Annotated in this window: 107 protein-coding genes and 3 tRNA genes (2 of these 110 only partly in view); 59 read left to right on the top strand and 51 right to left on the bottom strand. The window is 34.4% G+C overall.

Annotated features, from left to right (window positions below; translation table 11 throughout):
• The 23 genes from ACE94K_RS20265 to ACE94K_RS20155 all read left to right on the top strand — a co-directional run.
• Nucleotides 1–421 carry the final stretch of a peptidylprolyl isomerase gene (locus ACE94K_RS20265; RefSeq protein ID WP_378176805.1) on the top strand. It extends 1,031 nt beyond the left edge of the window, so 421 of the gene's 1,452 nt are visible here — the last part of the coding sequence; its start codon lies beyond the left edge, outside the window; the stop codon is at nt 419–421.
• Between the two features lies 1 nt (nt 422).
• Complete coding sequence (locus ACE94K_RS20260) at nt 423–1,376, top strand: AAA family ATPase (RefSeq protein ID WP_378176803.1); 954 nt, start codon at nt 423–425, stop codon at nt 1,374–1,376.
• A gap of 186 nt (nt 1,377–1,562) precedes the next feature.
• Entirely contained in the window at nt 1,563–1,997 is a 435-nt protein-coding gene (locus tag ACE94K_RS20255) for a hypothetical protein (protein WP_378176801.1), read from the top strand.
• Between the two features lie 330 nt (nt 1,998–2,327).
• On the top strand, nt 2,328–4,595 hold the full coding sequence (locus ACE94K_RS20250) for an aconitate hydratase (protein WP_378176799.1): 2,268 nt from the start codon (nt 2,328–2,330) through the stop codon (nt 4,593–4,595).
• A 97-nt stretch (nt 4,596–4,692) separates the two neighbouring features.
• A complete protein-coding gene (locus ACE94K_RS20245; RefSeq protein ID WP_378176797.1) occupies nt 4,693–5,373 on the top strand; it encodes an NUDIX domain-containing protein in 681 nt (226 codons plus the stop codon).
• A gap of 376 nt (nt 5,374–5,749) precedes the next feature.
• Nucleotides 5,750–6,574: a ribose-phosphate diphosphokinase gene (prs, locus tag ACE94K_RS20240; RefSeq protein ID WP_378176795.1), complete on the top strand. Its 825-nt coding sequence runs from the start codon at nt 5,750–5,752 to the stop codon at nt 6,572–6,574.
• Between the two features lie 7 nt (nt 6,575–6,581).
• Nucleotides 6,582–7,040, top strand: coding sequence for a nucleoside 2-deoxyribosyltransferase domain-containing protein (locus tag ACE94K_RS20235; protein WP_378176793.1), 459 nt, complete (start codon nt 6,582–6,584; stop codon nt 7,038–7,040).
• Complete coding sequence (locus tag ACE94K_RS20230) at nt 7,037–7,987, top strand: ADP-ribosylglycohydrolase family protein (RefSeq protein ID WP_378176791.1); 951 nt, start codon at nt 7,037–7,039, stop codon at nt 7,985–7,987. Before ACE94K_RS20235 ends, ACE94K_RS20230 begins: the two co-directional genes overlap by 4 nt.
• Before the next feature lie 300 nt (nt 7,988–8,287).
• Complete coding sequence (locus ACE94K_RS20225) at nt 8,288–8,836, top strand: NADAR family protein (protein WP_378176789.1); 549 nt, start codon at nt 8,288–8,290, stop codon at nt 8,834–8,836.
• Nucleotides 8,837–8,861: 25 nt separating this feature from the next.
• On the top strand, nt 8,862–9,683 hold the full coding sequence (locus ACE94K_RS20220) for a TIGR02452 family protein (protein WP_378176787.1): 822 nt from the start codon (nt 8,862–8,864) through the stop codon (nt 9,681–9,683).
• A 27-nt stretch (nt 9,684–9,710) separates the two neighbouring features.
• Nucleotides 9,711–10,304, top strand: a complete 594-nt coding sequence (locus tag ACE94K_RS20215) for a DUF4291 domain-containing protein (RefSeq protein ID WP_378176786.1) — start codon at nt 9,711–9,713, stop codon at nt 10,302–10,304.
• A 16-nt stretch (nt 10,305–10,320) separates the two neighbouring features.
• Nucleotides 10,321–10,833: an O-acetyl-ADP-ribose deacetylase gene (locus tag ACE94K_RS20210; RefSeq protein WP_378176784.1), complete on the top strand. Its 513-nt coding sequence runs from the start codon at nt 10,321–10,323 to the stop codon at nt 10,831–10,833.
• A 142-nt stretch (nt 10,834–10,975) separates the two neighbouring features.
• Nucleotides 10,976–11,536: a hypothetical protein gene (locus ACE94K_RS20205; protein WP_378176782.1), complete on the top strand. Its 561-nt coding sequence runs from the start codon at nt 10,976–10,978 to the stop codon at nt 11,534–11,536.
• 42 nt (nt 11,537–11,578) lie between these two features.
• Complete coding sequence (locus ACE94K_RS20200; protein ID WP_378176780.1) at nt 11,579–12,127, top strand: RNA 2'-phosphotransferase; 549 nt, start codon at nt 11,579–11,581, stop codon at nt 12,125–12,127.
• 54 nt (nt 12,128–12,181) lie between these two features.
• On the top strand, nt 12,182–12,733 hold the full coding sequence (locus ACE94K_RS20195; protein WP_378176778.1) for a prolyl hydroxylase family protein: 552 nt from the start codon (nt 12,182–12,184) through the stop codon (nt 12,731–12,733).
• The gene (locus tag ACE94K_RS20190; protein WP_378176776.1) at nt 12,730–13,464 is read left to right on the top strand and encodes a metallophosphoesterase family protein; all 735 of its coding nucleotides are present in this window, start codon (nt 12,730–12,732) and stop codon (nt 13,462–13,464) included. The genes ACE94K_RS20195 and ACE94K_RS20190 overlap by 4 nt, the downstream gene beginning before the upstream one ends.
• Before the next feature lie 185 nt (nt 13,465–13,649).
• Entirely contained in the window at nt 13,650–14,690 is a 1,041-nt protein-coding gene (locus ACE94K_RS20185; RefSeq protein ID WP_378176774.1) for a hypothetical protein, read from the top strand.
• 105 nt (nt 14,691–14,795) lie between these two features.
• On the top strand, nt 14,796–16,241 hold the full coding sequence (locus ACE94K_RS20180) for a nicotinate phosphoribosyltransferase (RefSeq protein ID WP_378176772.1): 1,446 nt from the start codon (nt 14,796–14,798) through the stop codon (nt 16,239–16,241).
• A 336-nt stretch (nt 16,242–16,577) separates the two neighbouring features.
• On the top strand, nt 16,578–17,246 hold the full coding sequence (locus ACE94K_RS20175; RefSeq protein ID WP_378176770.1) for a Crp/Fnr family transcriptional regulator: 669 nt from the start codon (nt 16,578–16,580) through the stop codon (nt 17,244–17,246).
• A 74-nt stretch (nt 17,247–17,320) separates the two neighbouring features.
• A complete protein-coding gene (locus ACE94K_RS20170; protein WP_378176768.1) occupies nt 17,321–18,073 on the top strand; it encodes a hypothetical protein in 753 nt (250 codons plus the stop codon).
• 525 nt (nt 18,074–18,598) lie between these two features.
• On the top strand, nt 18,599–21,382 hold the full coding sequence (locus tag ACE94K_RS20165) for a G8 domain-containing protein (protein WP_378176766.1): 2,784 nt from the start codon (nt 18,599–18,601) through the stop codon (nt 21,380–21,382).
• 22 nt (nt 21,383–21,404) lie between these two features.
• The gene (locus ACE94K_RS20160) at nt 21,405–25,112 is read left to right on the top strand and encodes a G8 domain-containing protein (RefSeq protein WP_378176764.1); all 3,708 of its coding nucleotides are present in this window, start codon (nt 21,405–21,407) and stop codon (nt 25,110–25,112) included.
• A 205-nt stretch (nt 25,113–25,317) separates the two neighbouring features.
• Complete coding sequence (locus ACE94K_RS20155; RefSeq protein ID WP_378176762.1) at nt 25,318–25,878, top strand: TlpA family protein disulfide reductase; 561 nt, start codon at nt 25,318–25,320, stop codon at nt 25,876–25,878.
• A gap of 2 nt (nt 25,879–25,880) precedes the next feature.
• Here the strand turns inward: ACE94K_RS20155 and ACE94K_RS20150 are convergent, their stop codons facing one another.
• The 10 genes from ACE94K_RS20150 to ACE94K_RS20105 form a co-directional block, all read right to left on the bottom strand.
• Nucleotides 25,881–26,330, bottom strand: coding sequence for a beta-carotene hydroxylase (locus ACE94K_RS20150; protein ID WP_378176760.1), 450 nt, complete (start codon nt 26,328–26,330; stop codon nt 25,881–25,883).
• Between the two features lie 27 nt (nt 26,331–26,357).
• Entirely contained in the window at nt 26,358–27,197 is an 840-nt protein-coding gene (locus ACE94K_RS20145) for a phytoene/squalene synthase family protein (protein WP_378176758.1), read from the bottom strand.
• Between the two features lie 91 nt (nt 27,198–27,288).
• Complete coding sequence (locus tag ACE94K_RS20140; RefSeq protein WP_378176756.1) at nt 27,289–28,782, bottom strand: phytoene desaturase family protein; 1,494 nt, start codon at nt 28,780–28,782, stop codon at nt 27,289–27,291.
• Between the two features lie 25 nt (nt 28,783–28,807).
• On the bottom strand, nt 28,808–29,704 hold the full coding sequence (locus ACE94K_RS20135; RefSeq protein WP_378176754.1) for a MerR family transcriptional regulator: 897 nt from the start codon (nt 29,702–29,704) through the stop codon (nt 28,808–28,810).
• Nucleotides 29,705–30,020: 316 nt separating this feature from the next.
• The gene (locus tag ACE94K_RS20130; protein ID WP_378176752.1) at nt 30,021–31,361 is read right to left on the bottom strand and encodes a M23/M56 family metallopeptidase; all 1,341 of its coding nucleotides are present in this window, start codon (nt 31,359–31,361) and stop codon (nt 30,021–30,023) included.
• Nucleotides 31,354–31,737 (bottom strand): BlaI/MecI/CopY family transcriptional regulator, encoded by a 384-nt coding sequence (locus ACE94K_RS20125; protein ID WP_378176750.1) that lies wholly within the window; start codon nt 31,735–31,737, stop codon nt 31,354–31,356. Before ACE94K_RS20125 ends, ACE94K_RS20130 begins: the two co-directional genes overlap by 8 nt.
• Nucleotides 31,738–32,068: 331 nt before the next feature.
• Nucleotides 32,069–32,311: a GIY-YIG nuclease family protein gene (locus ACE94K_RS20120; RefSeq protein ID WP_378176748.1), complete on the bottom strand. Its 243-nt coding sequence runs from the start codon at nt 32,309–32,311 to the stop codon at nt 32,069–32,071.
• A gap of 16 nt (nt 32,312–32,327) precedes the next feature.
• A tRNA-Leu gene (locus ACE94K_RS20115) sits at nt 32,328–32,411 on the bottom strand.
• A gap of 68 nt (nt 32,412–32,479) precedes the next feature.
• Nucleotides 32,480–32,552, bottom strand: a tRNA-Lys gene (locus ACE94K_RS20110).
• Nucleotides 32,553–32,747: 195 nt separating this feature from the next.
• A tRNA-Lys gene (locus ACE94K_RS20105) sits at nt 32,748–32,820 on the bottom strand.
• 131 nt (nt 32,821–32,951) lie between these two features.
• On the opposite strand from ACE94K_RS20105, the gene ACE94K_RS20100 reads away from it, so the two are divergent.
• Nucleotides 32,952–33,473, top strand: a complete 522-nt coding sequence (locus tag ACE94K_RS20100; protein WP_378176747.1) for a shikimate kinase — start codon at nt 32,952–32,954, stop codon at nt 33,471–33,473.
• Here the strand turns inward: ACE94K_RS20100 and ACE94K_RS20095 are convergent.
• The 3 genes from ACE94K_RS20095 to ACE94K_RS20085 are packed head-to-tail and all read right to left on the bottom strand — an operon-like array spanning nt 33,465 to nt 34,952.
• Nucleotides 33,465–33,965 carry a phosphoribosyltransferase family protein gene (locus ACE94K_RS20095; protein WP_378176745.1) on the bottom strand — a complete coding sequence of 167 codons (501 nt, stop codon included), beginning with the start codon at nt 33,963–33,965 and terminating at the stop codon, nt 33,465–33,467. The genes ACE94K_RS20100 and ACE94K_RS20095 overlap by 9 nt on opposite strands.
• A 19-nt stretch (nt 33,966–33,984) precedes the next feature.
• Nucleotides 33,985–34,566: a methyltransferase domain-containing protein gene (locus ACE94K_RS20090; protein WP_378176743.1), complete on the bottom strand. Its 582-nt coding sequence runs from the start codon at nt 34,564–34,566 to the stop codon at nt 33,985–33,987.
• Nucleotides 34,563–34,952 (bottom strand): RNA-binding S4 domain-containing protein, encoded by a 390-nt coding sequence (locus tag ACE94K_RS20085; RefSeq protein ID WP_378176741.1) that lies wholly within the window; start codon nt 34,950–34,952, stop codon nt 34,563–34,565. The genes ACE94K_RS20090 and ACE94K_RS20085 overlap by 4 nt, the downstream gene beginning before the upstream one ends.
• A 91-nt stretch (nt 34,953–35,043) precedes the next feature.
• On the opposite strand from ACE94K_RS20085, the gene ACE94K_RS20080 reads away from it, so the two are divergent.
• Nucleotides 35,044–36,222 (top strand): FKBP-type peptidyl-prolyl cis-trans isomerase, encoded by a 1,179-nt coding sequence (locus tag ACE94K_RS20080; RefSeq protein ID WP_378176739.1) that lies wholly within the window; start codon nt 35,044–35,046, stop codon nt 36,220–36,222.
• Nucleotides 36,223–36,274: 52 nt separating this feature from the next.
• On the opposite strand, the gene ACE94K_RS20075 is transcribed toward ACE94K_RS20080, so the two are convergent.
• The 3 genes from ACE94K_RS20075 to ACE94K_RS20065 all read right to left on the bottom strand — a co-directional run bounded on the left by ACE94K_RS20075 (nt 36,275) and on the right by ACE94K_RS20065 (nt 38,898).
• Nucleotides 36,275–36,892 carry a porin family protein gene (locus tag ACE94K_RS20075; RefSeq protein ID WP_378176736.1) on the bottom strand — a complete coding sequence of 206 codons (618 nt, stop codon included), beginning with the start codon at nt 36,890–36,892 and terminating at the stop codon, nt 36,275–36,277.
• Nucleotides 36,893–37,047: 155 nt separating this feature from the next.
• Nucleotides 37,048–38,001: a transketolase family protein gene (locus ACE94K_RS20070; RefSeq protein WP_378176733.1), complete on the bottom strand. Its 954-nt coding sequence runs from the start codon at nt 37,999–38,001 to the stop codon at nt 37,048–37,050.
• A 51-nt stretch (nt 38,002–38,052) separates the two neighbouring features.
• On the bottom strand, nt 38,053–38,898 hold the full coding sequence (locus ACE94K_RS20065; protein ID WP_378176731.1) for a transketolase: 846 nt from the start codon (nt 38,896–38,898) through the stop codon (nt 38,053–38,055).
• A 177-nt stretch (nt 38,899–39,075) separates the two neighbouring features.
• Between ACE94K_RS20065 and tgt the strand changes: the two genes are divergently transcribed.
• The 10 genes from tgt to ACE94K_RS20015 all read left to right on the top strand — a co-directional run bounded on the left by tgt (nt 39,076) and on the right by ACE94K_RS20015 (nt 50,000).
• Nucleotides 39,076–40,206, top strand: coding sequence for a tRNA guanosine(34) transglycosylase Tgt (gene tgt / locus ACE94K_RS20060; RefSeq protein ID WP_378176729.1), 1,131 nt, complete (start codon nt 39,076–39,078; stop codon nt 40,204–40,206).
• Nucleotide 40,207: 1 nt separating this feature from the next.
• Entirely contained in the window at nt 40,208–41,284 is a 1,077-nt protein-coding gene (locus ACE94K_RS20055) for an LptF/LptG family permease (RefSeq protein ID WP_378176726.1), read from the top strand.
• The gene (locus ACE94K_RS20050; RefSeq protein WP_378176723.1) at nt 41,271–42,185 is read left to right on the top strand and encodes a DMT family transporter; all 915 of its coding nucleotides are present in this window, start codon (nt 41,271–41,273) and stop codon (nt 42,183–42,185) included. Before ACE94K_RS20055 ends, ACE94K_RS20050 begins: the two co-directional genes overlap by 14 nt.
• Before the next feature lie 70 nt (nt 42,186–42,255).
• Nucleotides 42,256–43,209 (top strand): acetyl-CoA carboxylase carboxyltransferase subunit alpha, encoded by a 954-nt coding sequence (locus ACE94K_RS20045; protein WP_378176720.1) that lies wholly within the window; start codon nt 42,256–42,258, stop codon nt 43,207–43,209.
• 168 nt (nt 43,210–43,377) lie between these two features.
• A complete protein-coding gene (dnaB, locus tag ACE94K_RS20040) occupies nt 43,378–44,925 on the top strand; it encodes a replicative DNA helicase (RefSeq protein WP_378176717.1) in 1,548 nt (515 codons plus the stop codon).
• A 79-nt stretch (nt 44,926–45,004) separates the two neighbouring features.
• Nucleotides 45,005–46,189 carry an asparagine synthetase B gene (locus ACE94K_RS20035; RefSeq protein WP_378184328.1) on the top strand — a complete coding sequence of 395 codons (1,185 nt, stop codon included), beginning with the start codon at nt 45,005–45,007 and terminating at the stop codon, nt 46,187–46,189.
• 97 nt (nt 46,190–46,286) lie between these two features.
• Nucleotides 46,287–47,279 (top strand): DKNYY domain-containing protein, encoded by a 993-nt coding sequence (locus tag ACE94K_RS20030; protein WP_378176714.1) that lies wholly within the window; start codon nt 46,287–46,289, stop codon nt 47,277–47,279.
• Between the two features lie 71 nt (nt 47,280–47,350).
• On the top strand, nt 47,351–48,136 hold the full coding sequence (locus ACE94K_RS20025) for a hypothetical protein (protein ID WP_378176711.1): 786 nt from the start codon (nt 47,351–47,353) through the stop codon (nt 48,134–48,136).
• Between the two features lie 316 nt (nt 48,137–48,452).
• Nucleotides 48,453–49,574 carry a pyridoxal-phosphate-dependent aminotransferase family protein gene (locus tag ACE94K_RS20020; RefSeq protein WP_378176708.1) on the top strand — a complete coding sequence of 374 codons (1,122 nt, stop codon included), beginning with the start codon at nt 48,453–48,455 and terminating at the stop codon, nt 49,572–49,574.
• Nucleotides 49,575–49,682: 108 nt separating this feature from the next.
• Nucleotides 49,683–50,000 (top strand): hypothetical protein, encoded by a 318-nt coding sequence (locus tag ACE94K_RS20015; protein WP_378176705.1) that lies wholly within the window; start codon nt 49,683–49,685, stop codon nt 49,998–50,000.
• Nucleotides 50,001–50,056: 56 nt separating this feature from the next.
• Here the strand turns inward: ACE94K_RS20015 and ACE94K_RS20010 are convergent, their stop codons facing one another.
• Complete coding sequence (locus ACE94K_RS20010; protein ID WP_378176702.1) at nt 50,057–51,349, bottom strand: amidohydrolase family protein; 1,293 nt, start codon at nt 51,347–51,349, stop codon at nt 50,057–50,059.
• Between the two features lie 25 nt (nt 51,350–51,374).
• Nucleotides 51,375–54,365: an amidohydrolase family protein gene (locus tag ACE94K_RS20005; protein ID WP_378176699.1), complete on the bottom strand. Its 2,991-nt coding sequence runs from the start codon at nt 54,363–54,365 to the stop codon at nt 51,375–51,377.
• 351 nt (nt 54,366–54,716) lie between these two features.
• Here ACE94K_RS20005 and ACE94K_RS20000 point away from each other — a divergent pair, with 351 nt between their 5' ends.
• Both ACE94K_RS20000 and ACE94K_RS19995 read left to right on the top strand, forming a co-directional pair.
• On the top strand, nt 54,717–55,697 hold the full coding sequence (locus ACE94K_RS20000) for an IS110 family transposase (RefSeq protein WP_378174882.1): 981 nt from the start codon (nt 54,717–54,719) through the stop codon (nt 55,695–55,697).
• Nucleotides 55,698–56,519: 822 nt separating this feature from the next.
• Nucleotides 56,520–59,324: an NB-ARC domain-containing protein gene (locus ACE94K_RS19995; protein ID WP_378176696.1), complete on the top strand. Its 2,805-nt coding sequence runs from the start codon at nt 56,520–56,522 to the stop codon at nt 59,322–59,324.
• Between the two features lie 225 nt (nt 59,325–59,549).
• Here the strand turns inward: ACE94K_RS19995 and ACE94K_RS19990 are convergent, their stop codons facing one another.
• A complete protein-coding gene (locus tag ACE94K_RS19990; RefSeq protein ID WP_378176693.1) occupies nt 59,550–60,194 on the bottom strand; it encodes a hypothetical protein in 645 nt (214 codons plus the stop codon).
• 526 nt (nt 60,195–60,720) lie between these two features.
• Between ACE94K_RS19990 and ACE94K_RS19985 the strand changes: the two genes are divergently transcribed.
• The 5 genes from ACE94K_RS19985 to ACE94K_RS19965 all read left to right on the top strand — a co-directional run bounded on the left by ACE94K_RS19985 (nt 60,721) and on the right by ACE94K_RS19965 (nt 64,179).
• Nucleotides 60,721–61,599: a cyanophycinase gene (locus tag ACE94K_RS19985; RefSeq protein WP_378176690.1), complete on the top strand. Its 879-nt coding sequence runs from the start codon at nt 60,721–60,723 to the stop codon at nt 61,597–61,599.
• Between the two features lie 175 nt (nt 61,600–61,774).
• On the top strand, nt 61,775–62,026 hold the full coding sequence (locus ACE94K_RS19980; RefSeq protein WP_378176687.1) for a hypothetical protein: 252 nt from the start codon (nt 61,775–61,777) through the stop codon (nt 62,024–62,026).
• A gap of 170 nt (nt 62,027–62,196) precedes the next feature.
• Complete coding sequence (locus tag ACE94K_RS19975; protein ID WP_378176684.1) at nt 62,197–62,832, top strand: hypothetical protein; 636 nt, start codon at nt 62,197–62,199, stop codon at nt 62,830–62,832.
• 146 nt (nt 62,833–62,978) lie between these two features.
• Entirely contained in the window at nt 62,979–63,398 is a 420-nt protein-coding gene (locus tag ACE94K_RS19970; protein WP_378176681.1) for a hypothetical protein, read from the top strand.
• An 88-nt stretch (nt 63,399–63,486) separates the two neighbouring features.
• A complete protein-coding gene (locus ACE94K_RS19965; RefSeq protein WP_378176678.1) occupies nt 63,487–64,179 on the top strand; it encodes a DUF4919 domain-containing protein in 693 nt (230 codons plus the stop codon).
• 358 nt (nt 64,180–64,537) lie between these two features.
• Here the strand turns inward: ACE94K_RS19965 and ACE94K_RS19960 are convergent, their stop codons facing one another.
• Nucleotides 64,538–65,635, bottom strand: coding sequence for a DUF3810 domain-containing protein (locus ACE94K_RS19960; protein WP_378176676.1), 1,098 nt, complete (start codon nt 65,633–65,635; stop codon nt 64,538–64,540).
• Between the two features lie 93 nt (nt 65,636–65,728).
• Between ACE94K_RS19960 and ACE94K_RS19955 the strand changes: the two genes are divergently transcribed.
• Nucleotides 65,729–67,189, top strand: coding sequence for an aminoacyl-histidine dipeptidase (locus ACE94K_RS19955; RefSeq protein WP_378176673.1), 1,461 nt, complete (start codon nt 65,729–65,731; stop codon nt 67,187–67,189).
• 271 nt (nt 67,190–67,460) lie between these two features.
• Here ACE94K_RS19955 and ACE94K_RS19950 read toward each other — a convergent pair whose 3' ends face one another.
• The 3 genes from ACE94K_RS19950 to ACE94K_RS19940 are packed head-to-tail and all read right to left on the bottom strand — an operon-like array spanning nt 67,461 to nt 70,207.
• Nucleotides 67,461–68,627, bottom strand: coding sequence for a peptidylprolyl isomerase (locus ACE94K_RS19950; RefSeq protein WP_378176670.1), 1,167 nt, complete (start codon nt 68,625–68,627; stop codon nt 67,461–67,463).
• 15 nt (nt 68,628–68,642) lie between these two features.
• On the bottom strand, nt 68,643–69,194 hold the full coding sequence (gene gldI, locus ACE94K_RS19945; RefSeq protein ID WP_378176667.1) for a gliding motility-associated peptidyl-prolyl isomerase GldI: 552 nt from the start codon (nt 69,192–69,194) through the stop codon (nt 68,643–68,645).
• Nucleotides 69,191–70,207, bottom strand: a complete 1,017-nt coding sequence (locus ACE94K_RS19940; RefSeq protein ID WP_378176664.1) for a bifunctional oligoribonuclease/PAP phosphatase NrnA — start codon at nt 70,205–70,207, stop codon at nt 69,191–69,193. Before ACE94K_RS19940 ends, gldI begins: the two co-directional genes overlap by 4 nt.
• Nucleotides 70,208–70,287: 80 nt before the next feature.
• On the opposite strand from ACE94K_RS19940, the gene ACE94K_RS19935 reads away from it, so the two are divergent.
• From ACE94K_RS19935 to ACE94K_RS19925, 3 genes are all read left to right on the top strand, one after another.
• The gene (locus tag ACE94K_RS19935; RefSeq protein WP_378176661.1) at nt 70,288–71,319 is read left to right on the top strand and encodes an alkaline phosphatase D family protein; all 1,032 of its coding nucleotides are present in this window, start codon (nt 70,288–70,290) and stop codon (nt 71,317–71,319) included.
• A gap of 142 nt (nt 71,320–71,461) precedes the next feature.
• Nucleotides 71,462–71,881, top strand: coding sequence for a nucleoside-diphosphate kinase (locus ACE94K_RS19930; RefSeq protein WP_091410826.1), 420 nt, complete (start codon nt 71,462–71,464; stop codon nt 71,879–71,881).
• 131 nt (nt 71,882–72,012) lie between these two features.
• Nucleotides 72,013–72,852: a hypothetical protein gene (locus ACE94K_RS19925; RefSeq protein WP_378176656.1), complete on the top strand. Its 840-nt coding sequence runs from the start codon at nt 72,013–72,015 to the stop codon at nt 72,850–72,852.
• A 3-nt stretch (nt 72,853–72,855) separates the two neighbouring features.
• On the opposite strand, the gene ACE94K_RS19920 is transcribed toward ACE94K_RS19925, so the two are convergent.
• The 3 genes from ACE94K_RS19920 to ACE94K_RS19910 form a co-directional block, all read right to left on the bottom strand.
• On the bottom strand, nt 72,856–75,405 hold the full coding sequence (locus ACE94K_RS19920) for a TonB-dependent receptor domain-containing protein (protein WP_378176653.1): 2,550 nt from the start codon (nt 75,403–75,405) through the stop codon (nt 72,856–72,858).
• A 4-nt stretch (nt 75,406–75,409) separates the two neighbouring features.
• Nucleotides 75,410–76,324 carry a FecR family protein gene (locus tag ACE94K_RS19915; RefSeq protein ID WP_378176651.1) on the bottom strand — a complete coding sequence of 305 codons (915 nt, stop codon included), beginning with the start codon at nt 76,322–76,324 and terminating at the stop codon, nt 75,410–75,412.
• 267 nt (nt 76,325–76,591) lie between these two features.
• Entirely contained in the window at nt 76,592–77,113 is a 522-nt protein-coding gene (locus ACE94K_RS19910; RefSeq protein ID WP_378176648.1) for an RNA polymerase sigma factor, read from the bottom strand.
• Nucleotides 77,114–77,286: 173 nt separating this feature from the next.
• On the opposite strand from ACE94K_RS19910, the gene ACE94K_RS19905 reads away from it, so the two are divergent.
• From ACE94K_RS19905 to ACE94K_RS19895, 3 genes are all read left to right on the top strand, one after another.
• On the top strand, nt 77,287–78,984 hold the full coding sequence (locus tag ACE94K_RS19905) for a hypothetical protein (protein WP_378176645.1): 1,698 nt from the start codon (nt 77,287–77,289) through the stop codon (nt 78,982–78,984).
• Between the two features lie 227 nt (nt 78,985–79,211).
• Entirely contained in the window at nt 79,212–80,627 is a 1,416-nt protein-coding gene (locus ACE94K_RS19900; protein WP_378176642.1) for a hypothetical protein, read from the top strand.
• 177 nt (nt 80,628–80,804) lie between these two features.
• Nucleotides 80,805–81,197: an acyl-CoA thioesterase gene (locus ACE94K_RS19895; RefSeq protein ID WP_378176639.1), complete on the top strand. Its 393-nt coding sequence runs from the start codon at nt 80,805–80,807 to the stop codon at nt 81,195–81,197.
• 134 nt (nt 81,198–81,331) lie between these two features.
• Here the strand turns inward: ACE94K_RS19895 and ACE94K_RS19890 are convergent, their stop codons facing one another.
• From ACE94K_RS19890 to recF, 4 genes are all read right to left on the bottom strand, one after another.
• Complete coding sequence (locus ACE94K_RS19890) at nt 81,332–81,487, bottom strand: hypothetical protein (protein ID WP_378176637.1); 156 nt, start codon at nt 81,485–81,487, stop codon at nt 81,332–81,334.
• A 123-nt stretch (nt 81,488–81,610) separates the two neighbouring features.
• Entirely contained in the window at nt 81,611–81,907 is a 297-nt protein-coding gene (locus ACE94K_RS19885) for a DUF721 domain-containing protein (RefSeq protein ID WP_378176634.1), read from the bottom strand.
• Nucleotides 81,908–82,321: a lipocalin family protein gene (locus tag ACE94K_RS19880; RefSeq protein ID WP_378176631.1), complete on the bottom strand. Its 414-nt coding sequence runs from the start codon at nt 82,319–82,321 to the stop codon at nt 81,908–81,910.
• 16 nt (nt 82,322–82,337) lie between these two features.
• Nucleotides 82,338–83,426 (bottom strand): DNA replication/repair protein RecF, encoded by a 1,089-nt coding sequence (gene recF / locus ACE94K_RS19875; protein ID WP_378176628.1) that lies wholly within the window; start codon nt 83,424–83,426, stop codon nt 82,338–82,340.
• A 136-nt stretch (nt 83,427–83,562) separates the two neighbouring features.
• Here recF and ACE94K_RS19870 point away from each other — a divergent pair, with 136 nt between their 5' ends.
• The 10 genes from ACE94K_RS19870 to ACE94K_RS19825 all read left to right on the top strand — a co-directional run bounded on the left by ACE94K_RS19870 (nt 83,563) and on the right by ACE94K_RS19825 (nt 93,754).
• Nucleotides 83,563–84,336 (top strand): tol-pal system YbgF family protein, encoded by a 774-nt coding sequence (locus tag ACE94K_RS19870; protein ID WP_378176625.1) that lies wholly within the window; start codon nt 83,563–83,565, stop codon nt 84,334–84,336.
• 85 nt (nt 84,337–84,421) lie between these two features.
• Nucleotides 84,422–84,919, top strand: coding sequence for a 6,7-dimethyl-8-ribityllumazine synthase (gene ribH, locus ACE94K_RS19865; protein ID WP_378176622.1), 498 nt, complete (start codon nt 84,422–84,424; stop codon nt 84,917–84,919).
• A gap of 152 nt (nt 84,920–85,071) precedes the next feature.
• On the top strand, nt 85,072–85,365 hold the full coding sequence (locus ACE94K_RS19860; protein WP_378176619.1) for a hypothetical protein: 294 nt from the start codon (nt 85,072–85,074) through the stop codon (nt 85,363–85,365).
• Nucleotides 85,366–87,243 (top strand): DNA mismatch repair endonuclease MutL, encoded by a 1,878-nt coding sequence (gene mutL / locus ACE94K_RS19855; protein WP_378176617.1) that lies wholly within the window; start codon nt 85,366–85,368, stop codon nt 87,241–87,243.
• 7 nt (nt 87,244–87,250) lie between these two features.
• Nucleotides 87,251–88,003: a rhomboid family intramembrane serine protease gene (locus ACE94K_RS19850; RefSeq protein WP_378176613.1), complete on the top strand. Its 753-nt coding sequence runs from the start codon at nt 87,251–87,253 to the stop codon at nt 88,001–88,003.
• Nucleotides 88,003–88,899 carry a rhomboid family intramembrane serine protease gene (locus tag ACE94K_RS19845; RefSeq protein WP_378176610.1) on the top strand — a complete coding sequence of 299 codons (897 nt, stop codon included), beginning with the start codon at nt 88,003–88,005 and terminating at the stop codon, nt 88,897–88,899. Before ACE94K_RS19850 ends, ACE94K_RS19845 begins: the two co-directional genes overlap by 1 nt.
• A gap of 2 nt (nt 88,900–88,901) precedes the next feature.
• Nucleotides 88,902–89,918 (top strand): endonuclease/exonuclease/phosphatase family protein, encoded by a 1,017-nt coding sequence (locus tag ACE94K_RS19840; RefSeq protein WP_378176607.1) that lies wholly within the window; start codon nt 88,902–88,904, stop codon nt 89,916–89,918.
• Nucleotides 89,919–89,962: 44 nt separating this feature from the next.
• A complete protein-coding gene (locus tag ACE94K_RS19835) occupies nt 89,963–91,276 on the top strand; it encodes an AAA family ATPase (RefSeq protein ID WP_378176604.1) in 1,314 nt (437 codons plus the stop codon).
• Nucleotides 91,277–92,506: a tetratricopeptide repeat protein gene (locus ACE94K_RS19830; RefSeq protein WP_378176601.1), complete on the top strand. Its 1,230-nt coding sequence runs from the start codon at nt 91,277–91,279 to the stop codon at nt 92,504–92,506.
• 3 nt (nt 92,507–92,509) lie between these two features.
• Entirely contained in the window at nt 92,510–93,754 is a 1,245-nt protein-coding gene (locus ACE94K_RS19825) for a tetratricopeptide repeat protein (RefSeq protein WP_378176598.1), read from the top strand.
• An 82-nt stretch (nt 93,755–93,836) separates the two neighbouring features.
• Here ACE94K_RS19825 and ACE94K_RS19820 read toward each other — a convergent pair whose 3' ends face one another.
• The 21 genes from ACE94K_RS19820 to ACE94K_RS19720 all read right to left on the bottom strand — a co-directional run.
• Nucleotides 93,837–94,610: a M949_RS01915 family surface polysaccharide biosynthesis protein gene (locus ACE94K_RS19820; protein ID WP_378176595.1), complete on the bottom strand. Its 774-nt coding sequence runs from the start codon at nt 94,608–94,610 to the stop codon at nt 93,837–93,839.
• A 78-nt stretch (nt 94,611–94,688) separates the two neighbouring features.
• The gene (locus ACE94K_RS19815) at nt 94,689–94,997 is read right to left on the bottom strand and encodes a DUF6122 family protein (protein ID WP_378176592.1); all 309 of its coding nucleotides are present in this window, start codon (nt 94,995–94,997) and stop codon (nt 94,689–94,691) included.
• Nucleotides 94,997–95,620: a WbqC family protein gene (locus tag ACE94K_RS19810; protein ID WP_378176589.1), complete on the bottom strand. Its 624-nt coding sequence runs from the start codon at nt 95,618–95,620 to the stop codon at nt 94,997–94,999. The genes ACE94K_RS19815 and ACE94K_RS19810 overlap by 1 nt, the downstream gene beginning before the upstream one ends.
• 58 nt (nt 95,621–95,678) lie before the next feature.
• Nucleotides 95,679–97,247 carry a signal peptidase I gene (gene lepB / locus ACE94K_RS19805; RefSeq protein WP_378176586.1) on the bottom strand — a complete coding sequence of 523 codons (1,569 nt, stop codon included), beginning with the start codon at nt 97,245–97,247 and terminating at the stop codon, nt 95,679–95,681.
• A gap of 63 nt (nt 97,248–97,310) precedes the next feature.
• A complete protein-coding gene (dapB, locus tag ACE94K_RS19800; protein ID WP_378176583.1) occupies nt 97,311–98,009 on the bottom strand; it encodes a 4-hydroxy-tetrahydrodipicolinate reductase in 699 nt (232 codons plus the stop codon).
• Between the two features lie 26 nt (nt 98,010–98,035).
• The gene (locus ACE94K_RS19795; protein WP_378176580.1) at nt 98,036–98,638 is read right to left on the bottom strand and encodes a DUF5683 domain-containing protein; all 603 of its coding nucleotides are present in this window, start codon (nt 98,636–98,638) and stop codon (nt 98,036–98,038) included.
• Nucleotides 98,628–99,533, bottom strand: a complete 906-nt coding sequence (locus tag ACE94K_RS19790) for a ParB/RepB/Spo0J family partition protein (protein WP_378176578.1) — start codon at nt 99,531–99,533, stop codon at nt 98,628–98,630. Before ACE94K_RS19790 ends, ACE94K_RS19795 begins: the two co-directional genes overlap by 11 nt.
• 6 nt (nt 99,534–99,539) lie before the next feature.
• On the bottom strand, nt 99,540–100,304 hold the full coding sequence (locus tag ACE94K_RS19785; protein WP_378176575.1) for a ParA family protein: 765 nt from the start codon (nt 100,302–100,304) through the stop codon (nt 99,540–99,542).
• Between the two features lie 136 nt (nt 100,305–100,440).
• Entirely contained in the window at nt 100,441–101,652 is a 1,212-nt protein-coding gene (locus tag ACE94K_RS19780; RefSeq protein WP_378176572.1) for a hypothetical protein, read from the bottom strand.
• A gap of 136 nt (nt 101,653–101,788) precedes the next feature.
• The gene (locus ACE94K_RS19775; RefSeq protein ID WP_378176569.1) at nt 101,789–104,659 is read right to left on the bottom strand and encodes a M16 family metallopeptidase; all 2,871 of its coding nucleotides are present in this window, start codon (nt 104,657–104,659) and stop codon (nt 101,789–101,791) included.
• Nucleotides 104,660–104,968: 309 nt separating this feature from the next.
• Nucleotides 104,969–105,850: an SDR family oxidoreductase gene (locus ACE94K_RS19770; RefSeq protein ID WP_378176566.1), complete on the bottom strand. Its 882-nt coding sequence runs from the start codon at nt 105,848–105,850 to the stop codon at nt 104,969–104,971.
• 81 nt (nt 105,851–105,931) lie between these two features.
• Nucleotides 105,932–108,061, bottom strand: a complete 2,130-nt coding sequence (gene scpA / locus ACE94K_RS19765; RefSeq protein ID WP_378176563.1) for a methylmalonyl-CoA mutase — start codon at nt 108,059–108,061, stop codon at nt 105,932–105,934.
• Nucleotide 108,062: 1 nt separating this feature from the next.
• Nucleotides 108,063–108,704 carry a hypothetical protein gene (locus ACE94K_RS19760; RefSeq protein ID WP_378176560.1) on the bottom strand — a complete coding sequence of 214 codons (642 nt, stop codon included), beginning with the start codon at nt 108,702–108,704 and terminating at the stop codon, nt 108,063–108,065.
• A gap of 101 nt (nt 108,705–108,805) precedes the next feature.
• Complete coding sequence (locus ACE94K_RS19755) at nt 108,806–109,429, bottom strand: hypothetical protein (protein ID WP_378176557.1); 624 nt, start codon at nt 109,427–109,429, stop codon at nt 108,806–108,808.
• 92 nt (nt 109,430–109,521) lie between these two features.
• Nucleotides 109,522–110,889 (bottom strand): methylmalonyl-CoA mutase subunit beta, encoded by a 1,368-nt coding sequence (locus ACE94K_RS19750; protein ID WP_378176554.1) that lies wholly within the window; start codon nt 110,887–110,889, stop codon nt 109,522–109,524.
• Nucleotides 110,882–111,241: a septum formation initiator family protein gene (locus ACE94K_RS19745; RefSeq protein ID WP_378176551.1), complete on the bottom strand. Its 360-nt coding sequence runs from the start codon at nt 111,239–111,241 to the stop codon at nt 110,882–110,884. The genes ACE94K_RS19750 and ACE94K_RS19745 overlap by 8 nt, the downstream gene beginning before the upstream one ends.
• A 36-nt stretch (nt 111,242–111,277) precedes the next feature.
• Entirely contained in the window at nt 111,278–111,886 is a 609-nt protein-coding gene (gene udk, locus ACE94K_RS19740) for a uridine kinase (RefSeq protein ID WP_378176548.1), read from the bottom strand.
• Between the two features lie 96 nt (nt 111,887–111,982).
• On the bottom strand, nt 111,983–113,068 hold the full coding sequence (locus tag ACE94K_RS19735; RefSeq protein ID WP_378176545.1) for an anhydro-N-acetylmuramic acid kinase: 1,086 nt from the start codon (nt 113,066–113,068) through the stop codon (nt 111,983–111,985).
• A 43-nt stretch (nt 113,069–113,111) separates the two neighbouring features.
• Nucleotides 113,112–113,864, bottom strand: a complete 753-nt coding sequence (locus ACE94K_RS19730; protein ID WP_378176542.1) for a hypothetical protein — start codon at nt 113,862–113,864, stop codon at nt 113,112–113,114.
• Nucleotides 113,865–113,992: 128 nt separating this feature from the next.
• Nucleotides 113,993–114,475 (bottom strand): c-type cytochrome, encoded by a 483-nt coding sequence (locus tag ACE94K_RS19725; protein WP_378176539.1) that lies wholly within the window; start codon nt 114,473–114,475, stop codon nt 113,993–113,995.
• 3 nt (nt 114,476–114,478) lie between these two features.
• Nucleotides 114,479–115,343: the 3' portion of a PQQ-dependent sugar dehydrogenase gene (locus ACE94K_RS19720; protein WP_378176536.1), read on the bottom strand. The gene runs 257 nt beyond the window's last position; 865 of the gene's 1,122 nt are visible here — the last part of the coding sequence; its start codon lies beyond the right edge, outside the window; it ends in the stop codon at nt 114,479–114,481.

The raw sequence follows: 115,343 nt of genomic DNA, 5'->3' as shown, positions 1-115,343 counted from the left end.
AACTATTGGCTTTAAAGAAGCAGCAAGAAAATTTAGTGACGAAAAAGAAACCAAAGAAGACGGTGGACAATTATTAAATCCAACAACCGGTGATACACGTTTTGAACTTACCAAAATTGATCCTATATTGTACGATCAAGTATCAAAATTAAAAACGAATGAAGTTTCTTTGGTGATCCCAGATCAGGATCGTCAAGGACGTACAAAGTTTAAACTAATTACAGTACTGAATCGTTTTGATGAACATATTGCAGACTATGCCAAAGATTATCTCAAAATACAGGAATTGGCACTTAGAAAAAAGCAAATTGAAGCAATACGTAAATGGCAGGAAGAAAAAATTAATGATACGTATATTAAAATTAATGGTGAGTACAGAGACTGTGAGTATAGTGGTAACTGGTTAAAAAAAGAAAAATAATATGTCTGATGTTGCAGCAGTAGAAAAACTGGTAAGCAAGCATACCGAACTCAAGAAAGAAATTGCTAAAATTATCATTGGTCAAGAAACAGTAATCGATCAGATACTTATTTCTGTATTTTCCGGAGGGCACGCGTTACTAATTGGAGTTCCGGGATTGGCTAAAACCTTAATGGTAAACACAATCTCTAAAGCGTTAGGACTCGATTTTAAGAGAATTCAGTTTACACCCGATTTAATGCCAAGCGATATACTTGGAAGTGAAATTTTAGATGAGTCAAGACATTTTAAATTTATAAAAGGACCTGTGTTTTCAAACATTATCTTGGCAGATGAGATCAACAGAACTCCTCCAAAAACACAAGCGGCATTATTAGAAGCTATGCAAGAGAGAGCTGTTACCGTTGCAGGTCATCATTATAAGTTAGATTTACCGTATTTTGTATTAGCTACACAAAACCCTATCGAGCAAGAAGGGACATATCCATTACCCGAAGCTCAGTTAGATAGGTTTATGTTTGCTATAGAACTTAAATATCCTAGTTTTCAGGAAGAAGTAGAAGTAGTAAAGAGTACTACAGGAGATACTTCGGCTACGATTAACCCTTTATTTACAGCACAAGAAATTATAGATTTCCAGCATCTAATTCGGCGTATTCCTGTAGCCGATAATGTCGTGGAATATGCTGTAAGAATGGTTTCTAAAACTAGACCCGATGGCGAATCAGCTACAGAATTAGTTAAGAATTATATTGACTGGGGTGCAGGTCCGAGAGCATCTCAAAATCTTGTTTTAGCGGCTAAAGCTAATGCTGCAATAAAAGGAAAGTTTTCTCCGGATATTGAAGATGTACAGGCCGTAGCGATGGGGATATTACGTCATCGTATGATCAAAAACTACAAAGCAGAAGCAGAAGGTGTAAGCATCGAGGATATTATCCAAAGTCTATTTTAGATAACAAAATTGTGGTAGAGGTATGAGTATCTTAGCATCACTTCTTTTGTAACAAAATAGAATTTATAAAATTATAATTTAAAAAGGTTTAATTCGTATCTAACGGATTAAACCTTTTTCATTTCTACATGTCTTAGTAATGAACGTTCAATTAGAATTTAGTTTAATAAAAAGAAAAATTAGGAAATGAAAAATATTTTAGCTTACGCGATGATACTGTTTTTAGGAATCTTAACGGTATCTGCACAATCAGAAGATGATGGATTGGATAGGAGAGAATTAAGAAAAGAGTTTAATGAGAGCCTTTCTGAAGATCAAAAAACGCAATTAGAATATCAAAGACAATTGCATACAGAACACAGAAAAGCTTTAAAAGCAACCTACACAGAAGAGCAATTAGCAATTGTTCAAAATGACGACCTTTCGAGAAAAGGAAAACATAAAGCTTTGAAACCTACCTTGAGCGATGAACAAAAAGAAATGAAGAAATCGCATAAAGAGGCTATGAAATCAGAGAAGGGTAAATTTGAAGCATCTCTTAATGAAGAGCAGTTAAAAAAGTACGCAGAAATAAAAGAACAGAAAAGAAAGAGGGGGTCTAAACATAAAACAAGAAAATGAGTAGATCACTAATTTCAGGGTGGATTATAATGTAAAGTGAAGTGTAACAGCTTCACTTTTTTTATGCGTTTTTTGTTTAATTTGATTTTTTTAGCATAATTGTTTAATAAATTACTATAACGTTTTCGTAATTTTTAGAATTATGGCTTAACATATTAGATGTTTTTTTATATGATTACTATTTTACTTATTCTATAATTGACAATTTCTGTAAATAGATATGATATTTTTTTCAAAAATGTAAAAAAGGATTATTAACGCTATTCATTTAATAAAATCCTTTAAAATTTGTATTTTCGTCGGACTTTTCAATACATAAAACACAACTATATGGCATTCGATATCGATATGATAAAAAAGGTGTATGCTCAGGTTGCAGAAAGAGTAGATGCTGCTCGTGAAGTAACCGGAAAGCCTCTAACCTTAGCAGAGAAAATTTTATACTCACATCTTTGGGACGGGAAAGCAAAAAATGCTTTTACGAGAGGAAAAGATTATGTTGATTTTGCACCGGATCGTATCGCGTGTCAAGATGCAACTGCACAGATGGCATTATTGCAATTTATGCAAGCAGGAAAAAAGAAAGTTGCCGTACCAACTACGGTGCATTGTGACCACTTGATCCAGGCAAAAGTAGGAGCAGCTAAAGATTTACAATCTGCTATGAATACGAGTAGCGAAGTCTTTAATTTCTTAGAATCTGTGTCCGATAAATACGGAATCGGATTTTGGAAACCAGGAGCTGGAATTATTCACCAAGTGGTTTTAGAAAATTATGCATTCCCGGGTGGTATGATGATAGGTACCGATTCACATACTGTAAATGCAGGAGGATTAGGAATGGTTGCTATCGGTGTTGGTGGAGCTGATGCAGTAGACGTGATGGCAGGAATGCCTTGGGAACTGAAATTCCCTAAATTAATAGGTGTAAAGTTGACCGGTAAATTATCTGGGTGGACGGCACCAAAAGATGTAATTTTAAAAGTAGCAGAAATTCTTACCGTAAAAGGTGGAACCGGAGCTATTGTAGAATATTTCGGTCCTGGAGCAACCTCTATGTCCTGTACTGGAAAAGGAACTATCTGTAATATGGGTGCCGAAATAGGAGCTACAACATCCACTTTTGGCTATGACGAATCTATGGAACGTTATTTACGTGCTACCGATAGAGAGGATGTGGCTGATGCTGCTAATGCAGTAAAAGAGCATTTAACTGCTGATCCTGAAGTATACGCTAATCCAGAACAATATTTTGATCAGGTAATAGAAATTAACCTTTCAGAACTTGGTCCTTTACTTAACGGTCCATTTACTCCGGATTTATCAACGAAGGTTGGTGCAGATATGACAGAGAAAGCTACCGCCAATGATTGGCCATTACAAGTAGAATGGGGATTGATTGGTTCTTGTACAAACTCTTCATACGAAGATTTATCACGTGCTTCTTCGATTGCGCAACAAGCCTTAGACAAAGGATTAAAAATGAAAGCAGAACTTGGGATCAATCCGGGTTCTGAGCAAGTGAGATATACAGCAGACAGAGATGGTATTCTTGGAATATTCGAAAAATTAGACGCTAAAATATTTACAAATGCTTGTGGACCTTGTATAGGACAATGGGCAAGATATAGCGATCCTAAAAACGCACCAAAGAATAGTATCGTTCACTCCTTTAATAGAAATTTTGCAAAGCGTGCCGATGGTAACCCAAATACGCATGCTTTTGTGGCATCTCCCGAATTGACTGCTGCAATTGCCGTTTCGGGACGTTTGGATTTCAATCCGTTAACAGATAAGTTGATCAATGAAGAAGGGCAAGAAGTAATGTTTGATGAGCCAACTGGATGGGAATTACCTCCAAAAGGTTTTGAAGTAGAAGATGCCGGATATATTGCCCCACAAGAAGATGGTTCTGGTGTAGAAGTAGTAGTAAGCCCAACCTCAGAAAGATTACAGTTATTAACTCCGTTTGAACCGATAGGTAACGAAATTAAAGGTGCTAAACTGTTGATTAAAGCTTATGGAAAGTGTACTACGGACCATATCTCTATGGCAGGTCCTTGGTTGCGCTACAGAGGACATCTGGATAATATTTCCAATAACTGTTTGATAGGAGCAGTAAATGCGTACAATAAGAAAACAAATTTTGTTAAAAACCAGCTTAATGGTGAGTATGACGGAGTCCCTAATGTACAAAGAGCTTATAAAGCTGCGGGAGTTCCAACAATTGTAGTAGGTGATCATAACTACGGAGAAGGTTCCTCTCGTGAGCACGCTGCGATGGAGCCAAGACATTTGGGTGTTGTGGCGGTAATCGTAAAGTCATTCGCACGTATTCACGAAACAAACCTTAAAAAACAGGGAATGTTAGGTCTTACTTTTGTAAATGAGTCAGATTATGACAAAATACAAGAAGATGATACGATCAATTTCTTGGATTTGGATCAATTTGCTCCAGACAAAACTTTAAATATCGAGTTTGTACACGCAGATGGATCAAAAGATATAATCGAAGTAAACCATACCTACAACCACGCTCAAATTGAGTGGTTTAAAGAAGGTTCTGCTTTAAATTTAATCAAAAAGCAAAACGCTTAAAAATCGATTAAATATAATAAACTACTTAAAACTCCTGAAGACTATTCTTCGGGAGTTTTTGTTTTATTAAGCCATTGAATTTTGTAAATTTGCGTATATGGTACGCCAAAATATTAAAGTAGCTGTTGATGCGGTAGTCTTTGGATATAAGGACAAGGCCTTGCATGTACTCTTGATAAAAAGAAATGTTAATCCGTTCAAAGATTCCTGGGCGCTTCCTGGTGGTTTGGTTTTAGAGGAAGAGAGTTTAGAAGATGCTGTAGTACGTGAACTTAAAGAAGAGACAAATGCCACCGTAGATTATTTAGAGCAGTTGTATTCTTTTGGCAAGCCAGATCGTGATCCCAGAAATCGAGTGGTAAGTGTTACCTATTTTGCTTTAGTAAAGCCAGAACATCACGCTATCAAGGCGGATACAGATGCAAGTGATGTAGGTTGGTTTGATATAAATGAACTACCTCAATTAGCATTTGATCACCCTACAATCTTGGATATGGCAAAAAAACGACTTCGTAATAAATTGACCTATGAGCCTATAGGGTTTGATTTACTGGCAGATAAATTCTTATTTTCAGATTTAGAGAAATTATATATGACCATTTTGGACAAGCAGATTGATCGTAGAAATTTTAGAAAAAAGATTCTAAGCTTCGGAATTTTAGAAGAGTTAAAAGAAAAGGTATCCGAAGGACGAGGAAGACCTGCAAACCTATTTAAATTTAATCAAAAACAATACTTCAAATTAAAAGAAGAAGGCTTCCTTTTTGATATAAAGTAATTAAGGTGAATAACAGATAAGAAAATTTACGTCAGTCAGAGTGATTTTCAATAGAAAGTTGTATCGAAGACCTGCCTACCTGTCGGATGGCAGGCAGGCAAGTGAATTTCTGTCTCTGAAAACTTTTCGATACGATTTTTTATAAAAATCATTCGAAATGATCTGCTTTAATTTTAAATCCTTGTCCGCTATTCAGGTTCATTAATACCAAATAATCATTGCCAAAAGAAAGGTTTCTTCCCTTGCAAAAAAAAGACTGAAGGATTGATTTATTCTGTCAATTCAAAGTTTATAAAGTGCTTTTATTGTATTTTTTACGCAAAATATTTTGTCAGCTAAGTATACTATTCTATATTTGCGTAAAAATAACACAATTATGCAGTATTTACATTTAGATTCAATATTTACACCCTTCGAGAAATCAATTCAGTTTACTTCTTTTATTTTTAATGGGGGAGAACCACATATAAAAATTACAGAAGAATCTATTGGAAAGGAAGTAACAATAACCCATCGATTGAATTCATTTAATGACCTGGGTTTGTTATTAGTGGCTACTGATGCATTGCGGAGAATGGATGTAAAATTGATTAACGTACTCATTCCATATTTTCCGGCAGCAAGACAAGATAGAGTAATGGTGAGCGGTGAGTCATTAAGTGTAAAGGTATATGCAGATCTTATTAATGCACAAAAATACAATCAAGTAACGATTTTTGATCCACATTCTGAGGTGACACCTGCTTTGTTAAATAATGTAAAAGTGATCTCAAATTATGAATTTGTAAAGAAATGTTTGAATCATATCAATGAAGAGGTGGTTTTAATATCTCCAGATGGTGGTGCTTTAAAAAAGATTTACAAGGTATCAGAGTATTTAGGAGGAATAGAAGTAGTAGAATGTTCTAAGAAACGAGATGTAAAAACGGGTAAACTTTCTGGATTTAGAGTATATGAAGACGATTTAAAAAGAAAACATTGTGTGATTGTAGATGATATTTGTGATGGTGGCGGAACATTTTTAGGATTAGCAACCGCATTAAAAGAAAAGAATGCCGGGAAATTAAGCTTGTTAGTAAGCCACGGAATTTTTAGCAAAGGCTTTGAAGCATTAAGTAAGTCATTTGACACCATTTTTACAACCAATTCTTTTAGAGATATAGAAGAGGAGAAAGTTGTGCAGATTTCAATTATAAATTAATTTAAAAATGAAAGTAATCACAGCACCATCAACAATAGAATTAGATGAAAATCCAAGTGTTTTTCTAGCAGGAAGTATTGAAATGAATGTTGCAGAAAGATGGCAGGATAAAGTGATTAAAACATTATCAAACGAACCTGTAACCTTACTCAATCCAAGAAGAGCTAGTTGGGATGCCAGTTGGAAGCAGAGTGTAGAGAATCCTGTTTTTAAAGAACAGGTAAACTGGGAATTAGAAGCGTTGGAGATAGTGGATATGATCATTATGTATTTTGATCAGAATACCAAATCTCCCATCACGCTTTTAGAATTAGGATTATATGCCAAAAGTAGAAAGTTGATCGTATGTTGCCCAGATGGATTCTGGAGAAAAGGAAATGTTGACGTGGTTTGTGAACGATATTGTGTACAGCAGGTAAATAGCTTAGAAGAATTGATAAATGAAGTAAAGAGGAAATTGAAATGAAAAATTTATTAGAACAAATTAAAGGAGGAATATTTGGAGTAGCTGTTGGTGATGCTTTGGGAGTACCTTATGAGTTTTTAGATCGAGATCAAATGGATAAAAGACCAGCTCGTGACATGATCGGGTACGGTACACATAATCAGCCAGAAGGCACGTGGTCAGATGATAGCTCATTAACTTTTTTTCTGATCGATAGTTTGTGTAGCGGATATGATCTAAATGGTATTGCTTCAAAATTTGCTGCTTGGTTTTATGAAAATCTTTGGACACCAAGAGGATTTGTATTTGATATTGGTATTACTACTAAGAACGCTATTTATCAATACAAAAGAGGAATGGCTCCAGATTTATGTGGAGGATTAGATGAATACTCTAATGGTAACGGATCTTTAATGAGAATTTTACCTTTAGTATATTATCTAAAAGATGAAGAAGATATTACTGTTAGATATGATATTATAAAAAGAGTTTCCTCAATTACACACGGGCATTTGAGATCTGTTTTTTCGTGTTTTATATATGTAGAATATGCCTTATTGCTTCTAAATGGTTTAGAAAAGTTTAAAGCTTACGAAACGATTAAAAAGCCAATTTTGGATTTCGCAATTCAAAATGATTTTAACCCAAAAGAAATTACTTTGTTTTCCAGAATTTTAGAAGATGATATATCCAAACAAGATCGGTTTAATATAAAAGGAACAGGCTATGTGCTTAGATCATTAGAAGCTTCATTTTGGTGTTTATTAACATCAGAATCTCATGAAGAGGCCGTGTTGAAAGCAATCAACTTAGGAGAAGATACAGACACTACGGCTGCTATTACTGGAGGATTAGCTGGTTTGTATTTTGGGTATGAAACTATTCCAGAAACTTGGAAATTTCAACTTGCCAGATTCGAAGATATAGAAGATTTAATAGAAAAGTTTAATAAGAGTTTGAAACAATAAGTTTATCTATAAAGTTGGTGGATCGTCCTCCTGAAATTTCAACGTAAAAAATGAAGTGAACGAAGCATAAAATTAAATTTGTGAAGAGTAAAAAGCTTATTGAAGTTCTCTTTTTCTTTGAAGACAAAAGCTTAAATAATTGAAAAACGTTTTAATTTAATTTAGTGAAGAGAGGAATATTTTTAGATGAAATATTATAAGACTAGACTTTCCTGCCTGCCGGCAGGCAGGTTTGTTTGTCATCCTGAGCTTGTCGAAGGGTTGGGAAACACAAAAAAGAAAAGAGTAAAAAAAGAAATAATGAAATACACAATACAAAACATACAAGAACAATTTAATAAAGGTAAAAGCCTAAAGTATTTATTCTTTTGGGGGCATACGCCTAATAAAGACGGAAGTATTGGTAAAAGCTGTTTTAGTCAATGGTGGAATCAATCTTTCGAAATTGAAGGAGTAATTTATAAAACCGCAGAGCATTGGATGATGGCTGAAAAAGCCAGATTGTTTGAAGACACTCCAATTTTAAAAGAAATCATTGAAAGTAATCATCCAATGGAAGCTAAACAATTAGGCCGAAAAGTTAAAAACTTTGATCCTAAGATATGGGATGCTCATAAGTACGAAATTGTAAAACAAGGAAACTATCATAAGTTTTCTCAGCATCAAGAACTTTTAACCTTTTTATTGAATACGAAAAAAAGAATCATTGTAGAAGCGAGTCCCAGAGATCGCATATGGGGAATCGGAATGGGACAAGCAAATGAAAAAGCACAAAACCCAAATTTATGGAGAGGACAGAATCTATTAGGTTTTGCTTTAATGGAGGTGAGGGAAATGTTGAGTCCTTAATGGACAATTAAAAAAAATAATCAAAATGCAAAAGACATTACGCAAAATAACAGCGAAAGAAACACTTGAAATAACAGAGCAAGGGTTTTATATAAATACAAAGCAACAGAAAGTTGATATATCACAGATTCAGGAAAATGCAGTTACAAGAACTAAATTTTATAGTTCTGAAGAATTAGATCTGCTATTAAACGAATTACGCTTAGACAAAAAAAATATAACGGCTTATGAAGTTGTTGAAGAAACAACCATAAGCAGTATCCAAAGATTAATATCTTCAGGACATACAAATCCTATGTGTTTAAATTTTGCTTCGGCCAAAAATCCTGGAGGAGGTTTTTTTAATGGAGCACAAGCTCAGGAAGAAAGTATAGCCAGATCTTCAGGATTATATCCTTGCCAGTTATCTGCAATAGAATTTTATGAGACACACAGAGCAATGAAATCTTGTATGTATACAGATGGCATGATTTATAGCCCTAAAGTTCCGATTCTACGAAAGGATAATGGAGAATTGTTTGACTCGCCAATACTAAGCTCTATAATCACTTCGGCAGCAGTGAATGCAGGAGTCGTAAAGAGGTTTGAAAAAGATAAAATCGGTGATATAGAACATATAATGAAGAAAAGAATAGATAAGCTATTAATGCTTTCGGTTATTAATCAGCATAAAACACTGATTTTAGGAGCTTGGGGATGTGGAGTATTTCAGAATGATCCTAAGATGATAGCGAATTTATTTGCCGAGTTATTAAAAGGAAAGTATACAGAAGCATTTGAAAAAGTCGTATTTGCGATTTATGCTAAAAACAAAAAGTTCATAGAAGCTTTTCAAAGTGAATTTTAGAAATGATATTAAAAGAACCTTATCGGAATGGGAATGATTCAAGAAATACGAGCAGATTATAATAAAGATACGATTACGGTATATCAGGCATATGGTAAATCTATTGCACTACCTGCTATCCAAAATAATAAGTTCGAAGCACCATTTTCGTTTAATCGGATGACTTGGATTAAACCTTCTTATTTATGGTTGATGCAAAGAAGTAATTGGGCAACAAAATCCAATCAAGAATATATCCTCGGAATAAAAATAAAGAGAACCCATTGGGAGAAAGTTTTATCAATAGGAGTGCTAACAGATCCGGATAAAGCTATTTATAAAAGCGGAGCTTTATGGAATAAGGAATTTCAGAATGCAAAAGTACATATTCAATGGGATCCAGAAAGAACGTTAAAAGGCGCTAAAATGCAAATCAGATCCATACAAGTAGGAATCGGTAGAGATTTGATCAAAGAATATAATGAAGAGTGGATTCAGGAAATAACTGATGTAACTCCTTTAACTAAGAAAATCCGGTTATTACTTAAACAAGGGAAGTATAAAGAAGCCAAACGATTAGTTCCTAATGAAAAAGTTTATGAAGTTCCGGAAACTATAAAACAAAGAATCGGAATACGATAATTGTAAGTAAGGTAAAATGAAACTAAAATTACTCAAATCAGATATTACTGCTATAAAAGTAGATGCCATTGTCAATGCAGCCAATAGTTCTTTATTAGGTGGCGGCGGAGTAGATGGAGCCATTCATCGTAAAGGCGGACCAGAAATATTAGAAGCTTGTAGAAGTGTTAGAGCTACACAAGGAAAATGTAATCCCGGAGATGCAGTAATTACTCCAGCTGGTAATCTTCCTGCTAAATATGTAATACATACCGTAGGTCCAGTATGGAATCAAGGAGGAAAAGATAAAGAAACGCTATTGGCAAATTGTTATAGTAGTTCTTTAAGACTAGCGGTCCAAAATAATGTAAATACCATTGCTTTTCCGAATATCAGTACCGGAATTTATAAGTTTCCGAAAGAATTAGCCGCTAAAATTGCTATTGACACGGTAACAAACGACCCGAATCTAACACATGTTAAAGAGGTCATATTTGTATGTTATGATGATGAAAATTACAAATTGTACTCCGAACTGATAAAAAAATAAGAAAATAACAAAATTTAAAAATAAATACAAGGTAGAATCTAGCCGTCTAAAAGGGTGGGATTATGGTAGCAATGGTGCATATTTCATCACCATTTGTACAAAAGATAGAAAACATTTTTTTGGCAATATTGCAGAAGGGAAAATGGAATTATCAGAAATTGGAAAAATTGCAGAAATCTGTTGGCATAAAATACCAAACCATTTTCCATTTGTAAAATTAGATGAATTTGTTGTAATGCCTGATCATATCCATGGGATCATTATTATTGATAAAAATGATGATGATGATCATCATAATTCGGTAGAGACGCAAAATTTTGCGTCTCCACAATCCAGGATGGATCCACAATCCAGGATGGATCCACAATCCAGAATGGATCCACAATCCAGGATGGATCCACAATCCAGGATGGATCCACAATCCAGGATGGATCCACAATCCAGGATGGATCCACAGTCCGGGATGGATCCACAATCCAAAGGCAATAAATTTGGACCACAATCCAAAAATTTAGGATCTATAGTAAGAGGATATAAAGTTGGAGTCAAAAAATATGCAACGAAGAATGGAATAGATTTTCAATGGCAATCGAAATATTATGACCATATAATAAGAGATAATGGATCTTTTGTTCGAATTGCTGCATACATAAAAAACAACCCGATGAAATGGTCAGAAGATCAATTATCTAAAAAAAAGTAAAGACACAAGATATTGTGTCTTAGAGTCTCAGAAAACAAAAAAATGAAAACAAATACGAAACAAATAAGTAAATTTCTAAGCCTTATCTTAAGGCATAATCCAGGAAAGATTGGATTAGAACTAGATGAAAACGGTTGGGCAGATGTGGATGAATTGATAAACAAGACAAATGCATATCGCAATCAATTAAATCTAGAGATAATAAAAGAGGTAGTAGCGACGAATGATAAAAAGCGATTCGCCTTTAATGAAGATGAAACCAAGATCAGAGCGAATCAAGGACATTCTATACAAGTTGATTTGGAGTATACACCGATAGAGCCACCAGAATTTTTATATCATGGAACAGTAGGAAAGTTCATAGAGGATATACGAAGAAAAGGTTTGCTAAAGATGAGCAGACATCACGTACATCTTAGTGAAGAACGAGAAACTGCAATGCGAGTTGGTTCTCGTAGAGGAGTATCCATCATACTTACTGTACGATCTGGTGAGATGCACCGCAACGGGATTGAGTTTTATCAATCGGATAATGGAGTATGGTTAACAGATACCGTTGCTTCAGAGTATATTGAGTTTAGAACAAAGTAATGTGCCAGACCTCAAAAGTGTCAAAAATCTGTGAGGCCTAATTGGATAATAAACATGAATAAAATTGAATTACACCCAGAAATATTTTTAGTCGAGAACTTTCTTTCGAAGGAAATGTGTGATCATTTCATAGAAAAAGGTGAACAAGTTTCCTTTGAAGAAGCAAAAGTGAGTATTGATGGTAGGCAAGTTAGAATTAAAGGTATTCGTAATAATCAACGAATCATGTTTAAGGATAAATTGCTGGCGGATAAAATATGGAAGAAAATAGAGCCTTATGTGCAATTGAGTTTTGGTAGCTATAAAGTGAATGATCTTAATGAAATGTTTCGTATTTACAAATATGAAAAAGGGCAGCGATTTAAAATGCATCGAGATGGCAGTTATGAACGAAATGAGAAAGAATGTAGCTTTTTCTCATTTCTTATATATTTAAACGATGATTTTGAAGGAGGAGATACCTATTTTGAGAATGGAATTACTGTAATTCCAAAACTTGGAGATGCTTTATTATTTCATCATCCATTACGTCATGAAGGAAAACCTATTGTATCAGGAGTAAAATATGTATTAAGAACTGATGTAATGTATACATTGACAGAATGAGAACACTAGTAATTGGAGATATTCACGGCGGATATAAAGCATTATTGCAGGTTCTGGAAAGAGCCAGAGTAACCACAGAAGATAAGTTAATTTTCTTAGGAGATTATGTGGATGGATGGAGTGAGTCGGCAGAAACGATTCAGAAGCTTATCGAACTTTCAAAATCAAATCCTTGTATTTTCATAAGAGGGAACCACGATCTTTGGTGTGGTTTATGGCTGGATAAAGGAGCTACAAATCCGGTTTGGCTTGCACACGGAGGGAAAGAAACAATGAATAGCTACATCCAATCTGGCTTGCTTGCACAAGAAGATCACAAAGAGTTTTTTAAACAGTTGCAGAATTACTATATAGATTCAGGAAATAGACTTTTTGTTCACGCCGGATTTACTTCTATGCATGGAGTGGGCAAGGAAGAATACGAATCTAACTACTATTGGGATCGAACATTATGGGAAGCAGCCTTGCTTGCCGATAAAGTAGCTAATGAAACTTTGGAAGATTCACTAACTTCTCCAAAACGGTTTAATCATTATAAAGAAATTTATATTGGCCACACACCCACTACCAATTATAAAAGAGATACGCCGATTAAAGCTCACAATCTTTGGAACATCGATACAGGCGCTGCTTTCAAAGGAAAACTTACTATTTTAGATATCAATACCAAAGAATTTTGGCAAAGCGATGCATTACCTTTTTTGTACCCTAACGAGAGAGGCCGAAATTAAGATATCCTTATTTTAACTGAAAACAGGGTGGTTTTTACAAGAAATTGTAACGATTTTTACTTCCTAAAGTTTTAAAAATGATTTCGTTTAAGTTTCCAAGAGTACCGAAAGTTCTACAGCACCAAAAGTATATTTTTTTGTTAATGTGTTGCTTATTGGTATCAAAACATCTAAAAGCGCAACAAATGGAATATAGTATAGAAGATGATTCCTTTATGATCGTAGAAAAACCTAAAAAAGTATATAAGGGTTTTTATAAAGATGGAAAACCTTACAAAGGTTATTTTTCAAAAGGGGATAAAGAATTTCCGAGAGTGGATTATTATGAAAACGGAGTACCTAAGTTTCAGTATTCTCTGGATATAATGCAAATGTTTACAGATGCAGAAAGTACAGAAATGGATTTAATGCAAGAACCAAAGCCCGAGATGAGCAATAGAGCGGCATATGAAGAATATACCAGAAATAAGTATAAGCCCAAATTAAGGATTAAATCGATCTATGAAAATGGAGAAATCATCGATGGGTATGAGTATGAAGAGATTACTTCTGGTTTGGTTTCTAAAAAGATTGAGAATAAAAAAATTAAAGAATTACATATAGATGTATTTGCAATGCACTATTATGAAAGAAATTCAATCATTCTTAAGTCGGATAGAATTGTAATGGGATCACCAACTCTGGCTATGGCAGGCGAAAAGTTTGAAGTAAGTATATCGAAACAGAAAGGTCATTGGATTGCTTCTTACACCATAAACGACAAAGAAATAGGAACCAAACATTATATCAAAGGAGAATTAGGGAAAACACTTTCAAATACTGTACTGTTTATTTATGATCATAAAGACAAAACGTATGGGTATGGCACCGGTGGTTTCCAAGAAAACTCATCAAATCTGGATCTTGTAGATATTACCAGCATGTTTTTAGAACAACCGGAAATATTTGATACAGAAGAGATTTCAATATTTTTCCAAAACTTTGTTGAAGCAATAATTTCTCAGGCTAAAAAATCAGAAAAGCATCGTGCAAAAGAACCGGAAATTTTCAGGGGATATCTCGTGACAGGAAACGAGGGTAATATAATCAAAGGGATTCGATTCTTCGAAAAAGAGATAGGTTCCTACTACGTTCAATATAAAGAAGGGAAAGAAGTTGTTCGTGAAAAAACAACGTTATTAGAGTTTCAGGAGATCTTTAAGAAATATCTCAATAGTTTACAGTAATTAGAAACCATAAAAAGCTTGTTTTGGACAAAACTGTTCAAAAATTTTTTCAGTTTAAAAATAAAAACTATATTTGCGTATAATTAACGCAAAATAAAATTGTATATGAATCCACTACTATTAACAGACGGTTACAAACTAGGTCATAAAGAGCAATATCCTGATGGTACAACCTTAGTGTATTCTAACTGGACTCCACGAAAGAGTAGGATAGAAGGAATTGACAATGTTGTATTTTTTGGATTACAATATTTTATCAAAGAATATTTGATCAAAAGATTCAATGAAAACTTTTTTGATCTTCCTAAAGAAGAAGTTGTTTTAGAATATAAAAAATATGTGGATCATTATTTAGGTGTTGATTACGATATCGAACATATTTCAGAATTACATGATTTGGGATATTTACCAATCGAGATAAAAGCGTTGCCAGAAGGTACAGAGGTTCCAATAAGAGTACCTATGTTTACTCTGGTTAACACAAAACCTGAATTTTTTTGGTTGACAAATTATTTGGAAACCTTACTATCAAGTATTATTTGGCAACCGTGTACATCTGCGACTATTGCGAAACAATATCAAAAAATACTCACCAAATACGCCAAAGAAACAGATAAAGAAAATCTGGAATTTATTACTTGGCAAGGTCACGATTTCTCTATGAGAGGAATGTCTGGAACAGAATCTTCAATTCTAAGTGGTATGGGGCACGCACTCTCATTTTCGGGTAGTGACACATTACCGGTAGCCAAAGCATACGAAATGTATTATAATGCCGATGTTACAAAAGAACTGGTAATTGGTAGTGTAAACGCTACAGAACATAGTGTAATGTGTGCCGGTAGCAAAGATGATGAGATTGGTACTTTTAGAAGATTGTTAGAAACCTATCCAGCCGGAATTTTATCCGTGGTATCTGATACTTGGGATCTTTGGAAAGTGTTGACAGAATATCTTCCAAAATTAAAAGATGAAATTTTAAAAAGAGAAGGTAAACTGGTGATTAGGCCTGATTCTGGTGATCCGGTGGATATTATATGTGGATGCGAACATAATAATCCTGTCATTGCAAAAGGAGTTATCGAACTACTCTGGGATGAGTTTGGAGGGACTGTTAACGAACAAGGATATAAAGTGTTAAATCCGAAAATTGGTGCAATTTATGGAGATAGTATTACCATTGACAGAGCTACTCAGATTTGTGAACGCCTTAAGCAAAAGGGTTTTGCATCTACCAATGTGGTTTTAGGAATCGGCAGTTTTACATATCAATACAATACCAGAGATACCTTTGGATTTGCTATGAAAGCAACCTATGTCGAAGTTAATGGCGAAGGAAGAGAGATTTTTAAAGATCCCGTTACCGATGACGGAACCAAAAAATCAGCTAAAGGCTTGATGCAATTACAACAATTAAATGGAAAGATTGTATTAAAGGATCAATGTACAGCAGAAGAAGAAAATCAAGGATTGTTTCAAACAGTTTTTAAGGATGGTCAGTTAACAATTGATGAAAGTCTATCCGTTATTAGAAAACGAATTTTAGCATAACTAAAAACGCCTATGATTTAAAACTCTCAAAAGTTAACTTTTGAGAGTTTTTTTATTCTAGGAGGGTTAATAGCACGAGGCTTGCCTCGCCAGTAAAAGGTAAACAGTTTGAAAACAAGAAATCCTTTGAATGCTCCGAGAGCTTGCTCCAGAGATTTTTACTGTAATATATAGGGTTACTCGCCTGTGAACTGTTATAATACTATAACCAAATAACTTTCAATTAACCATTGAAAAACTTTACCAATTCCTTTGTAAGGATTACTTGCTGATTTCGACATGAGTATTGGTACCACTTATTTGGTATTTAACTAACTTAATAAAAACACAAACATCATGAGTGCAATCTGGTTTTTTGAGGATGCCAATCTCTTCAAGGTATTATGTCCTCATAAATTTAAAAGGTATAAAAAAGATCACGACTTCGACGCCTATAAAAAAAGCGATTACATCTATTTCGAAGAAGACTCTGCAAACAAAGTTTATCTTATTGAAAAAGGAAAAGTAAAAATAGGGTATTATTCTGAGGATGGTACCGAAGTAGTAAAAGCAATCTTGACTCGAGGAGAACTTTTTGGAGAAAAAGCAATTCTCGGAGAAGACAGAAGATCAGAGTTTGCGCAGTCTGTTGATAACTCTACTTCTATTTGTCCAATTGGAGTGCAAACAATGCATGACCTGATGCGCGATAATCAAACTTTTAGTCTTAAAGTGTATAAATTTATCGGTATGCGTTTTAAACGACTGGAAAGGAGATTACAATTACTTTTATTTAAAGACACCAAAACCAGATTGTTAGAATTCTTTGATGAACTCAAAGAAGATTTTGGGTACTGCTGTCCTAGTACAGGAGATACCGTCATTCAGCATCCGTATACCCAACGGGATATTGCCAATTTGATCGGCACATCAAGACCCACGCTTAATATTATCATGAATGAATTAAAGGAATCGAAGCAGATTGATTTCAACAGAAAAGAAATTCGTTTAAAAAATGTTGCTTAGTGTTAGCTACCTAACATTTTGAAAGGTTTTATGAATTTACTTTTACAGTAATAATAATCATAAAACAAAAAGCAATGTTTAAAAAATTAATGATAGGAATGTTAGCGATAGGTTTAATCGCAGTTTCTTGTAGCGACGATGACGATACTATACGTGTCGCAAATGCTGGTATGATTGCCGGTGGCCCATTTAGTTTCGATGTAGACGGAGAAGCAGATATGGTCTCCGGAATCACGTTGGATTCTTCTACTTCTTTTGGGGCGAATAGTACTTGGATTATAACCGATGATCAAGGGAATATTCTGGGGTTACCTCCTACACTTGAAGCGGTAGAAGGTGTCAATTTTGACGAACCAGGTCCGGGAGTTTGTTTGATTTGGTATGCTAGGTATAACGGAACAGTATCAGGATTAGCAATGGGCATGAATGCCAATAATGTAACTGGTGATTTTGCGCTCTCTAATTCAATTACTGTAACCAGAAACTGTAATACCAGTGCTGGAGTTTTATCAGGAGGACCATATACGTTTACCGTAGATGGAACACCGGATATGGTTAGTGGACTTATGTTAGATAGTTCTAATGCAGCAGGTCCCAATAGTACTTGGGTGATTACAGACGACCAGGGTACTATTCTTGGACTACCACCAACATTGGAAGCTGTAGAAGGAGTAAATTTCGACGAAGCCGGAGCGGGAGTATGTTTGATCTGGTATTTACGTTACGAAAATGGAGTACAAGGATTAGAAGTAGATATGAATGCTAATGATCTAAGTGGTTGCTTTAGCCTCTCAAATTCAATAACAGTTACAAGAAACAGTCAGTAGTGATTTGCTTAATATGAAAAAGAAAATCCATAACGATAATGTGAACTTAACGTTGCTTCCCTTCTCACAGGAAGCGTAACACAATAGTTCATTGTTGTTTTTTTGTTAGTTTTAAAGCGCAGCCTATGGCTGCGCTTTATTAATTTAGCGAAACTTTATTTTGAAATATCGCATTAACGGGCATTCAAAATATGTAGTTGAGCGTATCTCACTTTGATTCTTGGACTATTTTACACCTTCAATTGAACCATTTTATCTTAGGTAAATTATAATTTTTTGTATTTTTGTATATAACAATACTTTCCCCCTTTTTAAAGTTTTGTCAACCCAGAAAGTGTTTTAAGCGCTTTGATAAAACTTTGTTTGTCTTTATCGTATTCAAAGCAATTTTGAGTGAATTGTAAATGCTCTTTGTAGTCAATGAGCAATCTTGCTGTTGTATTGATATAAAATATCAGACAAAAAGCATTTGCAATTTGCCGTAGTTATCAAACAAGACTAATACTTTAAAAACAAACTCAACACATGAAAACTTCATTATTCTCTCTAAGAAGAGTCACCCTAGCTTATGCTCTGTTATTTATCGTTTTCTGTTTACCCATTCAAACGTACAGTACAAATAATCCAAGTACTACAGGAAATACCACAAAATTACATAGAGAGGATATCGGTTTTTGGAGTCGAATAACTATTTATGTTAAGGATATTATTGATTTTGAGACCGCAAAAAGCAATGACAAAATCAGTATAATTTCTTCTAATTTTGATTGTGCTCCTCCACCTATGGCTATAAATCAGGTGAGGGCTACCACCTCTGGCAACTGGAATAATCCGGCAACCTGGGGAGGCCAGTTACCTGGTAATGGTGATATGGTCATTATCCCGGCCGGAATAAATGTTAATGTAGTAACGAGAGAATCCGCAAGACTTCAATATATCGAGGTATCTGGTACATTGAATATGAACAGAAGACGTAATACGAGGTTGCTAGTAGAAACTCTTAAGGTTCAAACAGGTGGAGCATTACGAATAGGAACCAGTGCTGCACCTATTAAATTCAACAGAACTGCAGAAATTGTATTTTTAGATAACGGCCCGTTAACCAATCCAACCTTGTCGAACAGAGGCCTTATTGTAGAAGGAACCTGTCAAATCTTTGGTCAGGCCAAAATGCCTTTTGTAGATGCAGGAGATGCCAGAGCAGGAGACAGCTCTATTCAGGTCTACAATGCGGCTGGTACACAATGGCAAGTAGGCGATGAAATAGTGATACCCGCCACAACCTTTAATCCTGGTAGGTTACGTCTCAATTTAGCAGGAAATGAATTAAGAGAAAGTCAAAAACCAACCCGAGCGCAAATAGCTGAAGCATTTGCGGATGAGAAAGTTAGCATTACCGCAATCGAAGGAAATACCATAACGTTTGAACCTTCATTAAGATTTGATCACGTACGTCCTAAAGCATCACTTCCATTTCATGTGGCGAACGTATCGAGAAATGTAATATTCAGATCAGAGTCTGGTGATTCATCTCGCAGAGGACATACGATGTTTATGAAAGGAAGCAATGTAACTATACGGGGAGCCCGTTTCTATCAGTTAGGTAGGACCGATAAAAGAATTCCGTTAGATGATTTTGAAGTAGCAGGAAGAAATACCTCTGGCGCCAGTCGCGGACAAGCAAGAAGGAAATCAAATCCCTCTTCAGTAAAAAATAATAGAGGACGATATGCTATTCATTTTCATAAAAATGGTGTAAATGAGGATGACGTAAACACCGCGTTAGCTACTGTTACTCATTCTGTGGTAGAGGATACTCCAGGCTGGGGGTTTGTAAACCATTCTAGTCACGTAGACTTTAACAATAATGTAGCCTTCAATTTTACCGGAGCAGGTTTTGTAACAGAGATTGGTGACGAATTAGGAACCTTTGATAATAACATAGCTATACAAGGTCATGGAAATGGAGAATTAAGAGAGCGAAGGTTAGGTTTTAAAATGAATTCCAGACTACCCGTGATTAATGATTTTGGTTTTGGCGGTGATGGTTTTTGGTTTCAGGGACCAGCGGTAAGAGCTACAAATAATATAGCAGTAAGCTGTAATGGTAGTGGGATGATTTGGTTTACCACTGGTGGCGTTCAGGATGCTTTAATCCAAAATCAATGGACATACAGTACGTTTGTAGGAATGAGGGAATCCATTGCCAGAAAAGTATACCCAGGTTTCGGAAGCTCTATCAGACCCAGAGAGATCGTTCGCGGTTATGAAAATGAACCAGAGCGCATGTATGTTTTAGTTGATTTCCCAATGTTAGAATGTGATAATAATATTTCTTATGCAAGCCACATTGGTTTAAACATTAGATTCAACAATGCTGTAGCGAACAAATTTTATGAGCAAGGACCATATTTGAGATATTTTAATTCTAATAATGTTTCTCGTACTAGACAGTTTGTTTCTAATCAAATTATATGGAACAATTTTATGGCGATCAGTGCTTCTTATACTTCTAATACGCAGTTTAATAATATGGAAGTATATAATGCACAACGAAGAAGATACGGAGATGACTATAATGTAATGGATTTTGGTTTGCAGGGCGAACATTCTAATGGTTTGGTTTTTAATAATCTGGAGTTAGAAGGATATGGTTTGGCAGGAATTTTTCAAAGAAGGGCAAGTAAGATAAAGGATCCAAGTGATGTTCAAAATGTAGCCCGAGAATTGGTGCGCTTGCATTTGCAAAGAAGAACCTGTGATCTGGTTCAAGTCACCTCAGAAAACTGGCGAAATGACAATACGCTAAGAATCAATTTTAGTAGTGATGATAAACAAGAGCAGGTTGCCGTTCGTTACAAGGCTGCAAATTCATTGCATTGGATATATAAAAGTGTGAAAACTACCAATTCATATGCTCAGATTAGTGGTCTTGATGGCGAGCAATCTTATCAATATCAGGTGCTAAGAGGTTGTGATAATGCGGTTTCCCCAAAATGGTCCGATACCAGAACCGTTACTTCCTATAGAAACAGACGTACTGATGTAGAGAAGGTTACAGCGATGAGTATTTTTCCTAATCCTGCAACTACGACAATTTATCTTGACGTTGATGAAGCAGATACGAATCAAATCAGAAGAGTTCTTTTCTATAATCTGAATGGTCAAAAAGTAGTGCAAATGATCAATCAAACCGATATTAATAAGTCTGAAATCGATGTTTCGGGATTCTCAGAAGGATTATACCTGATCGAAGTACTGATGGATAACGGTGATAAAGTCACTAAGAAAATGATGATCAAAAGATAAAATGGTTTAAATATTTTAAAAAATGAATGAGAAGATAAAACAAAGAAGGCACCTAATATTGATCACGCTTATTCTTTGTATCATAACTTCAATGAATGCAAATTCGTTTGAAGAAGAAAAAGGGTATGCGTTTGAGAAGGATAAAAAATCAGATTCATATCTAAATAGTATTAAGAATTTTTTCACCAGTGTTTTTTCGGATGTAAAAAGCACCAATGAAAACCGATTTGAAAGAGTATCCTCAAATTATGATTGTTTGCCAACCAATAGCCTGGCAACAATTACGAATGTAAGTAATGGAGACTGGAGTTCACCTAGTACCTGGGAAGGAGGCAATGTTCCTTCTGCTCAAGATGATGTAATTATCAAAGCCGGATCAACAGTCAATATTGTTGGAGATTGTTTAGCAAAGATGGTGACTGTAAATGGTGTGCTGAAAAGCAGAAATAATGTAGATTTCAGTTTAATTACAGAGAGAGTGATGGTGATGGGCGAAACGGCAGAATTTATAATAGGAACTCCCAATACTCCGTATTTAGGAAATGCCAGAATTACACTTATAGGTAGTGATCCGGGTACCGATACCAATGGTACTGGTATGGGAAGTAAATTTGTCGGAATCATGGATGGAGGAACGCTTCAGATACAAGGAAAAGAAGTATTGAGCTGGACAAAACTGTCTAGCAATGCGAATAGAGGAGCAAATAGAATTGATGTGGTTGATAATGCTTCTACCTGGTCTGTAGGTGATGAAATTGTGATCGCACCCTCTGGATTTGACGTGAAGGAAACAGAAAAAAGAACTATTGTTGACATTGTGAATAATGGAAGAACCATAGTGCTAGATAGCGATTTATTATTTGATCACAGAGGAGAGATTGTACAATATGATAATGGAAGAAATATTGATGTAAGAGCAGAAGTAGGCTTACTTACCAGAAATATTGTAATCGAGGCAAGAGACGATGTTGATACCCAGAATGGATTTGGGGGACACTTGATGTGTATGCCAAATTCTCAAATGTTTGTATCTGGTGTAGAATTGGTAAGAATGGGACAAAAAGGTAAGCTTGGTCGATATCCGTTCCATTGGCATTTGTTAAACGTAGCGACTGGGCAATACATCAAAAACAGCAGTATTCATAAATCATTTAATCGTGCGGTGACTATTCACGGTACCAAGGAAGTACTCGTAGAAAACAATGTAGCGTATGATTTCATAGGTCACGGTTTTTTCTTAGAAGATGGAGATGAAGAGAACAATGTCATCAAAGATAATTTTGGGGTTTACGCCAAGCTTCCTAAAGTCGACGAGCGGGTTGAGCCTTTTGATAACGTTGTTTCGGTTTTTTGGATTACTAATCCTAATAATACAATTACCGGAAATGCAGTAGGTGGCTCAGAGCAGGTAGGTATCTGGTTGATCCCTATGCGAGATGTCTATCGCGAAAATTCTTTTATTAATTACAAGCCAACAAGTAGAGTACTTAAACTGTTTGAAAAAAACAGTGTTCATACTTGCACAGATGGAGTGGCGATGGATAGAACCATTAACAGCTCTTTGCAAATTACAGTTGCTACCTGGAATCCAAGAAGAAACGGTGTGAGACAAAATATTATGGTTTCTGGATTGACAGCCTACCATTGTAATAAAGGTTTTTGGACAAAACTCACTTCCGGAGGGTCTAAAATTTTAGAAAACAGTACCATCGGAGGTTGTGAAGAAAATGCTTTTATTTCTTTTACCGGTGCAATTAAAAATACTACACTTATTGGAAATATTAAAGGTTTTGATTATGCGAACATGGCCGGAGCTCCAAATGTTTATCTAGGCGCACAGTTATATAATGGTTCCTGTGATTTTGAGGATGTATATTTAGCAGGTTTTGAACCAGAGAATACTTCTTCGATTGGAACACGCAGAGCTTCTGCGAAGTATCCGAATTTCACCATGAAAAATATCATGTTTGATTCGACAGTGCCGGAGTCGAAAAGATTAGATTTTAATAGACCAGGGAATTTAACAGATGCCGGTCGATCGTATACCTATAGCTCTGGTATTATTGACTTAGACGGATCTATTTCAGGAATTGAAGGCGGTCGAATTACACCACGAATTCTTGAAAAATCCGGTGGTGTCTATAGTAACAAAGTGTACGATACTGATTTTAATATTGTTCCCGGAGCCACGCTTTTTGACGATTGGGGAGTATATGTAACCGAAAATACGGATTTTGGGTACCAGGCGATCTCCATTCGTGATAATCCAATTAATGATGGAGCTTCTGAGTTGTTTTATTTACATCGATCCGATGGTAAATCAATTTTTGAAATTCCTCGTACCGGGCGAACCATTCAGATTCCGGCAATTATAAATGATGATAGATATAAGTATAGGGTACAACCAGAGGTGAATACACAATTTTATAGTAGTAAACTAAGTTGGGTAAGTCAGGGTTCAACTTCTTATTTGACCATAGTGAATGTTCCCTCGGATTATACAATTAGTGGAAATCGTGTCAATTCAATGGCGGCTCTCCAAGCAGCAACAACATCATCATATTTATTTATTAATAATGAGCTAAGAATAAAAAATGTTGCAACAGACCCTGTTGATGGTCAAAATACATCATTGTACTATGACGATTATAATGGAAAATCGATTAGGGCCGATAAACCTGAAAATGCTCCCGCAGCTTACACCTATTGTACTTTGGCTGATTTTGAATATCTGGATAACCGTTTGTCTTTAAGTAAATCTGCAAATAACTTAGAGTTACCAGAACTTAACTTTTCTACTAATGGTGTATATCCATTGAACAATACGATTGATGATTATGTGACCTATGATTTTGAAACCAACGGTGATGGGCAAGACGATTATATAGATTTAAATATTGATTTTGATAAACAAATCTGGGATTTGTATAAATCATTAAGTATAAAGTATGAAGGGCCATCAGTGCAAATCTTTTCACGAGGAGAGGGAGAATCACATTTCATAGGTATGTTTAATCCAACAAATGGTCAAATAAATGTGGATCTATCGATTGATGGTGAAAACAATGATTGGAGAGAAAATATTACCGGACTTATTTTTAGAGTTCATGAATCTTCAATAACCGCTAATCTTAATAGTACAGTAACAAGAGAAATAAGAATATATGATATCCTATTACATAATGTTACTTTATCAGCAGGAGATATAATTGAACCAACAAATGTGCCACCAAACATTTCTATTACATCACCTCAGAACTACGCAGTATATACTGTAGGTGAAGAAATTAATATCAATGCGAGCGCTTCAGATGCAAATGGTAATCTGGACAGAGTAGAATTTGGTATTGATAATACATTTCTTTCGGTAGATAATTCGCGTCCATATACAGGATCTTTCGTTCCTTCTCAATCCGGAACGTATAAAGTTTCTGCAAAGGCTATTGATCAGGAAGGAGAAGAAATTGAAGTATTCCTGACTATAATTGTGGAGGACAATGTATTAGGTATTCCAGATTTTATTGAAAATGACAAAGAATTGAGATTATATCCTAACCCTTCTAAAGACGGTATAGTGTATCTCAATAGATCCGTGATTTATAACATATATTCTATCAGTGGGCAATTGATTTCTAATGGAGAAGGCAATGCTGTGGATTTGTCAAATGTGGCTAAGGGAGTTTATATATTAAAAGCATCTGGTCAAACTAAAAAAATTGTGGTTGATTAATTAATTTAAAATTCTACTAGATATAAAAAATAGATATAAATAGGGATGGCCTAAAAGGTTATCCTTATTTTTTTGCAGAAATCTAGTAAAATGTAAAATTAGATCGCTTGAGTATATTGTAAAACACTACGCTAGTTTTATATATTTTTGTAAGGAAAATAAAATTCACGGACAGATAGTTTGTGGGATATACAATCAAGAGCATATGAAACTTAATAAAAAGAATATATCTAATTTAATTTTTGTAATTGTATTATTACTCTTTTTTATTCCTAGTACTCGAGGAATGATGCAGATTTTTTTAACCAGAATATTTTCTTTTAGTCCTAGTATTGTGGAGGTAGAAGAACGTGCTCAGGTTGCTTCATATGATTGGAAGCTTCATGGAGTAAATACAGCATCCATTAATTTTAATACAGCAGAAGGTAAAGTCGTTTTATTAAACTATTGGGCTACCTGGTGTCCTCCTTGTATTGCAGAAATGCCATCTCTACAGAAACTATATAATGATTATAAAGATAAAGTAGTTTTTGTTTTCCTAACAGAAGATGATGATCCGGAATTGAATAAATTTATGAGTGATAAGAGTTACAATTATCCAATCTATAGGTCATTATCCGAACATCCTAAACCTTTTGTTCATAAACCTATTCCAGGTACATATCTGGTTGATAAAAAGGGAAATATAGTAATTCATAAAGTTGGAGCGGCAGATTGGAATACCGATAAGGTAAGGAATACAATCGATCAATTGTTAGGCGAGTGATCTTAATTCTTAAAATATTTAAACGGAACAAATAACATCCCAAAACACTCTCCCTTTTTTTTACCTAAATGTTTATGATGTATTTTATGAGCCCTGCGAACTCCTTTTGCGTACCAGTGATTTGCATTTCGGAATAGTTTAAAGCGTTGATGAATGAATATGTCGTGGACAAAAAAATAGGCGATACCATAAGCTAGAATTCCAAAACCAATGGGTTTACCCATCCAGAAAGAAACGGGATCGTGCAACATAATACAAGACATACTTACCACTGCATAAAACACAAAAAATAAATCATTCCGTTCCCACCAACTGTTATGATTTTTATGGTGGTGATCTTTATGAAGTGACCAAAGAAAACCATGCATCACATATTTATGGGTAAACCACGCCATAAATTCCATAAAACAAAAAGTTGAAATAAATATAAATATCCAAATTAGAATGTTCATCTCAGATAAGTTTCTTCAAATGTACTACTAAATTAAATGTAACCTATAGTCAAAATATGATTTTGCCAATAAACCGAATTTTTGGTAATTCGGTACTCTAATCCTTGTATTTTTTATTTCTACAGAAGGAGTAGCTTTTAATTTGTTCAGTAATTTTTTATAATAGATATAAGCTGTATATACTCCAAATTTAGCCTCTACAGGTAATTTCATAATTCCTTCAAAACCTTTATCAAAATCTTGCTGTATTTCTTCTATGATTCTTAATTTAGAGCTTTCATCTAACTTTGTTAAATCTGTGTTAGGAAAATAGGTTCTACTTAAGTCTTCAAAATCAGCTTTAAGATCTCGCAAGAAATTAACTTTTTGAAAAGCTGATCCCAAATGCATAGCACTTTCTTTAAGCTCATTGTATTTTTGGTTATCACCTTTCACAAATACTTTTAAACACATTAAACCTACAACATCTGCAGAGCCATAAATGTACTCATCGTATTCAGTTTTAGTTAAATAATTAGTTTTGTGCAAATCTAAACGCATACTCTTCATAAAGGCTTCATACAATTCTGCCTCAATATTATATTGATGAACAGTTTTCTGAAATGCATTCAAAATAGGGTTTAAACTAATTTTTTGATCAATAGCCTTATACATTTCAGTTTCGAAATCATTAAATAATGTTTCTTTATCATAATCGTGAAAACTATCTACGATTTCGTCGGCAAATCGTACAAATCCATAAATATTATAAATATCCTGACGTATAGAATCAGATAACATTTTGGATGCTAATGAGAATGATGTACTGTAGGAGTTTGTTACGAGTTTACTACAACTATAAGAAACTGAGTCAAATAAAGCTTTCATCGGTATGATATTTAATTAATATGTAATCTATGAGATGTTACATAGATTGACATTAGGTCTGTTAAACAAAAATTGCGTGAGCCCCTTCTCATTACACAACCTGCAGTTTTGGTTTTCTTGACAAATTATATTGCGATTCTATTAATCCTGCAACCAGTTTACCGGAAATAAGTGATGGGGGTACTCCCGGTCCTGGAACGGTTAGTTGACCAGTAAAAAATAAATGTTGAACTTTTTTACTTTTCAACTTAGGTCTTAGAAATGCTGTTTGTAAAAGGGTATTTGCCATTCCGTAAGCATTTCCTTTATATGAATTATACTCTTTTATAAAGTCTTTTACACAAAAGGACTCTTTAAAGATAATATTATTTTGAACACTTTGCTCGGTTAAATCTTCAAAACGGGTTATAATTTTCTTAAAATAGGTCGCTCTTAGTTCAGGTGTATCTTCAATTCCAGGTGCTAACGGAATTAGAAAAAATCCATTTTCTTTGCCTTCTGGAGCAGTACCCGAATCAGTAACCGAAGTGAAATTGGCGTAGAAGAGGGGATCTTCTGGCCATTGTGGGTCATCATAAATCTCTTTTGCGTGTGCGTCAAAATCCGTATCAAAAAATAAATTATGATGATGGATGTTTTTTAGTTTTTTATCAAAACCAACATAAAAAAGTAGCGAGGAAGGAGCAAAAGTTTTGCGTTCCCAATATTTCTCAGAATATTGCCGGTATTGAGGTTCTAATAACGTCTCCCCATGATGATAATCCGCTCCACATAGCACAACGTCAGCTTTGATTTCAGAGGTGTTTACAACGACTCCCTTTGCTAAGCCTTCTTCAACTAAAATCTTATCTACCGCTGCATTGGTAACAATTTGAACGCCCAAGGATTCTGCTAATTTCTTCATGCCAAGAATTACTTGATACATACCGCCTTTGGGGTGCCACGTTCCCAATCCAAAATCTGCATAGTTCATGAAGCTGTAAAAAGCAGGTGTATCACTAGGTTTTGCACCAAGAAATAGAACCGGGAATTCCAAAATCTGAATGAGTTTTTTATTCTTGAATTCTTTTCGTACCTCTTTGGAAATTGTACTAAAAAATTGCCCGATTTTTTTGATGGTTTCTTTGGTAACTAATTCCATCGGTGAAATTCCGGGTCTATAAACCAGTTCTTTTATTGCTATATCATAATTATTCTTTGCAGCTTTAATGAATTTTTTTAACTTTTCAGAGCTTCCTTTTTCTTCTTCTTCAAAAACTTTATAAATTTTCTCAAGAGTATCTTCTATCGTAATACTTTCCTTATTTTCAAAAAATACTTTATAGGCCGGGTTTAATTTTTCTAAAGTATAGAAATCTGAAGGTACTGTATCAAAATCGTTAAAAAATTTTTCAAAAACGTCTGGCATCCAATACCAAGATGGACCAATATCAAATGTAAAACCATCTTTTTTCAGTTGTCTTGCTCTGCCACCAACCGTGTCGTTTTTTTCATAGATAGTAACATCGTATCCAGATTTGGCAAGATAACAAGAGGCAGAAAGTGATGAGAAACCAGAACCGATTATTACTACTTTTATTGACATAATTATTTGTTAGGTTATAAAGACTTTATAGCTCTTTTATAAAATCGGTGATGGAGGAAAAATAGCGATGATTAGGAGCACTGTTATCCGAGATGTGCATAGTTTGTTTACCGAGCATCCAAAATTCGCTTTCTCTCTTTGAACAAATCACCTCGTTAAATTTTTGAACATATTCACCTATTTTGTCCTTTTCTGGTCGAACAGTAAAGTAGGAAACAAAAATTGTATTTTCATGAAACGTTAACATGTTTGGTAAACTGTCTAGCGGAATACTGGGACCAAGATATATGGTCTTATATCCTTTAAGTAAAATTTCATAATTAATATATAGTAACCCTAATTCGTGTATTTCGTTTTCCGGTAAATATAAAATAAAGGCTTTATCAGTTTTAGTTGGTTTAGAATATTGAAGCTTCTCAATATTAATGAGTAGCTTTTGCTTGATTAAATTAGTGATGAAATGTTCGTGAGACGGACTAATCGTATTGGTTTGCCACAATAGTCCAATCTCGGTAAGTAAAGGAATAAAAATATCAGTAAAAATCTGTCTAAATGTTCTCTTCTCCGATAACTGTTCATAGGTGCCCAAAAATAACTGTAAATCATAATTAAGCATAGAAATTTTGAGAGAATTAATTGCCTGATTTTTAGTGCTATTATCAGAAACTATTCGTCTTACATATTCATCAATTTCCTCATTATTAAGTTTAGAAACTCTTGAAATTTTATAGCCACTATTAACAAGATAAGTGACATTCAATAACTTTTGAAGACTTTTAAGACTATAAGTTCTTATATTAGTTTCTGTTCTGTCTGGGGATAACAGGTTGTATCTTTTCTCCCATATTCTAATCGTATGCGCTTTTACTCCGCATAGATTTTCAAGGTCTTTGATACTAAAATTTTGTTTAATATTGTTCACTTTTTTTGAATAATAGTTAAACAAATTTAAAAAAAAAGTACGTATTCTGCTTGTACTACTTGTTAAAATATCAAGGGTAATTGTTAAAAAGAGAATGAATTACTTTCTAAATCTTTTTTAAAACAGAAACTGACTCAGCAAGTCTTACGGTCATAAATATACAATTTATAAAGTCAAAAGATATAATTCTATGGGTGTTAGTAAAGAATTTAAGTTATTCTGCACATATATTATCTGAAATATTTGTTAAGATATTAGCTGCTTTGAAGTTCTTTAAAAAAACGGACAGGAATAAATATTCTTGCCCGTTTTCTGATTATTTATGTATATAATTTAAGGGATTTACTTTTTTGCCGTTAAGTCTTACTTCGTAATGAAGATGAGGTCCGGTAGATAGCCCTGTATTTCCACTTTTGCCAATGACTTGTCCAATTTTGACTTGTTGGTTCTCTGTAACTTGGAAACTATCCAGATGTGCATACCAACTTTCATACCCGTCAGCGTGAGAAATGACAATTAGGTTTCCCCAGTTTCCTTCTTTTTTTGCTATCATTATGATACCGTCTGCTGTAGCAATAACCGGAGTACCTATTTTTGCTCTTATATCTATCCCGCCGTGTGTTTTATCTTTTTTAAGTAATTTATGCTTTACAGTTTTGCCAAAAACTGCTGTAATGTCGTCTTTTGAACCATCCTGAATTGGAAATATAGAAGGAGGAAGTTCTACATTAATTTCTTCCTGAATGATGCTGTTTTCTATATTTGTTGTATCAATTTCTGGTGTTACAAAAGCAGTAATAAGCACTATTATTATAGGTGTTATCAAAAGGTATTTAAATAATTTTTTTTGATGAGAATTGGTTTTTGTAATCATGTCTATTCGTTTTTTGATTAATGAATGATTGAAATAACTGAATAATTTTTCGTCTGTTTTTGCTCCAAGGCTTTTTATGAGAAGCTCTAAATAGTGCGACTTTTTAATTTTAGAATTTAATACGAATTCATCTGCCTGAAATTCATGAATGGATTTCAAGGATTTTTTAAAGAAATATATGAAAGGATTGAACCAAAAAAAGATACTATATAGTTCTGTTAGCAATAGATCGATAGTATGTTTAAATTTTACATGAACCTTTTCATGCTCAAGTATAGCAGGGTCAATATGATTAATCTTGTCTTTTGGGATAAAGATCCAACGAAAACAAGAAAATACATTAGGGATATCAGAAATTATATAATAATATCCATCTTTAAAGAAAGTTTTAGACTTTCTCTTAATAACATAAAGTTTTATAAAAGACAAGAATAATCGTAGTATACATATCGATACACCTAAGATATATACAAAAAATAATACATACATAGTATTCAATGCCTTTTGCGTATGTCGTTTAAGCTGCGGTATAATTTCTGTTGTTGGTTCATCGGTGAGAAGATCCTCATTAAAGTTGGCGGTTATAATAGTTTGGGGAATTACCGGAAATGTTACTTCAATTTTATTCAGAAACGGAAAAGCTAAGGAAAGAGGTAGTAAGAATAGCAACAAAATTCTATTGATCTTGTGAAAAGTCAGTTTTCGAAACAGTAAGTAATAGGACATATACAATATCGCTAGGCAGATACTTACTTGCAGTATATAAGTCAATAAATCAATCATTTTCTTTCTTTAGTTGTTCAATTTTTTCTTCTATAAACTGCTTCATTTCTTCTAATTCTTTTACATTAAGATCTTCATTATTTGTAAAAAACATAGCAAACTTACTGATGGAGCCACTAAAGAAATTTTTTATAACCCCTTTAAAATGACTTTTAAAATAAATTTCTTTGGAAACAAGAGGGTAATACTCTTTTATTCTACCATATGTCGTAAAACTTATAAACTTTTTGGTAACCAAAGTTCTGATTACGGTAGATATTGTGGTGTAAGCTGGTCGCGGTTCTTGAAACTGGTCTACAATGTCTTTTAAGAATGCTTTTTCGAGCTTCCATAAATATCTCATTACCTGCTCTTCTGCTTTAGTTAGGTCTTTCATGGATTAATATTAATTGCTTTTAGAGATCGGATGAAATTGTCTTATATCATATTATAGCGTGTCAGCTTAATTAATATGGCTAATTTCATGATGCTAATATAACTATATTTATAGTAATACAACTATAATATTAATAATATTACTAAAAATATAGTAATAAATTGGTTAGATGATAGTATGTTTTGTTTATAGTGCGTTTTTTTACTACAGGTTTAAATAAAAAATGAAAGGGAGAGGTATTGCTTTTGGGATTTAAATGGAAGTATCTCAAAGTGCCCAGAGCGGGAGTCGAATCTACCTGGCTAACGCCAGTTAGACAGGCCCGCACTTTCTAATTACTATAGTTTTTTCTTATCCAGCGTTTTCCAGATGTTGATTTCAGATATTTTTCTCTGGCTCTTGCTTCTTTTGTATCGGGAAAAGTCTCGAAAAAAAGTAAAATAAAAGGTTTATAAGGATTGGTGCTTTTATTTTGTCCTTTGTTATGTTGAGCGATTCTTCTTTCTAAGTTATTAGTCATACCAACATAAATCCAGTTCTTTATTTGGCTTTTAATAACATAAACGAATATCATATCTAGAAAAGAAAAGTGCCCAGAGCGGGAGTCGAACCCGCACGCCCTAATGGACACATGGCCCTCAACCATGCCTGTCTACCAATTCCAGCACCTGGGCGGTGCAATTGTTTTACAATATAGCGTAAAACTAAAAAAGTATCACAAAAGGATTGTGATACTTTCTAGTGACCGGGCTGGGGCTCGAACCCAGGACCCTCTCCTTAAAAGGGAGATGCTCTACCAACTGAGCTACCCGGTCATTGATGTGTTAATTACCAAAATTTTTTTAAGAACTTTTAAAACAAATAATCATTAAAAACTAATCATTATTCACTTTTTTCAGTGACCGGGCTGGGACTTCCTTCGACTATGTTCAGGATAAATTTCTCGCCAATATCACTTAGAACTTTAAAATAAATAATCATGTAAACCTAACCATTATTCACTTTAATTGTGACCGGGCTGGGGCTCGAACCCAGGACCCTCTCCTTAAAAGGGAGATGCTCTACCAACTGAGCTACCCGGTCATACATTCTTTTCGTGAATGCGGGTGCAAATATACTATCATTAATTTATTTTTCAAGAAGAATTTAATATAAATTTACGTTTTATTTAAAATGCCCTTTTTTTCAGGCATAAATAACCTTAATTTTACTTAATGAATATTATTTTATTAGGATATATGGGATGTGGTAAGTCATCTATTGGCAGGGATTTAGCCTCAGAATTGAATCTCGAATGTCTGGATTTAGACGATTACATTGAAGCGCAAGAAAAAAAAACCATCAATCAAATTTTTGAAGAAAAGGGCGAAATTTATTTCAGAAAAAAAGAAAATGAGTATCTAAAAGAGTTATTAGATAGTAAACGTAATACGATAATTTCGTTGGGTGGTGGGACACCTTGTTTTGCTGGTAACCTTGAATTAATTAAGGAAAGAAAGGATGCAAAAAGTATATACTTAAAAACATCTTTACAAGAATTAGTTCATAGATTATTTGTTGAAAAAAATAAACGCCCGCTGATAGCACACTTGAACTCAGAAACAGATCTAAAGGATTTTATTCGGAAGCATCTTTTTGAGCGCTCGTTTTATTACAATCAGGCTGAATATATAATTTCTACTGATGATAAAACAGTTAAGGAAATAGTAGCAGAAATACGAAGTGTTTTACTCTAATGTAGCAAGATCTTGTTTCCCAAAAGTAACATTGACATGTTCATGTAAGGATGTCGATAATGAAATACCCTTAAAATCAGCTTTAATTGGGTATTTTTTATGATTACGATTTACCAGAACTGCGGTTTTAAATCGTGTAAGAGGAACATCCAAAAAGTGTTTTACACCATATACCAAAGCCGTTCCAGAATTAAGCACATCATCTGCAAGTACAAGAGATTTGTCTCGGTAATCGGATGAGGATATGGAAGTTTTTACAGTGTTATGAGGAGAAGACTTATCCATGGTTACTTCACAAAGTGTTACAGAAATACCTGAAATTTCTTCTAATATTGTTTTCAGTCTTTGAGCAAAAATATAACCGTTTTCTGCAATACCAGCGATAACTATTTCTTTTTCATCTACATTGCTTTCATAAATCTGATATGCGATCCGCTTTATTTTATGCTGAATTTGTTCGTGAGTGAGAATGATATTGTATTTGGGCTGCATATGCTTGTGTTATTGGTCTTCAATTTGCTTCAAAGATAAAAAAGAGTTCGTTACCACTGCGTGGCGGGATAGAATTATAACACTTTTCTAAAGTTTTAATTTTGAACAAAGGTGAAAATAAGGAGACATACTCTTCTTTAGTACCACCAAATGGAGGACCTGTTTTTTCGAATGTATCACTAAAAAAAAGACCGATTAGTTTTCCGGTTGGTTTTAATAAAGATTTCATTTTAAAAGCATAATTTGTCCTCAGATCGGGCGATAGTGCACAAAAAAAAGTTTGTTCTACAATCAAGTCAAACTGTCCATCAAAATAAAAAAAATCTTTATTTATTATTTGATTTTCAGGGAAATGAGGATATTTTACTTTAAACCTTTCTAAGGTGTCCTCCACAAAATCTAATATATAAATATTCTGAAACCCGTTTTCAAATAAAGATATGGCTTCGTAAGCATTACCACATCCTGGGATTAATATTTTAATGTTTTTATTATTTAATTGATCAAAATATGAGACAATTGAAGGAGAGGCATAGCCGATATCCCAGCCTGTTTGTTGTGATTTGTATTTGTTACTCCAAAAATGTTTATCTAAATTCATTCTTCACTATCATTATCAGATGGTTCGTCAAACCAATCATCAATATCTCTTCTGTCTTTTTTTGTAGGTCTTCCTGCACCTTTTTTTCTATAATAATCTTTCGAGTACTTTAAAAGATCTAATTTCTGCAACGCTTCTTTAGGAGTAACGTCTTTACGATATATGTCGACTAACTTAGCGCCAAGTCGACTTTTGGGTGTATCCAAAACGATAAGTTCATAGTTAACCTGATTTTTACGAACGGTAATTTTATCAGTAGGGTATATTTCTCGGGATGGTTTAATAAGATCACCGTTTACTCTAACTTTACCTTCTTTACAAGCTTTGGTTGCAATGCTACGTGTCTTATAGTATCTGATACACCATAAATATTTATCAACTCGCATAAAAAATGATTAAAAAATGCGTTTTATCTATCATAATAGTGAAGCAAAAGTACAAGAAAATTGTATCTTGCGCCTTCAAAAAAGCAATCAGATGAATGTAAGAAGATATATTTTTGCCATTGGAGTGGTTTTGGCAGCATTATATGCTTGTAATAATGATGATGACGATGGTATCATCGCTGTACCACCTAGAGATGAGGCAGAGCAACAAGTTAATGAAGATCCTATTATTCAGGAGTATTTAAAAACTCACTTTTTTACACTTGTAGACAATCCTGCAAATCCTGATTACCAGACCGTGCAATTTGATACCATTGCAGGAGATAATAGTGATCAAACTTCGATATGGGATTCCGGACTTTTGGATACAAAAACAGTTACTAGTGCTGATGTAGAGTATACACTATATCTCCTTAAGCATAATATAGGTGCCGACGGCGAGCGCCAGCCAACTTTTGCAGATTCTACTTTTGTAACCTATCGCGGAGAGTTGTTTTATGATTACGAAGATGATGATGGAGATGGTATCCCTAATGATGCTGATGTAGATGCAAATGGAGATGGAGAACCGGATTTGATAGATGACTCTGTAACTAAAACGGATAGCGATGGTGATGGAGTAGCTGATGACGCAGATTTAGATAATAATCCGGATTCACCAGACTCAGATGAAGATGGTATTATAGATGAAAAAGATCCAGTGGATAACAATAATCCTAACAGAAGGGTTTTTGATAGTGCTGTTACTCCTGTATGGTTTGATTTAGTAACCATTATAGAAGGTTTCAGAGAATCTATAGTAGATTTTAAAGGAGCTTCCGGTTTTGTAGAGAATATGGACGGAACCGTGAACTACAATATGGATTTTGGAAACTTTACAGTGTTCATCCCATCAGGATTAGGATATTTTGCAGAACCCGTAAGTGGAATTCCTCAATATGCACCACTTATTTTTAATGTGCAATTGTACAATAGCGTAGAATCTGATCACGATAATGATGGTATTCCCTCGCATTTAGAAGATTTGGACGGTGATCGATTAGTTTTTGATGCAGATGACGATACGGATGCTAATGGTTTTCCTAATTATTTAGATCCTGACGATGATGGAGATAGAACACTTACAGAAGATGAGGTAACTCCCGTAGGTGATGAAAACGGAAATGGGATTATCGAGCCTGACCTTGGTGAAATCATATTCTATGATGATGATGGAGATGGAACTCCTAACCATTTAGATCCAGATGATAGTGATCCAAAAAATGATTAAAAAAAAACTCCGGGAATTCCCGGAGTTTTTTATTGATCTTCTTCTGAGAATTTTATAAGTCTAAAGCTAAACTTAGGATAAACTGATTTGGCCTGGAATCCACTCTGATTGTTTGACCAGTGTTTTCATCTATCGCCTGAGCTTGATTTTCACTGATACCTCTTTCGTATCTTAGGTCGATATTAAGTCGTCTTATTTGTAATCCAACGCCAAATTGAACACCTACGGTAAATTCATTTTTAACCTCACTTAATCTTACATCGTCCAAGTCATTATCAACTATGTATTGTAAAGAAGGACCACCAAAGACGTGTAAGGGACCTAATAGATATACTCCGGCTAAAATTGGCAGATCCAGCTTTTTTATATCATAATCCAGCTTTCTGTTGTTAAATGAATACGAACTACTATTCTGCGTGTATTGAAGCTCTGGTTTTAGATAAAAATTATCTGTAATATCTCCTCTTAGGAAAATTCCAATATGATATCCGACACGATCATCAGCATTTTCTGATAATAAATTACCTCCGGCATTTGTAACATCACTGAATTCTATTTTACCGTTATCACCGTAATTAAGACCAGCTTTAACACCAAAATTAATTCCTTTTTCCTGAGCCGTAATTCCATAAGATCCCAAAAGGATTAAAAACACTAATACATTTTTCATTTTAATTGAGTTTTAAAAGATGAATAAATAATTGACTATTTTTTGGTGGTTAGTGTTTCTCTTATAACGAAAATCAAGATGGATTATTCTAAGATATATTAAAAAAGCCTTCTGTTTAGTTCAGAAGGCTTTGCTCAGATATTAACTAAGAATATTTATTTTCTTTTTATAACTTTTTCTGAAGCTTTTACAATTGCTTCAGCATTTAGTCCATATTTTTCCATTAACTGGTCAGGAGTTCCGCTTTCTCCAAAAGTATCATTGGTAGCAATAAATTCTTGTGGAGTAGGGTGGTGTTGCCCCAACACCCTGGATACACTTTCTCCAAGACCTCCTAAGAAGTTATGTTCTTCTGCAGTAACAATACAACCTGTTTTTTTAACAGAGTCTAATATAGCTTTATTGTCAAGTGGTTTGATTGTGTGAATATTAATTACTTCTGCACTGATCCCTTTTTCTTGTAAGGTTTCTGCAGCTAGCAAAGCTTCCCATACCAAATGTCCGGTTGCAACGATAGTAACATCAGTACCATCTTGTAAATGGACAGCCTTACCAATTTCGAATTTCTGATCTTCAGGAGTAAAATTAGCAACTTTTGGTCTACCGAAACGTAAGTATACCGGTCCTTCATAATCCGCAATTGCAATAGTAGCAGCTTTGGTTTGATTATAATCACAAGGATTAATAACCACCATACCCGGTAACATTTTCATTAACCCGATGTCTTCTAAAATTTGATGCGTAGCACCATCTTCTCCTAAGGTGAGACCTGCGTGAGATGCACAAATTTTTACATTTTTACCACTGTATGCGATAGATTGACGGATCTGGTCATATACCCGACCTGTAGAAAAATTTGCAAAAGTTCCAGTAAACGGAATCTTTCCACCAATCGTTAATCCTGCAGCTATACCCATCATATTGGCCTCGGCGATTCCTATCTGAAAAAAGCGGTCCGGATTATTTGCTATAAAAGCATCCATTTTTAATGAACCAATAAGATCTGCACAAAGTGCTACCACATTCTCGTTTGTTTTTCCAAGTATTTCAAGACCTGCTCCAAAACCAGAACGTGTATCTTTTTTTCCTGTATCTATATATTTTTTCATGTATATTTTTTTTAAGTTATTTCCGAAAAACGGAAATCTCTTTTAAGTGCCTTAATAGTCTCCTAAGGTTTCAGGATTTTGTGACAGACCTATTTCTAATTGCTCATCATTAGGAGCTTTACCGTGCCAGGCGTGTGTATACATCATGAAATCTACACCGTGACCCATTACTGTATGCATTAGTATACAAACTGGTTTTCCTTTTCCTGTTCTTGTTTTAGCTTCTTTTAGCCCTTCAATTACAGCAGTGATATTATTTCCTTCTTTAATTTCCATAACATCCCAACCAAAAGCTTCAAATTTAGCCCTCAGGCTTCCTAGCGGTAAAACGTCATCAGTAGAACCATCTATTTGTTGCCCGTTAAGATCTATTGTAGCAACAAGATTGTCAACCTTTTTACCAGCGGCATACATCGCAGCTTCCCATATCTGACCTTCTTGTAATTCACCATCTCCGTGAAGACTATAGACAAGATGATTGTCATTATTTAGTTTTTTTGCTTGTGCAGCTCCGATAGCCACAGACATTCCTTGTCCTAGAGAACCAGAAGCTATTCTAATCCCAGGAAGCCCTTCGTGTGTCGTAGGATGTCCCTGTAGTCTGCTATTGATCAATCTAAATGTATTCAGTTCTTCTACAGGAAAATATCCACTTCTCGCTAGTACACTGTAGTAGACCGGAGATATATGTCCGTTAGATAAGAAAAAGAGATCTTCTCCTATACCATCCATATCGAAACCATCTTTTCTTTCTAGAATTTCTTGATAAAGAGCGACAAAAAATTCTGTACATCCCAGAGAACCACCTGGATGTCCTGAGTTTACTTTGTGAACTTGTCGTAGAATATCTCTACGTACCTGAGTCACAAAATCTTCTAATTGTTGTGTTTTTGGCATTGCTATGCAAATTGGCTTAATGATTAAGGCGCAAAAATACAGGTTTTGATTACCGTGGCAAAATGTCTGAACAGCTTTTAATTAAGATACGATTGTTAATAACGAAAAGTTTTCGAAAACTTCACTTTATCAAAGTAGTTTTAGTTAGTTATCTTTGCGCTCTACGAAATAAAAACTATGCAATTCGACCTATTATCTACGGACCCCCAAAGTAAAGCTAGAGCCGGAAAAATAACAACGGATCACGGAGTTATTGAGACTCCTATTTTTATGCCTGTTGGTACTGTAGCAACCGTTAAGGGTGTCCATCAAAGAGAATTAAAAAACGATATCAACCCAGATATCATTTTAGGAAATACGTATCATCTATATTTAAGACCACAAACACCAATTCTGGAGAAAGCCGGAGGATTGCATAAATTTATGAATTGGGACAGAAATATACTTACGGATAGTGGTGGTTATCAAGTATATTCATTATCTGCAAATCGTAAAATTAAAGAAGAAGGGGTCAAATTTAAATCTCATATTGATGGTTCTTATCACGTGTTTACTCCAGAAAATGTAATGGAAATACAAAGAACCATTGGAGCAGATATCATTATGGCTTTTGATGAATGTACGCCGTATCCTTGTGATTATCGATATGCTAAAAGAAGTATGCATATGACACACAGATGGTTAGATAGATGTATGCAACATCTTGAAAAAATTCCGGTTAAATATGGATATGATCAGACTTTTTTTCCAATCGTTCAAGGAAGTACCTATAAGGACTTGAGAAAACAGTCAGCAGAGTATATTGCAAATGCAGGGGCAGAGGGTAATGCAATTGGTGGATTATCTGTGGGAGAACCAGCTGAAGAAATGTATGCAATGACAGAGGTGGTAACCGAAATATTACCTGAGGATAAACCGAGATATTTGATGGGTGTGGGAACACCAATTAATATTTTAGAAAACATTGCACTAGGGATTGATATGTTTGACTGTGTGATGCCAACTCGAAATGGAAGAAATGGAATGCTATTTACAGCACACGGAACTATAAATATAAAGAATAAAAAGTGGGAAGATGATTTTTCTCCAATAGATGAGATGGGGATTACCTATGTAGATACCGAATACTCCAAAGCATATTTAAAGCATCTGTTTTCAGTAAATGAAATGCTCGGAAGACAAATAGCTACAATCCATAATTTGGGGTTCTATCTATGGTTGGTTCGTGAAGCAAGAAAACATATCTTAGCCGGGGATTTCTATACCTGGAAAAATATGATGGTTAAACAAATGGATAAAAGATTATAATTTGAAAATATTAGACTGGTACATACTTAAAAGATATTTAGGGACATTTTTTACAATGATCCTTCTATTTATACCTATCGGGATTATTGTAGACCTTTCAGAAAAAATTGATAATATTCTGGAACATAAGGTACCTTTCGAAGCTGTGGTCTCTTATTATTTGGATTTCACGGTATATTTTGCAAATTTACTATTTCCGTTATTTGTATTTCTTTCTGTAATTTGGTTTACCTCTAAACTTGCGAATAAAACAGAGATTATAGCATTTTTAAGTTCTGGTGTTTCTTTTTGGAGGTTTCTAAGACCCTATATGATCGGAGCTGTTTTAATTTGTGTAGGAGCTTTGGCAATGGGGCTGTTTTTGGCTCCAAAGGCGAGTCAGGGTTTCAATGAGTTTAAATACTCTTACTTGAAAAAGGGTAAGAAAGTTCAGGAAACCAGAAATGTGTACCGGCAATTAAATGATAGTATCTTCTTATACGCCAATGACTTTAAACCTCTTCAAAAAAAGGCGACAGATTTTACGTTGGAATATTTTGATGGAAATAAGCTGGTGACCAAAATTTCTGCAAGAACTATTACATTTATAGAAAAAGATAGTATTTATGAACTACGTGATTTTGTAAAGCGTACGGTTTTAGAAGATGAAGATATTATAGAAAAAGCCAGAAAAAAGGATACTGTATTACCGTTTAATATAGATGAATTCACCCCAGTTACGTATGTAGCAGAGACACTTAATTATATGCAGTTAAGTAAGTTTATAGAAAAAGAAAGTAAGAGAGGGTCTTCCGATATTAATCGCTACAAAGTGGTGGCGTATAAAAGATGGAGTATTCCTGTTTCCGCATTTATTCTCACAGTAATCGGGGTCGCTGTTTCTTCTATGAAAAGAAGAGGAGGAATGGGAGTTAATCTCGCAGTAGGTATCTCCTTAGCCTTTATTTTCATTTTTTTTGATAAAGTGTTAGGTACTATGGCTAATCAGTCTGATTTCCCGCCTTTAGTGGCAGTATGGTTTCCAAATGTTTCTTTTGGGATATTAGCTATTTATCTCTTGTATAATGCCAAACGCTAAACTTCAAAATTACTTACACTTTCACTTTATAGTATTTGTCTGGGGATTTACAGCAATACTAGGAGAATTAATTTCTATTGAAGCGCTTCCTTTAGTATGGTATCGTATGTTGATGGCTTCAGGTTTTATCTTTATCTACGTACGGATAAGAAAAATACCGCTCAAAATATCCAAAAAACTGTTGGTGACTTTGTGTGTTGCTGGGGCGATAATAGCATTACACTGGATTACATTTTTTGCTGCTATAAAAGTATCTAACGTTTCGATAACTTTGGCAGTTCTATCTACAGGAGCTTTTTTTACCTCTATTTTAGAACCTATTTTCTATAAAAGAAAATTAATCTGGTATGAGGTAGTTTTTGGTTTAATGGTAATCGGTGGCTTATATATCATTTTTAGTGTAGAAGGAGATTATTTTTTGGGTATTGTCTACGCAATATGTTCAGCATTTTTATCTTCTGTTTTTTCTTTGATTAACGGTAAAGTTGCTCAGCAGTATTCGCCATCAATGATTTCTTTTTACGAATTAGTAAGCGGTGTTGGCTTGGTTACCGCGTATTTGTTCATACTTTCCTTTTTTGGAAGTGATGATGAAGGATTTTCACTTTCTTTCTTTCAATTATCCGTATCAGATTGGGTATATCTGATCATTCTAGCTTCTGTTTGTACGGCTTATGCATTTATAGGTTCTGTTCAGGTTATGAAATACTTGAGTCCTTACACAGTAATGTTGACCATCAATCTAGAGCCTATTTATGGTATAGTTTTAGCGTATTTGATTTTTGGAGATTCCGAAAAAATGAACCTGGGTTTTTATTACGGAGCCTTGATTATATTAGGAACTGTTGTTTTAAATGGGATATTTAAAAACATTAAAAAAATAAAAAGACAAAGTTCTTAATACTAGTTTACCAAGTAATGTTTTATATTTGTCTGCTAACCCTTAGTTAAAAATAAAATATATTCTTGATATGGAATATTTAGAATTTGAACTCCCCATAAAAGAACTCAAAGAACAATTCGATAAAGCCTGTGCCATTGGTGAAGAAAGTGACGTTGATGTCACCGACACTTGCAAGCAGATCGAGAAAAAGTTGAATGAGACTAAAAAGGAAATATATAAAAATCTCACTGCCTGGCAGCGGGTACAACTATCCAGACATCCATCCAGACCGTACACATTAGATTATATCAACGCTATTTGTGGTGAGTCTTTCTTAGAGTTACACGGAGATCGTAATGTAAAAGATGACAAAGCAATGATTGGAGGTCTCGGTAAAATCGGAGACCAGAGCTTCATGTTTATCGGACAGCAAAAAGGATATAATACCAAAACAAGACAATATCGTAATTTTGGTATGGCAAATCCTGAAGGCTATAGAAAAGCACTTCGATTGATGAAAAGTGCTGAAAAATTTAACATTCCTGTTGTTTCTTTTATCGATACTCCAGGAGCTTATCCAGGACTTGAGGCAGAAGAAAGAGGACAAGGAGAAGCAATTGCCAGAAACATTTTAGAAATGACACGTCTTAAAGTACCAATTATCGTTATTATAATTGGAGAAGGTGCCAGTGGAGGCGCTTTAGGAATCGGAGTGGGTGATAAAGTGTTAATGCTTGAGAATGCCTGGTACTCTGTGATTTCTCCGGAAAACTGCTCATCTATACTTTGGAGGAGTTGGGAGCAAAAAGAAATTGCTGCAGAAGCACTAAAGCTTACCGCAAAAGATAGTGTAAAACTTAAAGTGGTTGACGAAATCGTAAGAGAACCTTTAGGAGGAGCACATAGTGATCGCGAAAAAACATTTGAAGCGGTACGTGACAAAATTTTATCATCTTTTGATGAGATTAAAAACTTATCACCAGAAGAATTGGTAGAAAAGCGTATGGATAAATATGCAAACATGGGAGTCTTTAAAGGCTAACCCCTACTAAATCACTTGACATATAAATCTGAAGTCATCGACTTCAGATTTTTTTATGCTTATTAACAATATAATTAAGTTATCAACAGTTCATTTGTTGAAGACCGGTGGACATTCACTACCTTTGTATAAGGTCCATCTCTTTACAATTTTTTTACTTTCGTGGTTATGGAAAAAGTACAGCAAGCACAGCAAACTAATTATGGTCGGGGGAACGTAATTTCGCTGGAAAAAGGAAAGATACCTCCGCAAGCAACTGATTTAGAAGAAGTTGTGTTAGGAGCAATGATGATTGATAAAAAAGGAGTTGATGAAATTATTGATATCCTTAATCCCGATGTATTTTACCGAGAATCTCATAAATATATTTTTGAAGCGATCTACAAACTCTTCGAAAATTCAGAACCGATCGACTTATTAACGGTTTCTAGCCAACTTAAGAAAGATGCAAAACTAGAATTGGCAGGTGGGGAATTTTATCTAATTCAATTGACCCAAAAGGTAGCATCTTCGGCACATATCGAGTTTCACGCTCGCATAATTTTGCAGAAATATATTCAGCGTAGCTTGATAAAAATATCGAATGAAATCATCGAAGAGTCTTATGATGAAACCACCGATGTTTTTGATCTTTTAGATATGGCAGAATCTAGATTGTATGAAGTAACGCAAGGAAATATTAAGCGATCTACAGAAACTGCCCAGAGTCTTGTTATACAAGCTAAGAAAAAGATTCAGGAAATATCCAATAAAGAAGGAATGAGTGGAGTGCCTTCTGGTTTTGATAAATTAGATAAGCTTACCTCGGGTTGGCAGCCTAGTGATTTGATCATCGTGGCAGCACGTCCTGGTATGGGTAAGACGGCTTTGACATTATCTATGGCCAGAAATATGGCAGTTGGAGCTAATATTCCTGTGGCATTCTTTTCATTAGAGATGTCATCCGTACAGCTAATTACACGTTTAATTTCTTCTGAAACAGGGCTTTCTTCAGAAAAACTGCGTACCGGTAAATTAGAGAAACACGAGTGGGAACAACTAAATGTAAAAGTGAAGGATCTTGAAAAAGCACCTCTTTTTATTGATGATACACCTTCTCTTTCGATTTTTGATTTAAGGGCAAAAGCAAGACGTCTTTCTTCTCAACATGGTATCAAAATGATCGTTATCGATTACTTACAGTTGATGACAGCAGGCGGAAGTGGTAAGAATGGAAATCGTGAACAAGAAATTTCGACCATTTCTCGTAACCTAAAAGCATTAGCCAAAGAATTAAATATACCGGTTATCGCATTATCACAGCTATCACGTGCAGTAGAAACCCGTGGAGGAAGTAAAAGACCATTATTGAGTGACCTTAGGGAATCCGGAGCAATTGAGCAGGATGCCGATATTGTTGCCTTTATTTTTAGACCCGAATATTACAAAATTGATGAATGGGATGATGAAGAAAGATCTCCTACACAGGGACAAGGAGAATTCATTGTGGCAAAGCATCGTAACGGTGGTTTAGAAAATATTAGGTTAAAATTCATTGGTCACTTAGGTAAATTTGATAACTTAGATGACTTTAGTACTCCTTTTGAGTTTCATTCTAAAATGAACGATGGCAAAGAAGAAGATGATCCGTTTAGCACGAGCCATCTTCCTAGTGCAGATGAAGCTTTTGGGAGTAGCATAAATGATTCTAATGATGATGATGATGTTCCTTTCTAAAATAAAGCATAAGTTTTTAGTTTATATCTTATTGTTTTTCTTTTCTTTTCAATCGTATGCTTCATATGTGTTGATTCCGATGGATGCCGATAGTCAGCAAAACCACTTAAAAGCCTATGGGATTACGTATTGGACTTTAAGCAAAGATCTTAAAGTTAAATGGTTGCTCAATTACAGAGGAGGCTCTTTCCTTTTGCCTGATACAGAGAATATCAAAAAAGAATGTACGATCCGGGGAGTTTCTTATGAGGTGTTAAGCGATGCAAAAACTGAAGAGATTTTAGCAGAAATAAGCAGCCCGTCAAAGAATATGGAAGCGGTAGTTCTAGAGAAAGCACCTAAGATTGCGGTGTATTCTCCCAAAGGAAACCAACCTTGGGATGATGCGGTAACGATGGTGTTGACTTTTGCAGAGATTCCTTATGAAACGGTGTATGACAAAGAAGTATTAGAAGATAATCTGATATTATACGATTGGCTGCATTTGCATCACGAAGATTTTACCGGGCAATATGGTAAATTTTATAACACGTATCGGGCCACACCTTGGTATATCAAAGAAAAGGCAGAAGCCGAGAGACTTGCCAATGAACTAGGATATCAAAAAGTATCTGAAGAAAAGTTAGCAGTGGCTTTAAAAATAAGAGATTATGTTGTTGGCGGGGGATTCATGTTTGCGATGTGCAGTGCGACCGATAGTTTTGAGATTGCGCTGGCAGCAGAAGGAGTCGATATCTGTGAACCTATGTTCGATGGCGATCCTAGTGAGCCTGGTTACCAATCCAAAATTGACTACAGTAAGACCTTTGCGTTTAAGGATTTTACCTTAGAACGCAGTCCTAATGTATATGAGTTTTCATCTATTGATATGACTCGCAAGCGACGTATTCCTAAAACGACGGATTATTTCACCTTAATGGATTTTTCTGCAAAGTGGGATCCGATACCTACAATGCTTTGCCAGAATCATACCGCTTTGGTTAAAGGATTTATGGGACAAACTACGGCATATGATCCTGATGAAATTAAATCCAATGTACTGGTGCTGGGAGAAAACAGAACCAATAATGAGGCGAGATATATTCACGGAATCAAAGGCAAAGGATTCTTTACATTTTATGGTGGTCATGATCCCGAGGATTATCAACATCGGGTAGGTGATCCCAAAACAGAATTAGAGTTGCATCCAAACTCTCCAGGATATCGTTTAATTTTGAACAACGTACTATTTCCGGCTGCTAAAAAGAAAAAACAGAAAACCTAAGAAGCTTTCCACCTAATTGAAACCTAAAACCACGGTTTATAGGGTAAAACAATCATATTACTTTCCATAATTTTATCCAATGGTAAAGAAAATTATTATGATAATAGCCGCAATACTCCTGATCATTGGATCTTTGTTTATTTATGGAGTCTACCGTTTTTTTAATCCTTTTGGAAAAGCCGTGAATAAAGAATTATCAGATTCTTATTACTACACAAGAGATGGTGAAGGAATTATCTATAGCCCAATGGGGAATTGGTTTTCATTAGGAAAAGACGAAATGCAAGTAGATTTAGCCACTTTTCAGGTGTTAGGAAGAGAGTATGCAAAAGATAAGCAATATGCTTATTTCAAATCCAGAGTAATAAATTCTGCGATAGATGTTCCTTCTTTTCAAGTAAAAGCTGGTTTCGTACCTATGGATAAAAATCATGTATACATATTGACAGACGATCTTTATTATTTGCACGACTCTGATGAAGAAGGTTTTAAAATTTTAGAAGGAGCAGATGCTGAAACTTATGAGCCATTAGGACATGATTTTGCAAAAGATAAAAATTTCATTTATCGCAATAATCAAATATGTACCGAGGTAGATCACGGATCTTTTGAAATCATCAATGATCAATTTTGCAAAGACAAGAATGGGGTCTATCATTATTATTATGGGAAACCTTTATTAAAAGTAGAGAATGCAAACCCTTCTAAAATTATCTCTTTGACAGACTCTCATATTCGCGATGATCGCAACGTGTATTTTTATATGAGTCACAGAGGTTTTGAAGATATAGAAGAGATTATAACCCTTCCCTTTAATGATAGTGATGAAATTGTGTTTTTTGATGATCATTCTTTGCTAAAGATAGATAATCAGATCTTTTATGAAGGTTTGGCTATTGAAGGTGCAGATGCGTCTACTTTTGAAGATATTCAATATGGATATGCAAAAGATGTGAACCACGTATTTTTTCATGGAAAAATTATTAAAGAAGCTGATGTGAATTCTTTTAAATATAATGACTACAACTATACTTTTTCAGATAAAAATCATGTGTATGAAGCAGGAGAAATAGTAAAGAAAAAAAAATAATGTGTTTTGAGTTGTAAGGTTAGGTATCGTATCCGACTATTGTTTACTTAAACCATAACCTAAATTCAATAATGAGAAAAATATCAATATTTACACTCGCGATGGGCATTTTGTTTTCCTGTAAACAAGCTCCAAAAGAAGAAAAAGAAATAGCCAACGAACAACCGGTAGAAGAAACTACACCAGATCGCTCTCAGGATTTTCCGGTAGATATAGCTAAAGTTTTTAAAGCTCACGGAGGCATAGAGACTTTTGATCAACAACATACATTGATTTTTGAACTTTCTAATCCTGAAGGGAATGAAAAGCACACGACAGATCTAAAAACCAGACACGCTCGCATTGAAACCGATAAATTTGTATTGGGTTTTGATGGCAAAGATGCGTGGATAGAACAAGATTCTACCTATTTTAAAGGAAACCCTCGTTTTTATCATAATTTGATGTTCTATTTCTACGCAATGCCATTTGTATTAGGTGATGAAGGTATTTCTTACCAAAAAGTTGATGATCTGAAAGTTGGTGATGTGTCATATCCCGGTTATAAAATATCCTATGGAGAAGCAATTGGTGATTCCCCAAAAGATAATTATTTCTTGTATTATGATGCTGATTCCTATAAGATGAAATACTTGGGATATACGGTAACGTTTTTTAGTAAAGAAAGTAGCGAAAAGATAAGTTTGATTGAATATACGGACTGGAATGATGTGAATGGATTACTACTTCCCAAAACACTAAAATGGAGAGCTTATGAAGAAGGTGTTGTTGGTGAAGTTAAAAGCGAAAGAAGTTTTGTGAATGTAGCTGTAAGTTCTGAAAAAATGGATGCATCTATATTTAGTAAACCAAAATAAGAAAAACAGATCTTATATGTAAAATATAAGATTTTAAAAGCATAAAGAGCTCTCCTAGTTAAATACGGGTAGAGCTCTTTGTTTTATTAGTAAAACGAAAACTTTTTTTGATAAAAATTTAAATATAATTTTCAAGATCTGATAATTTTATAAAACAAATCTGTCTATTGATTGCGAAATAATCATTGTGAACGGACTTTTTAACAAGAGTATTACAAAGTCACGTTAAGCACATTTTTAGAATTAGTTAATTTTATATCCTTTATCAAATTCTATTTACGAAAACGATATAGTAACACACGCAAAAACTAATTTTATGTATACAGAACTTACTACGAGCAACAGGATACTTATGGGACCGGGACCATCAGATGCACATCCTAGAGTGCTTAAAGCAATGTCCACACCCTTGATAGGTCATTTAGATCCCGAATTCGTAACGATTATGGATGAGGTTAAAACGATGGTGCAGCAGACTTTCCTGACAAAAAATCACATGACATTTGTGGTTTCTGCTCCCGGAAGTGCCGGTATGGAGACTTGTTTGGTAAATTTATTAGAACCGGGAGACGAAGTAATTATCTGTATCAACGGAGTTTTTGGTGGTAGAATGGCGGATATCGCAGAAAGATGTGGTGCCAAAGTTCATAAAATTGAAAAAGAGTGGGGAACAGTCGTTACTCCGGATGACATAAAAAAAGCATTAGATGTTTGTAAGAAACCAAAACTCGTTGCATTAGTTCACGCAGAAACTTCTACAGGTGCATTACAACCACTTAAAGAAATAAGTGATTTGGTACATAATGCAGGAGGTTTATTGATGGTAGATGCAGTGACATCATATTGCGGAATGGAATTAAGAGTAGATGACTGGAATATCGATGCGATCTATACTGGTACGCAAAAAAATCTAAGTGCTCCTCCGGGATTATCTCCGGTAAGTTTTTCAGACAGAGCTTTAGAGGTTTTAGAAAATAGAAAAACAAAAGTACAAAGCTGGTTTCTGGATTTAAGTCTGGTAAAAAATTATTGGGGTGGTGCCAAACGAGCATATCATCATACTGCACCGGTATCTTCTGTATATGCGCTAAGAGAATCTCTGCGAATTGTATTGGAAGAAGGTTTAGAAAATAGATGGAAACGACATCAAGAGGTTCATCAGGTTTTAAAAACTAAATTGGAGAATTTAGGATTTAGATATTTAGTCGAAGAGCAACATCGATTGCCTAATCTGAATGCAGTTTTCTTACCAGAAGGAAATGATGAAGCATTACTACGTAAAAAATTATTGAATGAATATAATATTGAAGTAGGAGGAGGACTGGGAGCGTTCGCCGGTAAAATATGGAGGATTGGTATTATGGGAGAAAGCTGTACGCTCAATCATGTAAATATGCTAATAAGCGCACTTCAGGATATGAAAGAGTTTAAAAGTTAAGATACTCGAAATAGGGGGAGAGATTTTCACTGAAAACGGGGTGTGATTTTATATGAAATTTTACAAATTTTGTATCACACGTTTTATTAATCTCTTAAAACCAATACAATGAGTTCTATAAGCAATGATCAAATGGTCGTAGAAATCTTAAACTTTTTTTATCCTAACAACACCATTTCAGAATATGATGTCACTGATGATTTAGGTGATCTGGCAGCAGAAATGTATGCAGAAGCGTTAGAAGCTTCTAATGCGATGCATTTAGTGCCAAGACCTACCTATACGCCTTCATTTTCCTGGTTGGTAAAAGAAGGTGTCAAAGCATTATGGAGATCAAGAGGAGAAGATGAAATCTACGAATCCGTTAGGGTTACCGTAGCGCTTAAATATAAAAGCAAACATCAAATGGAGAAACTGGGAATCTAAAAAAAAGAGGCACTTGAATAAAGTGCCTCTTTTTTTTGCGGTAAATTTGTTTTTAATTATTTACCGTATTTGTTGCTATATCGTTTCCAAAGTTCCGTTTGGTGACTTTCTAAACTAATGTCTCTACCTTGAATAAAAGCTTTCTCTAATTGATTTGTTCGCATATCCAGGGCATCACCAATACTAATAAAAAGGGTAGCGTCTTTACCAACTTCTAGCGTACCTACCATATCATCTATACCTAATATCTTGGCACTGTTACCAGTAATTAATTGCAAAGCTTTCTCTTTATCTAATCCGTGTGCAGCTACGGTGCCCGCCTGAAAAGGAAGATTACGTGCATTGGCACGTTCCATCTGTCCACTGTTTTCTAAGGCAACTAATACTCCTGCATCCATTAATAATTTTGCATTTTTATAGGGTAAGTCATAGTCATCATCTTCGTAATCCGGAGTAGAATGAGTTCTTGTTAGTAATACCGGTATATTCTGTTGTTTCAGTTGATTAGCAACTTTGTATGCCTCATCTGCGTGTACCAGGACCACATTTTTAATATCTTTTTCATTAACAAAACTCAATACATCCAGAATAGCTTTTTCCGGACTCACGTGTATAAACAACCTTTGTGAACCATCAAAAATCTTTTTCATAGCCATATGTGGTAAGTGTTCCTTACCCGAATCAGATTTTATTGTGGCTTTTGCCTGATTTATAAAATCAGAGATTTCTGTAACTTGTTCCTGATACTTTTCATTTGGCTTAAAACCGGGATCTTCTCCTAACCACCATCTCCCTCTACTAAAAGGACTTGGCCAGTTAAGGTGTATCCCGTCATCAGTTTTAATGGCAGCATCTTCCCAATTCCAGGCATCTAATTGTACAATAGATGAGGTTCCGGATATCCATCCTCCGCGTGGAGTTGTTTGTGCGATCAAAACTCCGTTAGGACGCATACTTTCTACAATTTTACTTTCGGCATTATAAGCAATAATACTTCGTATATGAGGATTAAAACCACCAATTTCGCTATCGTCATCGGTAGCTCTCACCGCTCCAATTTCTACCAATCCCAGTGTGGTATTAGGTGCGATAAAACCGGGATACACGTGTTTGCCCGAGGCATCAATTACTGTTCCTTTGGTGGGTACATTTCTACCGGTTCCAACAAAGGTTATTTTTCCATTTTCAAAAGCAATCATGCAGTTTTCAATAACTTCTCCATTACCAATGTGCGCGGTTGCACCGATAATAGTGATTGCTTCTGTTTGCTTTTTAGCAGGTGTTTGCTGCGCTGTTAGGTTTCCGAAGGCAACCAGTACAAACAACAATATATATGAGATATTTTTCATCTGTTTTATTTTTAATCCAGGTTTTTTAATGAATACTTTCTAAGGTGTTACAATGAAAATGTTGTTTTTCCTTTTTCTTAGGAGGTTGCGTTTTCAAACCATTGTTTTTTGCTTTAAGCAGCATAGTAGAGAGTTGATTTCTCTCTTGTGCAATCGTTTTTCTCATTGCTTTATCCTTTTCCAGGTCAAAATAAACCGCACCTTCTATCAGTGTTTTTTCAGCTTTTGAATATACCGATAAGGGATGATCAGTCCATAAAACCAAATCAGCGTCTTTACCTACTTTAATACTTCCTACGCGATCATCTATATGTAAAAGTTTTGCAGGGTTTAATGTTACAAACTTCCAGGCGTCTTCTTCGCTTACACCTCCATATTTTACAGATTTTGCTGCTTCTTGGTTCAGCCTTCTAGACATTTCTGCATCATCACTATTAATAGCAACAGTAACCCCTTGATTATGCATGATCGAAGCATTGTAAGGGATAGCGTCATTTACTTCATATTTGTATGCCCACCAATCAGAAAATGTTGATCCACCAACACCGTGAGCGGCCATTTTATCAGCTACTTTATAGCCTTCTAGTATATGCGTAAACGTATTTATTCTAAAATTGAACATCTCAGCAACTTTCATCAGCATATTAATCTCGCTTTGCACATAAGAGTGACAACTGATAAAGCGTTTACCGTTTAGAATTTCCAGAAGGGTTTCCATTTCTATGTCTTTACGATATGGATTTCCACTATTCTTTAATTGCTCATAGTTTTTAGCGCGGGTGAAATAATCAATATATACTTGTTCAACTCCCATACGTGTTTGTGGGAAACGAACTCTTTCTGCATCGCCCCAATTACTCTGTTTCACATTCTCTCCAAGAGCAAATTTTATAAATTTGGGAGAATTGTTGTAGATCAGATTTTCTGCGCTTTCTCCCCATTTTAATTTGATAATGGCAGATCTACCTCCAATCGGGTTTGCAGAACCGTGTAGGATCTGAATCGAGGTTACTCCACCAGCCAGATTGCGATATATGTTAATATCATCTGGAGACACTACATCTTCAATAGTCACTTCTGCGGTAGAATTATGACCAGCTTCGTTGATGGCAGCAGCAGCGATATGAGAATGTTCGTCAATAATACCTGTAGTTAAGTGCTTTCCGGTGGCATCAATAACCTTGGCATTACCTGCTGTCAGGTTCTTGCCAATCGCAGCTATTTTTCCATTTTTAATCAATACATCCGTATCCGTTAGAATTCCATCAGACTCATTGGTCCAGACCGTTGCATTTTTAAACAATACATTTTCAGATGTAGGGAGGCTTGTAGTCCCATAAGCGATATTGGGATAGGTAACAGGCAATACCTTTGGATCCTCTTCTTTATCCTCTGGTTTCTTTGCATCCTCTTTTTTATCCTCTTTAGGTGGCTTTTGTTTTGCAGTAAAGGTTGTTTCGGCTCCGTTGGGCAGCAAAGCTTTTCCGGTCCAATATTTGGCATTGTTATTTATGGAAGTAACGATTCTGGTGTATTCGGTTTTTGTAGTGTCAGCATCAGTAAATATGATGGATACCCAATCATCTTTGTACGTAATTTTACTTCCTAATTTGGTTTCTCCAAGTTTTATTTCTGCTTTGGGTACTGTGGGTTTACCTGAGATAGAGAGATCATATGTTTTTCCGGCAAGGGTTACATCATACGTTCCGTTAATATCTGTGGTATTCATATCATTGACTATGTTTTTATGACCTTGTACCCAATTTTCATAAATCATATTGTCTTTAGAAAATAGTTCACTACTGGTAATTAAGAAGTTTGCATAGGCGCCTTTTTTTAAAGTACCTAGTACATCACTTTTTCCCAGCATTTGAGCAGGAATAGTTGTTAAGGATGCTAAAGCCGTTTTCTTATCTAAACCGTGTGCTATAGCTTTTTCAATTCGAGCATTGAGATCCGCTATTTTTTTTAGCTTATGCGTGGTTAACGAAAATTGAATCCCATTTTTTGCAAGAACGGATGGATTAGATGGCGCCTGATTCCAGTGGCGCATATCACCAAGACTTACCAAATTAGCCATATATGGATCCGAAACATCATACGCTTCGGGGAAATCTAGTGGTATGATATATTTGGCATTGGTCGCTTTGACCTTGTCTATTCTTGCATATTCATCACCGCCACCAACAAGGATGTACTGAATATTAAACTGATCTCCAACCTTATCGGCTCTAAAACCATTAATCCTGCTTCCGGCTTCAAAAATCTGCGGTAGCCCTTTATTGTTATTTAGTGCTTCTAAGGATAAGTCTTTATTATTTATGTTTCCTTTTGCATACCAATCCGCATCCAGATACACCTGTCTTAATAAAGCCATCGCTCCCATTAAAGAAGTTGGGTAGGCCTGGTTGCTTTTTTCGCTTTTGGAGAAAGAGAGAAACTGTGCAGAAGCATCACTTAGTAAACGTTCGCCTTCTGTTCCCTCATTATTAAGAGCAACCAGCAGACCGGTTCCTCTAATAATCCCATCAGGCATATGGGTGTTTAAAGTTCCAAAACCTTCTTTGATATATTCTTCAGCTTTCTTTTTATCATAAGTAAAACTATGCAAAGGATTTGTTTCGGGACGGATATGATCGTTCCAATAATAACCTTCTCGACTGGCATCATATTGTGGATTCCTGCGGAAAGAGTTTCCATTTTTTTTAGGTTTCTTAATTCCGAAGTCTGTAAAAGGATCAATAAAGGAGGCATAGATGTGCTTGCCTTGTAAATCCACTACGACACTGTTTTTTGGAATAGAAAGGTTGGTTCCTACTTCTTTGATTTTTCGTTTTTGGATAATTAACATTCCATTTTTGATCTCCGTTGTGGGGGAGGTATGAATGGTTGCATTGGTAAAAACGGTATAATTAGAATTAGATGTTTTCACACCATCATTTTTTGGGAAATATTCTTGAGCAGAAATAGTATATCCCATACATATCACAAAGAGTGATAAGAATAGTTTTTTCATAAGAGTTAATGTAAAGATGAATTCGTTTTTAAAGATAACTGTTGCCAAAGAAAGACCTTACAAATTAGTATTTTTTTAACAGGAAAGGGAGTTTGGTTGATGGTTGCCCTTCGACTCCGCTATTAGTTTAGTATTCTATATTTATAGGAAGTTTAATCGTATTAAATTTCTGAAAAACCAGAAGGAAAAGGTGAACTATTTCGACTCTTAGACTTCGAGATCTATCCTGAGCATTAGTCCTTTCCCTTCTTAGGTTTTGGTACCATTTAGAATGTTAAGCTTAAGACTTATTAATAGCGTTAGTACACAGACCTTTTGGCTTTTCAGGTTTTTAATAGCTAAATTAAAGTTATGAAAAAACTTATTGTAGGGATCGATATCTCTAAAGATACTTTAGATTTTTGTATACTAGTGGCTTGTGATGTGCAGATCAAAGACAAAGGTGTTTTAAGCAATGAACGGAAAAGTATTATAAAGTGGCTCAGTCAATTTGAAAAACATCAAGTCATTTTTACTCTGGAACATACGGGGCATTATGGTTCGATCTTAGTCCATTGTTTAAGCGAGCTAGGGTTTACTTTTTATTTGATCAATCCCTTGGAATTGAAAAAATCATTAGGTATTCAAAGAGGCAAAAGTGATTCAAAGGATGCCTATCGTATTGCTGAATATGCTGTCACCAACAAACACAAGTTGACTCCTTTTAATCTACCTACCGAAAACCTAAGCAAACTAAAAGCCCTTATGACAGCTAGAGAGCGTTATGTAAAGATATCCGTACAGATTCAAAACAGTCTGAAGGCCAATACGATATTGAACGAGTCGGTTGATGTAAGAATGCTAATCAGGGAAGAGAAAAAGCAGTATAAGTCTATTGAGAAAAGTATCAAAAAGATTGAAGCTGAGATGCTGAAATTGATCAATCAGGATAAAAGCCTAAAGGATAGCTATAGAAAGATTACAAGGATAACTGGTGTGGGTCCGATAATTGCTATGAAGTGTATCGTGGAAACAGAAAACTTTATCAAGTTTCAAAACGCTAGAAAGTTCAGCTGTCACTGTGGTCTTGCGCCTTTTCCTTATAAGTCAGGAAGCAGTATAAGAGGGAAAACCAAAACCCATTTTTTAAGAGATAAATCATTAAAAGCAATGTTGACTAAAGGAGCCATTAGTGCAATACAACACGATCCACAGATCAAAGCATATTACAAAAGAAAGATTGCTGAAGGCAAACATCATATGAGTGTGAAAAATGCAGTAGCAAACAAATTAGTACTTAGAATTTTTGCAGTAGCCAAAAGAAATGAGCCTTTTGTAAAATTGGTAGCATAAAAATTTGCTTTTGTCTTAGAATGCTCAGGGCACGCTGCATCGAAGTGTTGTCGAAGCCTGCGCACTACCAACTAAAAACTGCAAATTGACAACTGAGGACTGAGGTGTCACACTGAGCCCTTCGACTCCGCTCAGGGCACGCTGTGTCGAAGTGTTGTTTAGGTTTGAGGGCTGAGGTGTCACACTGAGCCCTTCGACTCCGCTCAGGGCACGGGGCATCGAAGTGCTTTTGAAGCCTGCGCACTGCCAACTAAAAACTGCAAACTGACAACTGAGGACTGACAAGCTCGAAGTCCGGATGAAGAAATATGAAAGTAGAAATTGTAAAATAATGACTAATGAATTGCGAATTCCATTTTGCCTAACAAGAAATCTCATCAAGGATATAAGGGAAAAAATCAGTTAAGAAAACGAATTATAACTAAATTTTGAATAAATTTTCCCTTTTCTAAAAATTAAAACCATAGTAAAATAAGGTGTTCCCAAAGGTTTGATTAAATTTTACGGTTTTACCGTAAACAATGTACGAGTTTATTTTATAGTTTTATACCACTTATCGTAACCCACCTCACGTATCAACATAAATGCATCCCGCGTTTGCTGTATTTGTTACAGTAGAGCGGGAACTAAATCTAAGACAAACTATCTGTGGTTTTCCACAAGGGAAAGTAAGCACAGTATGTTAGATTTGAAATTAAAAGGTACGCATATCCATCAATATTGAAGTAATATGTTCACCTTTCTTAAAAATATAGTGGAAATATGTGTGCAAGTATGCATATACAATTGTTGTAAGTAATGCGAAAAAACATTTAGCAAAGAATGACAAACATATATAATAGAAGAGATTTTGGTTTTACTATAATTTCTCGATTTGAAGAAGTATATAGAAGTTGCTTAATTTTAAAGTTAAGCACAAAGTTTTCTGATTATCAAGAAGGTATTCCGTCTGGAATTGTTACCAAAATAAATGAAAAATCTTCTATTTTATATTGGGACAATGCAGAAGAATTTTTTGAAAATTCTGACTTCCCAGATTTGTTAGAAATATCAATTTACAAGGATAATTTTAAAGACATTTTTGGAGATAAAATAAGAAAAGAAGATTTGATTCTAATGATGACAACTCTTTATGGTTTGAGATGTAAAATTGCACACGTAAAAGGTTTTTTCACATCTATAGATTTAGACAAGTTAATTGACCTAGTCAGTCAAGTCTCTGTTTTTATTGACACTTACAGTACTCTTAGTAATCTGATTACCGAAATAGAGCAAAATCCTGAAAAAGTTGCCATAAAAGTTCCATTAGACTTCAATATGGATTTTCTGGAAACTAATGGCATTACTAATAATTTACCAACACCAGACTATGAATATGAAGGAGGTTTTGTTGGTCGTGATGATGATATTAAAGAAATAATTAAATACTTACAACGAGAAAAGTTTAATGTAGTTACAATTACTGGTGCAGGTGGAGTTGGAAAAACTTCGTTGGCTCTAAAAGTTATACAAGAAATTACCCAAAGACCAAATGCCGATAAATATGATGCTATAATTTGGCTTAGTGCAAAAGAAGATAAACTTTCACCATTTGGTATTCAAGATATTGAACCCGATTTTAAAAGTTATGAGGAGTTATTAGATACAATTATTAATGTTTTGGGCTTTGGTATTAAATCTACTGAAGATACTAGTACAGTTGAATCTAAAGAGCATACAGTATCAACATTATTTGATATAGTGGATAGTATATTAATTGTAATAGACAATTTAGAAACCGTAACCGACGAGCGAATTTTAAATTTTATTATTGATGCACCTGTAAAAGCTAAATTCTTGATTACTAGCCGAAAAGGTCTTGGGCAAGTAGAAAGAAGATATGAGCTAAAACAACTTAAAGAAAAAGAAGCTGTTTATCTTTTTAGACAATTATCAAAAGACAAGCAAATCACAAGTCTAATAAGGTTAGAAAATGATTTAATCAAAAAGTATGTAAATAAGGTTTCAAATTATCCTTTAGCAATTAAATGGGTTATTGGTCAAGTCGCTAGAGGACGTGAAATTAATAAAGTGATTGACTCGATAGATGATGCTACAGGAGATATTTCTAAATTCTGTTTTGAACAAATATTTGGAATGTTAAACAATGATACAAAAGGTATATTATTTGCCTTGTGCTGTTTTGAAGAACCACCTACTTCTAGTTTGTTGAGATATGTAGTTGATATTGATAACACCACTTTTGATGATTGTATTGAAGAGTTAATACTAGTATCACTAATTATACCAGAGCAGTTTAAGAACGAATTAAATGAAATAGCAAGTAAGTATTATATTTTACCATTAACAAAGGGATATATTAGACAGCAATTAAATCAAAATACTGGTTTAAGAGAAAACATATTACAAAGATTAGCAGAAGTTGAAGGAACTATAACTGCAACTGAACAAGCAAAAAGGGAATATCGTTTTAGTTTACATAACCTTGGAGCAATTTCAGAGGAGGAAAAAATTTCAGCAATCTTTACACAAACTGCTTTTCAAAAATATCAAGCTGGACTTTATGATGATGCAGTAGATAATTACAGAAAGGCGGTAGAAGTTGCGCCACGATTCTCTTCTGTTTACCGTAATTGGGCAGTTATGGAATCTTATGAAAATCATCTTTTTGAGGCAGACCAACTTATGCAGAAGGCTTCCGAATTAAATTCGGATGACCCTCAAATTTGGTTATTATGGGGAAATATTAAAAGAAAAGCGAATAAATTACTTGAAGCTGATGAAAAATATAAAGTTGCTTTTTCTTTAACACCTGATAATCCAATAATTTTAAATGCCTATGGGCAAACTAGAGGTCGTTTGGGTGATTACGAAACAGCTCTAGATTTATTATATTCTGCGCTTACTATCGATGGTGATTTTAAGTCAAAAAAACACGAGATAATAAATAGAACAAGCATAGCAGAAACTCTTTTAGCTTGGTCAGAAGTTCTTCTAAGAGATAGAAATTTTAAGAAATCTAAAGAAAATTTATTTAAGGCTGTTGAAGAATGTGAATTGGCATTGCAGATTGACCCAAATGATGAGAAGAGCTTAGGGATATTTAGTAAATCTCAATATAAAATCGGACGATATTATGTAGCTGTCGATGAATTGGTAGAAGCTAAAAAATACTTTTATGAATGTGTAAATAATGAAGCCAAAGGATTTGGAGTAGCACGATACAAACTAAAAAGTTCAATAGAGCTATCAAAACTATTACTAAAATTCAATGAGTATGAGGAAGTAAAATCGATTTTGGAAAATGCTCAATTAGGTAACGAAAATATTGTCCGAAGGTATCCAGAAATATTAGATGAAATAAATACACTATTAGAAAAAGTAGGAGCAGAAACTACCTTTATTATAGGTAAAATATCATATGTTAATACAGTATCTGATTATTTAATAATTCAAGATGAGGATGATTCTGAGAAAACATTTATTGCTGGAAAAGTAGATTTTATACCAGTTTTAAACTCTCTTTCTCAAGATATGAGAGGTCTAAAAGTTCGATTTTATCCAAAAGTGTTTGTACGTGGTGGAAAAGAAAAAAGTGAAGCGAAAAACATTAAAATTATTGCGTAAAGCACTACTTACAACAACGTATCCTATGAAAAGCACTAGCCCCCGCTCCCGCTAGTCTGTGACTAGTAGCGTATAAGATTGGTAAAAGTTTATATGAAATATCCTGTTGAAAGTTTCTGCCACTGGCAGACAAGTGCAACTTCGAAGCGTATTCTATGTGCCAACAAAAAAAGAGACCTTACAGTCTCTTTTTTCATTTCCGTCAACATCATCAAACAACTATGATTAATTATTGACAATGATTCTAGCAGTTTGGTACCCGTTAAAGAAATTAGCATCTGTACGTTTAAAACGTTTCATCACTTTATCCATTTTATTAGAAAGGAGGGATGAGGTATTCTCAAAAAGCTCTGCAAGATTGAGTGTTGCCTGTTTGCCGGCAATACGATACTGTCGTGGTTGTCCTTGCAAGGTTAAGAATTGATCAAAGCTGTTTTTTAGATCCGTGATCTGATCAGCCGTTACCCCATAATCTGCCAAGGCTTCCAGATGTTGTTCTAATAAGGTAATCGTTTCGGTAACCACCGTTACAAAATCCTGATTGCGTAAACGGTTCAAATCAGAAAAGGATTTTGCGGCTTTTTGCTCCAGTTCTATATTTTCTTCGATCGCTGCGTATGCCTCTAATGCATCATTAAGGATATCTGCTTTTTCTGATACAAAACGTTTTTGCGTCGTTTTGTTAGCACCTAGATATACTCGGGCAGCTTCCTGATTTTCCTGATGTTCTCGGATGTTTGATAACAGTTCGCTAAATTGATTTTTAAAAGTAATTAATACCGGTACACCATTCCATTTATCGGTGTTCGCATCCAGATAGGTTTGTACGGCTTCATACATATCCAGTTTGTTGTTCTGGTCTTTGTTCATCGTGTAAAAGTTTAAAAATTTATACTAAGTATGGCTTGCTGATCAACTGCTTGATACCAAGCGCCGTAATTAAGTGTCATGAGCAGGTAAAATGTTACCACATACAGGCTACTTTTTATTTGGGTACGTATCGTATAAGTTATTTCTAAAGGCAAAATAACTTTGCAGTACCCTGAGTGGGCTTTGCAGTACTTTGATTAGACATTGTAGCGGTCTGATTGTTCATTGCAGTAATATGAGCAGGCTTTGCAGCGATCTGAGCTGACATGGTAGCACATCAAATGCTCTTTGCAATACTCTGATCAGCCATTGCAGCCCTCGGACCTGACGTGGTTACAGATCGAGAGGTCTTTGCAGTACTTTGATTGAGCTTTGCAGGGATTTTGATTTTTTTGCAAGAGTAGTGTTCAATGAAATGTGTCAATTATGTGTACTTTTATGCAATGTATACATATGATGATACATTTGTTTTTGTGTTAGCGACAACGACTTAAAAAGCACACCTAATAATAATTAAGAACTATAAATGCTAAGAATAAAAATACTATTGCTTCTTTTTATCATATTTCTGTTACCAATTGCTAGTATAGCGCAGGAGAATGAAATCACTACCGGAAATAAAAATGGAACACTTATAGCAATTGGAGGTGGAGATATTGGGCACACTAGCATTATGAAAGAGTTTCGGAAACTGGCTGGCGGAGATTCTGCGAAAATAGTAGTTATACCCACTGCGTTTGTTAGGAACAATGAAATCGATACAACATTGCTACAAAGAAATTTCAAAGAATATGGTATACCTAATTTTACTATTTTACATACAAGTGATTCTATTGAGGCTAATACAGATGATTTTGTCAAACCCATTAAAGAAGCTACAGGTATTTATTTTACCGGGGGTAGACATTGGAGAATTGCTGATAGTTACTTACATACCAAAGTTCATGAAGAATTATTAAAATTATTAGACAGAGGTGGCGTAATTGCTGGTTCTTCTGCGGGTGCAACTATCCAAGGTTCCTATTTAGCAAGAGGTGATTCAAAAAACAATCAAATAATGATGGGAGACCATGAAATTGGATTTGGATTTATTTCAAATATTACTATTGATCAACATGTCTTAACCAGAAATCGACAGTTTGATATGTTTACAATCCTTGAGCATAAACCTGAACTTTTGGGTGTGGGAATAGATGAAAGCACAGCGATTATTGTTAAAGGAGATATTCTCGAAGTTATTGGAGAAAGTTATGTTATCATCTATGATCAATCATTCTGGTCAATCGAAATGAATCCTTTTGATGAGGATACTCATAAAAAGCTACCTAATAAAAATCAATCATTCTATTTTTTAAAAAGTGGAGATAAATATAATTTAAGAGAAAGAAAAGTCATTCGAAATTAAATATTATTTATTTGTAATTCAGTTCTTCCCCAGCCTTGCTAGTGGTAACAAAGATAGGCAAGACAGTGGTAGACACAGAAGAAGTACTTTATCAGATTCTATCTTTAGTTTAAAAAAGGATATAATAGAGAATCAAATAATTGGGTATATCTATAAAGATTTAACTGCAAGAAAAATGGAAAAACATAAAATAAAATATATAATTGACCACTACCTACATTTGGTTCCACTTGAAGTCAAAGGGAGGTTAAAGTATCCATATCTCACAGCACTAGAAATAGAAATAGAAAAAGAGAAAATTTCAGAACTTATAATGAAAGATTATAAAGACAAAGTCTTTTTAAACAATTGTCCTAAGTGTGGAGAACTAGCTCGAACTCCAGAAGCTAGGCAATGTAGGTATTGTGGAAATAAGTGGTTTAAATAAAAGATATAGAATTTATAATATGCCTGCCTTATTAAAAATAGCTGGCGGGAGTCTTAAGGAATAAAGGACGGTCTGCTAGATTTGAAGCTAGGAGGTGCTTATATTCGCTCATATTTAGGTTAAATAGTTTAAATTACAGCTATATAAGTTAGCAAACATATAATCAGTCAATGATAGTACTTGAAGCAACAGTAGAATTTGAACCTTGGGATTGGATAGGAGAAAAAGCTCACAAAATTATCGGAACAACAGAATGGAATAGCTATTGGGATGATTTTCTTAAAACATTAGGAATTAAACCTGCATATTCGGGATCTTGGTTGATATCTATTGATGAAATTAATAAACCAGAAATCATCAAAAAAATAGTAACACTTACTTGTAATGACGATTTCTCTACAGAAAATATAGACAATAGTTTGCCTCCTTTTACTGGAGGCTATATACTTTTTGACAACAATAAAGTGTTATTTGAACCGCAATGTTGTTGTGATTTAGGAGATTTAGATTATTGGAAAGAATTAACCAGTTTAGAATCTGAAAACTGGCATAATTTGTTAATGGGTCACGCAATGATGCACGCAAGAAAAGTAGGGGATAATTTAGAGATTAAGGAAATTCCTGAATATGGAAATCATGAACCGATTATAGAAAAAGTTAACCAAAGCGATCTACGAATAGCTATTTCAAAAGTGGAACAAAAAATAAAATCATTTGAGAAAACAATATTTCCGATTATAAACGAAATATATAATAATGATGAATTATCACTTAAAATATCGAAAAAGTTTACAGGTCAATCATAGAATGGGTGTTGTCCCGTTCTAAAAAAGTTAACTATTTTTACATTAAACGTTGATAATAATTAGAATAAGATAAATTGAATTTAAAAAGTTTTTGGAACATATTGACCCTAGTGATTGGTATTTCATTCCTACTTCTTTCCATTTTTATGACTAGTAGACTTGTTCAAGATAGTTCCGAAAATTTGATATTAACATTGTTCGCTTTAATTGTTTTCTATTGGTTAAGTTATTTATTTATAGCATCTTCATTAATCCGAGTAAACTATAGAAAATCAGAACAAGGAATTGACATTCTAATTGACAATGCGCAAAAACATCTGACCTATATAAATAATAAGAAAGTAGAAAAAGATGTGATAACTAACGAATCAGTAAAAGCAATTGAATTATACTATTCTTGGAATACACACCCTTTCACTTCTGACCTTGGTTATTCAAAAATTATACTAAAAGATGATACCAACATTTTTATTACTCAGGATAAGTTGAGTCAATATGAAATTAAAAGTATTTTTAAAAACAAAGTAACAAAGGAAAAGACTCAATTTATGAATAGACTTAAATAAAAATGAATTGCCAGACGTTAGCGGAAGCCATCGGACGTTTTAGAAAATAAATGGAGGTAACGTTTGTTAACTCGCTAAAAATAATAGAATGAAGAAAATATTTCTCTTGGTTTCCTTGTATATAGTTGTAATTTCTTGTGGTGATAAAAGTTTTAAAAAAGGACCGACTAATCCTAATTTAACTACCATAAACTCTTCTTTTAAAATTAAAGATTATTATAAAGACTCTGATAGAATTAGAACAATAGTTAATAATGAAAACAACATTTATTCATTCAAAATATTACTAGATAAGTTTCAATCCGAAAAATCGGTATTTAATAACAAAGAGTCTTTAGCGCTACTTTTTGGTGGTTTAACTCATCCCGGATATGGGAGTAAAAAGCTTGATTCTTTAGAAAAATACTCAAAAGAATTAAATGAAAATAAGGAGTATGTGAAAGCTTTAAAAGTAGCTGATCAATGTTTAGAAATATACCCTTTAAGCATAAGAGCTTTAATGACAAAATGGTGGGCTCATAGCGAATTAAAAAATAAAGAAGATTCAAAATTATCATCTAATAAAGCCTCTGTTCTTTTGGACGCCATGCAATCTCTAGATTTTAACAACGAGTTTATTTTATCTCATTCGGTTAGCGCTATCGATGATTATGTAAGAATTCACGCGGGCGGATCTGGATTAAAATTTAAAGAAAGATACAATGATGAATATGGAAATTTAATTGTTTACTATGAAGGATTAGCTCCTACGAAAGCAACATTCATTATTCCGAAAAAATAAAAAGAAAACGCCTGTTACTTCGCTCCCGCTGGCGTCTAGTTAGTTTCAGCAACACTTCGATAACACTTCGACAGCATCTCAACAGAGCCTGTCCTGAGCTATTAATAAGCCTTAGTGCTTAACATTCTAAATGATGCTTGAACCTAAGAGGAGATAGGACTATTGCTCAGGATAATCCTAGAAGATTGAAAGCCGAACTAGTTCACCTATCTCCTCTGGTTGTTCAGATAATTCTACAGATTATACATTCCTAAATTAAAACATCTAATCTAATAGCATAGCCGAAGGGCTCGATGTGACAGCTTATTGTGCCCTGAGCGTAGTCGAAGGGCTATGCATAACAGTTCAGTTTGATAATTCAGAATGTAGACCCTAGATCACTATTCCCAACCTCCCGATCCTTCAGATAATTAACCAATAAGGCTACGACATAACTATAGGTTTCCATACCATCGGGTTGGTTGTTGGCTTTGAGGTAGCTGTCGTAAGTAGATTTAAAGAAAGGTTCTAAGGGGTTTTCATAACTCAGCCAAAATTCATTCACCTCCTGATAGTTTTTACGGATACCGGGTCGCAGGTCTTCTTCAATCATACAAATCGCTTTTTGATCATCACGCAAATACAAATCGTTTAAGCAAAATTTTAGCGCAAAGGTCACTCCGCTATACTGAAAATACGGATCATCATAGTTCATTGTAGTCAACGCGGCAATAAAATTGGCTTCATTCTCTTTGGCAAAACCCAATTGGTGCGCTACTTCGTGGCAACTGGTGGTAGGGGCTTTGTAATTGAGGATCAATCCATTTACTTGTGCTTCATTCGTCACAGGATTCAGATACCCACTAAATCCCATATAGGTTAAGGGTAAAGTGAGTAGGGATACCTTGATACTTCTGGGTTCGTATTTGAGCTCAGGAAAGATAGAATCCAACTGATCATAGGCCGGAATCGTTTTTTTAAAGACTTCGTCTTTGTCATACGGGAGCTGTATAGAAGTAGAGTCGTCTTTTTCTAATTGCAGGTGTAGTTCGTTGGCTCTTTTAATCAACTTTTCGCTTACGGCAATCAATTCTTCCTGTGTATACTGATCATTAATTTCTAACACCTGATGTAGCGGTAAGCGGTAATAATTTATACCCCAAAGCAAATGAAAGGTTGCATATACAATAGAAAGCGTAGCGCCAATATCCAGGAGTACGGTTTTCCATTGTATGTTACGTTTTAGAATTTTGGTAAAAATATATCGAATCAATAAAATAATCAGAATGGCGTAACTGATATCTCCAAACGAAAAAGGAATCCAACCCAGCGCGTACCGAAATGCCTTGGAGATATAACGATATACCCCGTTGCTGTACCATTGTTCTACCACTTCCGGAAAAAAAGCCAGGATCTGTAGCGCCAGAATTTGAACTGGTAAGAGAATGGTTAGGTATAATTTTGTTTTGGATTGCATAAAATAGTTGTAACAAAGTGTAAATCTACAACATTTAATATATCATTTGAATTAAGATTTGCATAATGTACATTTGTCAAAAACACGATATACATGAATTCAGAAATAAGAAACCTGGAGCCTAAAGAACTCTGGAATAAATTTGCAGACCTTAATGCCGTTCCCAGACCTTCAAAAAAAGAAGAACGTGTGATTGCTTTTATGAAAGAGTTTGGAGAATCACTGGGGTTGCCTGTAGAAATCGATGAAGTTGGTAATGTTTTGATTAAAAAACCGGCAACCACCGGAATGGAAGATCGAAAAGCAGTGGTGATGCAATCGCATTTGGATATGGTACATCAAAAAAATGCAGATACGACTTTTGATTTCGACAAACAAGGCATTGAAATGTATGTAGATGGTGATTGGGTAAGAGCTAAAGGAACTACGTTGGGAGCTGATAATGGATTAGGCGTGGCTACCATTATGGCTATATTGGAATCAAATGATATCGCTCATCCGGCGATTGAAGCATTGTTTACGATCGACGAAGAAACAGGAATGACCGGAGCAATGGGATTAAAACCAAATTGGCTACAAGGAGATATCCTGTTAAACTTAGATACCGAAGAAGATGATGAAATCGGTGTAGGATGTGCAGGTGGAGTAGATGTAACCGCAGAAAGAACCTATAGAGAAGAAGAAGTTGCAGAAGGAAAAACAGCGTATACCATCTCGGTAACAGGTCTTAACGGAGGGCATTCTGGAATGGATATTCATAAAGGCTTGGGTAATGCTAACAAAATTATGAATAGACTGTTGTTTGATGGTTTTGAGAAATATGGCCTTCGTATTCATGAAATCAAAGGAGGAAGTTTACGCAATGCGATTCCAAGAGAAAGTTTTGCCACTGTAGTGGTGGATTCGATACAATCTGAAGCTTTTGAGTTTGAAATGGCTGAACTGATTTCTACTATCAAGAAAGAACTTTCTGTAGTAGATCCAAATTTGACTATAGAATTAAATACTGTCGATTTACCAAATAAGGTGATGGAATTAGGAGTTCAGGAAGGTGTTCTAAAATCTTTGTATGCAGCTCATAACGGAGTGTATGTAATGAGTTTGTCTATTCCTGATTTGGTAGAAACTTCTAATAATATCGCCAAAGTAACGGTGGGTAATGGTCAGATAAAAATAGAATGTTTGACCAGAAGTAGCGTAGAGTCTACAAAATTGGATTTGGTTAATAAATTACGAGCCACTTTCGAATTGATCGGTTGTGAGGTGACAACGGATGGGGATTATCCGGGTTGGGCACCAAACATGAATTCTCCCATATTAAAAGTATTAGATGAGTTGTACCAAAAAATTAATGGAGAAAAAGCTCACGTTGCTGCTTGTCACGCAGGATTAGAGTGTGGTATTTTAGGACAGAATTATCCTGATATGGATATGATTTCTTTTGGTCCAACGATCTTAGGAGCACATTCTCCTGATGAAAGAGCCAGCATTTCTTCTGCTCAGAAATATTGGGGTTTTGTAAAGGAAATTTTAAAGAATATTCCTGAGAAATAGTTTAAGTAATTACAGAAAAGAGGTTGTCTGTTTTGGATCATTGTTGTTTAGACATTCTGAAGACGTTTTCAGTTCTCAATTCAAACGATACTCTAATAAGATGAGGTTGTCTAAAAAGCCTATAAAACCTGAAATTGTCAGTTTGACATTGTAAAGTAACTTTTTAGACAGCCTCATAACAATATGTTAGAATTCTTACTACGGATATTCAGAAATAAAAAAATGCATCTTATTTAAAACAAGATGCATTTTTTTTAATTATCTTCTTTGATTAATGTCCGTGACCGTCATCTTTAGAGTGTCCTTCAGGAGTTGATTGATCTACAATACTTACCAATTCAAGTTCGAAAATCAAATCGGTATTTGGTGGTATAGGTCTTCTACCTCTTTCTCCGTATCCTAAATGTGAAGGAATAAAGATCACTGCTTTATCACCTACTTTCAGTTGCTGAACTCCTTCTTTAAATCCAGCGATCATTTGAGCTTCTGGAGAATAAGGCATTTGCATCGGTTTGTACCCTTGTGGGTGACTAGCTCTACGTTGATCCCAGGTGTTTGTTTCTTTTGCTATTTCTTCAATATTGGTGTCAAACAACCTTCCATCAGTAAAATATCCCTGATAATTTAGGCTAACCATATCCCCAAGATTTGGCTGTTCTCCATCGCCCTTATTGATAAAGTAAATCTCTAAACCACTTTCAAGTTTGGTCGCTTTTTCTTTTAGTTCTGTATATTTAGCAGCTTGTTTTGTATTTCTTTCTTGAACCAGTCGCTCTTTTTCCAGTTTCTCTTCTTCCAGAACTTTTAGTTTATCTTCAAAAGCTACTTTGGCATCAAAAGCTTTAGCATCTTTACCTTTTCTGATAATGTTTACTTGCTCCATTCGTACTTCAGAAACCGGTTTGTCACCTGGTTTTGTTTCTACAGCACCAATACTGTCAACAACTTCTTGTCCTGATACAATTTCTCCAAACACAGTGTGCTTTCCGTCTAACCAAGGAGTTTCTTTTAGCGTAATAAAAAATTGGCTTCCGTTTGTAGCCGGACCAGAATTGGCCATAGATAAAATACCTTTTGATTTGTGAGTCAACGAATCTACAAATTCATCCGGAAACTTATATCCTGGATCTCCTGTTCCTGTTCCAAGCGGATCTCCTGTTTGTATCATAAAATCCTTAATAACTCTATGAAAGATAATTCCGTTGTAGTATTTTTTTCCTTTATACAAACTATCCACCATCGTATTGGTTCCTTCTGCCAAAGAAACAAAGTTGGCTACTGTAAGCGGTGTAGCTTCGTGGTATAGTTTGGCAACTGCTGTACCTTTGTTTGTAATGATTTCTGCGTAGATTCCATCCTCAAGTTCAGGATATTTTTCTTCACAACTGCTAATAATTAAAGCTATAAGTGCTAAGAATAAAAAATTTAATTTTTTCATTTGTTTTGTTACGTTTTAATTTTCTTTTGTTGATTGTTTGGTAATTTTATTAAGTGTTACTCGAGATATTAACGGAATATTTGTCCCAATCTTATGATCATCTCCATAATAACCATAAGCTTGGTAAGATGGAAATAAAAAAGTCACAGTTTCTCCTTCTTTCATAAGTTTTAGTCCTTCTCTTAATCCAAAAAAAAGATCTTCCTGGTCAATGGCATAATTAACGGTATCTAATTCTTTTCGATTATAGATTACATCACCATCCAGATTTTTAATATCATAATTAAAATTTACGATATCACCAAATTTGGCGGTGGTAGTTGCGATCGTATCTTTTTTCTCGTAATAATACCAAAACCCTCCATCAGAGGCTACATACTTGTTAATGGTATCTTCTTTAATGATTTTTAGTATACGTGCCTCTTCTCTTGCAGTAAGTTCTTTATTTCTATCAATCGATTCGTTGATAAAAGACCCGGTTGAAATGCTTACCGGTTTTCGTGCTTCTGGTGCCTTGCATGAAAAGAACAGTGTAAAAAGGCTTAAGAAAAGAAGAAAATGTTTCATGAATTTAGGGCATTTTTATAAGCTGGTAAGATACTAATAAATTTCTCAACAGTTTCGGTGAGAGAAAGATTACTTTTTCCGCCTGCAGCGTTGTGATGGCCGCCTCCTTCAAAATGATTTCTGGAGAATTCATTGACCGAAAAATCACCTTTGGAACGTAAAGAAATTTTGATAATATCTTCACCTTTATTTTCAATAAAAATTAGGGCAAAAACAATACCATCAACAGATAGACCCATATTGACAAAACCTTCGGTATCTCCTTTTTTAAAATTATGATCATCTAGTTCCTTCTGGGATAATGTGATGTAAGCAGTTTTATATTCGGGAAGAATTTTAAGATTCTTGAGTGCAACCCCTTTTAATTGTAATTTTGAATAGGTATTGGTATCATAAATACTTTCGTGGATACCCGTATTATCTGCACCCTTGTCGATCAAATCTGCAATCACCCTGTGGGTCGTGCTGGTTGTAGACCGGAATCTAAAGGAACCGGTGTCGGTCATAATACCGACATAAATACACGTAGCAATGTCTGCATTTATTTTATCTAAATCATTTAGCTTTTCTATAAAATGATATATCATCTGACAGGTAGAACTCATACCAACATCACTATACATATAGGTAGCATACGTGTCTGGTTGCTGATGATGATCTATCATAATAAAAGCGGTATCTGTTTTTGTCAGTAGATCTTCCATATTTCCTGTTCTGGAAAAATGATTGAAATCTAAAGTAAAAATAATATCAGCATCTTTTATTTTAGAAGTTGCAACCTCTGCATCACTGTCATATTTCACAATAGAATTTTCTCCCGGAATCCATTTTAAGAATTCAGGATAATCATTAGGGGTTATAACGGTAGAATGATGCCCTAATCCGGATAGATAATGATGTAGGGCTAAAGTAGAGCCAATAGCATCTCCGTCTGGATTTTTATGAGGAATAATAACAATATTTTTGGGAGTGCTTAACAGCACTTTTATTTCTTTAATCTCGCTCGAATTCATAGATCAGCGAAGATACTATTTATTAATAATATGGTAATAAAGGAATTCTTAATTTTATCCAATACTAAAGTATAGATCCTATGAAGATAAGAAAGAGTATCATTTTAATAACATTGTGTATTGCTAGTTTCTCCTTTGGTCAGACAGAGAACGAAAACAAGAAAAGTGATTTTACGATTGCTTTTGGAAGCTGCAATAAGCAGCAGCATCCTCAACCTTTTTGGAAAGAGATCTTAAAAAATAATCCGGATGTATTTATATGGGGCGGGGATAATATTTACGGAGACTCGGCAAATATGACTAAAAAAGCAAGTGACTACCACATTCAAAACAAGAATAGAGATTACCAAAAGGTAAAAAAACAAGTTCCGGTCATGGCTACTTGGGATGATCATGATTATGGAAAGAATGATAGCGGAGCAGAGTGGGAGATGAAAAAAGAAAGCCAACAGCTGTTTTTGGATTTTTTGGGAGTTGCAAAAGAAGATGCGAGAAGATCACAGGAAGGCATCTATACTTCTAAGGTTTTTAAGCACGCTAAAGGAAGTATTAAAGTAATCATATTAGACACCCGTTATTTTAGATCACCGCTTCTTAAAGATAGTACGGGTAAAAAAAGATATGTACCGCACACAACCGGTAAAGGAACGATATTAGGACAAAAACAATGGCAATGGTTAGAGAACGAATTGAAGTCAAGCACGGCTGATTTTAATATTATAGTAAGTAGTATCCAGTTTTTATCAGGAGAACACGGATGGGAATGCTGGGCTAATTTTCCTGGGGAGATCGATCGATTACAGCGATTAATTATTGCTAATAAAGTTAAGAATGTAATTATTTTAAGTGGAGATCGACATATTTCTGAATTTTCAAAAACAAATCTGCCGGATCTACCATACCCTTTGATCGACTTTACATCCAGTGGATTAACGCACGCATATACCAAATATACCGGAGAACCCAACCAGTATAGAATTGGGGAAGTGATTGCGGTTCCAAGTTTTGGTATTCTGAATATAGATTTTGATGCTAAAGAATCGAGGATGCAAATACGAGGAAAGGATAATGTTATTTTACAGGAAATTATTCAGCGGTATCCTAAGAATTAGAATTTTTGGATTTTGAAATTGAAAAAGACAGTACTTTCTACCGATATTTCTTGTTTTTGATGCTTTTATCTATACTTTTGCACAAAATTTTTGGGTTTGACCATTACGGTCAGAACAATGGATATAAAATTAAATTTTGAAAATGGCAACAAATAGAACTTTTACAATGCTTAAACCGGATGCGGTTAGAAAAGGATACATTGGTGCGATCCTTGAACAAATCACTGCTTCAGGTTTTAGAATTGTAGCAATGAAATTAACTCAATTGACTACTGATGACGCTAAAGCTTTTTATGCAGTGCACAGTGAGCGTCCTTTCTACGGAGAATTAGTAGAATATATGACTAGTGGTCCAATCGTAGCAGCTATTCTTGAAAAAGAAAATGCTGTAGAAGATTTTAGAACTTTGATTGGTGCTACGAATCCAGAAGAGGCAGCAGAAGGAACGATCCGTAAAAAATTTGCTACTTCAATTAGCGAAAATGCTGTTCACGGTAGTGATAGTGATGAAAATGCAGCGATCGAAGGTGCTTTTCACTTCTCAGGAAGAGAGCAGTTCTAAGAAAAAATACAACTTTATTTTACAAAACCATCCCGATACGTAGGGATGGTTTTTTTGTTTTCACTGGATTCAGGGTTTTTTAAAGCGTCTTAATTCTCTAATCTTGTTATGTCCGTAAAAATATCAGAAGTATGAGTGTCATTTCGAATATAAAGCTAAAGGTTAAAGCAAGTAGAAGCAATACTGAATCATTAGAATTAGAGAGGATTGTGCAAGCACTAAAAATATCGGTTACTAATTTTTCTGAAGATGATTTGATAAATCTGATGGATACGGTTGTAGATCTGTTAAAAGAGGCAAGAGCTGCTGTTTTAGAAGAAAGGACTTCTATTTATGAATTCCAATATCATTTTTTTGATGAGGATCAAGTTTTGATAGAAGATAAAAGATATGCTTGGTTTTTTGATGCTATTATAGAGGAAGCAGTTAAATACCCTTCGCTACACAAAATACTTTTGGAGTTCGTGGATCAAACCTATCACGAAAAAGATGATAGTAGATTCTGGCAGGACAGTGAAATCCAGGCAGGAAATACGGCAGCAGTCTCTCTAGCCTTGTGTGACAAGAAATATATTGAAAACTATAAAGATTTTCTCCGAACTAATGATATGGATCACGAAGTAAATCAATACGGAGATATAAATGATGTCATTAATAAACACGGTGCTTGTGAAGAAACATTCACCCTGGCAGTGGCTCGTGCCTGCAGTGTTTGTGGACAGCATGGTAGCGAGCAGTTTAATGAATTATTAGAACAATACTTTTTGGAGTATATAAAATCAAACTTCGATTTCTTTCTAAAAAGACTAAAAGAGGAGCATACATTTAAAGAAATTTGGTTTTTGGATGAGGATTACGAAGAGTTTTGGAATCCTGGGGACATGTATCCAGGTTGGATCGATACGGTATTAGAAGTGCTCGATGAGAGCCAGAAAGAAAAATTTAGATTATTTTTTAAAGAACGATTATAACGATCACCAAAACACTCTAAAGCTTAAGTTAGGTGTAATGCCAAGTGCCATAATATCTGCATTTATAAATCGATTATCCAAAGAATTAGTAGTCCTGAACTCTCTGTTTAGCAAATTTTCTCTATCATAAAGATTTAATACCGAAAGTCCTAATCGATATTTGATATAAGGATTGGATCTTATTTTGAAATCATAAATTGCAGAAAAATCAAGGCGATGATACACCGGTAGATTATTACCGTTAATTTCTCCAAAATCTAATAAGACAAGATTACCGCTTTCATCGACTCCAGATACATTTGTATAGGCTTTACCGGTGTGCCAGAGCCAACCCAAAGAAAATTGAAAGTTATTGATTTTGTAAAAGTGAGACCATTTTACAGTATGTTCAATATTCCAGTTGCCGGGAAAAGACTCATTGTTATTGATGTCTTCAAACTTGTTTTCAGTGTTGATATAGGAGTAACTCACCCAGGTTTTATAATTTTTAAAACGTTTCTTTAAGAAAAAATCGATTCCATAAACCCTGCTTTCTCCATTGTGATAGGTATTGTCGATCGGATTGATAAAACCCGCTGTTAGCGAGGTAATGTCTTCTATTTGCTTATAATAGGTATCAACGTCAAAATACCAAGTATTTTTCTTGAAACTACTTCCTAAAGTAAATTGACAACTTGTAATTACAGGAAACAGTTCTTTATTGGCTAGTGTCCACACCTGATTTTCTAAAGAAAGATCACTAACTACGGATTCTCTGATCTGACTTACAGCCTGACTTCGATATTCTCCTGTGGCATTTATTTTCCAGTATTTGGACAGATTTTTTTGTATAAAAATTCGAGGTTCTATAAAAGATTTATCAAGCTCTGTATAATGATTGAAACGTAGTCCTGCCGAGAGATAAAAGTTCATCGGTGTTTCATACTTATATTCGCCATATGCAGAATGAGTATTCAAAAAACGATCATCTTGATCTAGAATTAATTCATAGGTTGGAGTATTGGTTACAAAGGCATACCTGATATTGTTGTTAGAAAATTGATATCCGCCTATAATTTTATGACGATTAGAGATAGAGTAGTCAAAATCCATTGCCGCTCCAAAATCTTTAACGCTATTCTTTTTGCTTTCAATTTCAGTCGTTGTTCCGGATTCTGTTGTGATAAACTGATAATTGAGCAAATAGCTGGTGTAATATCCACTAGTTTGAATTTTTAAGTTACGATTCCAGTGATGCTTCCAGCTTACATTATACCCCTCATTTTCTGTAGAAAGATCATCGTTAAATGAGTTTTGTTCGTCACTTCTCCTAAAATCAAGATCGTTTTTGCTATATAATGCATTGGCTTCAATTTTATCATTATCTGAAACTTTTGCGATTAAGTTTGCATTGAAATCTGTATAAAAAAAATCGTTTCTGGCGTCATCAAGTGGGTCTGTCTCAGCAATGGTGGTGTTCTGAAAAACACGATCCGCATACTGTTTATACGTAAACGTTTCCAATAAATCGGTGTAGGATCTTCTGCCTGATACTTGCAATGAAACTTTATCTCGTATAATTGGGGTGTGAACTACAGCATCTGCATTGATCATATTAAAACCGGCACCTCCTGTAAAACGTTCTGCAACCTTATCTTCGGTTTTGATATCAATAATACCGGATATTCTGTCTCCATATTTTGCACTTACTCCGCTTTTAGAAAAATCAACTTCTTTTATTACATATGGATTAAAGGCTGATAACATGCCAAAGAAATGTCCCTGATGATAGGTTTTGATTCCGTTCCAAAGCACCAGATTTTGATGGGGTGAATTACCACGAATATATAATCCTGATGCCGTCTCGAATGGACTGTTCACACCCGGAGTTAATTGAATGCTTTGCAAAATATCAGGTTCTGTAAGACCAGGTAATATTTCAATATCCTTTAAGTTAAGATTTACTACTTTTTTATTTTGAGTAATTCCTTTAGTGAGGTATTCCTGAATGAGCACTTCTTCAAGGGCTTCAATAGTATTGGTTAGATATATCTTAATACATTTTCCGTTTAGGAATTCTGATGTATTCAGTACTTTTTGTCGAAATCCAGGAGCACTGATCAAAATCACCGAATTGAAAGGAACTTCTTTATTCTCAAAATACCCTTGCGCATTAGTTGTTATATTCGTTCTCGATGCTTTAACGAATATCCTTATTTTTTCAAGGGGTTCAGAGTTTTCGTTATAAATAGTACCGCAAACAGTAATCTTATCATTTTTAGCATATTCTCTTATCGTGATAAAGTTTTTTCCGGTAATCTCGAATTTAAGCTGAGATTGTTCTTGTAGGTCACGGATCACATCCTGTAAACTGGTTGCAGCATTTGTTTGCAGAGAAATAAGCTTATCAACGATAGTGGCATCAATGTAAGAAAACTTAACGTCAAATTGTTTTTCTAAGGATGGAATTATTTGAGAAAGAGGCTTGTTATCTGCATTAATAATTTGTGCTTTTTCTTGAGAAAAAACAGTTACACTCCAAAAAAGTATGCACACACATAAAAGTCTTGCCATTCTCTTAATTTTCTACTACCACGGTCTTACCGTCTTGCAATAACTGGTATTGCAAACCTAAGGTACTAAAAACTGTTTTAAGAGCAACGTCTATATCATTATTAGGAAAAGTCCCGGTATATATGATGTTGGTATCAATACCTTTAGCATTGATGTTAATGTTATACTGATCTTCTAACTCAGCAAAGACAAAACGCAGCGGTATACTTCTAAACGAACTGGTTTGATTGATCCAGGAAGGCTCTAATGCCTCAAAAGTCCATTGTTCAGAAGCAGTACGAGCAATTTTTCTAAATCCTTTTCCCGCTGTAAGAATTGTGTTTTCTTGACCACTACTAACACTTACTTTACCTTCGTAACAAACGGCTTCAAAAAATGAATCATTTGATTGAACATTAAACTCGGTTCCCAATACAGAAACATCGCCATGAGTAGTAGTTACAGTAAATGTACTCCCTTTCTTAACCTTAAAGTATGCTTCACCGTTTAAAGATATGGATCGGTTATTATTCCAGTCGTCTTTATCAAAACCAGCTTCAGACTTTGCATTCAGTATCATTTCAGAACCATCTGGTAAGGTAACTGCCAACTGTTCTCCATAAGACGTGGAGAATGTGTTGTCAGACTTAAAAAAGAATAACCCAAATATAAGAGCAACTGATGCTGCTGCAGCCACGTAAGGCCAAAGTTTCATAACCGGTTTTGTGTTCTTTTCTATCGTAGTACTTCTATTAGATTTTATCTGATGTAAAGCGGTATCTATATCATACTCTGTTAGATCCAAAGCATCGGCACCTTCCTTTATCTTTTTATAATGATCATATTCCGGATGGGTTTGGAACTCACGAAGCTCTTCAGGAGAAAGCTCTTCATTGATCCATCTAGCTAAGAATATATCGTCTTTTTTATCGTCTAACATAACTCGCGTATATAATATAGAAACGTTTTATCTTTTAATAACCCTACCCCTTTTTAATTTTTTATTTTCCATCAAGCATTATTAAAACTCCATAGTACATAGTTTATGGTTAATTGTTTACAGTCAATGGTCTTTTACAATAATATTTAAAGTTCACTTTAGTATTTTCTTCCTCCGAAAGATCCAATGATTTTTTCCATACTTTTAATTTTTCGAATTTAAATGCCATAAATTAAACTAAGATGTTACATTCGTCTATCGTCTATTTTAAATATTCCCAATTTTTTTTCTCAAGGTTACAAGCGCTTTATGCATTAATTTTTCAATGGCTTTTACAGATACATTAGATAACTCGGCAATTTCTCTATATGTTTTTTTGTCAATTCGACTTAACAAAAAAACTTCTCTTTGTCTATCCGGTAAATCTGCGATCGCATTTTTTAATTTCTCCATATATTCTTTCTCGAGCATCACAAATTCTGGAGATTCATTAGTTACATCACTTTTTCGCTGAGTAATATAATTTTGATGCTTAAATTTTACTTGTTGATGACGAGCTACACTAATTCCAAAATTAGTTGCAACGGTATAGACATAACTTTTTGCTTTGTCTAAAGGGACTTTTGCACAGTTGTTCCATAATTTAATAAAAGTGTCCTGTACAATATCTTCTGCCTGATCGAGATCTCCAAACTTATAATACAGGTAACTTCTCAAAAGTTTTGCGTGACTTTTGAAAAACTGATCAAAGGCTTGTTCGTTGCAAGTAGAGTTTTTACTATCAGGCATTTGGGGTTGATTAGGATCTCAAATCTAGAAGTTTTTTTATTGAGATCAAAAGCAAAAAAAATAAAATTTAAAATTTAGGGGTAGGGTAATCTTTTTGAGCCGCGTTTCATTATTGTGGAGCCAATATGTAGCTTCTTAAAATTAATTATTGACAACCCCTAAAAATGATAACGATGAAAAAACTTAGTATTTGGTGTGTAATGATCTTTACATTACTATTAGGATTTACTTCTTGTGAGGAGATTGAAGAATTTGAAAATTGCCCGGATGTTACTATTAACGTAGATAATGTTCCAGGTAGTGCTGTATATCGTTTTGCAGCACAATTAGATGGAATAGAAGATGTTAGGCTTACTTGGTCTATTGATGGAGAAGAGATAGATTCGGGAAATCTAAATGACATCGCAAGTCAGATTTTTGAATATCAGTTTGAAGAAGGAACCTATACCATTTGTGTAAAGGTAGCAAGTGAAACTTGCCCTATCCAAGTGTGTAAAGAGATTACTGTAGAGGTAGATGAGACAGATCCTTGTCCGGATCTATTTTTTGAAGCAAGGCAATACGAAAGACCGAATAAGTATAAGTTTATTGCAGACTTTCCTGGAATTGAAGAGACTCGCTACGAGTGGTTCATTAACGGAGAATTGGTAGAAAATGCTAATACCAATGATGCCAACTATTTGTTCTGGGAATTTGAAGAACCAGGAAGATACGAAGTATGTATCAAGTCAGAAAGTGATATTTGTCCTAATGGTGCTTCATATTGTAAGGTAATTGAAGTGGAAGAAGTAGAAGAAAGATGCCCTGAAGTTTCTTTTGTAAAAGAAATGGAACCAGGAACTGTAGGAACCTATGTGTTTGAGGCTCAGATTGAGGAAATTGATGCAGCTACCGAAATTCACTGGTATATTAATGGAGATCGTATAGAAAATCAAACAGATCAACAGGGTGGCGCAAGAGTATTGACCTATCAGTTTGAACCTGGTGTTTACGAAGTTTGCTTAAAAGTGTTTACAGAAGATTGTCCTGACGGAGCTATCTATTGTAAAGAAATTCGAGTAGGTGAAGATGCTTGTCCAGACCTGTTTTTTATTGCAGAACAAGATGGTGATAATCCTGCATATTATTTTCAGGTAGAATTCGATGGAGCCGATGAGTTTGAGTGGTTAGGATGGACTATCAACGGAGAATTTGTAGAAGATTCAAACAATGGAGATAACAATAGATTTTATTATCAATTCGAGCCTGGTAGATATGAAGTTTGTCTGGTGACAGAAACTCCGGAGTGCCCAGCAGGAACATCCTATTGTAAAATAATAGAAATAGCTGAAACTAATGCTTGTCCAGAGTTATTCTTTGAAGCAGAACAAGATGGTGATAATCCAGCTTATTATTTTTATCCAAATGCTTTTGACGGTATTGATAATGTGACTTTAGAATGGTCTATAAACGGAAACTATACAGGAACAAGTTCAGGTCATAATAATCCGTTCTACTATCAGTTTAATCCGGGGCGATATGAAGTTTGTCTTTCTGTAGAAACACCGGATTGTCCTGAAGGAGTAACGTTTTGTAAAGTAATAGAAATAGATGAAGCGACTCCAAATTGTCCAAATTTATATTTTGAAATTCAGCAAGAAGGTGATACTCCGGGATATAATTTCTACGCAGAATTCGAGGGAATGAGTGATGTTTCCTACGAATGGACAATTAATGGAGAGGTAGTGGATTCTGAATTATTCAATAGTAGCGATAGAGATAATTATTTATATTACCAATTTGGACCAGGCACGTATGAAATCTGTATCGTTTCTGAAACACCAGATTGTCCAAATGGAACTACTTTTTGTAAAACATTAGTGGTAGAATAAAAAAGTTTAGTTAGGTTAGATTAATTAGGTTGATTCCCTGGGAGCATTGCCATTCTTCCAGGGAATTTTGTTTATAAAAGTTAGAAGTATTAGATTGTGGTGTCAAAAACGAAAAAAATATACTACAAAAGGGTAGGGTATATGGATTTTCAGACGTTTTAGATATGTAAAGACAAATTATTTTGAAGAACTTCAATATATACATACGATTCGTAATACTTTCATTAATGACATTTATTAGTAGTTGTGTCAACGATGATTCGTTTTTTCCTGAGGAAAATTCTGACCGAGTAGTATCGAGTCCTGCAATGGTAACTGTTCTCAATAATTTTGGTTCAAACCAAACTGTTCCTTCAGAAAATGAACAATGTTTTCGGTTTGTATATCCTATTACTTTAGGATATAATACAGATTCCACTATTAGAATAGATAGTTATCAGGGATTAGCGGATGTGATTTCCAGTCAGGGTGCCAACTTTAATATTTCGGGATTACAATTTCCAGTTGAGATTATCTTTAGCGATACCGACGCGGTAATTTCTATTACTACCGAAACAGCTTTGTTAGATGTATTGCGCGAATGTGAATTTGAAACAGTGCGTGACCAATTTGACCGTTTTTTTAATGACTGTTTTAAGTTTGATTATCCTGTTACGTTAATAAACGAAGAAGCGAGCGAAGTGATCATAAATTCTGATGAAGAATTTCAGGCTTTTTATCAAAATCAAGGAACACTATATCAACCGGCATTTAAATTTCCGGTGAATGTTTTAGTGGCTCCAAATTTTGAAAGCATTGCCATAGATACGTACTTTGGTTTTTTCAGGATTATAGAATCTTGTGAACGCCGTTGTCCGCAATTAAATTTTACTTTCGAGCAAACAGATATCTTTAATTTAGGCTATAGATTTGAAGCGGCATTCCCGGACTTAGAAGTAATAGGAACTTACAGTTGGTTTGTTAATAATGAATTTATTGAGGTAGATGGACCAAACAACCAAGGCGATAATTTATTAGTATTTGAGTTTGAAGCGCCCGGAGTTTATGAGGTTTGTATTAAAACAGAAACAAATGACTGTCCTGAGGGAATAGAATTTTGTAAAAGAATAGAAGTTGCCGAGGTTTGTCCGGATCTGGCTTTCGATTTTGAACAAGAGCCAGGAACATTAGGATATACTTTTATATCCGATTTTAGCAGTATAGATGAAATTACCTATGAATGGTTTATTGATGATCAACGTATAGAAACGGATGGAGGTGCAAATGGTGATAATATGCTTTTCTCTGAGCTATCACCCGGCGTACACGAAGTGTGTATAAAAACCACAATTCCATCTTGTACAGAAGTGATAGAGTTTTGTAGGGAAGTAATTGTAGACGAAATTTGTCCGGATCTATTTTTTATTGTAGAACAGGAAGGAAATACGCCTAGCTATACGTTTACAGCCGAATTCCCTGACATAGATACTACTGTCTATGAATGGACAATTAACGGCGATATTGTAGAGCAAGATGGTGGACCGGGAGCAGATAATACCTTGTTTTTTCAATTTGATCCAGGAACTTATGTTATTTGCATTCAAACAGAAACGGAGACCTGTCCAAATGGCATTCAATTTTGTGAGGAAATTGTAATTCAGTAGAAATCTCATTATACCACTTAGTCAATCACTATCAAAGTCTTAAAATTTCCGGATTAAAATTTATGATCTGTTAGTACGGGGTTGCTCAAGTTTAGAAAAAGATAATTCTTATAGGCCATGTGTTAAACAAACCAATTCAGGTCAATATTTCTGTACTTTTGTAACAAAGTAAAGGAAATGCGATATCATACAAGAAAAATTGTAAAACCAGGAGATCTTAATCCTAATGAAACATTATTTGGAGGAAGGTTGCTGGAATGGATTGATGAAGAAGCTGCGTTATATGCAGTGATTCAGCTAGAGAGTAAAAGAGTTGTTACCAAGTTTATGTCTGAGATAAATTTTGTGAGTTCTGCTGTTCAAGGAGACATCGTAGAAATTGGAATGGATGTAGTAAATTTTGGTAAGTCATCTCTTATATTAACTTGCGAAGTTAGAAACAAACTTACTCGAAAAACGATTATAAAAGTCGAAAAGATTACTATGGTCAATCTGGATGAACACGGAAAACCTGCACCGCACGGTAAAACAAAGATTGAGTTTGTAAAGGATCGATTAGCGCAAAACTAGTATTGCTTTTTTGCATATAATGAATAAGGATAATTAAATGTTCTACGATGAATATTTGTAGAAACCTTTTAAAAATTTATTTAAAAACAGAAGTTGTCAATCAAGACAACTTCTGTACGTTTTTAGCGGTTTGATTAACCACCATAATACGCTTCACATTCAGAAGACATATCATAAAACCAATTTTCAGGTTTATCGCAATTTTCGTAATTAATACCTCCACTAATTACTTTTTGTTGCTCTCTTTTTAACACGTTAATTCCTTCTAAATTTAAAATGCTTTTTAACATAGTTTAATAATTTAAATAATTAATACTAGTGGTTAATAACATTAAAGAATAAATTGGTAACCCTATAATCAATAAAAAAATCAACTTTTAACAAAAGATGGTGTTAGTAAATATGACTTTCAATTAGCGCAAAATTAATTTTTTAATTAGCTCTCTTCCTAAAGCTTCATTAAGATTATTTTTTATTTTCTCTTTTCCGTAGCTTAGCTCTTCTCTAAGTACAGATGAGGTGAGTTCAATATATAATGTTTCTCTATCAAGCTTTATGTTTCGAGTATATTTGTTAATGGCCGGTCCCATAATTTGTTCCCAAACATCGCGTACTTCTACCTTATCCAATCCTTTCTGGAGGTTGTTATTATTTACGAATTCTTTAAGAACGTCGCTGATACTAAGATGATCATTTTGTCTTCGGGCCATTTATAATTCTATCTTTGTGTATGGTTTGTAAAAGTACAGATTTCCTGCTTCATTCTTCATAATCATTTGATTTTCTTTGGCCGAAATGAGGGTTTCTCTCCAGGTAGTCAACGGAGTTTTGTAATGTATTCTTAAGCTATCATTTTCAATGACCAAGGTAAAGGTTTCCTGGTCCTTTGTGATAATAAAATTACCATCAAGTTTAGGTTGCACTTTTTTACGTACACCTTTCATTTCATCAACTTCAAAAAAGTCGATACTCTGATTAAAATTATATTGCTTTTCGATACCATCGGCGGTAAGTACTTTTTCAATCTCCCAGTATCCTTCAATATATTGAACAAACTCTTTTGGATCAGGTTTGGAACAAGATATTATCAAAAAGATGAATAGGTAAAGACTATTTTTTTGCATAGGTTTAGTTTTCTTTTTAAGAAGCTCCGAGTCGAATAATCTTATAAGACTGAGATATTTTTTTTACGACGTTTTCTGTGCGATCAGCATGCGTATCACTTATAAAAAGTTGGCCGAAATTCTGATCATCCACCAGTTGTATAATGTGTTCTACTCGTTTTTCGTCAAGCTTATCAAAAATATCATCCAATAAAAGTAGCGGATTTACTTTACTCTGTTTTTTGATAAAGTCAAATTGAGCTAATTTAAGAGCTATTAAAAATGATTTCTGTTGTCCCTGACTTCCAAATTTTTTGATTTGATGTCCTTCAATTTCAAAAGATAAATCATCTTTATGTACTCCTACACTGGTGTATTGCAGCATTCTGTCTTTTCCCAAGTTTTGTTCTAAAAGTGTTCGTAAGTCATTTTCTGACAATTTACTTTGATAACTTAGCGTAACAGATTCTTTACCGGAGCTAATAGCCTCATATCGATTGATAAAAATAGGAATAAAAGTTTCGAGAAATACAGTTCTTTTTTCATAAATAATACTACCCAGTTCATTCATTTGTTGATTGTAAATTTCTAAGGTAGTAGGATCAAAAGTATTGTTGGCTGCAAAATATTTCAAAAGTGAATTACGTTGAGAAACAACTTTTGAATACTTTAATAATGTCGAAAGATACGTAGTATCACTCTGAGAGATCACTCCATCGATAAATTTACGTCTTGTATCGCTTCCTTCAGTAATTAAATCTCGATCAGCTGGAGAAATAATTACCAATGGCAAAAAACCAATATGTTCACTAAAAGTATCGTAAGCTTTACCGTTTCTCTTGATCACTTTTTTTTGTCCCCTTTTTGCACTTACAATTACCTTTTCCTCTCGGTCCATTTTTTCATATAAGCCTTCAATTACAAAAAAGTCAGTATCATGTTTTATATTTTGCCCCGTAATAGGATTAAAATAACTCTTCCCGAAAGACAAATGATAGATGGCATCCAGGATATTAGTTTTTCCTACTCCATTATGACCAACAAGGCAATTAATCTTATTGTCAAATTCGAAATTAACGGATTCAAAATTTTTGTAATTGATTAAAGAAAGTGATTTTAGAATCATAAATTACTGATCGTCAGCAAGTAGCGACTTTTTTGAAATTCTCAAATAAGAAGTGCAAATTATTGAAAAATAACAAATATTTTCGCTTTTAATTATGAATAAAAATTTTATTTTTGCCGTTCATTAAATATAATTTATGGCAACTTATAAGAAACGAGGATATAAACCAAAAAATAAAGCAGAAGAGGTTGAGCAAATCGAAGATCAATCTACCACCGCTGAGGTATTTAATACGTTAGATGAAGGTGCTTCCCGAACTGAAGAATGGGTTGCAGCAAATCAAAAATATATATTCGGTGTTGTTGGTGCTATTGCTGTTATAGTTTTGGGATATCTGGGATATCAAAAATATATACAAGAACCTAAAGAAATAGAGGCATCAAATGAGATGTATAAAGCTCAGCAATATTTTGATAATGCTGTTAACGGAAATACTACTGTTAGTGATTCTTTATACACCTTAGCACTTAATGGTGGTGAAGGAAAATACGGATTTCTCGAAATCATTGAAAATTATGGTGGTACAAAGGCAGCAAATCTTGCAAATTATTATGCAGGTTTTTCATACCTAAATATGAAAAAGTACCAAGAAGCAATCGATCATTTGGATAAGTTTAAGAGTGATGACGAAATGTTAGGACCTTTGGCTTTAGGAGGGATTGGTGACGCATTTGCTCAGTTAGACCAAATGGACGAGGCGTTATCTTATTATGAAAAAGCGGCAAATGCAAAAGTAAATGATTTTACTACACCTAGATTCTTGTTGAAATCTGCAATTACTGCAATTTCTTTGGGAAAGCCGGAGGTAGCGATGACTCATCTGGAAAGAATAAAAGAAGAGTTTTCCAAAAGTGCAGAAGCCAATCAGGCAGATGTACATTTAGGAAGAGCACAAGCGATGCTTAAGTAGTTGGTAGTTGTTGGTTTTTAGTTCTTAGTTCTAGGATAAAGTCTTGAAAACTATCAACTGATCACAATAAACAGACAACCAAAATATGGCTACAGAAAATAAAAATTTATCTCAATACGATAAAGCTACGATCCCAAACGCGAAAAACTTTCGGTTTGGGATTGTTGTTTCAGAATGGAATGATGCAATTACCGAAGGTCTTTTTCAGGGGGCTTTTGATGCTTTGTTGGATTGTGGCGCTATAAAAGATAATATTGTAAGATGGAACGTTCCAGGTAGTTTTGAACTGATCTATGGTTGCAAAAAAATGCAACAATCTTATGATATGTTAGATGTAGTGATTGCAATTGGGAGCGTGATTCAAGGAGAAACAAAGCATTTTGATTTTGTGTGTGATGGAGTGACGCAAGGAATCAAAGATCTAAATATTCAAAGCGATATCCCCGTGATTTTTTGTGTTCTTACGGATAATACGATGCAACAATCCATAGATCGTTCTGGCGGAAAGCACGGTAATAAAGGTACAGAAGCTGCTATTGCTGCTATCAAAATGGCACAACTTCGTAAAGATGCTAAATTTTAGTGACAGGTAGGCAACGATGTCCAAAACTTCTTATTTTTATAAAACGGCATGATCCTTGCTGTTAATATCTCAATGTTATTGTAATGCTAAAAGCTTTAGATTGCTATGCATTTTAAGTATATTTGGATCATATAAAAAGAAAGGAGTAGCACGTGAAATTAAGTATCCCTAAGAGAAAAACAAACCGAAGATATAACTATACTCCAAGGTATTATAAAGGAAAGAGTGAGGGGAATATCTACGATTTCGAAAATCGAATCACTAAATATCGAGAAACTCGAAATGCTATTGACTTTGGTTCTCAATGGAGCGAAGATCGAAAAGCAAGTCGTAATCGAGGAAATCGCGAAATAAATAAACGAGTGGTTTATATCGCAGCTGTACTCATCTTTATCTTTTTATATTTAATAGATTTTGATTTATCCATATTTACTGCCGGACAATAAATGTCAGATATCATCCAACTATTACCGGATCACGTAGCCAACCAAATAGCTGCCGGAGAGGTAGTGCAAAGACCAGCATCTGTAGTTAAGGAGCTATTAGAGAATGCCATTGATGCAAAAGCTACGCATATTAAATTAATCGTAAAAGAGGCTGGAAAAACATTAATTCAGGTTATTGACGATGGAATCGGTATGAGCGTTACCGATGCAAGACTTAGTTTTGAAAGGCACGCCACATCCAAAATTAAATCAGCAGAAGATCTTTTTCAATTAAATACCAAAGGATTTCGAGGAGAAGCATTGGCTTCTATTGCCGCGATAGCACACGTTGAATTAAAGACCAGGCAGGAAGAAGATGAAGTTGGAACGGAAATAAAAATAGAAGGTAGCGAAGTAGTTTCACAAGAGGTTTGTATTACGCCAAAAGGTACTTCGATTTGTGTTAAGAATTTGTTTTATAATATTCCGGCAAGACGTAATTTTCTGAAATCTAATGCTGTAGAATTACGACATATTATCGATGAATTTCATAGAGTAGCCATGGTGCATCCGGATATTAAATTTGATATGTATCATAACGGCAGTGAAGTCTTTAATCTACCAGCGGCTAATTATCGTCAAAGGATTGTTCATGTTTTTGGCGGAAAAACTAATGAAAAATTAGTTCCTGTAAATGAAGAAACAGATTTGGTAAGTATTACTGGATTTGTTTGCAAACCGGAGTATGCAAAAAGAACCCGTGGAGAACAATTTTTCTTTGTTAATAACAGATTTATTAAAAGTGCATATCTCAATCACGGAGTAAATTCTGCTTTTGAAGGATTGCTGAAAGAAAAAACACATCCTAGTTATTTTATTTATCTTACAGTAGACCCTACATCCATCGATATTAATATTCACCCCACCAAAACTGAAATTAAATTTGATGATGAACACGCATTGTATGCGATGTTACGTTCTACGATCAAGCATAGTTTAGGACAGTTTAATGTGGCACCAGTGCTTGATTTTAATAGAGATGCCTCTATGGATACTCCATACGAATATAAAAGTAAGGCAGTTAAAACTCCGACTATAGAGGTGGATCGAAGTTTTAATCCTTTTAAAGAAGATAAAAAAGAAGATTCGTCATTTTCTTCTGCCAAAAGCTATGCAAGTTTTAGAAAAGAATCTGCTGGTAGTTGGGAAAATTTATACGCAGGTTTAGATACTTCAGAAATGCAGCCGAAACCAACCGAGAACAATTTTTCTGCTATAGAATTTGAAAGTTCAGAGGTTACCGGTTCTTTATTCAATAAGGATCAGCAAACAGAATTAGAGCATAATACTACATATCAATTAAGAAGGAAATATATAGTAACCACCATAAAAAGTGGTATGGTGATAATTCATCAACATAGAGCGCATCAGAGAATATTATATGAAGAGGTGTTGCGTAACATTACCATGGCAAGTGCCGTGAGCCAGCAATTACTGTTTCCGTTAAGACTATCATTCTCTAAACAAGAAATACAGTTATTAAAAACAGTAAGAGAGCATTTAGAAAATACAGGTTTTGTTTTTGGAGAGTTCACGGGAGAAGAAGTTTCTATATCAGGAATTCCTACGGTTACTACAGAAAGCGAAGTTTCAGTGCTATTAGAAAAATTAGTGAGTGATATAGAACAAGAAGTTCCTGATAGTGGATTTTCGTTAACAGATTTATTAGCCAGATCGATTTCTGGGAGTATAGCAGTAAGGACAGGTGCAGATTTGGCAAACGAACAACAACAACATATCGTAAACAGCCTTTTTGCTTGTACAGAACCAACTATGACACCAGATAATAAGCCAACTTTCATCACGTTAACAGTAGATGATATAGATAAAAAATTTTAAAAATATAATGGGGAGAATTACAGATACAGTAAAGACTTTATTAATTATTAATGTGATCTTTTTTATTGGATCTTTAACACTGGGAGACGCTGCTTATAATCTATTTGCTTTATGGTTTCCTAAAAATGATAATTTTCAGGTATGGCAGATTGTTACCCATATGTTTATGCACGGCAACACTACTCATATTTTCTTTAATATGTTTGCGTTGTACATGTTTGGTAGTCATATGGAATATTCTATAGGCCAAAAGAAATTTTTGTTCATATATTTTTCTGCTGGTTTGGGAGCAGTGGCATTCCAGCTACTGTTTACTTATTTTCAATACCAGCCAGCTTTAACCGAACATTTGGCTGCCGGTATTCCGATGGAAAGTATTCTAGACTTATTTCAAAAGGTGAATAATAATGGTTCTTATTATTCTTATCAAGTGGTATCGCCAGATGTAACTGCTAGACTAATTGATGCTTACAGAACTCCAATGGTCGGAGCTTCTGGGGCTATTTTTGGGGTCTTGGCGGCCTTTGCAGTGGTTTATCCAAATTTACCATTGTATATAATGTTTATACCCGTTCCTATTAAAGCGAAATACTTAATAGGAGGATATTTCTTATTTGATTTATATTCTGGAATAACAGGTCAATCACTTTTAGGACCGTCCAATGTAGCACACTGGGCACATATCGGTGGTGCCGTTATCGGTTTTATCACTATGTGGTACTGGAAAAAGAATTCGTTTAACCAAAATCGTTGGAATTAATGTCACAGATGAACGATTTAAAACTAAAGTTCAGGAGTTTTTCTATAATAGAGAAACTCATTGTAATCAATGTTGTAGTATTTGTATCTTTTTATCTTATAAATACATTTGCCTATCTTTTTAATACTTCAAGTGGTTTTTTATTAGATTGGTTTGTTTTTCCAAAAGAATTTGGAAGTTTTTTAACCAAACCTTGGTCAATCATTACCTATGCCTTTCTGCATAGTGGGTTTTGGCATATCGCATCCAATATGATTATTCTATACTTTTCCGGGAAATATTTTGTCTCTTATCTTACAGAAAAACGAGTTTTAACCGTTTATTTTCTGGGAGCAATTTTTGGAGCATTATTATATATGGCTTCTTACAATTTGTTTCCGGTATTTTCTGAAGTAGGTAATTCTGTGCTTTTAGGAGCTTCTGCATCAGTAATGGCAATATTAATTGCCATAGCAACATATATACCTTATATGTCTGTTCGTTTAATGTTTATTGGTAGTGTCAAATTTTGGTGGATAGCTGTTTTTTTCGTAATTCTTGATATTGCACAAATACCTGCAGGAAATGCTGGAGGTCATATTGCCCATCTTGGCGGAGCTTTATTTGGATATTTATATGCCAGTCAGCTTAAAAAAGGAAAGGATATCGGAAGTTGGTTTGAGAAGTTTATGGATGCTGTAGCGAGTCTTTTTAAACCCAGAAAGAAAAGTCCTTTAAAAACAGTACATAAGGCCAAAAAATCTAAAACTACTACGTCAAGAAAGACAACTGCTCCAAAAGCTAAAAGCCCCAATCAAGCAGAGATAGACGCTATATTGGATAAAATCAGTAAAAGTGGCTATGATAGCTTAACAAAACAGGAAAAAGACTTTTTGTTCAAAGCGGGTAAAGATTAGTCATGAGAAAATTAGTTAATAAGGTCATATTCTTTATCAATTCTTTGGTAGCTTTTGCTTTATTAATGTCGTATTTGTTACCCTATGTTTCTCCTCAAACGTTCCCACTCTTATCGGTGTTGAGTCTTGCAGTTCCGATATTAATTGTTATTAATGTATTGTTCCTGTTATATTGGGCAATACTTTTAAAGCGGAAGATGCTACTATCTTTAGTGGTCTTAATCTTAGGAATCTCTCACCTTTCCTCTCTGTATAAATTAAGAGGTAGGTCGTCAGATGAAATAGACAATACACTTTCGCTACTTAGCTTTAATGTCCACGCTTTTAATCGGTTTAAATGGATTGATTCTGAAGAGATACCTAAAGACATTTCCTCCCTGGTAAGACAAGAAAATCCAGATATATTTTGCGCTCAGGAATTTTATCATAATCCTGATATCGATTTTAGCCAGTATGATTACAAGTATGATCATTTTCATCATAAGAGTAAAGAATTAGCATTAGTGATTTTCTCGAAGTACCCGTTGATCAATACGGGTTCTCTAAGTTTTAAAAAAACGGCAAACAATGTGATTTTTGCTGATATAGCGCTACCGTCCGATACTATCAGGGTCTACAATGTTCATTTGCAATCCCACGGTATAAGTACTAAAACAGACGATTTAGCAAAAGCAGATTCTCAAAAGTTGTTCAAACGCATACAGACATCATTTGTAAAACAACAAAGTCAGGCAGAGCAACTAATTGCTCATATGAAATCATCGCCTTACAGAAATATTGTTATGGGTGACTTTAATAATACGGCTTACTCTTATATATATGACAAGATTAAATCAGAAAACCTTTTGGATACCTTCAAAGAAGCCGGTAAAGGCTTTGGTAAGACCTTTAATTTTGAGCTGTTTCCGGCAAGGATTGATTTTATATTGGTTCCAGACGATACTGAGGTAATTTCTTTTAAAAGTTTTGATATTGAACTTTCTGATCATTATCCAATTTATTCCAAGATTAAACTTTAATTTTGAATTCCGAAACAAAAAATAAAACGTAACAATATAGAAGTATGGGGAACGATTTTATAGATGATCTTTTAGAAGCACTTTCTTTTTCACCGGATAACATCCCTCTTAGATTAAGAATTGCAAAATCTTACTTTGATAGAAGTGATTACATAAAGTCAGAAGAACAGTATCTGGAAGTTTTAAAGTTAGATGGAACTTCTAAGGATGCAAAATTTGGACTATCTAAGTGTTATTTTAGACTCAAAAAGATAGCTCCCGCAGAGATCATTTTAGAAGAACTGATACAGATCGATTCTTTTAATATAGAATATCTCGAATTGTTATGTTATTGTCTATTGGAAGATGATAATATAGAGGAAGCGAAAGAAACATACCAACAAATTTTAAGTATTAATACATCCTATACAAATACAGATTTTGATGGCAAATTAAGAATACAAACAATCCAAAGCAACGAAGATACATATGTGGATGAGGATGCGGTAAAATTTCTTAAAAAGCCTACCATCAATTTTTCGGATGTTGGTGGTATGAGCGAGGTTAAAGAACAGATTTCGTTAAAAATAATAAAACCTCTCGAACATAAAGAATTATACAAAGCTTATGGTAAAAAGATTGGGGGAGGTATTCTTTTATATGGGCCGCCTGGATGCGGAAAGACTCATTTAGCTCGTGCGACTGCCGGAGAGATCAATGCTAATTTTATAAGTATTGGCATTAATGATATCTTAGATATGTGGGTAGGTAGTAGTGAACAAAATCTCCATGAAGTATTTGAAACTGCAAGAAATAATAAACCCTGTGTTATTTTCATAGATGAGATCGATGCCCTGGGAGCTAATCGAAGCGATATGAATAAATCTGCAGGAAGAAATGTGATCAATCAATTCTTAGCAGAATTAGACGGTATTGATAGCGACAATGATGGTATTTTAGTGCTAGGAGCCACCAATACTCCTTGGCATTTAGATCCGGCATTTAGACGTCCGGGACGTTTTGATAGGATCATCTTTGTAGCGCCACCTGACATCACTGCCAAAACGGCTATTTATGAGATCATGCTAAAAGATAAGCCTGTAGAAAATATCGATTATAAAGCTTTATCAAAAGCAGCAAAAGAGTTTTCAGGAGCAGACATTCAAGCGTCGATAGATGTTGCTGTAGAGCAAAAATTGATGCAATCTTTTAGTGATGGTATACCCAAACCTTTACATACCAAGGATATATTGAAGGCAATTAAAAGCATAAAGCCAAGCACTAAAGAATGGTTTACTACTTCCAAAAATTATGCATTGTATGCCAATGATTCTGGTTTATATGACGAAATATTATCATACCTGAAAATTAAGAAATAAATGGAAAATGTGTTTTTTGAAAGAGGTTTTCAACTTTTTCAAATCGGTAAGTATGATAAAGCATTACAGTCGTTAAAAGAGGGTTTACAATCTGATCCAGAGAACTATTGGGCTAAAAGTTTACTTATACGATGTTATCTTGAACTAAATGAGTTTGAGAAAGCAGAACGAATGAATAATCTTCTGATATCTCAGTACCCCAATGAAGATGAATTATTTTATAACAAGTCAGTAATTTTGTGGCATAATGAGGACAAAAAAGAGGCATTGGCCGCTATCGACGACGCTATATCTTTAGATCCTTATAATCCGGATTATTTTGGGTATAAAGGATTAATGCTTTTAGAATCAAAAGATTATATTGAGAGTCTTGCTTGTGCCGACGAAGGTTTAACTCTTAATCCTAATAATGTGCTATGTCTTAATGTTCGAGCACAAACGCTAACCAAGTTAAACAGAAAGCAAGAAGCCGAGCAGACCGTTAGCAACACGCTCAATCAAGATCCTGAAGGTAGTTTTTCTCATGCAAATGTTGGTTGGGTCCACTTAGAACAAGGAAACCATAAAAAAGCGATGCATCATTTTAAAGAATCACTGAAAAATGATCCTACATCAAGATATGCAAAAGATGGAATGTTAGAGTCCATTAAAGCGAAAAATTTTGTTTATAGACTATTTCTTAAATATTCTTTTTGGGTTTCAAATATGAAAGAAGGTAACCAGTGGGCCTTTATCATCGGACTTTATATCGCTTATCGTATAGCTGTTTTTTTGTTAAGTAAAACGGCATATCCTTATTTGGCGTATTTCGTCATTGTTCCTTATTTGTTATTTGCGCTAGGTGGATGGATTATTGGTCCTTTATCAAATGCAATATTACTTTTAAATCCAAACGGGAAATATTTATTAGAAACCAAAGACAGAGTATCAGGGATGTTATTTGCTACTTTGTTTGGTTTGGCTATCGCTAGTTTTTCGTTATTTTTTATATGGAAGATTGAATCTTGGTTTTTAATTGGAATTTCAGCAGTTTGTTCAATAATTCCGATATCCATGTCAGCTTTGATAGAAAAAAAATCATCTAGATATATCAGTTATCTTATAGGTGCCGTTATTCTATTTGCAGGAATTATAGGACCTTTGTTTACAGACAATTTTACGGTTCCCATGATGATTTCTATTTTTGGTTTAGTAGGATACAGTTGGATTGGAAATTTTCTCAAAGGATAGCTTTTGAACCCATTAAGGAAAGGGAAAATATTATTTGATTTAGGAAGGTATGAGGAAGCCATTGCTTATTTTAAGACAACGATCCAAATGTTTCCGGATGCTGATATTGCAAAGTATCTAATTGGGTTGTCACATTACAATCTTAAAAAAAACGAACTTGCATTTTCAATTGCAGAAGAATTAATTGGTAATCAACCGGATCAATATTATGGGTATTATCTAAAATCGATTCTCTTAATAAGGAAACAGGAGTACTTACAAGCTTTAGATTTCATTGAGTCAGGTCTAAGGTTAGACCCTAATATGGTCTTACTATTAAACGAAAAAGGCTATATTTTGATGCAGTTAGATAGAATCGATTACGCTTTTGAAGTGATAAAACAGTCGCTTAAAATAGATCCCAAAAACGCTGAAACACTCAACCTGAAAGCTAAGCTGTTATCTAGAAAAGAATATAGAAGAGGTGAGACAATGAGAACTTTAAGAAGTTCTTTACAGATTTCTCCGGATGACGAAGATACACACAGAGCTGCTGCTATTGTACATCTTAGACTTGGCAACCTTTCGGCGTCAAAGAAGCATATTATTGAAGCACTCAGAAAAGATCCTTCTGATCGGGATGTATTAAAATTCTTGTACCACATTGAAGTCTTCGAACATTGGTTTTTTAGTTTGTTCGAGAAAGTTTACAATTACTGTAAAGGTCCAAATAAATGGTCAATAGCTTCGTTGTTTCTTCTTTTTTTAGGAAGTATTACTCTATTTTTATTAATAAATAATGATTATAGTATTATACATTTTACACCAGTTCTATCGATACTGGTTTTAGGTAGTATTTATGGATATTTACTAGATCCCATCCACGATGTTTTATTTTATGTTAAAAAAGAAAAAAGAGATTTTTTAAGTATTCCTAAAAAGATCAATGTAGTCATTTTTTTAGTACTGTCAACTTTTCTTTTTTTGTTTCCTATAATTCATACCTTTAATCCAAAATCCGACTGGTCTTTTAAAGGTTCGATTATTACTGCGGTTCTATTTAATATTTTATCAAGATTTTTTTTGGACTGGGAAGACACTGTAAAAACTACCGTTAGATTAATAGCTTTGATGGTTGCGACATCTGTTTTTGCAACTCATAATGTTTTCGAAGATGAAATTAAGTATTACATTTTCTTTGTTATTAGTGGTGTTTATTATGCCTTATACTTTTTTATAGATAGTTGGCGCAGGGTAACTTTTGAATAGATCAATCAGTTAAAATCTGAACCAAAGAAAACTTTAGACATATTTTTTATATAATAGCACTAATGTTTTTCGTAAAACTAGATTACATTTTCTCTAAGCGTGTAGCTTTGTTTTGCATGTCTTTTTCCCATTCATCAACAAAAAACGCGTGCCCATTTTTAATCATAAGCTTCATTTTTGCTTTTACAGCTTCTTGAATTTCTATGGGGAAGTTATAAAAGTTCTTATTGATTTTAGTAATTCTACCGTCCTCAATTTCGCTGTTTTGATGCTTGATCGTTACTCTTTTTTTCTGATGGTACGCTACAATTCGTACTCTACCATCTTTATATTTATTTTGACCAGTGGTACCGTAAACAATGATTGGATCAACAGTACCATCACCATCAAGATCAGATAACTCAGAATATTGATTCCAGAAACCTATCGATGTTTCCCAGTCTCCATCTATTTCTCCTTTTATAGTGGATCTTTTTTTGAATTGATAATTGTTATTAATCAAGTTCAATGCATAAACGTTATCATAGAGTGTGTCTTTTTCTTTGGTAATGTTTTTTCTATGATCCGTTAAAACCAAATAATATTCATTTGCATCATCTTTATAAGTATATGCCTGATAGACCTCATTAGAAATACCCAATTGAATTTGTCTTTTATTAGTAAAAATAGTATTCATTTCTTTTTTAGAAAGTTTACGAGCAATAGCGGTATCTAAAAGAATTGTGGCGTCCCTTTGTATGGGTAATGCCGTTACGTTCTGTGCGGTAGTCGTTTCTGAGTTTTCCTTGGATTCTTTAGCTTGTTTTCCGCAAGAAAGAAGTATCAAAAAAGCGCTGTAAAGTAGAATTTTTTGCATAGATAAATAGGATTAGTAAAGCAAGGGGTAGTTCTTGTTTTGCACTAAATGTAAAAAATATTTTTTAAATACCTGTATTTATAGCATCTGACAATCTAATAGATCAGTCAGAATATGCCATAACAGGGCAAAACCTATGATTTTGGTGTTCTTAGGAATTAGTAATAATCCATAACAAAAAATGGCATAAAAACTATGTAGAAAATGAAAACCAATACTACAACGATTTGGGTCAAAAATAGGATTAGCGAATAAATGGTCTAAATCTATAAACATAGCACTCAGAAATATGAGATATACTTTGTTCCATCGTTTGGGAAAGAAAATCAATGCAATTAATAGCGGAACTACAAAATGAAAACCATAATGAATACTGAAGCGTAACACTAAAAAATCGATTGATTCTCTAGGTAGGATAATGCACTCGTACCTTCATTAAATAATAGATCCAAAATAGAAAGATTGGGGATGAAATCATGCTTATCAGAAAATACCTGAATATATTCGGTAAGTTCGTGCGGTTTTTCTTTTTTAGCAATCACCAACTCTCTTAGGTCATTGAGTGCTTTGGGTTCTTTTTGATATACCTTTGTTTTAGAGAATGAGAGGTCTAATTGCAAACAATCAAAGATCACTTCCATACACTGGTAATTAAAGTCAAGCAAGAACTCTTTTCTTTTTTCGAACAGGTGTACCAGATCATCTTCATAATACTCAAAAAAAGGAGAAGTGCGATATGCTGATTGCAAGGATTTCCAATGGAGCATTTGCCATTGAAATTCATTTTCTATCCGTACGTCTTTGTATAATTGTCTGCCTTGTTTACCTGTATGTTTTACAGGTATGGTCAATAAAAGTTTTCCGTTTGCTCCATAAATATATGTTCTATTGCGATATGTTTGTTTTTGATAGTTATCGTGGTTTTCAAAAACAACAGATTTTGATTGTGCAATTGCCACATATTGCACAATAGAACCAAAGTACATAGGATGGAGTAGGGTGGGTTTCAACTGTTTTAGAACTATATATTTTTAAATTTATTTAGCATAAGTATTTAAAAAATCAACACTACACTGTCTTTTTTCTTTTACGATATTGATTGAAAATAATCCAGCCAACAAGTGCAATTAAGAAATAATAAAAATAGGAAACAGGCTTTCCGCTGCCACCAACGGTCGTGAAGAGACGTTCCCATCTGATTTTATTAAATAGTCCTTTGGCATCACTATCCCAACTCATCCAGATAAAAACTGGTTTTCCTACGATATGATTTGCCGGCACATATCCCCAAGTTCTGCTATCTTCACTATTGTGACGGTTATCACCCATCATCCAATAATAATCTTGCTTAAAAGTATAGCTGTCAATGGGTTCTCCATTGAGCAGTACCTGAGTTCCGTTTACAGATAATTTATTGTCAATTCCCATTTCTGAACCTTCATATACTTCAATAATTCTTCTGTATAGAGAAAAGTTTTTTAGATTCATTTTTACCGACTTTCCTGCCTCCGGAATGTAGATAGGGCCAAAGTTATCTCTGTTCCAGCTTACTTTTCCATTATTAGGGAATATCCCAGGTTCCTTGATACCAGGAGGTGTAATAGCTCTATCCAGACTAGCAACATTAGGGTGATTTTTAAATTTGGCAGCAGCTTCATTGGTTAGACCACCCGACTGAAATATCTCGTTGTTATAGCCAAATTCATTTTTTTTGATCCTGTAGCGCTTGTAAAGGTTATCCATATTAAAGTTTTTACCTTTTGTAGTACCACTATATGAAAACTGTAATTGAGCACGATCGGGTAATTCTGTTTGTTTTCCATTAATATGAACATATCCGTCAACTACAGATAAGGAATCACCAGGTATCCCCACACAACGTTTTACGTAATTAGATTTTTTGTCGATGGGTTTATACACGTAGATTCCTGATGGGTCTCTAAAAAAACGTACAGTATCTACTGGCCAGCTAAATACAACGATATCGTTGCGTTTAATCTTTTGAAAACCAGGTAATCTAAAATATGGGTATTGTATATCACTGTTATAGGATTTGGTTTTTACCAGTGGTATGGTATCGTGTACCATCGGAAAAGAGATTGCCGTCATTGGTGTTCTGGCTCCATAATGAAACTTACTCACAAATAAGAAGTCACCTACTAATAAAGTTCTCTCTAAGGATCCTGTCGGAATGGTATAAGGCTGCATAAAGTACGTATGCACCAAAGTAGCCGCTACCACTGCAAAGAGAATAGAGCTGATCCATTCTCCAGAACCTGTTTTTGGTTTTAGATCCCTGTCCTGAATATAAGAAACATCCAACATATAATTTACATAATAAATATATAGACCTAGGGTAACAATCACCAAAATGGTATCGGTAGTAGAATTTTTGCCAAAGCTTCTTATGGTTTCAACCCAAACAACAGGAAGCATAATTACGTTGATAACCGGAATGAATAATAAAATAACCCACCACCAAGGGCGGTTTATGATCTTCATTAAAATTACTGCATTGTAAACAGGTACAGCCGCTTCCCAAGCTTTTCTACCTGCTTTTATATATAATTTCCAGGTGCCTAAGAAGTGAATTACTTGTACTGCCAGGAAAAAAATAAACCATTCTGATAGTGTCATTGTTTTATGTTTTAAGTATAAGTGTATTTAACTGTAAAAGTGTTACACTTTTTAATATGTTGATTATAATCCCAGAACATCTTTCATTCCATATACTCCTTTTTTATCTTGCAACCATTCTGCTGCAACCACCGCACCCAAAGCAAATCCCTGGCGATTGTGCGCCGTATGTTTAATTTCTATATCATCTACTTCAGAGGTGTAAGTAACGGTATGTGTACCCGGAACATTTTCAATTCTCTTGGCAACGATAGGAATGCTCATTTCGTCCCCTTTATCTAATTGCCAGCCAGTTTTATGAGTATTTTCTATGATACCCTCTGCTAATGTAATTGCAGTACCACTGGGAGCATCTAATTTTTGAGTATGATGAATTTCTTCCATACGAATATCATATCCTTCTACAGAGTGCATCATTTTGGCGAGCTTTTTATTTAACTCAAAAAATAAATTAACTCCTAAGCTATAGTTAGATGCATAAATAAAACCACCTTTTTTTTCTTTACAAAGTGCAATGATATCATCATAATGATCCAGCCATCCGGTAGTTCCTGAAACAATGGGTACTGCCGCATTAAAACAATTAGTAATATTGTTTACGGCTGCACTGGGAATACTAAAATCTATGGCTACATCGGCAACAGATAGATCATATTCTTTGTCATCTTTGTCTATCTTAAGCACAATAGTATGACCTCTTTCTATTGCAATTTTTTCAATAGTTTTACCCATTCTGCCATATCCAAGAAGTGCTATATTCATATTTTATTATTGTTGCTTATAAAAGATTAAAAACTATAGTTTACCGACATTCCGTAGCTGGGTGTGGCATCAAATTTATTGAAATGTATATTGGGTTTAAAAGTTAAATCCTTTGATACATTGAATTGTTGTAAGTGAGCTGTTACATTTGCATCGACTATATTAAGTATATAGAGTCCGGCTGTAATAAGTAGGGATAGCTCCTGATCTCTACGAAATCGGCGTTGTCGATCGATTAATTGGTCGTTAGTAAGTATGGCCAGTCTATTTTCACCATCAGGAAGTCCTGCTAACCTTCGTTTATAAAAATCACGAGCTTCAATATATTGACCGTTGTTTACCGTATAAAAGTAAATACCGGCGCCCAAAGCTCCGTATACGATAGGTATTTTCCAGTATTTTCCGGTGTATGCTTGTCCTAATCCTGGCAGAATTGCCGAATAAAAAGCTGCACGAGCCGGAGCTAGCGGCTCATATGGTTTAATTTTCTTATTTCTTTTTTTCTTCTTTTTTACTGCTACTTCTTCTGTAACAACCTTTAATTCTTCCGTTTCATTTTCTTCTTGAGAAAAACTAACTTGGAAACAAAAAAACAGTAATAGAATAATATAAAAGGACTTAGTTTTCACTATCAATAAGTTTCTTTAGGCGTTTAAAATCTTCTTCAGAAGAAAATGGGATAATTAACTTCCCTCGTCCATTACTGGAAACCTTAACATCTATCTTTGCTCCAAAATATTCAGAAAAATCTTTAATTCCCTTCAAAATATATGGTGGCGCTTTACTTTCGATTTTCTCGGCATCCGGTTTTTCTTCTTTATTATTTAAAGACCTTACTAATTTCTCAGTGTTACGAACTGATAGAGAATCCCCGATGATTTTTTCGTAGATATCAAGTTGCTGCTGTTGATCTTCAATATTAATCAGTGCTCTACCGTGTCCCATCGAAATAAATCCATCTCTTATTCCGGTTTGGACAATCGGATCTAATTTTAGTAATCTCAAATAATTGGCAATGGTAGATCTTTTTTTACCTACACGGTCACTTAATTGCTCCTGAGTTAATTTAATTTCGTCAATTAATCTTTGGTAGGATAAGGAAATCTCAATGGGGTCTAAATCTTGACGCTGAATGTTTTCTACCAAAGCCATAGTTAATGACTCTTGGTCATCGGCAATACGAATATAAGCCGGTATTGTTTTTAATCCTATTAATTTAGAAGCCCTGAAACGTCTTTCACCACTTACTAACTGATATTTGTCAAAATCTAATTTACGAACTGTAATTGGTTGTATAACACCGATTTCTTTTATAGATGTTGCTAGTTCTTGTAATGTTTCATCATTAAAACTTGTACGTGGCTGAAAAGGGTTTACCTCAATACTAGTAAGATCTAATTCGATGATGTTTCCAACTACTTTATCAGCATTTTTATCTCCTGCTGATTTTATATCATTTTCCGGGTCTTTAAGTAAAGCAGATAACCCTCTACCTAAAGCTTGTTTTTTTGTTGCCTTCGCCATGAATCCTTAACTATTTTTCTTTATAATCTCGTGCGCCAAACTTAAGTAATTGCTGGCACCTTTGCTAGCAGCATCATAATTTATTATACTCTCACCATAACTAGGTGCTTCACTTAAACGAATATTACGCTGAATGATTGTTTTAAAAACCATTTCATTAAAATGTTTTTGAACTTCTTCAACTACTTGATTCGATAATCTCAATCTCGAATCGTACATGGTTAATAATAATCCTTCGATATCAAGATGTTGATTATGAATTTTTTGAACACTTTTAATAGTATTCAGTAATTTGCCTAGTCCTTCGAGTGCAAAATATTCACATTGAATCGGAATAATCACAGAATCCGAAGCAGTTAGTGCATTTAATGTTAATAGACCTAATGAAGGTGCGCAATCAATTAAGATATAATCATAATCAGATTTAAGTCCTTGCACTGCTTTCTTTAACATGTACTCCCGTTCATCTTTATCGACGAGTTCAATTTCGATAGCTACCAGATCAATATGCGCCGGTATGATATCAACATTTGGAGAGCTCGTTTCCAAAATTGCTTCAGCAGGTTTGATCGTATGTTCTAGGATCTGGTAGGTTCCTTTTTCGATACTTTCTACATCTAGTCCTAATCCTGAAGTCGCGTTAGCTTGAGGATCAGCATCTATTAGTAATACTTTTTTCTCTAATACACCTAGAGAAGCTGCTAAATTTACAGAAGTGGTTGTTTTACCAACACCACCTTTTTGATTGGCAATCGCTATAATTTTACCCATTGGGGGAGATTTGGATTTAAGCGATAAAAATACAATTAATTATACATTATAAAAATGAAAAATATCAACAGTGTTTAATAAAAAAGAGATCATCAGTGTTAATGGTCTCTGCGTAAACTTTATTGGTTATAAATAATTATAAAGTAAAGCTATATCCTAGTTTTAATGAGAATGTGTTGCTTGCGTATGTTGCTCCTACGTAGTCTAAGAAATCACCTATTCTTTCGTATCCCAATTTTAGAGTGAGATCATTATGCATTGAAAGTTTATAAAGAATTCCTAACTCGATTGCAAAACCAGAAGAACTCGTTTCGATCGGCACATTAAAATCTTCATAAAGGTACTCTTCATTACCCTGATTGTCAATTCTTAAATATGCAGTATCGGAGTTTAGTAGTCTGCTATTAATATAGAATAAACCAATGCTAGTGTTTATTTTTCTTTGTGATTGACTGAAGTTATAGAGAATTCCAAGTCTTATATTTATTGCTTTTGTATTAATTCTTGTAGTTCTGTAGTTTCCAATTAAAACTTCGTCGTTTCTAAAATATGCAGTTTCCGAATTGATTTCATTGTAGAATGCTCCAACAGAAAGAGAGGTTTTTGAATTAAACAAAGTAGGAGTATACATATAAGTTGCCCCAATAGTTGGTTTTAATGAATTACTAAATTCTTTTCCTCTTACTCTTTCTCCTTTTTCGGCTATGCCTGTGGAGTTTAGACCAGCTTCAATAATAACATTATGTACATCCTTTCTTTTTAATCTTTCAGAGCTAAAAGAAACCCCCTCAGTACAATTATTATATTCGGTAAACGCTTTAGATAAACTTGTTAAGTTCAGTTTTATATCATCAATTTGAGATTTTATAATATCGCAATCATTAAACTCTAGGTTTAATATTCCAATGTATCTCTTAAGTTTGAACTGTCCTCTACTTAAATCCCCTTCGTTTTTGGTGATTATATCTAGTTTTTTCAAGCCGGACTTTTCAGATTTTAAAAAATATCTTTTACTACCGTTTTCATCATTGTACAGAAGCAGGTTCGCTTTTCCTTCGACAATAACTTCCATAAAAACAGGTTTTAAATTAACTGTTTCAACAACCACTTTTTTGTCAATGTGATCAAAAGTATAATATTGTATCTGGTTGGTTGTAAAGGATTCGATCTCTTTGCTTTCTGATTCCTTAAATAGAACAGATCGGTAATCTTTCTTGTTAAAAAATTGTATCCATCCTTTTTGTATTTTACCATCTCTGAAATGAATAATACCGGGTTCAAATTCATTTTGAGCAAAAATAGCGGTGTTTATAATTAAGAAAATAGATAAGAAAATTGTATTCTTCATAGTTGTAATTTTATATATGTTTTTAGTAAGTGTCTTAAATTGGAAAATTGTTACCACTAAATCAGAAACTTTCAAAAAAAAAGACAGAGTGCTTTTTACACGCTGTCTTTTAATACCTATCAGTTTTTTATCTGTTCTACTCTTTTTCAGGCATTAAAACACCTAAAATATATCCTGTGTCCACATATTTTTTAGCAACTTTTTGAATATCTTCTTTAGTCAAGTTCTTTACAGCTTCAGCATAACGCTCTCCGCCTTCCAATGGGATTTGATTATAATCTGCATTTTGAAGGTTTCCTAACCAAAATGAATTTTGCTTACTTTTTTCTTTATAATCCAATAGCCTGGATTCTTTGATTTTATTTAAATCTTTTTCGCTAGGCCCTTGATTTATGATCATTTTTACTTCAGCAAGTGCAGCCTCAGTTAATTTTTTTACGTTTTCCGGTCCACAAGGAAAAGAAATGGCGAATCGATAACCACTGTACCCACCGGATGGTCCAATTTTGTACATATTACCTCTGGCGCCTACACCATAAACACCACCTTCTTCTTCTCTTAATTTTTCAACAAGTTTTATGGTTAAGATTTCACCTAATGCTTGTAATTGAAGAGCTTCGTTTTTATCATATGGTGTTTCTCCTCTCCAAATGATATTGACAGCACTTTTAGGGTCTTTACCTTTATATATAATTTTTTCGTGTGCTCCAGCTAATGGTCTAAAGTCACTTGTCTTATACATTTCGTTTCTACCTGTATCTGGTAAACTTCCTATATATTTTTCAGCAAAAGTTTTTAATTTTTCTTCATCGATGTTTCCGACAAAATAAAAATTGAAATCTCCAACACCGGCAAATCTTTCTTTGTACTTTTCATATGCTAGATCATAGTTTACTGCGTCTAAATTTTCGGCTGTTGGAAACCCTGCGTATCTTGGATTTTTTCCGAACTGGAATTTATTAAATTCTTCTCGGAAATAATTTTGAGGATTAGAAAGATAATTGGCCAAGAAGCCTTTTGTTTTTGACTGATCCGATCTAAAAGCTTTTTCATCTTTGTTCAAATCCGTAAAATAGAGGTGTATCTGCTGGAATAATATCTCTAAGTCTTTTGGGGTAGAAAAACCGTTAAATCCTTCTGATAAATTGTTGATATACGGCCGAACGTTTGCTATTTTACCAGCCATAACCTTGTCCATGTCATTCAGTGTTAATCCTCCTAATCCGGTTTGGGCAACACTTCCTAATCCGTGAGTTACCTGTTTGTATTCATCTAGAGAGAACAAAGAACTTCCACCGTAACTATATGCAGAGAATAAGATTTCATCATTTTTGAAATCTGTTTTCTTATACGTGATTTTCGCTCCGTTATTTAATTCGAAAACCGTGTAGCCTAATTTTTCGTTGGTTTTAGAAGATATTATTTTTCCAGGAGTTGGAGTTTTTTCAATTAGGTTTTCACGAACTTTTTCATCTTTATAGTCTTCTATTTCTGAAGTTTCTACTTCTTTTAATAGTGAGACAACATCTTCTTTCGTGACTTGGGTGAGTCCTTCTTTTTCTGGACCTGTCATCACAACGGCTCTATTGTCTTCGTGCAGAAAATCCTTGATCAAGCTATTTACTTCTTCAAGAGAAATCGTTGGTAACTGAGACATAGTGTATTTATATTCCCATTCAATTCCTGGTATGGGTTCTTGTTCCAGATAATTATTGATATACTCTCCAATGATGCGTGCAGATTCTCTCTTATCTTTGTCTTTATATTGTTTTTCCCAATTGGCTGCAATTTCTTTTTTTGCTCGTTCTAATTCGCTTGCTTTAAATCCATATTGTTGAACTCTTTTGTTTTCCTCAAGAATAACCTTCAATGCTCTTAATTGACCTGTTTCTGAAGTAAGTGCAAAAGATTGATAAGCGTCTCGATTTCTTGCAAAAGTTCCACTATGGCTACTTCCTGCAAATACAAACGGAGGATTTGGTTTATTTCGTAGTTCGTTTAAACGATTATTCATCATTTGCGTAAATATTCCTTCTACGATGGCCTCTCTGTAATCTTTGGTAGTTTCCATTGGCTTAGAAAGCTCTTTATCCTTATACATAAGTCTAACGATAGAATTAGAAGCCTCTTTATCTGATACTACCGCAATTAATGTTTCTTCATGATTTGGAGTATCAAAAGATTCTCTTTTCTTTGGATTTTCAGGCATTTTTATACCACTGAAATGATCCTTTATTTTTTGTTCTAAAGTAGCTATGTCAAGATCACCAACAGCAACTACAGCCATTAAATCTGGTCTATACCAATCTTTATAATAGCTTCTTAAGTCATCATATTTGAAATTTTCTAATACATCTTTTGTGCCAATTGGCAAGCGCTCAGAATATTTAGAATTATAAGCTATGATAGGTAGGTATTTTTGTAACATACGCTCATTAGCACCTTTGCCTAATCGATACTCTTCTAGCACAACACCTCTTTCTCCATCAATACCTTCTTCTGTTAATTCTGCGTTGTGCGCCCAATCTTCTAGAATCTGGAATCCTTTCTCCAACTTTTCAGGATCATCGCTAGGAATTGGAAGAATATAAACTGTTTGATCAAAACTTGTGTAGGCATTCAAATCTGCTCCAAATTTTACTCCAATAGTTTGCAGATAATCAACAAGATCATTTTTTTTGAAATTCTTAGTCCCGTTGAAATTCATATGCTCCATAAAGTGAGCAAGTCCCAATTGTTTTTCGTTCTCCAAAATGGATCCTGCATTAACTACTAAACGTAACTCTACTTTATCTTCTGGCTTTCCATTATTTCGAATGTAATAGGTAAGACCGTTATCTAGTTGTCCAATTTTAACATTGGGATCTACAGGAATTTTATCTTCTTTTTTTACATCTGTAGCTGATTTTAGCTCTTTGTTGGTCGTGGTGGATTGTGCAATTCCGGATAGTGGTACACTACATAAAAATACTCCGATAAATGCGTTGAAGATTGTTTTTACTTTCATTTATTCGTTTTTAATTTGAATTCGTTTATTGATTGAGAGGTCTAAAGTAGTCAAAAAATCTTTATTCAACTAATTTCTTAGTTCGATAAAGAAAGAATGTTTTGACGTAAATAAAAATCTTTGAATTTAGATCATTAATAAAATATTATTCTGAAGGTTTTTAAGAATTACTTAAAAATCTATCTCTAATTATAAGTGTCTTTAAGCTTAAAATTGTTACCTATTTAAAATGAGATTTTAAAAAAAAAGTGAATACCGGAGAAGAATCTCGATATTCACTTACGTCATTTCTTTATTAAAATAAGTTCGTTATTTACTCTTTTTTGATCTAATCATCGCTTCCAGCATATCCCACATTTGTTCTGGAACTTGGTCCAATAAATTAAACTGTCCGGCTCCTTTTAACCATTCTCCACCGTCTAAGGTAATTACTTCACCATTAACATAAGCAGAGAAATCAGAAACAAGGTAGGCGGCAAGGTTTGCCAACTCCTGATGCTCACCCAAACGTTGGAGTGGCACTTTTTTAGATAAGTCAAATTTATCTTTCATATCACCAGGTAACAGTCGGTCCCAGGCACCTTTGGTTGGAAAAGGTCCGGGAGCAATGGCGTTAAATCGCATTCCATATTTTGCCCATTCGACAGCCAATGATCGTGTCATAGCGAGAACACCAGCTTTTGCGGTAGCACTGGGTACAACATAGGCAGAACCTGTCCAGGCATAGGTTGTAACTATATTTAATACATTTGTATTCTGATATTTTGTGTCTATCCAGTGTTTTCCAAAGGCAAGTGTACAGTTTTTAGTTCCTTTTAAAACAATATCAATAATTGTATCAAAGGCATTTGCGGATAATCGTTCTGTTGGAGAAATGAAGTTACCTGCTGCATTATTAAGTAAGACGTCGACAGATCCAAATGCTTCTAAAACTTGATCTCTCATAGCTTCTACTTGATCATAATGTCTTACATCACATTGTAGTGGGAGACAAGTACCTCCAGTTTCAGCTTCAAGCTCTTTTGCAGTGCCTTGTAGTTTTTCTAAGTTACGAGATGTAATAGCGACTTTGGCTCCAAGTTCCATAAAATATTTAGTCATAGATTTCCCAAGTCCGCTACCGCCACCGGTTACTACTATATTCTTTCCTTCCAGCGCTCCATCTCGAAGCATTTTATCAGTATAGCTCATATATTTACTCTTGTTATATCGTTATTTTGGTGAAAGTTACAATTTATATTTAAAATGCTATGCTTGCATAATATTTTAAAATTATTCAAATGTTGAAATCAATATGTCCAGAATGGTAATCGCCGCTTGACTAATTTTGGTTCCCGGACCGAATATGGCAACCGCTCCTTCCTGAAACAGAAAATCATAATCATCAGGAGGAATTACGCCACCTACAATCACCATGATATCTTCTCTTCCGTATTTTTTTAATTCGGTTATGATTTGAGGCACTAGTGTTTTATGTCCTCCAGCTAAGGAGGAAACCCCTACAATGTGAACATCATTTTCTACGGCCTGTTTGGCTGCTTCTGCCGGAGTCTGGAACAAAGGTCCTATATCTACATCAAAACCAACATCTGCATAGCTGGTAGCAACTACTTTAGCTCCACGATCGTGACCATCCTGCCCCATTTTAGCAATCATAATTCTAGGTCTTCTTCCTTCAAGATCGGCAAATTGATTTGCTAGTTCTCTAGCTTTGTTGAATGATTCATCATTTTTTATTTCTTTGGCATACACTCCTGTAAAAGATTTAATTTCTGCTTTGTATCTTCCGAATTCTTTTTCCAGCGCACTGCTGATTTCACCTAATGTAGCTCTTAATCTGGCAGCATCTATAGCTAAGGCTAATAAGTTTTTAGTATCATCTTTAGCGGCTTTCGTTAAGTTATCTAACGCTTCTTGTATTGCTTGTTCATTTCTCGAGCTTTTAACCTTTTTTAAACCTTCGATTTGTTGGTTTCTTACGGCTTCGTTATCGACTTTTAATGTAGCAATATATTCTTCTTCTTCCAATTGAAATTTATTCACCCCAATAATGACATCTTGTTGGCTATCGATTCGAGCTTGTTTACGGGCTGCCGCTTCTTCTATACGCATTTTAGGAATACCTGCTTCTATCGCTTTGGTCATTCCGCCGAGTTCTTCTACTTCTTCTATATGCTTCCAGGCCTTTTCTGCTATGTCATTAGTCAAGGATTCTACATAATAACTTCCTGCCCAAGGATCCACAGTTCTGGTAATTTGTGTTTCTTCCTGAAGATAGATTTGTGTATTTCTTGCAATTCTGGCAGAGAAATCTGTGGGTAGCGCAATAGCTTCATCTAATGCATTGGTATGTAAACTTTGTGTTCCTCCAAAAGCTGCAGCACTAGCTTCTATGCAAGTTCTCGCCACATTGTTGAAAGGGTCTTGCGCTGTCAAACTCCATCCACTAGTTTGGCAATGTGTTCTAAGCATCAAGGATTTTGGGTTTTTGGGTTCGAACTGTTTTATAAGTTTTGCCCAAAGCATTCGTGCTGCCCTCATTTTGGCAATTTCCATAAAATGGTTCATTCCTATTGCCCAGAAAAAGGATAAACGAGGAGCAAAGGAGTCTACGTCAAGACCTGCTTCTATCCCTTTTCTAATGTACTCAAGTCCATCTGCCAAGGTGTAAGCCAATTCTATATCGCAGGTGGCTCCTGCTTCTTGCATATGGTATCCCGAAATACTAATGGGATTGAATTTTGGCATGTTTTTAGAACAGTATTTAAAAATATCACTGATAATTCGCATGGATGGGGTTGGTGGGTAGATATATGTGTTACGCACCATAAATTCCTTTAAAATATCATTTTGGATGGTTCCGGATAATAATTTTTGATTTACACCTTGTTCCTCTGCCGCTACAATATAGAATGCCATTATTGGTAATACAGCGCCATTCATGGTCATTGAAACAGACATTTTATCCAGTGGTATCTGATCAAAAAGTACTTTAATGTCTTCAACTGTATCGATGGCAACTCCGGCCATACCAACATCTCCAAAAACTCTTTCGTGATCACTATCATATCCACGATGAGTCGCAAGGTCAAAAGCTACAGACAATCCTTTTTGACCGGCAGCCAGGTTTCTTCTGTAAAATGCATTACTTTCTTCTGCTGTAGAAAATCCGGCATATTGCCTGATTGTCCAGGGTCTTCTTACGTACATAGTAGAGTAGGGACCGCGTAAATAAGGAGGAATTCCTGCTACAAAGTTAAGATGATCAAGGTTTTTTATATCCTCATAATCGTATTCAGACTTTATTTCAATGCCTTCTGAAGTAGTGAATGTATTTAATTCTGAATTCTGAATTCTGAATTCTGAATTAAGTGTTATATGTTGAATATTTTTTCTGGTCATTTTAAAATTTCATTTTTTCAATATATCTATCAAAATTTACTTCGAATGGAGTTGTAAGATTGATCATAAATGTTTTCTTATCTGCTGTGATGATATAAAAATTACTAAATATTCTAATATTTTCTTTTGGATTATCCACCTGAAATATAGATCTAAACATAGTGAAATCTTTATTTTTAGCGTAAGCAGCTGTTAGTTTTTTAAAATTCAGACCGGTGTTAAGACTTACCTGATCGTTTTTTTGTTTCACAATAGAGAGTAGCATCGTAGCATCTCGCTTGCTGAAATTTATATACGGGAGTGTGTTTAGTGTATAGGTAGATCTTGTATTATGATCAAAGAATAGATGAAAAGACCCTTGCATGTCTCGAAGGCTTTCTAATCGTTTCATTTCATTCTCTAATTGAGTTTTGCTGAGGGCTGAGTCTAAAATGGTCTTATAATTTTCTAATGATAGTTGTTTAAAACCTTCAGGAAGAAATGTTTTGATCGATCCATTTTCTAAGGAAAAGTAATTACCTTCTGTTATTTCTGTTGTGTCAGTGTTTGAATTTTCAATCCAATTATGTGTTTCTTGTAAAACGGTATTACAAGAAATAAATATGAAGAAAGAGCCAATAAGAAGGTGTAATTGTGTTCTCATTGAGAAATCATTGATAAAAACGTAAAATTACGCTTTTATTCATGATCTATTTTGGAAAATGTCAATTATATTGCTTGTTTTTAAAGAAACCAATAATTTAATTATCCAAAGGCTTTTTCTATCACCATTAGAATAGAGTAGTAGATATCAAAAGCAATAAATTTTTTGATTTCTGAAGCACAGAACTTTTTATCTGGGATATAATAAATTCTCTGTGCAATTAGGGATGTGCTTACATTTCCATCTTCTTCCAAAGTGCCTATAATATTTTGAAAGTCATCACTGTCGCTATTATTTTTTAAACACTGAATCAATCCTCCTCTATAGTTAAATATCAAAATTTCTTCTTCTCCTTTTTTAGAAGGAGGGGTGTAGGGAGATGGTTTTTTGTTTGCTTCTTGATTTTCGTATTCACTTAATTTTACCCAAATTGAATTGGGGTCACTTGCTTTCTTTTTAAAAACCCTTGCTAGTTGAATGGAATTATCCGACGGTAACTTTCTAAGGTCTAAGGATAAGCTAGCAACTTCTGCCAAAAATGTACGGTATGTCTTTATGGAGTCATTTCCGAATTTGTAATGAGAAAACAAATCCTTTTCAAACGAATCAAAAGCTTTGGAGTAAAGTCCACTGCTATCGACACTAAGACAGTCGATTCCGCTTTGGGAGTAACAAATGGACGTAATCAGTAATAAAGTTATTAATCTAATTCTAGATCTAATCATTAGGGGCATCGATTAAGATTTAGTTTTGTTAATTGTTTATTGATAAATGTTAATTTTTCCGAAAGTTAGCAATAAATTATGAATTAATTACGTTAGAACAGGTTTTTCTCTATTTTATCGCATAATCTTCTTCTTACAATCGGATTTACTAAAGTTTTTCTTTTTATGTTTTCTGGAAAGGGATTTTTCTGCATTTCTGGAGTTATCTCATTCGGATTTCGATATTTATTGATTCCGGTTAAAATAATCTCTTCATTGTCAAAAAGCTCTTGTTCTTTCTCAGCACTTTCTTTTATTTTTTTCTGGATTGTTCCAGTTTTCAATTGTTTCAAATAACCTCCTGCTTCCTCGATATTTTTGAATAGTGCTAAGGCTTTATCTGCTAATTGTTTTGTCAAACTTTCGATATAAAAAGATCCGGATGCAGGATTACTTACTATATCAAAATAACTTTCGTTTTTTAGAATCAATAATTGATTTATTGATATCCTTGTTCCAAAATCATTCTCTTCATTATATATGTCATCATATGGTAAATTACAAATCGTATCTGCACCACCTAATATCGCACTCATACATTCTGTAGTTGTACGAAGCATATTGACATTAAAATCTAAAATGGTTTTGTTTCTGTGTGAAGGCTGCGCGAAGATATAACATTTTTTTAACATATTATATTCTTCTGCCAAAGAATTCCATAAAAGCCGTAAAGCCCTGATTTTAGCTATCTCGAAGAAATAATTTCCACCGATAGCAACTTTAAATATCACCATTTTATGTAGAAATGGATTATTCTTTTGATTATGAAAGTAATTGAGATATTCGTTTGCGTGAGCAAGTCCGTACGCTAATTGCTGGATCATGGTAGCGCCTGCATTCTGTAGCATACTAAGATCTATACTAATGATGTTTTTTAGATGACTACTCGTTTTAAAAATTTCTTCTAACGCAGTGTGGTCATCTTTCATGTTTTCAAACCAATTACCGGTTTTTGATATGTTACCAATAATGTCAGTTAGTAGATGAATGGAAAGACTTAGTTTTTCAGCCAATACATTTAACTTGCTTACATAATCAGGTGATAGAAATAACGTTTCTATATATAAATGCGTTTTTTGAGATAAATTTGATACTAATACCTCAGGGTCAATATTTTCTTTTGAGATTATGAAATTGATGCTTTCCGCGCCTTTTTTAATAGCATCCAAGGCTTTTTCATTACCAGAGATCGCATCTTTGACTTCTATTCTAATTGAATTTTTCCAGGAAGAAGGGTGGGAGTTATTTTCTTTAAGATCAACAATATCTTCTTCATTATAGAAGGGCTTGATGTCAATTCCCTCTAATGATTTATAAATTAATGCTTCATTGTAATCAGCTCCTTTTAAATCGAACTGAATTTTTTGTTTCCATTCTTTGGCAGAAACTTTATCAAAACTTTCAAACAACGTTTTAGTCATCTTTTTCTTTTTTAGGGATGCTGTCTTCGTACTCAATTATATAAATTTCTTCATTGTCTCGCTTCATAAAATATTCCTCTCTTGCAAATTTTTCTAGTTCATTACTATCTTTCAGAATCTTAATATTCTTTTGGTCCTTTACAATTTCTTTTTTATAGTATTCTTTATTGTCTTTTAGCTCTTTAATTTCTTGATCAAGTTCTCTATGAATTAGCCATGAATTTGTGTCTAAAAAAAGAATCCATATTACAAATACCAGAATAATCAACACATATTTATTGAAAAATACGGCAAAAACCGGTATCAGAGCAGGAGTGTTTCTCAGCTTTTCGAAATAGCGCTTTAGATTCAATTTAGATCAATTTTTTAGATTATAAAGGTACAAAAGTTAATTCAAGCGTTCCTTTACAATGGTACGAACAATATCTATAGCTACGTTATTATAATTATTGTTAGGTATTATCAAATCAGCAAACTCTTTTGTAGGGTCAATAAACTGCTGATGCATCGGTTTTAGAGTGTTTTGGTATCGGTCCAAAACTTCTTCCATGTCTCGTCCTCTTTCTGCTATATCACGTTTGAGACGCCTGATCAATCGTTCGTCACTATCGGTTTGAACATAGATTTTAATATCAAACATCTCCCTTATTTTTGGGTTTGTTAGGATTAAAATTCCTTCAACAATAATTACTTTGCTTGGTCTGGTCTTAACGGTTTCTTTTGTTCTGTTGTGTTCTACAAATGAATATACGGGTTGTTTAATAGTTTCTCCTTTTCGTAGGGCATTAAGATGTTCTCCTAATAATTCGAAATCGATGGATTGAGGATGATCAAAATTTATTTTTGTTCTTTCTTCGTATCTAAGATGACTTGTATCTTTATAATAGGAATCCTGAGAAATGACACATACTTCATTCTCGGGTAATTCATTAACTATTTGTTTTACAACCGTTGTTTTTCCGCAACCAGTTCCTCCTGCGATACCAATAATAAGCATTCCCAATAATTTTTAGGCAAATTTAGAAATAGTTATTGAGTTATCGCGTTTTGAGGGATAGAGTTTTTTGTAAACGATATTCATATAAAATGAATATTAACTAGGATAAAATATCACACCTGATGAAGAATCATACCTGGCACCAGTTACAGAATGAATACAATTGATCTCATTCCTGTCTTTTAATACCCCCATAAATGCAAATATTAAGGCTTCTTTGTAATCAACTATGGTAGTTTTTGGGATCAGAATGGAAGAAAATTGCCCAAGTTTTTGTTCTAACGTTTCTACTAAGAAATCATTTTTGGCTCCGCCACCGGTAATTAAAAGAGAGGAATTTTGTTTATCAGTTTTTTTTACTGCACGAGTAATTTGCTCTGCAATGTGGTGTACAGAGGTATGTAATAAATTTTCTACAGAATCCTCAGTATTATTTATCACAGGGGTGACATTTTCTGCAAACCACTCATATCCTAATGATTTAGGATGTGATTGGTTATAAAATTCTAATTTATTGAGAGCTTCTAGCATTTTTTTATTCAATATTCCATTTCTTGAAAGTTTTCCTTTATCATCATATTCAAGATTGATTTTAGAGCAAATAAGGTTTAATAGCATATTGGCAGGAGAAATATCATACGCAATTCTTTTGCCTGCAAGATCAAATGAAATATTACTAATACCTCCTAAATTAAGGCAGAAATCATAATCATTAAATAATAGTTTGTCCCCAATGGGTACTAATGGTGCTCCCTGACCGCCTAGAGCTACATCATTAGTTCTAAAATCGCAAATTACCCGTTGGCCACAAGCATTGGCAATATGCTGTCCCGAGCCAATTTGATATGTTAATCCTATTTCAGGTTGGTGAAATACTGTATGACCGTGACTTGAAACAAAATCGACTAGTAACTTGTTTTGATTAACAAATTTTTTGACTTGCTCTCCTAACCAAGATCCATAGTGGTTGTTAAATGCTAATAGGTCGACAGCATTCATACCTATAGTATTTTTCAATTTATCCTTAAGCGTCTTGTTATAGTCAATACTTTCAGTTATCGGAATGGAGAATGACCAGGATTCCTTATGTCTGATTATTTCACAATAGGCGATGTCTAAGCCGTCTAAAGAAGTTCCAGACATCAATCCAATGACTTTATATGTTTTGGGATAGGAAGACATTTATATGCAAACTAGTAAAATATTTGTAACAAAATTCTTTTATCTAATTATATTTATTGATGTATTGAAGCTCTAGTTTTTCCGGATCGATTTCGTTGATTGCTTTTTTGTAGTAAAAGTCTATGATTTCGTTTTCCAGATATCTTTTAATTTCGTCTACTTCTTTTTTTCCAAATAAGGAAAAGATGTAGGCGGCTTCGGCTCTTTTGAATTCATTGATAAGTTGATCAGGATTTTTGACCATATCAATACCTTTGTATGAGTCAAATTTTTTCTTCATCCAGCGGTGACAGGCTAACCGGATCAGACTTTTTCTGCGTTCATCAGTCAAATGATCTATTTGTGTGGTATTTAATGAATCTTCTTTTTTTGCACGATCTAATGAGGTTCTGGATTTAATATATTGGCGTTCTAGCTTAAAATCAATACGCTTCATATCCCTTTTTAGTTTTTCAATAACTTCATACAGCGCACCATTATACATAATGACAAATTCTTCATAATGGTATAATGCATCAAGAAATAGAATTGCTTTTTTACGATATCTTCGTGGTAATGCCTGACTTTTGGCATCTTTAAAAAGTTTATTAAGTCCGACTTGTATTTCTTCTGGTATTCCGGAAAATTTTGGACTGTTTTTAATATTTCTAAGTTTTTCTGTGATTTCTAATCTCGTGCCTTTAAAGACTTCCGATTTGTATCTAAACCGATACCTGTTCGGCGATATATCATCTATGTCTTGATTGTAAGCTGTAGAGCTTAGGAAAAATAAGATGATAAACAGAAGAGATCTCATAAATCGCAGTTAGAACCAAATGTACTAAAGTTGTTTTTGTAGCATATCAAAAAGGTTAACGTAAAGCATATGTAGATTGTTATATTTCTTTATTGTTTAAGGATTATTAAAAAATGATACAATTTACTTTACTTTTTGATAGCGGTGACTTCTTCGATCGTTACCATTTTCTTTTGCTCATTACCCCAACTATTCATAATGTAATTCATCACATCAGCAATTTCTTCATCTTCTAGTCCTAACGGAGTCATAGCGCTATTGTAGGTTTTACCATTGACTTTTATGGGGCCATTTAAACCATATTTCACAGAATGGATACTTTCTTTACGCTTATTTGTTAGCCAATCTGATCCTGCTAGAGGAGGGAAAACGTTGGGTGTGCCTTTTCCATCGGCTAAATGGCACTGCATACAGAAATCGATGTAAATTTCTTCTCCACGAGCTATACTTTTGGAAAGTGTAGTTTCTTGATCATTTACATTCAGGTTAGAAATATAATTATTGTTAGAACTTCCTTGTTTTGCTATGACGGATATACAAAACAATATAGAAGCTATTTCTAAAATTAATATTTGCTTTAAGTACTTTCTTATTTTTAAATTAACAAACATCAATTATGATTTTGGGATAATTTTTATAATTCCTTTATTTTCTACGGCAACATAAACATATCCGTCAGGTCCTTGTCGCACATTACGAACTCTTCCAACATCTTCAAGCAATTTTTTTCGACCTATAACTTCATTATTTTCTAATTCTACCAATTCTAAATATTGAAATTTTAATGAACCTACTAACAGGTCATTTTTCCAATCAGGATATATATCACTAGTCACGAAATCCATTCCGCTAGGAGCTATTGAAGGAACCCAATAATACAATGGTTGTTCCATTCCTTCTTTAGACGTAATATCTGTAATAGCAGATCCGCTATAATTAATACCATATGTTATAACTGGCCATCCGTAATTGAGACCCTTGTTAATCACATTGATTTCATCACCTCCTCTTGGTCCATGTTCATGTATCCAGATTTTTCCATCAATAGGATTGATCGCCATTCCTTGTGGATTTCTATGGCCATAAGAAAATACGGCTTTTTTAGCCTGGTTTTTATCTACAAAAGGATTGTCTTCAGGAATACTTCCATCATCATTTAATCTATACACCTTTCCACCATCTCTTGTAATATCTTGCGGGTTTTCATCTCTATTTCCTCGATCACCAATACAGAAATACAGATATCCTTGATTATCAAACTCTATTCTGGATCCAAAATGATGTCCGCGTGTGGTATTAGGAGTTCCTTTATATAATTTTTCTATAGATGTTAATTGATTATTTTCGAGTTTTGCTCTGATCAAGGCAGTGTGTCCTCCTTTTTCTGATCCTTCTGTGGAAGAGTATGTTAGATAAATCCATCCATTTTCATCGTATTTAGGATGCAACTCTATATCTAATAACCCTCCTTGATTGCGA

The organism is Aquimarina besae (genome assembly GCF_042434905.1).
Taxonomy (GTDB): Bacteria; Bacteroidota; Bacteroidia; order Flavobacteriales; family Flavobacteriaceae; genus Aquimarina.
This window is presented reverse-complemented; position numbering and strand designations above follow the sequence as displayed.

Excerpts from the sequence above, each read along its gene's own strand:
- ACE94K_RS20190 (WP_378176776.1), top strand. The coding sequence starts at position 12,730 with ATGAGAACACTAGTAATTGGAGATATTCACGGCGGATATAAAGCATTA.
- ACE94K_RS19900 (WP_378176642.1), top strand. The coding sequence starts at position 79,212 with ATGACATTTATTAGTAGTTGTGTCAACGATGATTCGTTTTTTCCTGAG.
- ACE94K_RS19905 (WP_378176645.1), top strand. The coding sequence starts at position 77,287 with ATGAAAAAACTTAGTATTTGGTGTGTAATGATCTTTACATTACTATTA.
- ACE94K_RS20025 (WP_378176711.1), top strand. The coding sequence starts at position 47,351 with ATGAGAAAAATATCAATATTTACACTCGCGATGGGCATTTTGTTTTCC.
- ACE94K_RS19960 (WP_378176676.1), bottom strand. The coding sequence starts at position 65,635 with ATGCAATCCAAAACAAAATTATACCTAACCATTCTCTTACCAGTTCAA.
- mutL (WP_378176617.1), top strand. The coding sequence starts at position 85,366 with ATGTCAGATATCATCCAACTATTACCGGATCACGTAGCCAACCAAATA.
- prs (WP_378176795.1), top strand. The coding sequence starts at position 5,750 with ATGCAGTATTTACATTTAGATTCAATATTTACACCCTTCGAGAAATCA.
- ACE94K_RS19750 (WP_378176554.1), bottom strand. The coding sequence starts at position 110,889 with ATGACTAAAACGTTGTTTGAAAGTTTTGATAAAGTTTCTGCCAAAGAA.
- ACE94K_RS19785 (WP_378176575.1), bottom strand. The coding sequence starts at position 100,304 with ATGGGTAAAATTATAGCGATTGCCAATCAAAAAGGTGGTGTTGGTAAA.
- ACE94K_RS20015 (WP_378176705.1), top strand. The coding sequence starts at position 49,683 with ATGAGTTCTATAAGCAATGATCAAATGGTCGTAGAAATCTTAAACTTT.
- ACE94K_RS20030 (WP_378176714.1), top strand. The coding sequence starts at position 46,287 with ATGATAATAGCCGCAATACTCCTGATCATTGGATCTTTGTTTATTTAT.
- ACE94K_RS19730 (WP_378176542.1), bottom strand. The coding sequence starts at position 113,864 with ATGAGATCTCTTCTGTTTATCATCTTATTTTTCCTAAGCTCTACAGCT.
- ACE94K_RS19835 (WP_378176604.1), top strand. The coding sequence starts at position 89,963 with ATGGGGAACGATTTTATAGATGATCTTTTAGAAGCACTTTCTTTTTCA.
- ACE94K_RS20210 (WP_378176784.1), top strand. The coding sequence starts at position 10,321 with ATGAAACTAAAATTACTCAAATCAGATATTACTGCTATAAAAGTAGAT.
- ACE94K_RS20090 (WP_378176743.1), bottom strand. The coding sequence starts at position 34,566 with ATGAATTTAGATAAACATTTTTGGAGTAACAAATACAAATCACAACAA.
- ACE94K_RS20245 (WP_378176797.1), top strand. The coding sequence starts at position 4,693 with ATGGTACGCCAAAATATTAAAGTAGCTGTTGATGCGGTAGTCTTTGGA.
- ACE94K_RS19870 (WP_378176625.1), top strand. The coding sequence starts at position 83,563 with ATGGCAACTTATAAGAAACGAGGATATAAACCAAAAAATAAAGCAGAA.
- ACE94K_RS20260 (WP_378176803.1), top strand. The coding sequence starts at position 423 with ATGTCTGATGTTGCAGCAGTAGAAAAACTGGTAAGCAAGCATACCGAA.
- ACE94K_RS19890 (WP_378176637.1), bottom strand. The coding sequence starts at position 81,487 with ATGTTAAAAAGCATTTTAAATTTAGAAGGAATTAACGTGTTAAAAAGA.
- ACE94K_RS20005 (WP_378176699.1), bottom strand. The coding sequence starts at position 54,365 with ATGAAAAAACTATTCTTATCACTCTTTGTGATATGTATGGGATATACT.
- gldI (WP_378176667.1), bottom strand. The coding sequence starts at position 69,194 with ATGAAACATTTTCTTCTTTTCTTAAGCCTTTTTACACTGTTCTTTTCA.
- dnaB (WP_378176717.1), top strand. The coding sequence starts at position 43,378 with ATGGAAAAAGTACAGCAAGCACAGCAAACTAATTATGGTCGGGGGAAC.
- ACE94K_RS19985 (WP_378176690.1), top strand. The coding sequence starts at position 60,721 with ATGCTAAGAATAAAAATACTATTGCTTCTTTTTATCATATTTCTGTTA.
- ACE94K_RS19970 (WP_378176681.1), top strand. The coding sequence starts at position 62,979 with ATGACTAGTAGACTTGTTCAAGATAGTTCCGAAAATTTGATATTAACA.
- ACE94K_RS19975 (WP_378176684.1), top strand. The coding sequence starts at position 62,197 with ATGATAGTACTTGAAGCAACAGTAGAATTTGAACCTTGGGATTGGATA.
- ACE94K_RS19885 (WP_378176634.1), bottom strand. The coding sequence starts at position 81,907 with ATGGCCCGAAGACAAAATGATCATCTTAGTATCAGCGACGTTCTTAAA.
- ACE94K_RS20020 (WP_378176708.1), top strand. The coding sequence starts at position 48,453 with ATGTATACAGAACTTACTACGAGCAACAGGATACTTATGGGACCGGGA.
- ACE94K_RS20050 (WP_378176723.1), top strand. The coding sequence starts at position 41,271 with ATGCCAAACGCTAAACTTCAAAATTACTTACACTTTCACTTTATAGTA.
- ACE94K_RS20215 (WP_378176786.1), top strand. The coding sequence starts at position 9,711 with ATGGGAATGATTCAAGAAATACGAGCAGATTATAATAAAGATACGATT.
- ACE94K_RS19965 (WP_378176678.1), top strand. The coding sequence starts at position 63,487 with ATGAAGAAAATATTTCTCTTGGTTTCCTTGTATATAGTTGTAATTTCT.
- ACE94K_RS20130 (WP_378176752.1), bottom strand. The coding sequence starts at position 31,361 with ATGATTGATTTATTGACTTATATACTGCAAGTAAGTATCTGCCTAGCG.
- ACE94K_RS20230 (WP_378176791.1), top strand. The coding sequence starts at position 7,037 with ATGAAAAATTTATTAGAACAAATTAAAGGAGGAATATTTGGAGTAGCT.
- ACE94K_RS20175 (WP_378176770.1), top strand. The coding sequence starts at position 16,578 with ATGAGTGCAATCTGGTTTTTTGAGGATGCCAATCTCTTCAAGGTATTA.
- ACE94K_RS19980 (WP_378176687.1), top strand. The coding sequence starts at position 61,775 with ATGGAAAAACATAAAATAAAATATATAATTGACCACTACCTACATTTG.
- ACE94K_RS20045 (WP_378176720.1), top strand. The coding sequence starts at position 42,256 with ATGGAATATTTAGAATTTGAACTCCCCATAAAAGAACTCAAAGAACAA.
- ACE94K_RS19930 (WP_091410826.1), top strand. The coding sequence starts at position 71,462 with ATGGCAACAAATAGAACTTTTACAATGCTTAAACCGGATGCGGTTAGA.
- udk (WP_378176548.1), bottom strand. The coding sequence starts at position 111,886 with ATGCTTATTATTGGTATCGCAGGAGGAACTGGTTGCGGAAAAACAACG.
- ACE94K_RS20180 (WP_378176772.1), top strand. The coding sequence starts at position 14,796 with ATGAATCCACTACTATTAACAGACGGTTACAAACTAGGTCATAAAGAG.
- ACE94K_RS20170 (WP_378176768.1), top strand. The coding sequence starts at position 17,321 with ATGTTTAAAAAATTAATGATAGGAATGTTAGCGATAGGTTTAATCGCA.
- ACE94K_RS20065 (WP_378176731.1), bottom strand. The coding sequence starts at position 38,898 with ATGCCAAAAACACAACAATTAGAAGATTTTGTGACTCAGGTACGTAGA.
- ACE94K_RS19725 (WP_378176539.1), bottom strand. The coding sequence starts at position 114,475 with ATGTTTGTTAATTTAAAAATAAGAAAGTACTTAAAGCAAATATTAATT.
- ACE94K_RS20080 (WP_378176739.1), top strand. The coding sequence starts at position 35,044 with ATGAATGTAAGAAGATATATTTTTGCCATTGGAGTGGTTTTGGCAGCA.
- ACE94K_RS19935 (WP_378176661.1), top strand. The coding sequence starts at position 70,288 with ATGAAGATAAGAAAGAGTATCATTTTAATAACATTGTGTATTGCTAGT.
- ACE94K_RS20235 (WP_378176793.1), top strand. The coding sequence starts at position 6,582 with ATGAAAGTAATCACAGCACCATCAACAATAGAATTAGATGAAAATCCA.
- ACE94K_RS20095 (WP_378176745.1), bottom strand. The coding sequence starts at position 33,965 with ATGCAGCCCAAATACAATATCATTCTCACTCACGAACAAATTCAGCAT.
- ACE94K_RS20085 (WP_378176741.1), bottom strand. The coding sequence starts at position 34,952 with ATGCGAGTTGATAAATATTTATGGTGTATCAGATACTATAAGACACGT.
- ACE94K_RS20200 (WP_378176780.1), top strand. The coding sequence starts at position 11,579 with ATGAAAACAAATACGAAACAAATAAGTAAATTTCTAAGCCTTATCTTA.
- ACE94K_RS19950 (WP_378176670.1), bottom strand. The coding sequence starts at position 68,627 with ATGAAAAAATTAAATTTTTTATTCTTAGCACTTATAGCTTTAATTATT.
- ACE94K_RS20075 (WP_378176736.1), bottom strand. The coding sequence starts at position 36,892 with ATGAAAAATGTATTAGTGTTTTTAATCCTTTTGGGATCTTATGGAATT.
- ACE94K_RS19830 (WP_378176601.1), top strand. The coding sequence starts at position 91,277 with ATGGAAAATGTGTTTTTTGAAAGAGGTTTTCAACTTTTTCAAATCGGT.
- tgt (WP_378176729.1), top strand. The coding sequence starts at position 39,076 with ATGCAATTCGACCTATTATCTACGGACCCCCAAAGTAAAGCTAGAGCC.
- scpA (WP_378176563.1), bottom strand. The coding sequence starts at position 108,061 with ATGACCAGAAAAAATATTCAACATATAACACTTAATTCAGAATTCAGA.
- ACE94K_RS19880 (WP_378176631.1), bottom strand. The coding sequence starts at position 82,321 with ATGCAAAAAAATAGTCTTTACCTATTCATCTTTTTGATAATATCTTGT.
- ACE94K_RS19735 (WP_378176545.1), bottom strand. The coding sequence starts at position 113,068 with ATGTCTTCCTATCCCAAAACATATAAAGTCATTGGATTGATGTCTGGA.
- ACE94K_RS19995 (WP_378176696.1), top strand. The coding sequence starts at position 56,520 with ATGACAAACATATATAATAGAAGAGATTTTGGTTTTACTATAATTTCT.
- ACE94K_RS20205 (WP_378176782.1), top strand. The coding sequence starts at position 10,976 with ATGGAATTATCAGAAATTGGAAAAATTGCAGAAATCTGTTGGCATAAA.
- ACE94K_RS20125 (WP_378176750.1), bottom strand. The coding sequence starts at position 31,737 with ATGAAAGACCTAACTAAAGCAGAAGAGCAGGTAATGAGATATTTATGG.
- ACE94K_RS19775 (WP_378176569.1), bottom strand. The coding sequence starts at position 104,659 with ATGAAAGTAAAAACAATCTTCAACGCATTTATCGGAGTATTTTTATGT.
- ACE94K_RS20140 (WP_378176756.1), bottom strand. The coding sequence starts at position 28,782 with ATGTCAATAAAAGTAGTAATAATCGGTTCTGGTTTCTCATCACTTTCT.
- ACE94K_RS20000 (WP_378174882.1), top strand. The coding sequence starts at position 54,717 with ATGAAAAAACTTATTGTAGGGATCGATATCTCTAAAGATACTTTAGAT.
- ACE94K_RS20120 (WP_378176748.1), bottom strand. The coding sequence starts at position 32,311 with ATGATATTCGTTTATGTTATTAAAAGCCAAATAAAGAACTGGATTTAT.
- ACE94K_RS20155 (WP_378176762.1), top strand. The coding sequence starts at position 25,318 with ATGAAACTTAATAAAAAGAATATATCTAATTTAATTTTTGTAATTGTA.
- ACE94K_RS19760 (WP_378176560.1), bottom strand. The coding sequence starts at position 108,704 with ATGAGAACACAATTACACCTTCTTATTGGCTCTTTCTTCATATTTATT.
- ACE94K_RS20160 (WP_378176764.1), top strand. The coding sequence starts at position 21,405 with ATGAATGAGAAGATAAAACAAAGAAGGCACCTAATATTGATCACGCTT.
- ACE94K_RS19820 (WP_378176595.1), bottom strand. The coding sequence starts at position 94,610 with ATGCAAAAAATTCTACTTTACAGCGCTTTTTTGATACTTCTTTCTTGC.
- ACE94K_RS19925 (WP_378176656.1), top strand. The coding sequence starts at position 72,013 with ATGAGTGTCATTTCGAATATAAAGCTAAAGGTTAAAGCAAGTAGAAGC.
- ACE94K_RS19840 (WP_378176607.1), top strand. The coding sequence starts at position 88,902 with ATGAGAAAATTAGTTAATAAGGTCATATTCTTTATCAATTCTTTGGTA.
- ACE94K_RS19940 (WP_378176664.1), bottom strand. The coding sequence starts at position 70,207 with ATGAATTCGAGCGAGATTAAAGAAATAAAAGTGCTGTTAAGCACTCCC.
- ACE94K_RS19955 (WP_378176673.1), top strand. The coding sequence starts at position 65,729 with ATGAATTCAGAAATAAGAAACCTGGAGCCTAAAGAACTCTGGAATAAA.
- ACE94K_RS19895 (WP_378176639.1), top strand. The coding sequence starts at position 80,805 with ATGCGATATCATACAAGAAAAATTGTAAAACCAGGAGATCTTAATCCT.
- ACE94K_RS19910 (WP_378176648.1), bottom strand. The coding sequence starts at position 77,113 with ATGCCTGATAGTAAAAACTCTACTTGCAACGAACAAGCCTTTGATCAG.
- ACE94K_RS19850 (WP_378176613.1), top strand. The coding sequence starts at position 87,251 with ATGGGGAGAATTACAGATACAGTAAAGACTTTATTAATTATTAATGTG.
- ACE94K_RS19915 (WP_378176651.1), bottom strand. The coding sequence starts at position 76,324 with ATGTTAGACGATAAAAAAGACGATATATTCTTAGCTAGATGGATCAAT.
- ACE94K_RS20255 (WP_378176801.1), top strand. The coding sequence starts at position 1,563 with ATGAAAAATATTTTAGCTTACGCGATGATACTGTTTTTAGGAATCTTA.
- ACE94K_RS19780 (WP_378176572.1), bottom strand. The coding sequence starts at position 101,652 with ATGAAGAATACAATTTTCTTATCTATTTTCTTAATTATAAACACCGCT.
- ACE94K_RS19920 (WP_378176653.1), bottom strand. The coding sequence starts at position 75,405 with ATGGCAAGACTTTTATGTGTGTGCATACTTTTTTGGAGTGTAACTGTT.
- ACE94K_RS19790 (WP_378176578.1), bottom strand. The coding sequence starts at position 99,533 with ATGGCGAAGGCAACAAAAAAACAAGCTTTAGGTAGAGGGTTATCTGCT.
- ACE94K_RS19990 (WP_378176693.1), bottom strand. The coding sequence starts at position 60,194 with ATGAACAAAGACCAGAACAACAAACTGGATATGTATGAAGCCGTACAA.
- ACE94K_RS20185 (WP_378176774.1), top strand. The coding sequence starts at position 13,650 with ATGGAATATAGTATAGAAGATGATTCCTTTATGATCGTAGAAAAACCT.
- ACE94K_RS20145 (WP_378176758.1), bottom strand. The coding sequence starts at position 27,197 with ATGAAAGCTTTATTTGACTCAGTTTCTTATAGTTGTAGTAAACTCGTA.
- ACE94K_RS19755 (WP_378176557.1), bottom strand. The coding sequence starts at position 109,429 with ATGATTAGATCTAGAATTAGATTAATAACTTTATTACTGATTACGTCC.
- ACE94K_RS20165 (WP_378176766.1), top strand. The coding sequence starts at position 18,599 with ATGAAAACTTCATTATTCTCTCTAAGAAGAGTCACCCTAGCTTATGCT.
- ACE94K_RS20150 (WP_378176760.1), bottom strand. The coding sequence starts at position 26,330 with ATGAACATTCTAATTTGGATATTTATATTTATTTCAACTTTTTGTTTT.
- ACE94K_RS20035 (WP_378184328.1), top strand. The coding sequence starts at position 45,005 with ATGGATGCCGATAGTCAGCAAAACCACTTAAAAGCCTATGGGATTACG.
- recF (WP_378176628.1), bottom strand. The coding sequence starts at position 83,426 with ATGATTCTAAAATCACTTTCTTTAATCAATTACAAAAATTTTGAATCC.
- ACE94K_RS20070 (WP_378176733.1), bottom strand. The coding sequence starts at position 38,001 with ATGAAAAAATATATAGATACAGGAAAAAAAGATACACGTTCTGGTTTT.
- ACE94K_RS20250 (WP_378176799.1), top strand. The coding sequence starts at position 2,328 with ATGGCATTCGATATCGATATGATAAAAAAGGTGTATGCTCAGGTTGCA.
- ACE94K_RS19770 (WP_378176566.1), bottom strand. The coding sequence starts at position 105,850 with ATGAGCTATACTGATAAAATGCTTCGAGATGGAGCGCTGGAAGGAAAG.
- lepB (WP_378176586.1), bottom strand. The coding sequence starts at position 97,247 with ATGACACTATCAGAATGGTTTATTTTTTTCCTGGCAGTACAAGTAATT.
- ACE94K_RS20010 (WP_378176702.1), bottom strand. The coding sequence starts at position 51,349 with ATGAAAAATATCTCATATATATTGTTGTTTGTACTGGTTGCCTTCGGA.
- ACE94K_RS20195 (WP_378176778.1), top strand. The coding sequence starts at position 12,182 with ATGAATAAAATTGAATTACACCCAGAAATATTTTTAGTCGAGAACTTT.
- ACE94K_RS20100 (WP_378176747.1), top strand. The coding sequence starts at position 32,952 with ATGAATATTATTTTATTAGGATATATGGGATGTGGTAAGTCATCTATT.
- ACE94K_RS20220 (WP_378176787.1), top strand. The coding sequence starts at position 8,862 with ATGCAAAAGACATTACGCAAAATAACAGCGAAAGAAACACTTGAAATA.
- ribH (WP_378176622.1), top strand. The coding sequence starts at position 84,422 with ATGGCTACAGAAAATAAAAATTTATCTCAATACGATAAAGCTACGATC.
- dapB (WP_378176583.1), bottom strand. The coding sequence starts at position 98,009 with ATGAATATAGCACTTCTTGGATATGGCAGAATGGGTAAAACTATTGAA.
- ACE94K_RS20225 (WP_378176789.1), top strand. The coding sequence starts at position 8,288 with ATGAAATACACAATACAAAACATACAAGAACAATTTAATAAAGGTAAA.
- ACE94K_RS19845 (WP_378176610.1), top strand. The coding sequence starts at position 88,003 with ATGTCACAGATGAACGATTTAAAACTAAAGTTCAGGAGTTTTTCTATA.